The organism is Pseudoalteromonas sp. PAB 2.2 (assembly GCF_001938575.1).
Taxonomy (GTDB): domain Bacteria; phylum Pseudomonadota; class Gammaproteobacteria; order Enterobacterales; family Alteromonadaceae; genus Pseudoalteromonas; species Pseudoalteromonas lipolytica.
Window position 1 is genome coordinate 57,672 of record NZ_LYPI01000015.1, and the last position, 90,289, is coordinate 147,960.

A 90,289-nucleotide genomic window follows, 5' to 3' on the forward strand; every position below is an offset into this window, starting at 1 on the left:
TTTCAGCAACGGCTGGTTTATTTACAAACCATTCTGCATTTGCCCAAGACTCGATAACTTGTTTCGCGAATTCGTTACCAGCCTTCGCTTTTTCTTCTACGTCGTAGAAAGCATCGAACATTAATAATGTGTTTGATAAACCTTTAACGATAATTGGCGCTAACGCTTCGTCGTCTAAAAGTTCAATCATAGGTGCGATGTTGTAACCACCTAACATAGTACCTAATAGCTCTGCCGCTTTTTCTTTTGATACTAATGGTGAGCTTGTTTCACCTTTTGCTACTGCCGCTAAAAAGCCAGCTTTGATGTATGCAGCATCGTCTACGCCTGGTGGTACACGATTAACAAGAAGATCAACGATAAACTCTTCTTCACCTGCAGGTGGGTTTTTAATTAGTTCAATAAGATCAGCCGTTTGCTGAGCATCTAGTGGCGCTGGTACGATACCTAACGCGGCACGTTCTTCTACGTGTTTACGATATTCTTGTAGCACAATATTGCCCTCTTGGTGACGTGAGAGTACTCGGTAGTATTAAACTAAATACAATCATTACCCAGTACTTATAGTATTCTGACGGTTAATTATAAAGCTTTTAAGTATAGATGAAAATCCATGCTGCGGTTAGGCACTTTATATTCACTATAAATAACATGAATAGTGGTAGAAAAAAAAGCTATTCAAATGAATATTTATTAACTAAGAATCATTCCTATCTGCTTTAGCGGTCATTAACAGTGCGTTTAACCCTATTCGCTTTATTAAGCGCATTATTTAAAGGCAAGAAAATCTCGATAATAACAAGACAAAATTTTGTCTTTTAGCTGCTTTTAGCTATTGCTTTTGCATCGCTCTACCAGCTCAATCAATGCAGTCGTAAATCAGACATTTTTAACGCAGCTAGCGACAAATTTAGCACCTCACAATAGTTAAGCGTTATTGTGAACTGGGGTAGGTATTTTTGCAGATTGGCTTAACGACTTATCCTTATGAGCACACTATTTTAACCATAAAAAACCCAGCACTTGGCTGGGTTTTTAAAATTAGTCGCAAAGGTTAATTATTAACGCTCTACTTTTACACGCTCAATAACGCTTACGTGTGCTTCTACACGACGGTTTTCAGCATGTGCTTCAGCTGTATTAGCTGGGTTTTTAAGGCGCTCTTCACCTAAACCAACAGTCGTTAGACGCTCTGCATCGATACCATCTTCAATAAGTTTCTTAGCAACGGCATCAGCACGTTTCTTAGATAACCACTTGTTGTAGTCAGCTTTACCTACAGATGAAGTGTGACCTTCAAGTAGTACTTTAGTGCCTGGGTGCTCTTTTAAGAAAGCAGCAGCTTTAGCGATGTCATCTAAGTACTGTTGAGACACTTTAGATGTGTTGTTAGGGAACGTGATTAGTAAGCTCTTCGTTACTTCACGGTCTTCGTATAATGTACAACCCGTGCCGTCAACTGCATCAGTCATCGGTGTGTTAGCACATTGGTCGTCAGCATCAGGGATATTATCACCATCGCTGTCTACAGGCTCAACAGCAACAGGAACAACTGTTGGAGCTGGCTCAACTGGCTCAGCTGAAGATTCTTGAGCACCAAAAATGTAGCTTAAGCCTAATTTAGCGCCTACATCTGTATAACCACGGTCAAGACCTTGGTATAGAGACGTTTCAGCGTTAAATGCGAAATTGTCAGTGAAGTAATGTTGGTAACCAGCACCTAGGTTAGCGAACATTAGGTCTTCGTCAACTGCATCAAGGTTTTTCAAACCGAAGATACCGTAGAATGGGCCACCACCGAAGTGATATAAACCATCGATACCGTAACGCTTACCGCTTTCTGAACCGCTCATAGTCGTGCCGTCGTTCAGAGCTACGCTGTAATCAAAATCCATATCAGCATACTCAAGACGAGCGCTCCAGTAATCGCTGAAGCGATAACCTAGCTCTAAACCCCAACCTGTAGAGTCATCAACATCTAGGCCACCTGGCGCGAAATCGCGAACATTTTCCCAAGACGCATCATAGTAGTCGCCAAATGCACCGATATAAAAACCTTGTTTTTCGGCTGCGAAGCTTGATGCACTAGTTGCAGCTAATGCTAAAGCAATAGTAAGTGATTTTAATTTCATTGTTTCCTTCCCATTTTCACAATTAAAATTGTAGCTAAGTCATCCCAGCTCAATCAGTTTAAACAGAGTAGTCGACTAATAGTTAATCAAAACTTAACACACTCGGTACAGAACAAATATCTTGCCGAGTAATTTCAGTCAATTACCCATAATAATAGGTTATCTAAATAACTTTGCATAACAATGCCTTTAGATCGCTTTGTTAAAATCAGACAAAAGCTGCTTTTTCCGCCTAATTTACTGACCTCAAAACCGATTAAAGTCCATTCCCAATTACACTATTATATTGGTTATTTTTAAATCAACAAGTTGAAAGCAACTTTATTTGTAAATATTCGTTAAAAAGCAAAACTTTAGTGCTATTTTATTGATATAAATCATATCACTGGCAGCTACCTTGCTCAATCGGCGAACACTTAGATTTTAAAAAATGAGCATTTACAGCTGCAATATATTGTTCAACATCGCCCTTAAGTACCACAAAAAGTCTGGTAATGACTATCCCCATCATGAGGGGGCTGGTACCAAGCTGCTAATCGCTCTTCATAGCTATACGGGTTTTCTAAGACTTTCAACAACTCACCTATCGATGAACTCGTGCCCGTTTGCTCATATTCAGTCAAGATCATTTCAATATTATGATTACGTGGAATGACTGCAGGATTAACAGCGCGCATCACCCCGTAACTTTCACCCGAAGTTCTTAACTGCCATTTACAAAGCCATTCTTTTAAACTACCCGGGAGCGAAAAATCTGTGCGTAATGACTCTGTCAGCGCATTAAATGTGTTCGTGTAATCAAGTTTATGTTGTTTCATCAAAGTGAGTAACTCTGAAACTAATGCTTGATCGCCTGCTTGCTCGCCATCTAAACCTAACTTTAGTCGCCACATGGTATCAAATGCCGTGTTAAACTTAGCAGCGAAGCCATTTATAACCGCTGATAATTCGCTGAGCGCACGTTCCTCATCTTTAAAAAGCGGTAATAAGCTTTCTGCAAGACGCGCGCAATTCCAATTTGCAATAGTTGGTTGATTACCAAAAGCATAACGTCCTTGGTGGTCAATAGAGCTAAAAACTGTTTCTAAATCAAACTGATTCATCATTGCACACGGGCCATAATCAATGGTTTCACCACTAATTAATGTGTTATCTGTGTTCATTACACCATGAATAAACCCAATTCGCATCCAGCTCACAACAAGCTCAATCTGCTTATCGATTACCGCCGCTAAAAAGTCTGTAATACGCTGCTCACCTTCACTTTTGATATCAGGAAAATGACAACTAATTGCGTATTCAACTAACTTCTCAAGTCCTTCAATATCACCTTGAGTTGCTAAATATTGAAATGAACCAACACGGATATGGCTATTCGCCACACGCGTTACAACGGCACCGGGTCGTGGGGGTTGTCGGTAAACAGTTTCTCCAGTCGTTACAACAGCAAGGCAACGGGTAGTTGCAATACCTAAGGCCGCCAAGGCTTCACTCATGATATATTCACGTATGGCAGGACCTAGTGCACAACGACCATCTCCCCCACGCGAAAAAACCGTTGCACCTGCACCTTTTAATTGCAAATCCCATAATGCGCCATGTTTATCTTCAATGGCACCAAGCAAGTGCGCACGACCATCCCCCAAACGCGGCGAAAAATGACCGAATTGATGACCCGAATAGCCAAGCGCCACAGGCTTTACAGCGTTATCTACCTCTGAGCCACTTAAACGTTTTGCTAAAAACTCAGGGTCAGTGCTAATGTCAAACTCGCGAGCTAAATTAGCATTAAATAACAATAAGTTCGGGTCAGAAACCGCTGTTGGGGTGTCTTCAATTGCTAACAGATCACTAATGTCTGTATATCGGGTGTGCAGTTTCATATTATTCCTTAGGGTGTTGCAATGCCTACTCGGTTATCACCCACTCCATAAGCAACTAATTGACTCAGTGCTTGCAGGCTATAACCACTTTGCTGCTGTAGTTCATTGAAAAAGTTCTGCGCCGCTTGCTGTGATTTTTTGGTCTGCAATCCCCCATCAATGAGCTGATGAGCACGTAGATAACTTTCCACATCTCGCGAGAGCAAAAAGGTATCTTTTCCCATCGCGCGCAACGCATAAGGGCCGGTGTTCCCGCCCAAGCGTGCGCCATGCTTCTTCAAGTAAGCCCATAAACCAATAATGTTGTCGCTGGGCCACTGTGCAATAAATTGGCTAAAGCTTGCATTTTTTTCAGCGACTTCATGGATCATGTAAGCATTTTCAGGGATTGTTTGCACTTTTTTGAAATTGCGAATAATTCGCTCATCCATCGCTTTTTGTTCGAGCATATCAGGTGGCATCATCAATAGTTTTTCGACGCTAAAGTCCCAAAATACTTCACGAAACCCCGCCCATTTATTATTGATTACAGACCAATAGAATCCACTTTGAAATACCTTACGAGTGAACTCCTCCAACCATAAATCATCCGCTATGTTAGCAATATCAGCATCATCGAGCGGGTTTGATAACAGTGCATGCAGCATTTCTTCACTGCCTTTTCTTTTAACGGCTCGTTGATAAATGTCGGTAAACTTTTCCATCATTCTTCCAATTCGTCTGCTTCGTTCTAAGTGTACGTAAAAACGAAGTTATACGTAACCCGATTGCTTAATTGGTCAATAAAAAACAAATCCACCGCCTTGACACCTAGAAGGCTAAAATGCTTTAATCAGCGCCAATACCCTATTTCATTATGTTGGCTTTAACGTTAAAGCGAGCATAAAGGGCTGGAAGAGGTGCGTTATTCAGGTAGCGTATGGGAAGAGCACAGACTCTGTTGATCATACGTGAGGGGAAATTAACGCCGAGAAGTAACACCGTTTGTGGGGTGCTTATTTCGGGCGACTGGGCTGAATCCCAGCGACTGTCACCAACAATAGCAATGCTATTGATAAGTTTGGTGGAGAGCTTCTGGTCTTAGTATAATAAGGCCGTCGCGTCTTTATTATTTTAAGCCCATTCGCTCTTCGAATTATACCTTGTTCGAATGACGACATGCGGCTCCATTCAATTGTTTCCGCACTGACTCTTCGAATACCTTATAAGTTCGTGAGAGATGATCAACAATTTTGATTTAAACGACTATCCATTATGGACAGCGCTAATCACGCCATTTTCTGAATCTGGCGAGGTAGACTACATCGCCCTTGAACAGCTTGTGGCTGAACAACAAGCTGCCAACAATGGTATTTTATTGCTGGGCAGTACCGGTGAAGGGCTTGCTCTTTCACTCAAAGAACAACAAGCCATTGTTGAGCACGTATGCCAGCTAACCCCTAGCGTACCGCTTATGGTTGCCGTTGGTGGTATGAACCTTAAGCAGCAAGTTGCGTGGGTCGAGTACTGCAATCAACTGCCTATTCATGGCTACTTGTTAGGTTCGCCACTGTATGCAAAGCCTGGCGTTATTGGCCAAACTCATTGGTTTGAAAGCTTACTAAATGCGAGTAAACACCCATGTATGCTATACAACGTACCTGGACGCAGTGCTGTTGAGATTTCACCTACCGTCATTAAAAACCTCGCCGATCATAAAAACCTGTGGGCACTTAAAGAAGCCAGTGGTGACATCGGCAAATTTGAAGGCTTTAGAACGGCCTCACCTAAGCTCGCCATTTTTAGTGGTGACGATGCACTGATGCCATATTTTGCGCAAGCGGGTGCTAAAGGCTTAGTGTCAGTGGCGGCGAATGCATGGCCAAGTCAAACTCATGAGTTTGTTAAACGAAGTTTAAGCGGTCAACATCCCAATTTATTCACCGATTGGTCTAGCGCAATTCAAAGCTTATTTGCTGTCGCAAACCCAATTCCCGTAAAAGTACTGATGCACCTGCAAGGTAGAATAAACACCCCGCAATTACGTCCACCGCTGACTCATTTAGAGCTTGAGCATACAGACAGCATCACCCACGCAAACAACACAATTTTATCTTGGAACTAAAAACAGGTTTTATCATGAGCTGGTTAGCATTATTAAATAACTTAGAATCGGGCACAGTACGTGCCGCAACACAAGACGAGAATGGCAACTGGCATGCCAATATTGAAGTAAAACAAGGCATTTTAGAGGCCTTTAAAAATGGCACAAACACGGAGTTTCCTGGTGGATTTGTTGATAAGCACAATTTAGCCCCTCAAGGCTTTGCCGCAGATGCAGGTGTACGTATGGTCCCTGGCGGTAGCAGTGTTCGCCGAGGTGCGCACGTTGCTAAAGGCACGATCATTATGCCACCCGCGTATGTAAACATCGGAGCATTTATTGATGAAGGGACTATGGTCGATAGCCACGCTTTAGTAGGGTCATGTGCACAAGTGGGTAAAAATGTTCACCTGAGCGCAGCGGTTCAGTTAGGTGGCGTACTTGAACCAATTGGTGCCAGTCCTGTGGTTATTGAAGATGATGCATTTATCGGCGCAGGTTGTGTGATTGTAGAGGGCGTTGTCGTTAAAAAAGGCGCAGTGCTTGCACCGGGAGTCCGCTTGTCTGCGACCATTCCAGTCTATGATTGCGTGAACGAGCGTCAATTAGAAAAAGGCGAACCAATCCCTGAGTACGCTATTGTGATCCCAGGTTCTCGCCCTGCTTCCAATGCATGGGCTCGCGAGCAAGGCCTCAGCATGTCATGTGCGCTCATCGTAAAATACCGTGACGAACAAAGTGACGCGTCATTGTTATTAGAAGAGGTTTTACGTTAATGAGCTTTTTGAGCACGCCCATCAAGCAAGCAGTTGAACAAGTTTCAGCGCACCTTGATACACCATTTTTTATCTATGACCTTGATAAATTAACGACACATTTAAAACAACTCACAGCCCAAACCGATGTGAAACTGTGGTATGCCGTTAAGGCTAATCCCCTGTCTCGCATTATTCAGTGTTTAGACAGTGCGGGGTTTAATTTTGATGTGGCGAGTAAAGGTGAACTTGAGCAAGTACTTGCTCAAGGCATCAATAGCGAGCGCGTGCTCAACACAGGGCCAGCAAAGAGCCCTGCACAAATTAGTCATTTTATTGCGCGAGGTGTGCGTATTTTCGTCGCCGAGAGCATTAACCAAGTCCGTTGGCTAAACGAGCAAGCCACAAAAGCTAACTGCCAACTGCAAGTATTATTGCGTGTACAACTTCGCTGGCCAGACAGCGAAAAGAACCCGCTTGGTGGCGATAGCCTCACTCCTTTTGGCCTTGGTTGTGAAGAGTGGCACGCGCTTAATGTCAATGACTACCCAGCACTTAAGGTTGATGGTTTGCATATTTTTCAGTGGGGCAACATGCTCAGCACTGACAAACTGGCAGCGCTTTGGCGCGCTATGATCCAGCCATTACAGCAACTAGCACGTGCATTACGCATTGAACTTAACATACTCGATTTAGGGGGCGGCTTAGGCATCCCTTATACTCAAGATGCCAGCCGATTAGACTGGTCAGCACTTATCGAGACCCTTGCCAGCATTAAAGCTCAAGCCGGTGTAGCAGAACTTTGGATGGAGTTAGGCCGTTATGCCGTAGGTGAATGTGGTCATTACGCAACACCTGTGGTTGAGCGAAAAGAAAACTATGGCCAACAGCAAGTGATTTTATCAGGCGGGATTAATCACCTGCTTCGTCCTGCGGTAACAAACCAAGACTTCCCAGTTACAGTATTGCGTGAATCACAGGCTTCACTGACAACAATGACACTCTATGGTCCACTTTGTACCGCGCTTGATTGTTTAGGTGAACATACATTAGCGAATGACGTAGATGAACATGACTGGCTCATATTCAGTCAATGTGGTGCTTATGGTTTCACAGAGAGTATGCCGTACTTTTTATGCCATGAACTTGCTGCCGAATACGTTATTGAGCAAGGCAACATTGAATGTATCCGCAGCGCTGAAGATGCCAGCTATTATTTAAGGTAATCACCATGAGTAAAGATTTAATTAGCCAAGAAAACATTGTCGTCGGCGAAATTGCGAATGGCTTACCATTGACCATCCCAGTCTATCGCTTAAAAGGCGATGGAAGTGGCCCAAGCGTTTACATTCAGGCCAACATGCATGGTGCAGAAGTACAAGGTAATGCCGTTATTTACCAGCTACTTGAACAATTAAAAACGCTTAAACTGCGCGGTGATATCACACTTGTCCCTTATGCAAATCCGATTGGCTGCAACCAAAAGTCGGGGGAATTTACATTAGGTCGTTTTGATCCCATCACAGGGACCAACTGGAACCGTATGTATCGCTTTAACAACGCGTTACCTGCCCAGATTGCAGAGCAGCATGCATCAAGCAATGAAGACACGATCAGAAGTGCTCTTAAAGACGCGTTAGTCGCAGATATCAATGCACAACTAAACGGCCCAGATTACAGCTTAACAACGGGTAAACGTATCGCGCTCAACTTACAAAAGTTGGCACATCAAGCCGACATCGTATTAGACCTTCACACAGGCCCAATCTCAAGCCAGCACCTATATTGTCCAGAGTATGCCAAAAACAGCGCACAATACTTCAATATTGAACATGTATTGCTCATACCTAATGACTTTGGGGGTGCGATGGATGAAGCAAGCTTTTGCCCGTGGTGGTCTTTATCTGAAGAGCTTACTAAATACGGACGCGAACTTTCAGTACAGGTCGAGGCTTTTACTGTTGAGCTCGGCAGCCAAGAAAAAATTGATTTGAGTGCCGCCCTTGAAGATGCACACAGTATTTTAAGCTACTTGACTCATAAAGGTGTATTTGTTGATGCAGCGTATCAGCCTAAAGCGATGACTCGTTACGGTTGTATGCTCGATGACTACATTGCTTACTACGCCCCGATGGGCGGTATGGTCGAGTACTTAGCACCGTTAGGCGGTCACATCAAAGCAGGTGAGCCGATAGCCCATATTTTACGTATGGAGCGCTATTTATGTGAACAACCACTGCAAACACTCAGTTTTGATAAAGACGCGATTGCAATATTGCATTTCGCATCAGCAAGCGTAAACCAAGGTACTGAGCTTTATAAGTTCTTTACCAATGTCTTTGAGCTGTGATTAAACCCAGAGCTCATTCCTTCTCATTGCGTGAGAGTCAACGGCCAACAGGATTCTATCCAAAGGCCGTTATATTAGAGCCCCAAGCTTAGCTTGGGGCTCTCTATTCACAATAGCGTTTAACAAGTCCTCACCTCTGTCAATTCCACCTTACCTAAGCCGTGTTTAAACTCGCCGATTAAGCGGTAGAGATAACATTTGTCCACAATTCAGTACAAGTTCACGGCGAGTTATGTAAAAATCACTATACTGATCACACTTCTACATCTATTTAAAGGAATCGCAATGGGATGGCGTATTTGGCTAGTTGCCGCGAGTTTATTTTCCGTACCTGTTTTAGCCCAAACCGAAGAGCAAAATACGAATGAGCAAGATGATGCGCTCGAATTAGTTAAGCAATGTATATTAAATGAAGCGATTGGCGGAGATGGTCAGCAAACTCTCGAACAGCTGCGCAAGAAATGCTCCGATCTAGACGAAAGCAAAAAGCTGACAGCTCTGGATAAGCGTAAAGCGCGTGAAGAAGTGAGTAAAAAGAACCGCAATGTAATCACCCCCCATAAACGTAATTACATTTTACCACTTTCTTATGTGTCTGATCCGAATATTCGCCCGTTTGATGGTTTAAAAGAGTTGGCTGATGACGCCGATGGCGAGCCACTTGATAACCTAGAAGTTAAATATCAATTATCAATAAAAGTGCCTATTTTTGAGGGCTTTTCTGATAAAGACCAAGGCGTATTTTTTGCTTTTACCATGCAATCATTTTGGCAGTTTTATAACAAAGATATTTCATCACCCTTTCGCGAGACCAACTACGAGCCTGAAATATTCTGGATAAACTACCTTGATCCTGAGCATGTACTTTGGGGTGATGAAATGGCGATAGCCATTGGTGCATCGCATCAGTCTAATGGCCGCAGCCAGCCAAACTCACGTTCATGGAATCGCATATACGCTGACTTTTTATGGGAAAAAAACGGCTTTGTATTTAGCTTTAAACCTTGGTACCGCATTCCTGAAGACAAAAAAGATAACGAGTTAAAAGCTCGCGGCGATGATAACCCCGATATCTACAAATACATGGGCTACTTTGAATTCTCTGGGGCGTATCGCTACAACGAACATGAATTTAGCTTTATGTCGCGTAATAACTTAAATTCTGATAATCGCGGTGCAATCCAACTTGATTGGTCTTTCCCGCTGTGGGGACGGTTACGTGGTTACGCACAATATTTCAACGGTTATGGTGAGAGCCTAATTGACTACAATGCCGATATAGAGCGTTTTGGTGTGGGTATTCTTTTAACAGACTTACTGTAAGCAACGCATTATGAGCCTTTAACAGCGAGCAACTTAGCGCCCGCTGTTAAAGGCTAAAACTATGCTATTTTTTTACGATAAAGTGCCCTTCAAACTCAGCAACTAACACATCGCCATCGTACACATTCACTGGGACATGGTAACTTGCTTTACCATTTGATTCTAAATCAGCTAACTTCCCTTTGCAGCCTTGCAACTCAACACGGCCTCGGGGATCGTTATTGAGAGGTTTTAGGTATTTAATGTTCGCATCAGCTAACACAATATTTCCCTCAAGACCGGCTTCTTTTAATGCAAGATAGGTTGCTCCCCACCCTGTTAATGTCGCTAAACTGTATATGGAACCGGCAAACATCGTGTTATGTAAGTTTAAATTGGCATCTAAATCAGCACGGGTCGTAAACTGCCAGTCAGTATAACTTTCAACTTTAATCCCCATTGCATCACTGATTGGAATTGATTCACGCCACGTATTTTGTAGCACTTGTGTCCAATTAGGGTGACGGAACCAGCCTGGCTCAGACGGCTTTTGTTTCACCATTTTCCAATGCTGTACATCATTGTAAGCCAAATGTGCTTTTTCTTTTACTTCATAACCGTGGCGTTTATAGAAGTCGAGCGCCCGTTCACGCGCAAATAAGACTAATTCATCGGCATCTTGTGTCCATGCTATTTTTTCGAGTTCATGCAACAAACGACTACCAATATGCTGATTACGATTACCCTCAGCCACAGCCATATAACGCACTTGTGCTTGTTGATGATTATTGAAGTGCAGACGCGCTACCCCCAATACCTCGCCATCATTATTTTTGATAAAGCGGTGCTCTGCGTCTTGCTCTAAGTCATCTTGCTCAGATCCACGCGGCTCGCCCCAAGGTGCTCTTAAAACTTGCCAACGCAATGAATAATACGCTTGCCAATCTTCGCTACTTTGTGGGGTGGTCACTTTAAACATAAATACTCCTGTGATAGTTAAGCCACTGTCTGTTGTTATTTTAACGTGGCCTGACGAATGCAAATTACGATACGCGATCTTCACTCAAGTTGGAATAATACTTTGGTGACCCAACCTAAATTATTATTTAAGGCTGTAAAAACTACTGCACAATTGGCACTTTAAGTGTGCTGGTCTATGCTGAAATAATTGTATTATTTTTGTAATTCAACCGCTAAAGGCCCGAAATATGGAACATTTTTTAGAACCCAGTGGCGCAGTGAAACACAGTTTTATTGAGGAATGCCACCGACTCGGGCAGCTTATCTACTGGCATAAACAAGGTAATGACTGTATTCAAGTAAGGCAACTAAATCAGCTACGTTGGTTATTAATTAATGAAACCTTGCAATCTGTTATTGAAAAACGCCGGCCAGCTCGATTATTTTTCCCACATTTACAATACCTTGCAAAACGTTGGCAAGAACTCGAAGCACCTAAAAAAGTGCTGGAACTTGGCTTAGGGGGTGGTGCAATTCGTAATTATCTACAACACACTTACCCTCAAAGCCAACTCACTTCGGTAGACAAAAACCCTGATATTATTCATTGCTATAAACGCTATTTTGGCGGAAACCATGCCAATAACCTGCGCTGTTTTGATGCCCAACAGGTGTTAGAACAAGGCAATGAATACAATTGGATTATCTTAGATTTATTTAGTGAGGTAGAAGCGCCACTGTTTTTATACAAACACGCATTTTACGCAAAACTTCGGGCTGCAATGGCCAAAAATGGCCGCTTGTTTATTAATTTTTTATCGAATCATCCATCACAATTAAAACAACTTGAGCATTTACTGATCACCGAATTTGGTAAACGCCCAAGTATTGAAAAAATACCCAACTACGTTAATCATATCGTTATGATCAGAAAGTAATCACACAGATAAGTTAAAAGTAACGGGCCCATCATTACACAAGCTTACCTGCATATCAGCAGCAAACTGCCCTGTGGCAACTCGTAAATCGGCCGCTTTGGCTTTTTCTACAAAATATTCGTACAACGCATTGGCTTGCGCTGGGGTAGCTGCACTTGAAAAGCTTGGCCGCATCCCCTTTTTGGTATCAGCAGCCAACGTAAACTGCGACACAACTAATAGCTCACCTTGGATGTCTTGCAAGCTTAAATTCATTTTTCCTTGCTGATCAGTAAAAATACGGTAATTACTCACCTTGTGCAAAAGCTTTTCTGCCGATTGCTCTGTGTCATGTTTTTCAACCCCTAATAACAACAGAATACCTTTTGATATTTCACCAACAACTTCCCCATCTACCTCAACTTTAGCCTGGGTTACTCTTTGAATTAAGCCTTGCATTGATCCCTCGATAACTTGATATACATTAAATCTGCGGCACGTCGCATGGCCGCCAAATATACCTGATTATCACTGCTGTGCCCAACCCCATCTAAAATAAGTAATTGCGCATTAAGCTGCTCTGCTAACTGTTGTACCGCACTGTACCTGCACACTAAATCAGCACGGCCATGAATAAACCAAATAGGTAAATGAGCAAGTTCTTTGCAGTTTTCTGCTATAAATTTTTCTTCGATAAAGCAATGATGTCGAAAATAATGCACCATGAGCGTAGCTTGGTTTAGGCCAACATGAGGTTCATGTAAACTCCAGTTTATTAATGGTTCACCATGACAAAGTACCTGCTCCCATTGACACCAACGCTTAGCATACTTACTGGCCTTGATTTGATCATCACAGGTTAACTGCGCATGGTAAAAATCAAGTAATTCATGCCAGTTAGAATACTGATGAGCAAACACTTTAAAACATTCGGGATAAAAGTGAGCACCAGCTCCACGCGTCGTGTAAAGCCACTCAAAGTCACTGTCACAGGCTAAAAAGCTGGCACGCAAGATGAGTCCTGCCACGTGTTCACGGTGATGAATCGCGTACACTAAGGCAAGCGTCGCCCCCCACGATTCGCCACACACAAGCCATTTGTTAATACCTAATTGGGAACGCAAAAACTCCAGATCGGCGACTAAGTCCAAGGTGGTATTTGCCTTAGTTGCGTGCGGCGTTGAGTGACCACAGCCGCGTTGGCTAAACATGATCACCCGATAACGTGCGGGATCGAAAAATCGACAATTTTCAGGCCGAAGGCCCGCGCCCGGCCCCCCATGACATAACACAACCACCATGCCTTGAGGATCACCGTATTCTTGAACATGTATTTGATGTCCATCACCCACGCTTAAGTGATAGTCACGACTTGCATTGTACTGTGGATATAACTGCACCTCGCTCTCCTTAGGTGCAGTGTATTTAAATGTCTATATCAGGAGTGTCTTCTATTTTCTCAGGGCTGATACAGACCGTAAATTCTGCACCGAGTAATACGACAATCCACGACAAATAAACCCATACAAATAAAATAGGAATTGTCGCTAGGGCCCCATAAATCACTTCATAAGATGGGAAATGGCTGATATACAGCGCAAAGCCTTTTTTTGTCAGCTCAAATAACATAGCTGCAAACAGCGCCCCTGGAATTGCCGCTCTAAATGGAACTCGTGTGTTAGGAACTAAAGTATAGAGCATAATAAAGCCCACCATGGAAATAATGTAAGGTAAAAGCTTTAACAAAAATCCACTGAAGCCAGGTATCCCCTGATCGGCAAACGACACCAAAGAAACAATATAAGACGTCACACCAATACTTGCTCCTAACAAGACTGGCCCCAAACTTAATACCATCCAATACACTGCAAATGAGATCATCATCGGGCGTTTTTTCTTAATTCGCCAAATGCGATTCAGGGTGGCATCAACATTGCGGATCAATAAAAGCGACACCGCAGCCAAAAAGCCAACCCCCACGGCGGTCATTTTATTCGCATTCCCCGCAAACGCACTGATATGCTCTTTAATGACATCAGAGGAAGTGGGCACAAGATTAGTGAACAAAAAGTTTTCAATGGTAATGAGAGTACTTTCAAAGCCAGGAAATGCAGAGAATATCGCGACCCCCACAGCCACTAACGGTACAATGGATAATAAGGTGACATAAGCAAGGTAACCCGCATTAACCGTGATCTGATCATCAATACAGCGGGTCAAATACTGCATCCACCAACCCGGTTGCTGCTTTAAGAAAATACTTATTTGCAACTTATAACGACTGAGTTTCTCATCCATAGAACCAACTTTCTGCTAAAATGTTTTGATAATCATAGCAATCCACCACATAATTTGAAACGACAGGCATCTAAAAAGGGAACTCAATGAAAAAACTGACACTTTTAAGCGCACCACTCTTTGCAGTTACTATGGCATTATCAGGCTGTCAGTCAGCTTATTACTCAGCCATGGAATCAGTCGGAGTGCATAAACGCGATATTTTAGTAGACCGCGTTGAAGAAACGAAAGAATCACAGCAAGAGTCGCAAGAAGAGTTTCAATCTGCACTAGACAGGTTAACGACCTTAATTAACTTTGATGGCGGTGAACTCGAAGAAGCTTATACTCAACTTAATAATGATTATGAATCGAGCCTTGCGGCAGCGAACGATGTCACCAGTAATATCAACAAAGTTGAAGATGTAGCCGAAGCACTTTTTGAAGAGTGGGCCGACGAACTAGAACAGTACAAAAGCGCTTCTCTCAAGCGTGAAAGCAGCAAAAAGCTTAATTCAACGAAGCGCCAGTTTGACCAATTGCTTCGTTCAATGCGCAGCGCCGAAAGTAAAATGGAACCCGTCCTGTCGTCATTGCATGACAATGTTTTATATCTGAAACATAACTTGAATGCTCAAGCTGTGACAGCAATAAAAGGTGAATTCACTAATTTAAAACGCGATATCAAAATCTTAATGGACGATATGAACAAGTCGATTGAAGATTCAAATAAATTCATTGAACAAATGAATAAAGCGGGCTAAAAATTTGAGTAAACACAGTGAGCAGTTAGATGCTCTCGGCACCGACATTTTTTTAATAAATTAAATCACTAAGCCTACAATATCGTAGGCTTTTTTATTGTTACGTCTTGTTACCTTTCGATGATTTACCCGGTATGTTAATTTGCTACACTGTGCGCAAAGTTTAAAAGTTAGTCACCTTATGCAGAACCACCTTAAAGTTATAATTGCTGCGGCGCTACTCAGTGCCTGCAGTAGTCCAAACACAGTTAATGTTATAGCAGGGCAAGAGTCTGTTATACCTTTGCACAATGAAGGTGAGCGAGCTGGTCGCTATCACAACCTGTATCCCGGTGATAAACACTACCCAACAACCTGTACTGATGATTGCTATCCCGAGACCGAGTTACTTCAATGTAATGACACTCCTTTACACTGTTTATATCAAGGTCAGCAGAATCCAGCGTCGATTAACACCGGTTTTACTGTACGTTGGCTTGGGCATGCCAGCTTTATGATTGAGACACCTAACGGCGAGCACCTGCTATTTGACCCCGTCAAAGAGCAGTTTGATTCACCGGTCGATTTAGCCTTTAAGCTTGCTGGCGGCATGTATCGCAACCCCGGATTTTGGCCCACAAAAAATGAGCTAAATCAGATTGATGCTGTCATGTATTCACACATCCACTACGACCACTTCAATAAAGCCGACATCGAAGAAATTGGCAATCAGCCCCGCTATTTAGTGCCCCTAGGCGTCGCTGATAACTTTCCAACAGGTGGTTTTAATATTAGTGAGATGGCGTGGTATGCCAGCACCCCAATTAATGATTTAACAATACATGCTGTGCCAGCGCACCATTTTAGCAGTCGTGTGTTAGTGCCATTTGTCTACGAAGATAACAACAAAGATTTATGGAATGGTTGGTTACTTGAGCAAAATGGGAACACACTATTTTTTGCAGGGGATACCGGCTACTCACAGCATTTTAGCGATATTAAGCAAAAGTATGGTGAAATAGATGTGTGCTTAATGCCAATCGCATCTTACTATCACGAAGAAAATGGTAAATGGTATCGCTATGTGCATACCACACCCGAAGATGCCTTGAATGCAGCACGTGAATTAAGTTGTAAAGTAATGATCCCATGGGGTTATGGTAATGCAAGTTGGCAAATGGGCGACCATTCAAGTCACTCAGCATTACTGCGTTTACTACACATGTCTCATAACATGAATGAGCCTGTCCCCCTGTATATTTTAAATGAAGGTGAGCAGGTTCGTTTATAACATTCCAAAATGGGGGTGAGTTATTACCTCACCCTCATTTTATTTATTACAGTGAGTGTGTCTCTTGCGCTTCAAGCACTTTGGTTGCAGGTTTGCTTTGCAAAGACCCCTTTAACGACTTGCCAACTAACGGCAAATGCGCCAACAATAAACACCACATCACCAACCGTTCTTACCCATCTTAGTATCACCAAGGTGTCACTTTGTAGTAGCGCTTCAGAGCGTGCATACCACAACCCTTTAGAAGCACTTGCAAAGAACTGAATGATTCCAATAGGTAATAAACTGGTAAATAGCATTAACGCTAAACCGATATTCATCCACCAAAAAGCAGTTTTCATTAAAGTGTCATCAAATTGAAGATGAGGACGAATATAACGCAGTACTAACAAGGTAAAGCCAAGAGCTAAAAAGCCATACACACCAAATAATGCGGCATGAGCATGGGTAGCCGTCGTATTAAGACCTTGTACATAATAAAGTGAAATAGGCGGATTAATTGAGAACCCTAATACGCCGGCCCCTAACATATTCCAAAATGCGACAGCGACAAAAAACATTAATGGCCACTTTATTTTTAGCATCCATGGAGTACGGTTTTTTAATTTATAATGCTCCCACGCTTCATGACCAAGCACAATTAACGGCACGACTTCCAGCGCACTAAAGGTTGCTCCCACTGCCATTACAGGGGTCGTTGTACCAGAGAAATATAAGTGATGGAATGTGCCTGGCACACCGCCTAATAAAAACAGCGATGCAGACGCCAATGACGCAATTGTTGCCGAACGTTTAGAGACTAAACCCATATTATAGAAAATAAAAGCCAGCGCAGCGGTTGCAAAAACCTCAAAGAAACCTTCTACCCATAGGTGCACAATCCACCAACGCCAGTATTCCATTACCGAAATATGCGTTCGTTCACCATAGAAAAACCCAGCAGCGTAAAACAGCCCGATTGCCACCACTGAAGCTGTAAATAATGCCAGTAGGTTTTTATCTCCTTCTTGTTTAAATACCGGAACAATTGCACGTAACATTAGCAGCAGCCAAAATGCGACGCCTGTAAATTTACCAATCTGCCAAAGTCGGCCTAAATCAACAAACTCGTACCCTTGATGTCCCAACCAAAAGCTTAACTCGGGAGGCATAATTTGCGCGATGGCTAAAAAGTTGCCGATAAATGACCCAACCACGACGATAATTAGCGCCCAGAAAAGAATATCAACACCTATTTTTTGAAACTTAGGATCTTTACCGCCGTTAATAATCGGCGCTAAAAATAAACCTGCAGCTAAAAATCCTGTCGCAATCCAAAATAATGCCGATTGAATATGCCATGTTCTTACTAGGCTATAAGGAAACCATTCTGAGGTATTGATGCCATAAAATCCCTGCCCTTCAACAGTATAGTGCGCAGTAAATCCACCCAATAAAACCTGGAACGTAAAGAGAGCAACAATTAAAAATAAATACTTACCTAATGCTTTTTGAGAAGGCGTTAAATTAAAGCTCGCTATTGGATCGTCTTTTGGAGCCTCAGGGGGAGCCTCGTCTTTATGTAAAAATGACCATGCCCAAATCAATCCACCGACACCTGCAATCAGTATCACAACACTAACAATTGACCAGACAATGTTTTCAGCGGTCGGTTTATTATCAATCAGTGGCTCATGCGGCCAGTTATTAGTGTAGGTTGCATCCCCATCAGGGCGCTCTGTCGATGCGGACCATGCCGTCCAAAAAAAGAACTCTGTTAGACGCTGACGACGCTCAGGATCAGGAAGTGTCACCTCTTTCATTGCATAGTTTTTACGTGTTTGCTTTAATGCCTCTGCCCCTCCAAACAAATCGTTGTAGTACTGCGCTGTTTGCTTAATTGCCGCTATCCGACGCGTCGATAAAGTAACCGTGTCAGATTGTTTATCATACGTATTAGTGCGGTACTCTCTCTTTACTTCCCACAGCAATGGTTGCTTTTGCTGCTCAGTTAACTCATCAAAAAGCACACCATATTGCGCTTGTGCAGCAATATCTAACCAATTAATAATCTCACGGTGAAGCCAATCAGCAGTCCAGTCAGGCGCTTGATAAGCACCATGCCCCCAAATTGAGCCTAGTTGCATTCCTCCTACTGATTGCCATGCAGTTTGACCATCTAAAATCGCCTCTTTACCTGTGTACAGCTCCCCCGATGTGGTGACATATTTTGCAGCTATAGGAGGGGCAACTCGGTATACCTCTTTACCAAAGTAACCCAAAATAGCAAATGTAACAGCAAGAACAGCAAACAAGGTCCACCATAACTTTTTGTATTCTCTCATTTCTATCGTCCCTCAACCCGTGCGAACAAAATAGCGTTCTCAATATGAATATGCATATTCAAATCGCTAATAAATGCCTGCAACCCTAAATACAAAGCCGTCCATGTATTACATGCTCCCGCATGCAAAGTGACATCATTTGTTAATTGGTAGATTTTCTCTATTTCTGCGATATGGGCTTCATGATCCGCCATCATTACGCTAATTGGTCCACTGACCATGGCAGGGATTGTATCGGCTTGCAGCATTGGAAAGAGGATAAGCTCTTCTTTTTGCATATGATCTTCTAACTCTACATACATATTCTTCAAATGATTCGCTAAACCATTAGGACAATTAGGCTTATCAAAATGCACCTCTTCAACACGCTCACTTAAACGTATCAACTCTTCAAGCTGTACTCGGTGAACACGGTGATAGCGAGTCAGAATATGCTCAACCAATTCCTTATTACTCAGGTTGTGGTAATCAATAGCGGTTTGCCTGCTTAGCAAAACCTCTATGTCTGAAATGATTTCTTCGCGATCAATATTTCGTTTTTCGATAACGTCTGACAACACCAGATGCCCCTGACAACAAAAGTTTATTCGGTGCGCAAAAAAGAGTGCTGTTGCACCGGGAATTTCTGTCGCAATTTTACTGATAGGCCAATTTAAGTAATTCATATAACACCCCTATTTAAACATGCATTTGAAATGAATCTTTAAGAAGTTTACACACGTTTATTAAAGATGTAAAATAGATACATATTTAAAATTTTAGAGTCTCACTATGAATGTCACTCGTTTTACAGATTATTCACTGCGTGTTTTGATTTTTACTGCCTTACATAATGGTGAGCTTGTGACCATTAAAGAGATCGCTGAAAAATACGAAATCTCAAAAAATCACCTCATGAAAGTAGTGCAAGAGCTAAGTAATAGAGGCTATTTAATTGCGACGAGAGGAAAGAATGGCGGTATCCGCTTAAGCAAAGATCCCACCGAGATTAACATTGGTGAGTTAGTGCGCTTACAAGAGCAAGGGTCTACGTTGGTGGAATGCTTTGGTAATGACAATCAATGTGTTATCACCCCCGCCTGTCAACTTAAACAAATATTTGCACAAGCAATGGAGGCTTTTTTCCTTCATTTAGATAACTATACACTCGCAGATCTGATCACCCCAAAACACGCAAATCAGCTCTCCCAACTGCTAAAAATAGAAAACTAAACTCACATTTTGGCGCACTCAAAGGTGTAAGTATTCCTGGAGTGTCATGGCAGTGACACTCCATTTGGATTATTGATTTACTAATGTATCCCTCAGTGCCATCATGAGTTTATGTGCACTGCCTCCTGACATTGCTAACGGATCGAATTCGCTGGTGCCTGAGTATTTTAAATTAAGCGGTGTGGTTATTTTTGAATACGGAATATAACCCATTGACCAGTTTTCGAACTCCCTTTCGTAAATTTCGCAGTAATTCAGCATAATAATATTTCGATGCCGATTATCATTTAAGATCTTATGGTAGGTTGCATTTACCGCCTGTCGAGATCCCTCTAGGCACTGTAAAAAGTGCGAACTATTAAAACACAGCAACCCTGTTACATTCGACGCATGATTATTTTTCTGTGCTTTTTCAATGATATCCTCAATATCACTCGGCCCAAATCCTTCACAAACTTCACTCGTATAAATAAGCCTGACTAAATACATCCTGATCTCCTTCAAGGTAGATTTAAAAAGATAGTACAGATAGAGGCTTTAGCAAAAAAGTGGCAACTTGCGGTTAGAGGTTAGAGGTTAGAGGTTAGAGGTTAGAGGTTAGAGGTTAGAGGTTAGAGGTTAGAGGTTAGAGGTTAGAGGTTAGAGGTTAGAGGTTAGAAGTTAGAAGTTAGAGGTTAGTAGACAAGTAATTAATTTATCAATAGAAATAAAATACGCCACCCCTTAGTAACAACAAGAACGAACATTTGTGAGTGTTACGGCTGACAGCAAAAAACAAGTCTCCTTAAACAAAAAAGCCGCCGTATTTTGAAATACGACGGCGTGTTATTTTGCGTGAGCTAAAAGCGTAAATTAGCCTTTAGAAGCACGGCTCGCACGTTTACGATCACTTTCAGTTAAGTGACGCTTACGAATACGAATATTTTCAGGTGTTACTTCTACTAACTCGTCATCATCGATAAACTCAAGCGCTTGCTCAAGTGTGTAGTTCAATGGTGGTGTTAATGTTTGCGCTTCATCAGTACCTGATGCACGAACGTTCGTTAGCTGCTTACCTTTAAGTGCATTTACAGTTAGGTCGTTATCACGGCTATGAATACCGATAACCATACCTTCGTAAACTTCTACACCGTGACCGATGAATAGCTTACCGCGCTCTTGAAGGTTGAATAATGCGTTAGTTAACGCTTTACCTGTTGCGTTAGCGATCATTACACCATTTTTACGTAGACCGATGTTACCGCCTTTGTGAGGGCCGTAATGATCAAACGTGTGGTACATAAGACCTGAACCTGATGTAAGCGTCATGAAATCAGTTTGGAAACCGATTAAACCACGGCTCGGCATCATAAAGTCCATACGCATACGGCCTTTACCATCTGGCGCCATGTCAGTTAGTTCACCTTTACGCAGACCAATTTGTTCCATGATAGAACCTTGGTGCTCTTCTTGACAGTCAATCGTTACTGTTTCGTACGGTTCTTCTAATACACCATCTACAGTGCGTAAGATTACTTCTGGACGAGAAACAGCAAGCTCGTAGCCTTCACGACGCATGTTTTCGATTAAGATACCTAAGTGAAGTTCACCACGGCCTGATACACGGAAGCTATCTGGGTTGTCAGTTTCTTCAACACGTAATGCTACGTTGTGAACAAGCTCAGCTTGTAAACGCTCAAGGATATTACGTGATGTTACGAACTTACCTTCTTTACCCGCAAATGGCGACGTGTTTACAGAGAACGTCATTGTTACTGTCGGCTCATCAACTGATAGCGGAGGTAACGCTTCAACGTTAGAAGGCGCACACACTGTATCAGAGATTTTTAATTCGCCGATACCTGTCACAGTTACGATATTACCCGCATAACCACGGTCTGTATCAATTCGCTCAAGACCTAAGTAGCTTTGAACCGCACCAATTTTACCATTACGTTTTGTGCCATCAGCACTGATAATAGTTACTTGTTGGTTAGGCGCTACAGAACCACGCTTGATTCGGCCGATACCGATTACACCTACGTATGAGTTGTAATCAAGTTGAGAAATCTGCATTTGGAAGTCACCTTCAGGATCTGCATCCGGTGGTGATACTTCGTCAACGATCATCTTGAACATAGGTTCCATGTTGTCAGATGGTTCGTCTAAATCTAATGTTGCCCAGCCGTTGATAGCTGATGCGTAGATAACTTTAAAGTCTAACTGTTCGTCAGTTGCACCAAGGTTATCGAATAAATCAAAGATTTGATCCATAACCCAATCAGGGCGTGCACCCGGCTTATCAATTTTATTGATAACAACGATTGGCTTCAAACCTTGCGCGAACGCTTTTTGCGTTACGAAGCGCGTTTGTGGCATTGGACCTTCTTGAGCATCAACAAGTAACAATACTGAGTCAGCCATCGAAAGTACGCGTTCAACTTCACCACCGAAGTCGGCGTGTCCTGGGGTGTCTACGATATTGATGTGGTAATCATTCCAAGAGATGGCTGTGTTTTTAGCCAAAATGGTAATACCACGTTCTTTCTCAATGTCGTTTGAGTCCATCACGCGCTCTTCATTACCGCCGCGTGTTTCTAATGTGCCTGATTGCTCAAGCAGTTTATCAACCAAAGTTGTTTTACCGTGGTCAACGTGGGCGATAATCGCTATATTTCTTAACTTTTCGATGCTCATATTTTTTCTCAGAGAAATTGAATCTCATTGATCCTGCAAGATCTACGCACTCACCTGCATTTTCAACAGATGTCTAAGCATAGGATTTAAAAGGGCGCATATTATCCCTTAATAATGGCATGGATGAAAGTTTATCCAATACAATTTTATAAACTTTCTTCAGGCTTTTTATAAGTATCTGTTTTATAAATGACAATTTTATTAATTTTATCTTTAATCGAACATCAAAACTGGTAAAAAATCACCTTTTTAGCAATATTTTGGCACTAAAGCACATTTCGTTTATGCTATCTAGGGTGGCTAATCGTTGTGCAAATACAACCGGTAAGCATAACGCACCACAATGAACATTTTACGCACCAAAACAGTGCAAAAATAATTAACAAAATGCGCTTTATTTTATTTTTATAAGCCTAAACAAGGCGTTAAAAATTTGGCATGAAACCAGCTTACATAGAACAAAAGCAATAATGCAGCAAAAATAAAACCCAACAATTGGAGGACACATGTCACAATCGGTTTTAGATTTTATCAAAGAAAATGACGTTAAGTTCATTGATTTACGCTTTACTGATACCAAAGGTAAAGAACAGCATGTTTCTATTCCTCATCATCAAGTTGATGAAGACTTCTTTGAAGACGGCAAAATGTTTGACGGTTCTTCAATTGCTGGTTGGAAAGGTATCAACGAATCAGACATGGTATTAATGCCTGTTCCTGAGTCTGCAAAAATGGACCCATTTTCTGAAGAAGCAACTTTAATCGTACGTTGTGACGTTGTTGAGCCTTCAACACTTCAAGGTTACGAGCGTGACCCTCGCTCTGTTGCTAAACGTGCAGAAGAGTACATGCGTTCAACTGGTATCGCAGACACAGTATTATTTGGCCCAGAGCCAGAGTTCTTCCTATTTGATGACGTTAAATACAAATCAGACATGTCTGGTTCTATGTATAAAATCGACGACATCGAAGCGGCTTGGAACTCAGATAAAGATTACGAAGGTGGCAATAAAGGTCATCGTCCAGGTGTTAAAGGTGGTTACTTCCCATGTTCACCAATCGACTCATCTCACGACTGGCGTTCAGCAACGTGTTTAGTTCTTGAAGAGCTAGGCCAAGTTGTTGAAGCACACCACCACGAAGTAGCAACTGCGGGTCAAAACGAAATCGCAACACGCTTCAATACAATGGTATTAAAAGCTGACGAAATCCAAGAGATGAAATATGTTATCCATAACATGGCTCACCTTTATGGTAAAACAGCGACATTCATGCCTAAGCCGCTTGTAGGTGATAACGGTTCTGGTATGCACTGTCACCAATCTTTAGGTAAAGATGGCGTGAACATCTTCGCTGGTGACAAATACGCAGGTCTTTCTGAAGAAGCGCTTTACTACATCGGTGGTATCATCAAGCACGCTAAAGCAATCAACGCATTCGCTAACGCGTCAACTAACTCGTACAAACGTCTTGTACCAGGTTTCGAAGCGCCAGTAATGCTTGCATACTCTGCACGTAACCGCTCTGCTTCAATCCGTATCCCTGTAGTACCATCTGCAAAAGGACGTCGTATCGAAGTACGCTTCCCTGATCCAACAGCAAACCCATACTTAGCATTCTCTGCAATGCTTATGGCTGGCCTTGACGGTATTCAAAACAAGATCCACCCTGGCGATGCAATGGATAAAGACTTATACGATCTACCTGCTGAAGAAGCAGCTGAGATCCCACAAGTTGCCTCTTCACTAAGCGAAGCACTTGCTGCTTTAGATGCTGACCGTGAGTTCTTAAAAGCAGGAGGTGTATTCACTGACGACCTAATTGATGCATACATCTCACTTAAGAACAAAGAAGTTGAAAAACTTAACATGACAACTCACCCAGTTGAGTTCGAAATGTACTACAGCGTTTAATACGTCGTAGACAGTAAATAATTAATGTGTGTTCTCAAGCCCGCTTTGGCGGGCTTTTTTAATGGTAATTAGGCGTGTTCTCCTCTACAGTTTTAATTACATAAAAAAATGCAGGGTCGCAGGGTGAAAAGAACAACTTTATTGGTATTTTTGTTACTATCAGTAAGCTTTTTTAGTTATGGAACAACAAAAAAAGTGTATTCGTGGAAAGATAAAAATGGTGTTCTGGTATTTTCTGATACGCCACGCCCCGGTGCTACCGAAGTAAAGCTTAATACCCCTAACTTGACCATGCCTGCTACCGACACCAGTATTCTTGATAACACAGCCAGTGCAACACCCGTAAACTTTAAAATCGCTATTTCCTCACCTGAAGACCAAGCAACAGTCAGAGAAAACTCCGGTTCTGTTTATGTTACAACCCGTGTCATTCCTCGCTTTGCAACGGGTTTTAAAGTACAACTTTTTGTAAATGGTGCCCCCCATGGCGAACCAAGTAACAGTTCTACTTTTGCACTACGAGGCGTAAATCGAGGCGAGCACACATTACAAGCCAAACTATTTAATGCGAACAATAAACTCGTTTCGGTCAGTCCAGTTAGCACATTCTACATGCACAGAGCGTCTGTTTTTGGTGGGAATTAATTTTTTCAAACGCGCCTCGCAATGCAAAAGGATTATGCTAAGCTGCACTTAATCGTAACGCACTAAAATGGTGCAACCATGCTCAGTGATACACAATTTAACTCAGAATTGCTCGACAGCATTTGGAAAAATTTAAGTACAGCGGTTATTTTACTTAACCGTGATTTTAAACTTGTTTATGCCAATGATAGTGCCAGTGAGCTACTTGGTTTAGGGCCAAAGCGCATTCTCAACCAACCGTTTGATAACCTGTTTAACTACCACTCTATCGATCTTAAACGCATTGCTCAGTATTCACTCTTTGATGGTGTTGATTGCCACCAGCATAGAGCTGACGTGGTGTTCATCGATTCTCGCCATGCCAAGCTCACAATTAGTACACGCCGAATTACCAATAAAGATGACAATTATATCTTGTTTGAATGCCGCCAGATGGACGATGAAATTCGCCACGATCAGGCCTCAAATCAAATGCATCAGTATCAAGCTGCACGTAATTTAATTCGTGGTTTAGCCCACGAAATAAAAAATCCTTTGGGGGGTATACGCGGAGCGGCGCAATTATTGCAGTATGAGGTTGATCAGCAAGAACGAGATCAATGTGCAGAACTCATTATTGAACAAGCAGACCGCTTACGTGAATTAGTCGACCGTTTACTTGGCCCGAATCAACTGCCACATAAGTCGTATGGCAATATTCACCAAGCGCTTGAGTCTGTCGTTAAATTAAGCATGCTTGATAACAATGCAAATATCACGTTAGTGAAAGACTATGACCCGAGCATACCCAGCGTATATATCGATCAGAGTAAAATTCAACAAGTGGTATTAAACATTATTCGTAATGCACAACAGGCGCTCGTTGATGGGGGAGAAATTAGAATAAAAACCCGTATCAACCATCAACATAGACGCCCTGGTAAAGCACCGAAAAAAACCTTGCTGATCCAAATTTCGGATAACGGTCCAGGCATAGACAAGAGTTTAAAAGAAACCTTGTTTTACCCGATGATTACCAATAAAGAAAATGGGTCGGGTCTTGGCTTATCCATCGCGCAAACGTTGGTTGACCAACATGATGGACACATAGAGTGTGACAGTTGGCCAGGCCATACAGAATTTAATATCTATTTGCCATTTACGGATTAATGGTTTTTTTGGAGTAGTCATGAAAACAGTGTGGTTAGTTGATGATGATGCCTCAATACGCTTTGTATTAGAAAAAGCGCTGGCACGAGCAGGATTTGAAACTCAAAGCTATGCCAATGCGCAAGAAGTGCTGAATGCTTTAAAGTTTAGCCAGCCTACCGTGCTGGTGTCTGATGTGCGTATGCCAGGTATGGATGGTATGGCGTTACTAGAAACAATCGCTGAGCAAAACCCTGGGTTACCTGTCATTATCATGACTGCCCACTCGGATTTAGATTCGGCGGTTAATGCGTTTCAAAAAGGGGCGTTTGAATACCTCGCAAAACCGTTTGATTTAGAAGAAGCCGTTTCTTTAGTTGAAAGTGCTTGCCGTGCAAACTCCACAAAGAAAACCAGACGCAAACAAGCGCCGCAAACCAATGCCCATATCATTGGTGAAGCCCCTGCTATGCAGGAAGTGTTTCGTGCAATAGGTAAATTATCTGCATCAAGCATGAGTGTTTTAATCAATGGCGAATCAGGCACTGGTAAAGAGCTTGTCGCCAGTGCATTGCATAACCATAGCCCACGAAAAGAAAACCAGTTTATTGCTCTTAATATGGCTGCCATCCCTAAAGAACTGGTTGAATCAGAATTATTCGGCCATGAAAAAGGCGCGTTTACAGGGGCCGACAGTATTCGTAAAGGCCGCTTTGAACAAGCGAATGGCGGCACGCTATTTTTAGATGAAATTGGTGACATGCCACTGGATGTACAAACCCGTTTATTACGTGTTTTAGCCGATGGTGAGTTTTACCGTGTTGGCGGGCATCAAAGTATTAAAGTAGATGTTCGTATTATTGCCGCCACCCATCAGAACTTAGAAGACTTGGTAAAACAAGGTAAGTTCCGTGATGACCTATTCCACCGCTTAAATGTGGTGCGTCTTCGCTTACCGGCTCTTCGTGAACGTACAGAGGATATTGAACGTTTAGCACAACATTTTCTCCATAAAAGCGCCAAAGAGCTGCAAGTCGAAAGCAAAATTTTAAGCCCAAAAGCGACCGAGCAATTGCGATTATTTAACTGGCCGGGTAACGTGCGTCAGCTCGAGAATACCTGTCGTTGGTTAACCGTAATGGCACCTGGAGAGCTTATCAGTGAGCAAGATTTACCACCGGAAATTATCGCGGCAGAACCTGTAGAGCAAGAAGGTGATTGGCTTGAAGCTTTCCAACAATGGTTAAACCTCGAGCTTAAACAAGGGAAAGAAAATATTTGGCCCGCGATTCAAGCTCAACTGGAAACTCGTTTAATTAAAACCGCACTGGCAAATTGTGCAGGCCACAAACAAGAGGCTGCGGTTAAAATTGGTTGGGGGCGCAATACATTGACCCGCAAGTTAAAAGAGCGCAATATTAGCTAATTTTGCGTTATAAACGATGTAAGTAATGAAGTTAATCGAACATATTCCGCTTATTAAGCAGATGGAAATTATTAACCGATTGGCGTTCTTTCGGGAGTTTACCCTGAGTGAACGACAGGTGTTATTAGAATCTTTCAGCCATTTGTATTTAGTACAACAAGGTCGAGCTGTATTTAAACAGTTTGATAATGACAAGCGACTCTATATTGTTTTGAGTGGTTCATTAATCATCTTTAAGCAAAGCCATTTGCTTGAGCTCGGCACCATTGAACCAGGTGAGTTTATTGGTGAAGGCGCATTTATCAATAATCGCGAGCGCAGTACTAGCGCCCGCGCTAAAGTGGATACTATTTTACTGGCAATCACACCGGAAGCCCTCACCCGATTGCCAAACGTGATCCGCGAAAAAATTAAAGACCGCATCATCGAAGGCATGAGTGAGCGTATTATTAAACTGAGTAACTTCCTCGAATCACGCGGCTAATACATAGCGCTCCATTAACCATGCAGACGTTGCTTTGCCTACATTTAAAAGAAATGTGTCTGTAAGTAATGTATGTAATTGCTCACGTGATTGAATAACCTGTTGCGTATGAACTGCTGATGTTTCGTGCCAATAATGCAGTAGATTATTTCGAATAAGCCAGCGTTCACCCTTTTCAATACGTGATACAACAAGGTTGTTAACAAATGCAGCGTCTGGATGGTGATGACTATAGAAATGAGCGATTTCGCAATCACTCTCATAGAATTGAGCCAGTTCAACGCGGTATAAATGCTGAGTATTTGGTAAAACTTGCCTCACATCAATTAGCCTGTCACGTCGGCTAATTTCATATAAGTTCACACCTTCACTGACTCGTGACGACTGATCAATTGGCAATGCGATTACCGGTGTACTTACCCCAAAGCCAACATCGAGCAAATAGTGTTTACCCTCGAGTGTCAATTTTGTTAATCGGTGCGAGCGAGGGTTTTCTTCACGGCCGTTAAGCATCACCCGCGCTATGAGTATTTCAACGTCAAAACCGAGTGCGACCAACGCAAGAAAGAAGATCTTGTTATGTTCAAAGCAATAACCTCCTTCTTGTAAATTAATTAAACGTGAAAACACTTTATCGTCATCAAGGCTCAGTGATTTAGCCTGTAATGCATTGACACTGCTGAAACTATAGCGAGCTAAATGCGCCGCTTGTAAACGCTCAATCAATGCAAGATTTCTGTCTTCATTAATGTAATCAATAGCCAAAGAATTTAGATAATGTTTAATGTAGTTTTGCATGGCATGTCCTTATAAGTAATGATGACAGCCATGCTAAAACCTCAAGTTTAGTTGAGGTAAAGATTTTTTAGTCCATATAGACTATTTGCAACGAGCAATTTAACCAACTAGGCTGATTAACCCTAATAGTATATCGATAGGTATCTGTTGGCTTTTCACCAAAAGGTGTACTTACATAGGGTGTTGAATGGCTGTAGGTCTGTGAATAGTTTTTATAATAAATAACCAGATAACCGTACAGATAATCCCACTTAAGTGATACTGGGGTCCCGCCAGGAAGCACAAACTCGGCGTGCTTCTCGGTAAATGTCACCATCAGTCCATTAAACTTATCCTCATCGCAGTGTGTTGTGAAAACACGATTAGGCAGAGAAATTTCATCCTCCTCACTCGGTGCTTTTAAGTAAAAGCCAATATTGCCATGATTGTAAAAGTGATTTGCGGCGGTGGTGTATTTGATCTCAGGCTGATAACCCAGTCGCTGCATGATGCCAGCTAAGATCTCAGTCTGTTCAGTCAAAATTTTATCTTCGGATAACATCAAAGTCGCGTCGCCAAACTCTCGCGGCACACTCAGTTGCGTGTATTTATAAGGTAAACGCTGAGCACTTAAGGCTAAATCGAGCTGAGCTTGCTGCTGTGCGTCTAAGTTTTCTGTATAAACATAAACAGTTGGCTGTTGGCAACCAACTAACAATAGCAGCACACACCAAATATACATCCTGTTCATACTATTCCCTCCAATAGATTACAAATGTAGTCTATTAGAGGAAAGCTGATTAATCAACTAATTTAAATGGTGACTTAGCCATTTATCAACACTGCGTCGAGTGTAAAGAATATCTTTAAATAAGCGGTGAACCTGATACTCAAGTAACTCTTCTTTACTCTCCTCTCCATAGGCAAGCTGGCTGTGGTTATCATTAAAACGCGAAATTAATGCAAAGCCTTGTTCTGATTTATCAGGCTGCGCTTTCATTGTTTGGGTTAATAATGCACGCACATCATCTGCTGCAAGTAACGATGTATCGTCTAACCCCATTAGTTCTTTTTTCAGTACTGACCTAACGCCCATGACTACTTCTCCTGAACGAATAATAAATAAAACGACGTTGCATTTAGCAAGTAGCGCACCATATCGAGACGCGCGCAGTGTACTTATGAAATACTGCAGTTTTCTTACGACTCTGCAAAATACGTCATTATTTTTTGTGCTCATTTTTTAAGTATGTGAAGCGCTTAAAAATTTAACCTTGGTTCAATCCAGTGCTAGGCTTTATAATGGCTGCGATTAAATTATGAGAGACCAACATGAACGAAGATTTCATCGAAATTGAGCTTGAAGAAGAGCCAATAGAGTTATGTAACTTACTTAAAGTGCTCGATTTAGTTGAGACAGGTGGCCAAGCAAAGACCTTAATCGGTGAAGGTTATGTTGGAGTTAACTATGAAATTTGTACAATAAAACGGAAAAAATTATACAGTGGCGACGTACTTTCGTTTGATGGTGAGCAATTTCAATTAACCTTAAGTGAGGATGCAATACCGAACCCTCGCCCAGAAAAACAACCTGAGCAACAACGACAGAACGCCCCGCAAGAGAGCAGCGCATCAACAGCCAAAAAACGTAAGCGCACTAAAAAGCCTAAAGTAGACGAAAAAACAGGTCGTCGCCCTATTTCTTTTGGTTAGCCTTGCTTAATTAATATTTATCCCCTTTAATTGTGCTTGATAATAACAATATAAAGGTGATTTATGACTTCTCCCGCTTGGCTCAAACCACTTGCATGGGCCGCATTAGTTTGGAATCTACTCGGGGTAATTGCACTTATTATGCAGCTACTCATTACCCCAGAGATGATTGACCAATTACCACTCGATCAACAAGCCGCATACCGTGATATCCCGCTGTGGTCAACGCTTGCCTTTGCGATAGCGGTGTTTTCAGCCAGCTTAGCAAGCATTTTATTACTTGCTAAAAAAGCCCTCGCGAGAGAGTTGTTTCTTATTTCGTTTGTCGCTGTATTAGTCCAGCAGTATTACAACTTTATCGTAATCGATAGCCTCGCCCTCTTTGGTTTTAGTGCTTTGGCAATGCCATTTTGCGTGATTGTAATTGGCTTATTATTGTTGCTTGTTAGCCATCACGCAAAACAGCAGCATTGGCTAACTTAACGTCAGTCTATGTTATGAGCTGCTGTCTAATTACTGCTCTTTTATTGCTCTCTCCCCTTGAAATAAGTTGCATCGGCATCAACTATAATTAGATAGCATATTTTTTCATCAGCACGGTGAATTTTAATAGCTGGTATTAAGTTTGCAGATATCTCGTAAAGGAAACATAAAAAGCGAGCATTGCTTGCGTAAACCACAGGGGCAAATAATGAATAACAGTTTTGATACCCAAAAACAGCTTACGATCAATGGTGAGCAATATCATATCCACTCTTTACAAGGTCTTGGTGACAAAGCCAAACGCCTGCCTTTTTCATTAAAAATATTGTTAGAAAATCTATTACGCAACGAAGATGGCGTAAACATTAAAAAGCAAGATATAGACGCACTTCTAAACTGGGATCCACAAGCAAAACCCTCCGCCGAAGTTGCCTTTACGCCTGCGCGCGTGGTGATGCAAGACTTTACAGGTGTCCCTGCGATTGTTGATTTAGCCGCAATGCGCGACGCCATGGAAAAACTTGGCGGAGACCCCGCTAAAATTAATCCACTGTCACCTGCGGAACTCGTAATAGACCACTCTGTACAAGTTGATGGTTATGGCGAAGATGGCTCGTTCGACTTAAACGCCAAGCTCGAATATGAACGAAATAAAGAACGTTACGAATTTTTACGTTGGGGACAAACAGCCTTTGATAACCTTAAAGTGGTGCCACCCGCAACCGGTATCGTACACCAAGTTAATTTAGAGTATTTGGCACGTGTGGTGTTTAACGATCAAAAAAATGGTCAATCCCTCGCTTATCCAGATACCCTAGTCGGCACAGATTCGCATACCACAATGATTAACGGCTTAGGCGTACTTGGTTGGGGTGTCGGTGGCATAGAAGCCGAAGCGGCCATGCTTGGTCAGCCCATTAGCTTGCTAATTCCACAAGTGGTTGGTTTTAAGCTCAATGGTCGCTTGCCCGAAGGCACAACCGCCACAGATTTAGTGCTCACAGTAACCGAAATACTGCGTAAACATGGTGTCGTGGGTAAATTTGTTGAGTTTTATGGGGATGGCCTTGCTGACTTACCACTTGCAGACCGCGCTACCATCGCAAACATGGCACCTGAGTATGGTGCAACATGTGGTATTTTCCCGATTGATGATGAAACGATTAATTACCTGCGTTTAACAAATCGCGATGAAAAACAACTGAAGCTAATCGAAGACTACGCCAAACACCAAGGACTGTGGCGAAACCCAGGCGACGAAGCACATTACACCGACACATTAGAGCTGTCTTTAGATGATGTAGTGCCTAGCCTTGCTGGTCCCAAACGTCCGCAAGACCGTATTGCCCTTGATAAAGCAGGCGAGGTGATTGGGGAACACTTAAAAGCTTTCCAAAATGAGCGCATGCAACAGCGTGATAAAAGTGATACTCAAGAAGCACGTATCGAAGATGAAGGTCCGACAACAAATCCGGATGATCCTGTTAACGAAGCGCAATATATGGGCGCAGCCAAAGTTAACTTCAAAGGTGAAGAGTTTGAGTTAAAAGACGGTGCGTGTGTCATTGCTGCAATAACAAGCTGTACAAACACGTCAAATCCGAGCGTTATTCTGGCGGCGGGTTTAGTTGCTAAAAAAGCCAAACAGCTAGGGTTGAAAGTAAAACCGTGGGTTAAAACATCACTCGCGCCAGGCTCTCAAGTGGTCACTGATTACTTGAAAAAAGCGAATTTAATGGATGATTTAGACGCGCTTGGGTTTAACCTTGTGGGCTATGGCTGTACCACGTGCATTGGTAATTCAGGCCCGCTCGCTGATGAAATAAGTGAAGCAATTCAGAAGCACAAACTTGTTGTAAGCTCTATTTTATCGGGCAATCGAAACTTTGAAGGCCGTATCCACCAAGATGTAAAAATGAACTTTTTAGCATCACCTCCGCTTGTTGTGGCCTACGCTATCGCGGGACGCACCGACATTGATGTATACAATGAACCCTTGGCACAAGACCCCAATGGTAACGACATTTATCTAAAGAACATTTGGCCAAGTGTGAGTGAGGTGAGTGAGTTAGTGCGTGATACCGTCACCAAAGAGATGTTTGCATCGAGCTACGGTAATGTTTATCAAGGTGATGATCGCTGGCAAAAAATCCAAATCCCTGAAGGTAAGCTTTATGACTGGGATGACGCATCAACCTACATTAAAAAAGCGCCATTCTTTGATGGCATGGAAATAGAACCGCCCGGTATCCCCACGATCAGTGGAGCACGTTGTTTAGCAAAACTTGGAGACTCAGTCACCACCGACCATATATCACCTGCGGGGGCGATTAAAGCCGATGCTCCTGCTGGCTTGTACTTACAAGAAAATGGTGTAGAAAAAGCACAATTTAACTCGTATGGCTCTCGTCGAGGTAATCATGAAGTCATGATGCGCGGCACCTTCGCCAATGTACGATTAAGAAACTTACTTGCTGCTGGCACTGAAGGGGGTGTCACACGCATACAACCAACAGATGAACTTGCCAGCATTTTTGATGCGGCCATGCAGTATCAACAAGACGGTACCCCATTGATTATTTTGGCTGGTGCTGAGTATGGGACCGGTTCATCACGTGACTGGGCAGCAAAAGGCTCTTTATTACTGGGTGTAAAAGCAGTCATAGCGCAAAGCTATGAGCGTATTCACCGCTCTAACCTGATTGGTATGGGCGTATTACCGCTTCAATTTAAAGAGGGTGAAAGTTATGAATCGCTTGGTTTGACTGGTCAAGAATCCTTTGATTTTGAAGGCTTATACGACAAAACCAATGAAGTCAGCGTTATTGCAACTAACAGCGAAGGTAAGCAAGTTAGCTTTAGTGTTGATGTGCGAATTGATACACCCAAAGAGTGGGATTACTACAAACACGGCGGCATTTTACAGTATGTACTTCGTAATATGCTGGCTGAGCAGTAATCACTTTTAAGTTAACTAAGGGGCTGAGATTTCAGCCCCTTTTTTTGTTTAAAACACCAATAAATTGCAGTTTAGACCAGCACACTTAGTTACAAAAAATGAAAAGCACATAAAAATCAGCATGTTAAAATTGGATCATAATTTGCGAATGCTAACCAGATAAAAATCACAATAATTTTGGAATCCATATGACTATTGCATCATTCAAACGCGCGATGTGCGCAACTGCCATCTCATCGAGCTTATTAATAACAGGCTGTGTTATTCATGTATCTGCGGATCAGTTTGCTGAACAAAAACAACAAGACTTACGCGTTTCGGCTGCAAATGTAAGCCAGTTAAAAATCGATGCCGAAGCCGGCTCACTGATCATCAAAGGCGACAGCAATGCCACAGCTATCACAGTGAATGCCAATATCTATGCGGCTAAAGGCGATGAAACCTATACGCTAACACTTGAAAAACACGGCGACACAGCATAGCTTATCAGTAAGCTCAATAATGGTAGCGTGTCGTTTTACAGTGGCTCATCACCTCATATCGATTTAATCGTATCTGTGCCAGCACAGCTTAAACTTGATATTGATGATGATTCAGGTGATATCGTCATACGTGCTATGCAAAGCGATATCAGTATTGATGATGACTCAGGATCCATTGTGATTGAAGGAGGTCGCAATATTCGTCTTGATGATGACTCTGGCGACATTCACATTAGTAATGTAAGCGGCAATATCAACATAGAAGACGATTCTGGCTCAATTATAATAGACCAAGGCCAAGGCCGTATTGATATTGAAGATGACTCTGGAGATATTCGCATCGAGAATAGCCAAGGCCCAGCACGTATCATTGATGAATCAGGTAGTATTAGCGTTAAAACATTAGGTGGTGCGCTCACTATCGAAGACGGCTCTGGTGATATAGATGTAAGACACATAAAAGGGCTCGTTACCATCACCGATGGCTCTGGCAGTATTTATGTCAATGATACCCTTGGACTCACTATTATTGAGGCTGGTTCTGGCGACTTAAGTATTGACAATATTAACGGCCCAGTAAAGCTTAATAAGTAACCAATCATTACTTGATTTAAAACAAACCGTCTAAGTCAGATAGCACCTACACTTTAATTACGCCTTTAAATGTTGGTGCTTAAAATGACAGAAAAAAATATTATAAGAACCCTTAAGGTATTTATTATATTAGGTATTTGCTTAATTATTTTAGGCCACTCGCTGTTAGCAAGTAACTATTTAGATGAAAGCCTAGGTGTACACGGCATTATGATCAGTGCGGCTTGTATCGCGGTAGGCGTGTTATTTTCATTACCGACAAAGATTTATTTAACCATTCTTTTAATGAAGCTTGAAAGCGAATTAACCACAAAAAACACGCACGTTTAGTGTTCTAATTGCTTATTACGTTGCTCAATTTGCAGCTTTATTTGCTCAGCATCTTGTATGAGTTGTTGTATTTTTTTAGGGTCGTATAAATTCGAATCTGCAGCTGATTTAACCTGTGTCTCAGTTAACTTGCTTTCGGGGTCTGCTTGAAAACTCTCTGCGGGTAACACCGTGATTTCTCGCGAGTCTAACGTCACCAACGTACTCGCATATTGTGGGTGAGGTGTATCTGCAAAATGCCACTGTCCCTGCTCATCTTGCCATTTATAAACCACAACAGCTGCATGACCATTATCAGGCTCGCTAAATTGCTTTAAAAGCTGCTCGGCTTTAACACCCCACGACTCAACATTTTGTGACGCGCTTTGAGTGACATCATGACTTACTTGTTGTGAATAACGTTGCAACATGCTGAGCGATAAGTAAGGCTGACCATCGGGCTTTTTTATATAAAATAGCAGCACAATACTGGTCAGTAATAGCATTACTGCAAGATAGCAAAATCGCTTCATGATCCAATTTATCCGTTATTGGTAGTTATTCATTATCTTAGCAAACTCTCCTGATGATTTGAGATTTTTCAGAAAGTCATTAAATTGTTTGCTGGTCTCTTTACCACGTTCATCAAACGCAAACTGTAACTGTAATGGCGCTTTGCCTACAGAGTAATCACTCACAGTGAACTTTTTAAAATCATTATTGCGAGCAACATACCACGTTAAGGCATCCCGAGAAATCACTGCGACGCGTTGGTTATGCTCCCAATCCATTAAGGCAAGTAGCATTTCAAATTCTGAGTAAAAATTCTCTCTGTGCATATCACCCGATTGAAATAAGTGTTCAAACTGGGGATAGGTGTAGCCATAACGCGCCATAAGCACATACCCGGCAAGCTGTTCAATCATAGGAATATGGCAGCCACTTGGCATGACCAATACATCTTCTACCACCGCGAGCGCATCACTCCAATAGTATTGATTCTGTCCAACATACCACTCTACAGACTCGATTCGACCATCAAGTAACCCTTCATCAAGCATTTTTTGTGAACGTTTCTCTGGCACATAAAAGTAATCAATACTCACTCCATATTGTTTTGCAAAACGGTTCAGTAAATCGCTCACAATCCCCTCTTCTTTACCGGCCATAAAATGATAAGGAGGATAATCGCTATCAGGCAATCCTATACGAAGCGTATCGGCTAAACACAATGGACTAAACAACAAGAATAATATAACTAAACGGCTCATGATTTTCTCTCACTCGATTGAGCCATGGACTATACATTTTTGGTATAAAAAAAGCGCAACCGATGTCGCGCTTTATGAATTTTCTGATAGGAAATTAGGACTAAATACCGTCACCATCAATGTGTAAACCACACTCACGGTTTAACCCAAAGAAACGAGTCTCTTCTTCAGTCATACCGGGTTCGAGTTTACGTGTTGTATGCACATCACCCATTGACACATAGCCTTGCTCCCAAAGCGGATGGTACGGCAAATCATGTTTCGTTAGGTACTGATAGATATCGTGATTATTCCACTCTATCAGTGGATATACTTTCACTGTACCACGGCTAATTTCAACTATTTGTTTATCAGCACGCGACGATGATTGGTCTCGACGAAGGCCACTGAACCATGTACCCGCATTAAGCTCATTCAATGCGCGGGTCATTGGCTCAACTTTATTAAGCTGATTGTACTGCTTAATACCCGCCTCTCCTTGCTCCCAAAGCTTACCAAACTTCGCTTCCTGCCACGCAGGGCTGAGCTCAGACTTGTACACTTTAAGATTCAGCGATAACCGTTCTGTCATGTGTTCAATAAACTGATATGTCTCTGGGAACAAATAACCAGTATCAGTCAGTACCACAGGAATATCTGGCTGCTGCGATGTCACAAGGTGTAGCATCACAGCGGCTTGTATACCAAAGCTAGACGATAAAAAGTGTGTACTTGGTAAGTTTTCAAGTGCCCACGCAACACGCTCCTCAGCGCTTTTTTCAGCAAGAAGACCGTTAATATCAGCCAGCATGGCTGTTTGGTCTTCTTTGCTCATCGTTAAGATGTTTTTAAATTCACTCATGGTTAATTCCAAACCTTAAAGCGGTATCGCTTTTAAAATTATGCGTGAAAATCGGTTACTGAAACTTTGACTTCAGCAACAATGCCTTTGCGAATAACAAAATCACCAAAACATTCACCGTCATTACGCTCACTCGCCCATTGGCCTATGAGCTTATCGAATGCATCTAGGTAGACATCTTCGCCAACATTTTCTAAATACAATTTAGGAATACGCGTGCCTTCACGGTTACCACCTAAGTACACGTTGTATTTACCCGGGCCTTTACCAACAAGCCCTGCTTCTGCCAACATCGCGCGGCCACAGCCATTCGGGCAACCCACAACACGCATAATAATGTTGTCATCACCCATACCGTGTTTCGCTAAGAGCGCTTCTGTTTTCTCAATTAAGCTTGGTAAGTAACGCTCAGCTTCTGCCATCGCTAACGGACACGTTGGTAATGCCACACACGCCATTGAGTTTTTACGTTGCTCAGTATGGCTGTCATCAATTAAACCATGATTACGAGCAATCTCTTCGATAACGGCTTTTTGATCAGCGGGTACGCCAGCAATGATCAGGTTTTGGTTTGCCGTCATACGGAAATCACCTTGGTGAATTTCAGCAATTTTACGGCATCCCGTTTTGAGTGGTTTATCTGGGTAATCTAAAATACGGCCACTTTGAATAAACAGCGTTAAATGGTGCTTACCATCAATGCCTTCTACCCAGCCAATACGGTCACCACGATGCGTAAACTCGTACGGACGACTATCTTCGAATTTAACACCAGCACGCTTTTCAACTTCCGCTTTAAATACATCCGAACCTACACGGTCTAATGTGTATTTGGTTTTTGCATTTTTACGGTTTGAACGGTTACCCCAATCACGTTGAACAGACACCACGTGCTCAGCAATTTTCAATGTGTGTTCAAGTGGAATAAAACCAAAGTCATCTGCTTTACGTGGATACGTAGCTGTATCACCGTGAGTCATCGCAAGACCACCCCCCACTAACACGTTAAAGCCAACTAATTTGCCGTTTTCTGCAATTGCCACAAAGTTTAAATCATTGGCGTGTACATCCACTTCGTTATTCGGTGGAATCGTTACCGTCGTTTTAAACTTACGTGGTAAGTACGTTGAGCCTAAAATGGGCTCTTCGGTGGTTTCGCTCTTTTCGCCATCTAACCAAATCTCAGCATAAGCCTTGGTTTTTGGTAATAAATGCTCAGAAATCTTCGCGGCCCACTCGTACGCTTCTTGATGAAGCTCTGACTCAACTGGGTTCGTCGTACACAGTACATTTCGGTTCACATCGCCCGCGGTCGCAATTGAGTCAATCCCCACGCTATCAAGCATTTGGTGCATGCCTTTAATATTGGGCTTAAGCACGCCATGGAACTGGAACGTTTGACGCGTGGTTAAACGAATACTGCCGTAGCTGGTTTTCTCGTCGGCGAATTTATCAATCGCTAACCATTGTTCAGGCTTGATGATACCGCCTGGCATACGCGCACGTAACATAACATTATGTAACGGCTCTAGCTTTTGTTTAGCACGTTCAGCGCGAATATCGCGGTCATCCTGCTGATACATACCGTGGAAACGGATCAACTGGAAGTTATCAGCGGTAAAACCACCGGTGATCTCGTCTTTTAAATCTTGTGCAATGGTGCCACGTAAAAAGTTACTTTCTCTTTTCAAACGCTCGTTATCAGAAAGCTTTACGTTTTTGTCTTGTTCGCTCATGGTATTTCCTAAATTTGTTACGGTGACGGCTGTTAGCTTTTAAACGTGTTTAATACACGTCTTTCTGATAGCGATTGGCGCTACGTAAATCTTTTAAGTATTGCTCAGCTTGCTCATCATCTTTGCCGCTGTTTTCTTTGATGATGTCAACCAGTGCGTGGTGCACATCTTTCGCCATACGATTAGCATCACCACAAATATAGATGTGTGCTCCGGCTTCTAACCACGCAAACACCTCTTTGCTGTTTTTACGTAGTTTGTCTTGAACATAAACTTTTTCCGCTTGGTCACGGCTAAATGCCACATCCACTTTAGTGAGTAAGCCTGACTTTAAGTAGCCTTGAATTTCTACTTGATACAAGAAGTCTTGCGTAAAGTGTGGGTTACCAAAGAATAGCCAGTTTTTACCACTTGCTTCACGGGCGTCTCGTTCTTGTAAAAACGCACGGAATGGCGCAATACCGGTACCCGGTCCCACCATAATAATGGGCGTTTCGTCGCTTACTGGTAAGCGGAAGTTGTCGTTATGCTCACTGAATACTTTTACCTTACAGCCTTCTTCAGCTCGACGCGCTAAATAACCAGAACAGCCCCCTAAGTGCTCGCTGCCAAATGCGTCAAACTCAACCAGACCAACCGTTAAGTGCACTTCTTCTTCAACTTCGGCTTGGCTCGATGCAATCGAATATAAACGCGCTTGTAGTTTGCGTAAGCAATCTACTAACGTTTGTGCGTCAAGCTTTGCTGGGTTTTGACGAATAATATCGAAGATTTGGCGAGGCTCAATGTACTCACGCATAGCCGCTTTATCTTCAACAAGCTTTAATAATTCAGGGTTACCCGTTGCTGTTGCGTATTTTTCAACAAAGCCTGGGTAAGACTGCGTTAATTCTAACTTTTCAATCAGTGCATCACGTACGCTTAGCGTTTCGTCGCCTAGTTTAACCGTGCTCGATGCATCGATTTGTGTAAGCGCAAGTACTTCATCAACAAGCGCTTCGTCATTTAAGAAGTACACACCCAACGAATCACCCGGTGTATAGGTAATATCAGAACCTTCTAGAGAAATCTCAACATGACGTACATCTTTCGTTGAATCACGGCCTGTGATCTTTTGTACCACACTAAGCTCAGCGGCAAACGGGTTTTGTTTGGTGTATTGACTTGCTGCTGGTGCTGCTGCACCAAATGGCATTGCCACCACTTGACCACCGCTTGTTTGTTGCTGTGCTTTTAGGTCGGGTTCAAATGCATCAAGCGCACCGTCTATCCATTTTGCAGCTTCGTCATCGTAATCAACGTCTAAGTCTGCGCGTTGGAAAATAGTTTCTGCACCTAGTTTATTGAAGCGCTCTTCAAAATCTTTTGCTGTTTGGCAGAAGAATTCGTAGCTTGAATCACCTAAACCAATTACTGCTACCTTTACACCATCTAATTTAGGTGCTTTTTTGGTGGTTAAGAATTCATGTAAGCTTTCTGCATCTTCAGGTGGCTCACCTTCACCGTATGTTGATACCACAACAGTGATAAATTTTTCTTTTTTCAGGGCTGTAGGCTTGTAGTCTGCCATATTGACTAGTTTTACTGCTAATCCACGTGATTCAGCTTGCTCTTTTAATTTGCTTGCAACACCTTTGGCGTTGCCTGTTTGTGAGCCGTATAAAATAGTGAGTGGTGCAGCATCGCCTGCAGCAGGAGCCGCAGCAACGCCCCCTGTTAATGCACCCGCATTAGCACTTGCAGCTAAGTAACCACTTACCCACGCTTGCTGAATTGGATTAAGTTCAGCCACTAAGCCTTGCAGCTTTTGTACTTGCTCTTGCGATAGCGGGCTCGCCGCTGCATTTAGTTGACTCAACAACATGAATTTATTCCTCGTAACCCTGAAAGTTAACTGCGAAACCCCTTGCTACTGGCATTTCACTAATAATTTTTTCGACTTTAAAAGAGCTCAAACGATGCTTTTTAAAAGTTTATCTGAGCGTGAAGAATAACGAGGTCTCGCACGATTAAAAAAGAATAGAATCTGCTTTGATATTCCATTTAGTTATTAATTTTCATATTTACTATAAAAAACAGATTAAATGCTTACTTAGTCGAATAAATATTTTACCAATTAACATTATTGCAACATACCGTGTTTAGCCTATACTCGCTGTGTTCATTTTAAGAACAGACAATATAACAATGAAAAGGAAACAATAATGTCACACGGGACATGTAATAAAATAATGCTAGCCAGCAGTTTGCTGTGTTTAGCAAGTTCAGCAATGGCGAATATCAACAATGCTGATTTCGAAACTTGGTCAGCAGGTGCCCCCTCAGGTTGGAGCACAATTGACAGTGGTATAAATCTCAGCAGCAACAGTAATGTGGTTTACTCGGGTAACTACTCAGCTCGCGTTACAGTGAATACAGGTACGCAAAGTAATACTGATTTATTACAAATGGTTGATGTCGTTGCGGGTGAAAGCTATGAGTTTTCGGCGTGGGTTTATCATACCGAAGGGGGGGTGAAGGCACGCCTTGTCGTTGATGGCTACCAAGGTTATTCAAACTCAGCATTAACAAATCAATGGCAACAGATCAGCTATCAATATACCGCATCAGTAACAACCTCTATCGATGTAGGATTACGTTTTTACGACGTAACGGGCTTTGATGGCAGCGAAGTTGTTTATGTCGATAACTTTGCGCCAAACATTGGCACACCGCCTCCACCTGCGGGGGGCTGTACAGATAACCAAGTCGCTCTTACCCTCACCACCGACAACTATGGTGCAGAGACCAGTTGGCAAATTACCAATGCTCAAGGCAGCACAGTAGCATCAGGCGGCAGCTACGCTGCTAATACGAACTATAACGAGCAAGCCTGTTTAGTTGATGGTGACTACACATTCACTATTTTTGATAGTTACGGTGATGGCATGTGCTGTTCATTCGGTAATGGCAGCTACAGTCTTTCTTTAGGTCAAACTGTGCTTGCCAGTGGCGCAAGCTTCCAAAGCTCAGAGGCTACACCGTTTAGTTTAGGTGATAACACTGGCGGCGGGAATAGCGGCGGTACCACACCAACAGAACCGACAGGATATTATGTAACGACTCAAGGCCTTACAGGCTATGCTTTAAAAACGGAACTGTACAACATAATTAAGGATCATAACTCACAAGGTTATTCGGCTATTTGGGGATTTTACGACCTCGCATCGCGTGATAAATACTTTGAGAATGATAACTCAATTTTAGACCGTTATTCAGAGAATCCAGCAGGCCAAGACAGCTATAACTATGTTGCTGTTAGCGACCAGTGCGGTACCTACAACAGTGAAGCTGATTGCTATAACCGCGAGCATTCGTTCCCAAAAAGCTGGTTTGGTGGCACTGTTGAGCCCATGAATTCAGATGTACATCATATCTTTGCCACTGATGGCTATGTAAATTCAAAACGCAGTAACTACCCTTTCGGCGAAGTCGCCAGTGCAAGCTACACCTCTAGTAATGGAAGCAAATTAGGCAGTGCCGCTAGCTCATTAAATTACTCAGGTACGGTATTCGAACCGATTGATGAGTTTAAAGGTGATTTTGCACGGGCTTATTTTTACATGGCAACACGCTATGAAAATGTGATTGCTAACTGGCAAAACAACACAACGTATAGCAATGCTGTGCTTAATGGCTCATCAAGTCAGGTGTTCGAGAACTGGGTCATTGCGATGCTATTAAAATGGCATAACGACGACCCTGTTAGTCAGCTTGAACTTGATAGAAACCAAGCCGCATTTGAATTCCAAGGAAATCGTAACCCATTTGTTGATCACCCTGAATTTGCAGAAATGATTTGGTAACTTCGTTAAGGCAAGACACTTAACGTCAGTTAAGTGTCTTTTTTAATCAAGTAAAACCACTTTATTTGCCGCAATTAACCCGTCTACATAGCGCTTTTCTAAATGCCACGGATGACGCTTCCATCCTCGAAAAGCGAATCCAGCAATATGTATTTTATCAAACTGCGATAAATAAAAAGCGATAGCTAGAGTGCCAGAGCTTGGGCAATAAGGTCGATGTATTACAGGTCCTAAAGTAAGCAAGTGAGCGAGTAATGATTGTCGAAACTGAGCGCTTAAACGTTCACATTTACAGTGCAGACCATACATCTTAAATAACTGATTAGCGTAGTCTATCTTGCCTTTTCGATGAATTAATTTAAAAAAGCAGTGCAACAACGGATGAGGGTTAGGATCAGTGATCATAACCTGTGAAAGCCCTTCGAGTGGTATTGTAAGCGGTCTCTCTAGTAAGCCATGCGCCTGATAGCCTCGCCCAACTAGCCATAGATCGGTACAACGCTTACCTAAATGGGCTGGCATGTCTGCACAACGATTAAACCTAACCACGCGTGGGCAGCGATTAACGCTCGCTGCGATATGCGCACCCACAGGGCCATTACCTAAAATAATAATGTTTGGTTGTTGCATGACCCAAGGCACTCCATGTTATTCCTTAAAACAGTGTTATTTCACGCCAGCAACATGACCAGTTAATGACAGCTCACGCTAAATGTAATGTATATGCTAAACGTGTGTGTTCAATAAACAGTACATCATGTCGTTGCCGCTCAACACGGATACGGTAACCAAGATGATGTAACACCTGTTTTAATAAAGCTTGATGCTGCTGCGGTGTTGAATAATGAGAAATATCGAGTGCAACTAACAATGCCTCAGCGTAATGAGATGCTGATAAAAGAGACCGAAAAATACGGTTCTGTACGTCGATGATTTGTGTGACTGAGGTGTTGTAGCAATTAATTTGTAGACTTAACAGGTAGTTTTCGAGTGCATTCATAGCAACGTCCTTCTAAAAAACGCCACTTTAAAAGCTCAACTTTAGTTGAGGTAAAGAACTTTATTTATTTTTTGCTCCACTTATTCATAATCTCCTTGAACAACGCCGCTTCTTTATCTTCACAGGGTCTGGGTGAACCACTCGGTACGCCTGATTTACCGAACACTGAATTAAAGTCAATGCCATAACACTGTCCATTCAGCATCTCGATGCGTCGACTACCATCACCATTTTCCCATAATACCGTGGCTTCGCTTGAAATTGAGTACTCTTTAGGGCTCGTTATTCGTACTCCACTCGCATTGTTTGTTGCTGAGTGTAAATTTCCTGTCGCGTGCGCGGTCGACTGGTTGTACTCAACATCCATGTTAGGTAATGGCGCATAAGGATTAAGCTTTTTAAATGGCCTTGGTGATACCTCTGATGCAACGATTTCAGGCTCTTTTGTTGGCGTAGCGACTGTTGACGCATTGGTCATTGTCCTTCCTCTGGAATTTGTTTGAGCAGCCAGACTTAAAGTACTTTCATTCATAGCTGCGTAACTCGGCTGTTCAGCAACTTCTGAAGCAGTGTCCTCTGATTTTGGTTCTGTCGCAGAACCTAATTGGCTACTCTTAGCTTTTTCTTCGGGCGTTTTTTCTACATCTATATTTAAACGAGGTAAGGTCGTGAGATCAACGGTAACATAGGCTTGCATCACACCTTTAGGTTCAAGCCAAGGCGCAACAATGACACGCTGAGCATGTTTAGCAAATATAAGCAGTATGAGAACATGAAGTGTAATCGAAAACACCCATGCTTTATAACGTCCCTTTAACACCAACACTCCTTGTTTTTTATTCTAAGAGTATTTAATAACCCAATAAGTTCATTGTTAACTCGTAAGGGGTTAGCTCCCGTTTAACTGGTCGCAATTCGCTTAATTAAGTGGTCTATGTTGAGGTGCAAAACGTGTCGGTGGCAAGGCACTAATTTGGCTATTGAATTGTGCTAAATGAACAAAGTATAACGCTATGAACGTCAGGTTTAGTGTTTTAAATGAGTAATACCATTCCTTGATAACAAGGCAAAAATTTAGTTATTTAGTTGTTCTCGACAATTGATCCTGCATTTCCCCCTACCTCCATGCAGTCGTAAATCAGACATTTATAACGTAAGTAGCAACAGGTTTAATCACTCAAAATGAGTAAGTATTATTGCGGGTTGGTATCAGTGTTATTTCAGGTGGGTATACCCCCTACTCGCTGAGCTAACGACTCACGTCACAAAGCAGTGAAGGTTGTTTTAAATACAAAAAACCCCAGCAAAGCCGGGGTTTTTTAGTAAGTAAACTTAATTAAAAATTAAGCTTGCTTTGGACGCTCAACAACGTCTACTAAAGTCCAAGACTTAGTCTTAGAAATAGGAGCACACTCACGGATAGTAACTACGTCACCAGCTTGAGCTGTATTGTTTTCGTCATGTACGTGTAACTTAGTCGTACGTTTGATGAATTTCCCATAGATTGGGTGCTTCACGTAACGTGCGATAGCAACAGTGAAAGATTTATCCATCTTGTCGCTGATTACACGGCCTTGAAGAGTACGGATTTTATCGCTCATTATTGACCTGCCTTCTGGTTAATAATTGTTTTTACACGCGCGATATCGCGACGTACTGTTCTTAGCGTGTGTGTTTGAGCTAACTGACCAGTGCTTGCTTGCATGCGCAGGTTGAACTGCTCACGAAGAAGTCCTAGAAGTTCAGCATTTAGCTCTTCTACGCTTTTGTCTTTTAGTTCGCTAGCTTTCATTACATCACCGTCCGAGTTACGAAAGTTGTTGTGAATGGTAATTTACGTGCTGCAAGGTTGAACGCTTCACGAGCAAGCTCTTCAGAAACACCTTCCATTTCGTAAAGTACTTTACCAGGTTGAATTTCAGCAACCCAATACTCAACAGAACCTTTACCTTTACCCATACGAACTTCTAATGGCTTGTTCGTAATTGGCTTATCTGGGAATACACGAATCCAGATTTTACCTTGACGCTTTACGTGACGTGTCATAGCACGACGAGCTGCTTCGATTTGACGAGCAGTCATACGGCCACGACCAGTAGCTTTCAAACCGAAAGTACCGAAGCTTACTTTGTTACCGTTTTGCGCTAAACCACGGTTGCGGCCTTTGTGCATTTTACGGAATTTTGTACGTTTTGGCTGTAACATTACTCGCTACCTCTACTTAGCACTTTTTTTGGCTTTCTTTGGCGCGCGTTTAGCTGGCTTCTCTTGCTCTTGTACTAGTGGTAAACCACCAATAACTTCGCCTTTGAAGATCCAAACTTTAACACCAATGATACCATAAGTGGTTAAGGCTTCAGAAGTTGCGTAGTCGATATCAGCACGAAGAGTATGTAGAGGTACACGACCTTCACGATACCATTCTGAACGTGCGATCTCAGCACCGCCAAGACGACCGCTAACTTCAACTTTGATACCTTTTGCACCAATACGCATTGCGTTTTGTACCGAACGCTTCATAGCGCGACGGAACATAACACGACGCTCTAGTTGTGACGCAATACCGTCAGCTACTAGTTGTGCATCAAGTTCAGGCTTACGAACTTCAGAAATATTGATCTGAGCCGGAACACCTGCAATCTTAGTTACTGCTTGACGTAGTTTTTCAACGTCTTCGCCTTTTTTACCGATAACAACACCAGGACGAGCTGTGTGAATTGTTACACGGATAGATTTTGCTGGACGCTCAATAACGATTTTAGACACAGAAGCCGCTTTTAATTCCTTAGTAAGGAATGTACGTACTTTGTGATCGCCAAAAAGCTGATCAGAGAAATCTTTTGAATTCGCGTACCAGGTAGAAACCCAAGGTTTAGAGATACCTAGGCGAATACCAGTAGGATGAACTTTTTGTCCCATTACTTATACTCCTAGCTATCTGAAACCACAACAGTGATGTGGCTTGTACGCTTAAGGATGCGGTCTGCGCGTCCTTTAGCACGTGGCATAATACGCTTCATTGTTGGACCATCGTCCACAAAGATCGTAGTTACACGAAGCTCATCAATGTCAGCACCTTCGTTATGCTCTGCGTTAGCAATAGCAGACTCAAGTACTTTCTTAACTAATACAGCCGCTTTTTTAGGGCTGTACGCCAGGATTTCTAGAGCGCGATCAACCGGAAGTCCGCGGATCTGATCTGCAACTAGACGTGCTTTTTGCGCCGAACCAGAGGCGAATTTATGTTTAGCTAATGCTTGCATTTATCATTCTCCTCTTAACGTTTCTTCGCTTTCTTATCCGCAGCGTGACCGCGGTAAGTGCGAGTTGGTGCAAATTCACCTAGTTTGTGACCGATCATTTCGTCTGTGATAAACACAGGAACGTGCTGACGACCATTATGGACAGCGATGGTCAATCCGATCATGTTAGGTATGATCATTGAACGACGGCTCCAAGTTTTAATTGGCTTCTTGTCACCGCTTTCCAACGCTTTCTCTACCTTCTTCAGCAAGTGTAGGTCAATAAAAGGACCTTTCTTGAGAGAACGTGGCATGGCTATTCCTCAACTATTATTTAGTACGACGACGTACGATAAATTTATCAGTACGCTTGTTCTTACGTGTCTTAGCACCTTTAGTCGGTTTACCCCATGGAGACACAGGATGACGACCACCAGATGTACGACCTTCACCACCACCGTGCGGGTGATCTACCGGGTTCATGGCAACACCACGAACTGTCGGACGGATACCACGCCAGCGATTTGCACCAGCTTTACCTAGTGAACGAAGCATATGCTCAGCATTGCCTACTTCACCAAGTGTTGCGCGACAGTCAGCTGGAACTTTACGAACTTCGCCAGAACGAAGACGTAGAGTAACGTATTGACCTTCACGTGCAAGGATTTGAACGTATGCACCAGCAGAACGTGCGATTTGAGCACCTTTACCTGGTTTTAATTCTACGTTGTGAACAGTCGAACCTACAGGCATGTTACGCATTGGTAATGTGTTACCAGCTTTGATTGGTGCATCAACACCAGACTGGATTGAATCACCAGCTTTTAAGCCTTTAGGTGCAATAATGTAACGACGCTCACCGTCTGCATATAATACAAGAGCGATGTTTGCGCTACGGTTTGGATCATACTCTAGACGCTCAACAACAGCTGGAATGCCATCTTTAGTGCGTTTAAAGTCGATTACACGGTAATGATGCTTATGACCACCACCGATGTGACGAACCGTGATACGACCTTTGTTATTACGACCACCAGACTTAGAGTTTTTCTCTAGTAGTGGTGCGTAAGGTTTACCCTTATGAAGATCAGGGTTAACCACTTTAACCAGGTGACGACGACCCGCAGAAGTTGGTTTACACTTTTGAAGTGCCATAATTCTAACTCCCCTTATTACTCGGCGCCGCCGACAAAGTCTAGCTCGCTACCTTCTTTAAGAGTAACGTAAGCTTTCTTCCAGTCTGAACGACGACCGAAACGCATGCCAGTACGTTTTGTTTTACCCTTAACGTTTAGTGTGCGAACACCAGTTACTTCTACTTCAAAAAGCTTCTCAACTGCAGCTTGAACTTCAGCTTTAGTTGCATCTTTAGCTACTTTGAAAACAATCGTGTTGTTTTCTTCAGCAGCGATAGTGCTTTTTTCAGAGATATGTGGAGCAAGGATCACTTTTAAAAGACGTTCTTCACGGATCATGCTAGCGCCTCCTCAAGTTGCTTAACAGCAGCAGCTGTAATAAGTACCTTATCGAAAGCGATTAGGCTTACAGGATCGATACCAGCTACATCACGCGTGTCAACCTTGTACAGGTTACGTGCCGATAAGAATAGATTCTCATCTACTTCTTCAGTCACGATAAGAACATCTTTAAGCTCAAGTTCTTTAAGCTTAGCAACTAGTTCTTTAGTTTTTGGTGCTTCAAGACCAAACTGCTCAACAACGATTAAACGCTCTTGACGAACTAATTCAGATAAGATGCTTTTGATCGCACCGCGGTACATTTTACGGTTTACTTTTTGGCTATGATCTTGTGGTTTAGCTGCGAAGCTAACGCCACCTGAACGCCAAATTGGGCTACGGATTGTACCAGCACGTGCACGGCCAGTACCTTTTTGAGCCCATGGTTTTTTACCACCACCGCTTACTTCAGAACGTGTCTTCTGAGCACGAGTACCTTGACGAGCACCTGCTGCGTAAGCAACAACTACTTGGTGTACTAATGCTTCGTTAAACTCACGTCCAAAAGTAGCTTCAGAAACTTCAAGAGCGCCAGAAGCGTCTTTAATTGCTAATTCCATCACTAAATCTCCAGGACTTATGCTTTAACAGCTGGTTTAACGATAACGTCACCGCCGATAGCGCCAGGTACTGCACCTTTAACTAAAAGCAAGTTACGCTCAGCGTCAACGCGAACTAGTTCTAAGTTTTGAGTCGTTACACGCTCAGCACCCATGTGACCGGCCATTTTCTTACCTTTAAACACCTTACCAGGTGATTGGTTTTGACCGATTGAACCAGGAGCACGGTGAGATAGAGAGTTACCGTGAGTCGCGTCTTGCATGCTGAAATTCCAGCGCTTAACACCACCTTGGAAACCTTTACCTTTAGAAGTACCGGTTACGTCAACTTTGTTGATTTCGTTGAATAATTCAACAGTAAGCTCAGCGCCTACTTCAAAATCGCCTTCACCACCATTTAGGCGGAATTCCCACAGACCGCGACCCGCTTCAACACCTGCTTTAGCGAAGTGACCCGCTGCAGCTTTGTTTACACGGCTTGCTTTTTTAGTGCCTGCGGTTACTTGAAGCGCGTTATAACCGTCTGTTGCTTCAGATTTGATCTGAGCAATACGGTTAGGAGTCGCTTCGATAACTGTCACAGGGATAGATACACCATCTTCAGTGAAGATACGTGTCATACCCACTTTACGACCGACTAGACCTAATGCCATTTTCCTAAAACCTCTCTAATCTTCCGATTAACCCAGGCTGATTTGAACATCAACACCAGCAGCAAGATCTAAACGCATAAGCGCGTCAACAGTCTTGTCAGTTGGTTCTACGATGTCGATCAGACGTTTATGGGTGCGGATTTCGTACTGATCACGCGCGTCTTTGTTAACGTGCGGTGAAGTTAGTACAGTAAAACGTTCAAAGCGTGTAGGTAGTGGGATTGGACCACGTACTTGTGCGCCAGTGCGTTTCGCAGTTTCCACGATTTCCGCCGTTGATTGGTCAATCAAACGGTGGTCAAAAGCTTTTAGGCGAATACGAATGCGTTGATTTGACATTCTTAAACCTCAATATAAAGAGCATTTAAAAAGAGCATAAAAAAACGACCGAAACAATCTTACTAACTAAGATGTCGGCTGTTCTCTTATATCTACGTTGAACTCCAAATCGGAGTTCCTGTTTTATTAGCTTGAAATCCAAGCTTAATGTTCCTTCCAAGTTCCCGAGGGAATTTTGAAAGCCTGCGTATTATAGTGAGATTGGTGATAAATGCAACAACTTTTTAGGATTAAAACGAATAAAGTCTGCTTTGTATAATATTTCAGTTAAATTCAGTTAAGCTATGTCTTTGCTTTACTATAGTTAATTTGAATAAACCCAAAAGCCACACTATGGCAATGGTCAGTCCAGTTAATAATTGCTATTCTATGGCGCTTTTTTTGTTTCTATTATTACTCTTAATTACTTTGGTGAGTTAATGCGTATCATTAATCGTTGTTTAAATATCATTTCTGCCGGTATGAACCGCTTATTTGTTAAAAGTAAGGTCTTGCCAGAAAACCCGATTGAGCAATATAACCTAAACCCCGCCAACCCGACCTTTTATATTGTTAGACTCAATGCGCGCTCTGATTTAGCGGCACTCGCACGCGTGTGTAAAAAATACGGCTTACCAAGTCCAACAGAAGAGCAGCTTTTGGGTAATAAAGAGCTTGATCGTTTTATTGGTATTCAAAACCCGCCGCCTCTGTTTGGTAATAAAAGTAAACCCAGTAATGCACTTCACCAAGGCAAACACATTATTGACCACCTAATGCACTCAGGTGAGAAAAACGTACAGGTTATCCCGGTTACTATTTTATGGGGTCGTAACCCAGGAAAAGAAAAGCCAGGTTTAGGTACATTGGTATCACACTCACTTACGCCAAGCTGGTTTCGTAAGTTCTTTGTCATTTTGTTTTCAGGTCGTGACAACTTTATTCGCTTTAGCCAACCGCTCGACTTATCGCTCTTGGTAAACGAAAAAGCCGATGTTGATGAACTGCCACATAAATTGCTACGTGTTGCTCGCGTGCACTTCCGTCGTCAGAAACTGGCAGCTACCGGGCCAAAAATGCCCTCACGTGAGCAGTTGTTTAATTCGCTGCTTGCCTCGCCAACCATCAAAAAAGCCATTCAAGTAGAGGCAAAAGAAAAAAACATTAGCCAAAATGAAGCGCGTCAAAATGCGCTTAAATTATTAGACGAGATCGCTGCTAACTACAGTGACGCGACTATTCGTGTTGCCGATCGTATTTTGACGTGGCTGTGGAATAAGTTGTATAACGGCATCGATATTAAATTTTCTGAGCAAGTCCATGAGCTAACCGACAAAGGCCACGAGATTATCTATATGCCTTGTCACCGCTCGCATATGGATTACTTATTACTGACCTATTCGATTTACCATTTAGGCTTAGTACCGCCGCACATTGCAGCGGGCATCAACTTAAATTTCTTCCCTGCAGGTGGCGTATTCCGCCGCAGTGGTGCATTTTTCATTCGTCGCTCATTCGCGGGCAATAAATTGTACTCCTCTGTATTTAAAGAGTACCTAAGCCAGTTATTCATTAAAGGCTACTCAGTAAAGTTTTATACCGAAGGTGGCCGCAGTCGTACAGGTCGTTTGTTACCACCTAAAACGGGCATGTTAGCAATGACATTGCAAGCGATGCTGCGCGGTATCGATCGCCCTATTTCGATTGTGCCCGTTTACATTGGTTATGAGCACGTAATGGAGATTAATACGTATTTAAAAGAGCTGGCAGGTAACGACAAAAAAGGCGAATCCGTATTAGGGATTTTTAAGGCTATTAAAAACCTTAAAAACTATGGCCGTGGCTACTTAAACTTTGGCGACCCCATTTCGATAAACCAATACCTTAATGAGCAGCAACCTGATTGGCGTGAATCGATCCACCCAACAGATGTACAAAAACCACAATGGTTGGGCCCACAAGTCGCTAATCTTGCAGACAAAGTGATGGTTAATATCAATAGCGCTGCGGCGCTTAATGCGGTGAATTTGTTAGCGATGATCTTACTGGTTAACGATAAACATGCGCTGAGTAAACCCAAACTGATTGCCCAACTTGAGTTCTACTTGCACCTGCAACGTAGTGCAAGCTATAGCGACAAAGTGACCACCCCCAATGAAAGCGCAGAGCAGCTGTTAGAGCATGCATTAAAACTGAATAAATTTGATGTGATCAGCGACGAATTTGGCGAAATCATTGCAATTAACGATAAAGAAAAAACGCTGTTTAACTATTATCGTAATAATGTGTTGCACTTGTTCGCTGTTCCCAGCTTACTGGCACTGCATTTATTTAAAACACACAAAACGACTCTGGCTGATTGCCAAGCCGTGATTACACGCTTTTACCCGCTATTTGCCAAAGAGTGGTTCTTACATGAGTTAGATGAAAACTACATTACTCGCGTTCTTGCCAGCTTTGTTGATCAAGACTTAATTGAAATCGATGGCAATAATATTAAAGTAACAAACAGCAACGACTGCTTAGCAAAACTCGAAATGCTAGGGCGAGCCTTGAGCTTAACCTTGCAGCGTTATGCAATCGTGGTTGGCTTTATTCAAACCAGCAAGGGGATTGAGCGAGAAGAGCTTGAGCACGAAAGCCAAGTATTAGCAGAGCGTTTAGGCACGCTGCATGGCATTAAAACCCCTGAGTTTTTTGATAAAAAAGTACTTATCGGGTTTATTTCAAGCTTACGTGAGCAAAAGTTAATTACCGAAACAGAGCACGGTTTTACCGGTAGTAATGCACTTTGTGAAGTATATATGTATCTAAAAGCATTGCTGCCAGCACGTGTCTGGCAGTCAATTGATGACATAGTGCAAAGCCAAGCTACGCACTCAAAGGATTAGCGCTGGCGCATCACTCCTTCTTGGATCGTTGAGGCAACTAAGTTGCCTTGACGGTCAAAGAACTGGCCTCTCACCAAACCCCGTCCCGAGCTCGCACTTGGGCTATCAATCGAATATAAAATCCAATCATCAAGCCTAAACGGACGATGAAACCACATCGCATGGTCAATTGTCGCCACTTGCATATTAGGTTGCATAAACGACACGCCGTGCGGTTGTAAAGCCGTGGGTAAAAATTCAAAGTCCGATGCATACGCCAATAAATAATTATGAATGCGTTGGTCATCTGGCATCTCGCCATTGGCTTTAAACCAAATGTGCTTAACAGGTTCCATTACCTGAGGTTTAAATGGATTATGAAACGTGACTGGGCGCATTTCAATCGGCACCTCACGAATAAATTTATTGCGGATCACCTCGGGTATATGCTCAGCATTCGCTTGGTAAAATTCAAGCGATGACTTAAGTTCTTCAGGCTGTGGCACATCTGGCATATGGGCTTGATGCGACAGCCCCTCTTCTTCCCCTTGAAATGACGCTGTCATATAAAAAATAGGTTTGCCATATTGAATCGCTTTCACGCGACGCGTACTAAAACTTTTACCATCACGAATATTTTCGACGTCATAAATGATTGGTTTTTCGGCATCACCAGGGCGTAAAAAATAGGAATGCAAAGAATGGACAATGCGCCCTTCTGGTAACGTTTCTTTGGCAGCCGACAAAGCTTGCCCCATAACTTGACCACCGAATACAGCACGAAACCCTAAATCTTGGCTTTGCCCTCGATACAAGCCTTGCTCAATTTCTTCTAACGATAGCAACGACAGTAAATCATCTAATACTTGGCTCATTTATTTATCCTCAATCCCGACAAGCGTTTAATGATACTATAGACTAATTGGAAGTAAATCTTTGTAAGGGCACCTAATTATGGCTTATTGGCTTTTTAAAACCGAACCTGATGCGTTTTCAATCAATGATTTAAAAAACGCGCCAAAGCAAACCTCAATGTGGGATGGTGTACGTAATTATCAAGCCCGTAACTTTATGCGTGATGGCATAAAAGCAGGGGATTTAGTGATGATTTATCACTCAAGCTGTAAACATGTAGGCGTTGCGGGCATTGGCGAAATAACACGTGAAGCCTATGCTGATCCAACGCAATTTGATTTAAGCAGTGACTACTATGATGCGAAGGCCACAGCAGAAAACCCACGTTGGTTTGTCGTTGATGTTACTTATAAAGTGCACCTTAACAAACTAGTGAGCTTACAAGCGATAAAAGCAAATGACGCCATCACTGACATAGCCCTAAAAAAAGGTGGGCGTTTATCAGTCATGCCCGTCACGGAGCATGATTGGCAACAAATAATCGCCATGAGTGAAAGCTAACATATTAAAGTCGCAGCCATTTTTATTAAATGGCTATTTTTGCTATAATGTGTCCCCTTTATTTTAGAGGTACCGTGGGGGATGTATGAAATTATTGTATTGGCTAGATGAATGGACCCAGCTCCCCCATGCAGAACAGCAAAAACAAGTGCCGTTCACGGGCGGCGACTTACTCGGTGATGTGTATGTGAAGTATCATATCATCGACGCCAGCAAACCTCTGCTATTTACCTTTTCTCCTGCGGGGACAAATTATCAAGAACATGACCTTACTGATGATTTCTCACCATGGGCCTACAAGCTCGCAAAAAAGCAAGATGTTAATATCATTGCCTTTCAACATTTAGGTATCAGTAACTGGTTTAGACACCGTAATTTATTATTTTTTATTGAGCAGTTAGCCCCTCTTATTGGCAGCTTTAAAGAACGCTTAGGCTATGGTTTAAGCCGAGGAGGCTTTGCAGTAGGTGCATTTGCTAATTTGTTGAAGCTCGATAAGGTGCTGCTATTTCACCCTGTCAGTACAAAAAATAAAGAAAAAGCGCCATGGGATGACCGTTCAAGTACTGATATCGCACAAAAATTTGATTGGGCAGGTGATTACCACGACGTAGATTTAGGGCAAGCTAAAGGTTACATTATTTATGACCCGACCAATCGAATTGACCGCGCTCACGCTAAACGCTACCCACAATTAACCCATTTACGGGTGTTTGGCATGGGTCACAGTGTTCATGCAACCTATTTAAATAAGTTTGGTTTTTATAAGGATGTGGCGGTGGATTTTATTCGCCATCAACAGGTTGATATTGCCCAGTTTCGCCAACAAACAAAAACCTTGCGCTTTAAAGAAGATTACTACCGACGCTTAAATAAAGCGAATAAAGGCTCTGCACACCGTTTAGCTTTGCTCAGTACCGCACATAATATTTTGATTGATGAAAAGGCTGAGCATCTCCAAGAGCAAAAGGAGGCTGTTGATGTACAGCCTCTGATTGATATAGCCATTAAGCACCAAGAGGCGCACCCTAAAGACGCGATAAAGTTACTCGAAGTCGCTCAGCAACTGTCGCCAGATGATCCATTGATTGAACATAAATTAAAGCAACTCAAGTAATCTAGCTTTTACCTTTACGGTGCTTTTTGACGTGCCCATGCTTGGGCACAATGGTCAGATACATAATCAAACCAAGCCATGAGAAAAAGATGATACCGATCAACCAGGCGTTCTTTTCGTGACCTTGCGTGCGCTTACTATTGAGTACAATGACCACAGGTAAAATGTAGGCACTGAGAACAATAATTAAAAACGCGACTTCATTCATTATTTCACCAAGGCCGGCCAATCAACTTCGTTGCTTAACACACGCTCAACAGCAATATAATGTAAAATATCGCCTTCACTAACGACATAGTCAAGCGGCGGATTTAAATCCATATCTTGCGCACTAAGATTATGGGCAACGCCCAATAAAATAGCGTCATGACTTTGCTTAAAATGATGAAATAAATTACCAAATGTCATTGCTTGCACTCCCTTAGGAATTGGCAAACTGAACTGTGTATCACCATGTAAGGTTGATAATAGCTCTTCCTGAACACGGCTTGAGCCAGGGTCTTGCATAGAGCGTACAAGTATTTCAGCCGATTTTGCACTGCTGCACTCGACATTATGGCAATGCTCTAGCAACATTTCGATTTTTGTTTCATCATCAAAATGCGCGCTGATATGGCAGTGTTCATTCACTAATTTGCTGATACGTAACGCTGTAGTAAACGTTTGGTCGTCATCTTGACCATCTATAATAATTTTATCTGCGCGTTCAATCGCCACTCGTTTTAGCTCGTCAATGTCGGTAAAGCTGCTTAAACGGGCAAAATCGACGTGCGGGTTGGCTAAAAATGGATGCTCCATTTGCTCTGTCACAGCGAGCAGAATACGACGATCTAAACGTTTTTGATCTGCTAAAATATAGTCAATCATCTTTTTAGTCCGCGTGTCATGCCAGCCAAAAATAATGATGTGATTGTTAATATGTGCGAAGCTTTTATCACCCGTCATAGCGCGCCTAATTAAGTAAGTTACTGTTTGCCCTGTTTTTCCTAACAGAACGCCAAATAATGCTAAACCAAATGGTATTTGTAATATTGCAACAATCCAACGTCCCAATTCTGTACTGGCGCTAAAGTCGCCATAGCCTACCGTTGACGTTGTCACAACATAATAATAAAAATAGGTGCTAAGTGGTGTTAAGGCCTGCTCGCCAACAAGCACAAGTAACCACCAAATAAGTAGCATGTGCAATAGGGTTGTTATTACCACAGCTTGCCAACTCACTTGGTCAATATGGCTGCGAATAATCACCACTAAACGATTAAATAGATGATGCATAATCCTTGCAAATAGTCGTAGAGGAATTTATCCGATACGGTACTTTAATGCTTAGCCTTTGGCAACTGATGGAAAATTACTAATGCGTAACAATGAAAATTAATAGTAGACTATACTTTCTCTGTATTTAGTATTTAGGGTGATATATGTCTGGTGTTTTAGCCTCAGTCGACAAACGCACGCAACTGGTCGGTGAAAACCGTTTAGAGCTATTGCTTTTTTACCTGCATAGCCGCCATCTATTTGCCCTCAATGTTTTTAAAGTCAAAGAAGTGGTAAAAATACCACATATAAGCAAAGTCCCCCACGCCCACCCTAAGGTTGCTGGCGTGGTCGATATTCGTGGCGAATCCATCCCCGTGATTGATTTACGCAAGGCGATTTGTATGCCTGATGCACAGCATATCGAAGATACCAACCTTGTAATTACTGAATACAACCGAACGGTGCAAGGCTTTTTGATTGGGAAGGTCGATCAAATCATCAACATGACATGGTCTGACATCATGCCACCGCCAACGGCGATTGGTAAAAATCACTACTTAACCGCACTCACTAAAATCAAACGCGATGGCCAAGAACACTTAGTGGAGATCATTGATGTTGAAAAAGTACTCGCTGAAATCATCGAATACGAAGTCAATATTTCTGACGACATTTTAGATAAAAGCATCGTTAATGAGTTTGCTGGTCGTAAAATACTGCATGCTGATGACTCTCCCACAGCCCGCAAACAAGTGAGTGACACGCTCTCTCAACTTGGTATTGAAATTATCCCTGCACGTAACGGACTTGAAGCACTTAACATGCTGAAGAGGTGGGCAGATGAAGGCAAAGATGTTGAAAAAGAACTGCTGATGGTGATCACCGATGCAGAAATGCCCGCGATGGACGGTTACCGCCTTACACACGAAATTCGTAACGATAATCGTCTTAAAAACTTACACATTGTATTGAACACTTCACTCAGTGGTAGCTTTAATCAGGCGATGGTCGAAAAAGTCGGCTGTAATGCCTTTTTATCAAAGTTTCAGCCCATTTTACTGGTTGAAGAAGTGCAGGCACGACTAAAAGCGGTACTCGAACAGCAACCGTAACACTGCTTTTTCTAATACACCGAATACAGTCTCCTCGGTATCAATTTGCCAATTAGCTTCATTCATGATTAATTGGCACTATCGATTCAACGACAACAATAAAAACTATGCTAAATCGCGTTGCTAAACCATTTACCAAGCTGGTTGAACGTTATCTACCAGATCCATTTATTTTCGTCATTTTATTAACCTTGCTGAGCTTTATTGTGGCCAGTATTTTTACCCCCTCGTCCCCGGTGCAAGTATTAGCTGCGTGGGGAGGTGGTTTTTGGAACTTATTGCAATTTGCCATGCAAATGCTGCTGGTCTTGCTAACAGGTTATATGCTGGCAAGTACCCCTGTTATGCGACACCTGTTAACCACGCTTGCGACGCTCGCGAATACCCCCGCTAAAGCAATCATACTAGTGACGTTAGTTTCTTTATTGGCAAGTTGGATAAACTGGGGATTTGGCTTGGTTATAGGGGCTTTATTTGCCAAAGCGATTGCCAAACAAACCCGGGTAGATTACCGACTACTGGTTGCCAGCGCTTATTCAGGCTTTATTGTCTGGCATGGTGGTTTAGCGGGTTCAGTACCGCTAACTATCGCCACCGATGGGCACTTTTCGGAACAAAGTATTGGGGTAATTGGCACTGAAAACACCGTCTTCGCAGGCTTTAATATTGCGATTGTGCTGGGTTTATTTATTATTATGCCATTGGTTAATCGCTACATGTTGCCAAACGAGAAAGACAGTGTGTATGTTGACCCAGCAAAACTTAACGATGAGCCCACGGCATCAGTAAAACCCACTCGCCCAGCCGAAGTGATTGAGCATAGTCGTATATTAGGTATCGGTATTGGCCTTGTTGGTCTTGGCTATCTATTTTATTACTTTGTGCTCAGTGGCGGTGGCTTAAACTTAAATAGTGTCATCGCTATTTTCCTGTTCAGCGCTATTTTACTGCATCAAACACCTCATAATTTACTGCAAAGCTTACAACAGGCGATCCCGAGTGGCGCAGGCATCGTGATTCAATTTCCATTTTATGCAGGGATTATGGCCATCATGGTCAAAACAGGACTTGCCCAACAAATATCTGAAGGGTTTATTGCCATTGCAACCACCGAATCACTGCCCTTTTGGAGCTTTTTAAGTGCGGGGTTTGTAAATATTTTTGTGCCATCTGGTGGAGGTCAATGGGCCGTTCAGGCACCAATCGTGATCCCGGCAGCACACGCACTCGGTGCCGACATACCTCGTGTAGCGATGGCCGTTGCGTGGGGTGATGCGTGGACTAACCTGATACAACCCTTTTGGGCACTCCCTGTGCTTGCCATTGCAGGCCTAAAAGCCAAAGACATCATGGGCTTTTGCTTGGTGCAACTGATCATCACGGGTGTGTTTATTTCGTTAATGTTGAGTTTTTATCCTTAAAAAGCAAAGCAGGAAGTGTAAAAACACTTCCTGCTTAGTCATTAGATTCACAAAAATATTCGCTCTGCTTTTGTAAACTTAACTCGATAAAATTTTCATTGGTAGGCTTAAAATTGCGCTTTCAGAGTCGGCAAAGTGCATCATAACAGCCACATGTCCGGCAACAACAAGTGCATACATTACCGCTGAAAAGCCTTGGCCATAGGTGTCCAGAGGGATTAAATGCGAGTAATGACGGCCGCGCCATTCGAAGACAATTTCCAGCGCCCCGACAAATAAGAAAAACACCAACAGCATTAAGCCAAAGGTGTAACTTAACCATAAGCCAAATAACACCCCTAATAAACACACGCTTAAACCAATCCAAGATCGCATTGAAAAGCTAATACTTTTTAAAACATGGCCGCCATCTAGCGGTAAAATTGGTAATAGGTTAAATAAATTAAGCAAAGCACTCAGTACAGCAACACCGGCAAATATTTCCATTTCAGTGGCGTAATAAAGCACCACGCCGAGCACTGAGGTAATTAAACCAAATGCAGGCCCCATGAGTGAGATCACCACATCTTGCCAGCGCGTTGTTATTTTATCGTCGGATACAGCCAGTCCTCCAACAAAAGGGATAAGATAAATACCCTTGGTTTTAATACCAAAGTATTTCATGGCTCTAACATGACCATATTCATGCACCACTAAACAGGCAATCAGCATTAACGCAAACTCGATTGAGAATAGCCATGCATAGCCAGCAACTGACGCACCAGCGAGTGCCGCTTTGACGACCTTTGCACTTTTAAAGAGTTTAAATCCTAACGCGAGCAAACCGATGATGCCACGTTTTGGCTCAGCCTCTTGCATAGCGGGTAATGCAAGTTGACTCACCCACTGTTGATTTACATAAACACCCAAGCTTTTATCGTGCACGGTGCTGGTATCTAACCCGATACGCTGCCCTTGAAAATCAAACTCATACATTTGTTGTTCTGGGTTCTCGAACGCAATCGCTTGTTGTTGATGAAATAATTGCACTAACTGCGCGCCCTTTAAATGCAATGTAAAGGTTTCATTTGCTAAGCTCAGCTGAAGTCTGATCATAATCTATTTAACGGCTAATAAGGAGTGTCGCTATTATACTGAGGCAGCGCTAAATTACGAATTAACTCTTGCGGCCCTTGTTGTGATTATTTACATCAATACACAAGTAAAAAACATGACGAAATAGCATTTTTCTACTACTTTTAACTAAAGCATTTCTTGTTCATGGAGTGAATATGGTGAAGTCAGCACGGCATATACTCGTAGTCGATGATTCTAAAGCGATTCTTATCGTTATGCAGGCCATTTTAAATGAGCTTGAAGTTCCTCATGTCACAACCTGCTTAAGTGCTTGCGAAGCCTTAGAGAAAATAAAAAAAGCCCCGCATTATTTTGATGCCGTCTTCACTGATTTAAATATGCCTGATATGGATGGCATGGAGCTTATGCGTCATTTAGGCGCAATGAAATACCATGGTGCGATCGCAATCATTTCTGAAATGGACCCTAAAGTCATCGATTTAGCGGCTGACCTTGCACGTAAACACAACGCGCATCTTATTGGCAATATTTCAAAACCCGTGCAACTGAATCAAGTTTACTTACTACTCCAAAAACTTGAGCATTTTTCGATTCATGTCGAACGAACAAAATCCCCGATTTCGGAGTCACTTTTACTGCATGCTATTAGCCACAATGAAGTCGTGCCATTTTATCAACCAAAAATTAATCGCCATGACAATCGGGTTGAAAGTATTGAAGTGCTGGCACGAATTAACACCAGTAAAGAAGATGATATCGTTTTACCCGAACGCTTTATCTGTATTGCCGAAGATTTAGATCTTATTAACCTTATTACTTTTCAATTATTTGAAAAGGCGACGAGCGACTTTTCTGAAATTAAAGAGCACTTTGAACCAAATTTAAAACTGGCTTTTAATTTATCGCCTTCACAGCTTGAAGACTTAAGCTGCCCAGATAAACTAGCCCTCATTTTGCACTTAAACAATTTATCGCCAAGCGAAGTGATTTTAGAAATTACAGAGCAGTATGCACTTCGTAGTGCCGCACAACTCGAAACCCTAAACCGCCTTAGAATGCGTGGCTTTGGTATTTCGCTCGATGACTTTGGGACCGGCTTCACCAACGTGCAACAACTTAAAACCCTGCCTTTTACAGAGATAAAAATAGACAGGACACTAATCAGTAATATTGAAACTGATCAGTTTTCACAAGTTATCGTCAGTAGCTTAGTAAATATTGCGATTCAAGAAGACTTAGCCATTGTGGCTGAGGGGATAGAGCGCGTAGAAGAGCTTGACTACCTAGACCGTTATAAAGAATTTATCTTAATGCAGGGTTTTTTACTTTGCCGCCCGAAAGCCAAAGAAGACTTTTTAAATTGGTCATTTTCATGGCGGCAAATGGTTAAAACCGCAGCGGGGTATCGCCGCTAAGGCTCACGTTTATCGTCGCTAACAATCGTATTACTGCTCTCTAAACGCTGCCGCCAGCGCTGCTTTGCCTCTTTTTGCATATTGGCAGATTGGTCATGTTCGTCAACGATTTCAAGCCCCATTAAGGCCTCAATTAAATCTTCCAATGTCACAATGCCTTGAATATCTCCATATTCATCAACCACTAAGCAAATATGAACACGTTGCGATAATAAGGTTTCAAGCAAAGTAGGCACATGCAAGGTTTCTGGCACCGTATAAATAGGCTTGACCAGCTTGCTAATTTTGTAGTCTTCACCCAAGCGATGGTAAGCAAGCATAATATCGTTTTTATGTACAAAACCAATAATGTCATCGCCATTTTTATCGTATACCAACACCCTAGAAAATGACGATGAACCATATTCCGATAAATACTGATTCACTGTAATATCTTTGTGTACTTTAAAAAGCACAGTGCGCGGCGTCATTAATGTATCAAGTTTGGCATGGCGAAAATGCAATAAACTACGAATAATCTCAGACTCATCTTGTCTAAGTGCCCCAGATTCAGTGCCTATATCTGCCATTGCTTCAATTTCTTGGCGTATATAATATGCTTCATCGTAATTGCGCCCTAAAAAGCGCGTTAAGATATCCGCAAACCAAACAAAGGGTTTTAAGATAAAGACTAAACCCACCAGGCTTACGCTTACGATGGGGGTTAAAGCACGCCAGTAATTAGCACCTAATGTTTTTGGAATAATTTCGGATAACACGAGTACCAGTAGTGTCATTATTGCTGAAGCAATGCCGACAGCCGCATCCGAAAAAACCACCGCGGCTTGCGCACCAACACCCGCAGCACCTGCAGTATGAGCAATCGTATTTAAAGTTAAAATAGCCGCCAATGGTTGATCTATATTGTCTTTCAACTTAGCAACACGCTCAGCTAAAAGAGGTTGCTGTTTTCGTATTAAAGCAACATAGCTTGGCGTAATGCTTAGCAACACAGCCTCCATTACTGAGCATAAAAAAGAAACGGTAATTGCCACCAGCATGTATACAAGTAATAGTGTCACTGTGCGCCCTCAGCTTTAATGAAGTGCCTCACCTTAACAAGTGTTTACACGAAGCTCAATCCATTCTGCATTCTAACGCAGCACACTTTTTGACATTTTTACTGCGTGTTATATTGGTCTAAACCACCATTTAATAGGCTAAATCATGATGTTTACAACAACTTGGCTGAGCAAGCGCGCTCGCTTAAAAACAGCACTCAGCGCTGTGGCACTGTGCACTTTAACAAGCACAGCAATGGCTGCTGCCATTGATAAGTCTGCAATACAATTTATTGGCCCACTTAGCGATGACATGCAACTTAAGCCCTATCAAACCGAGCACCGCGATGCCATCATCGCCAATCTACTGCCACACTTACAAAAAAATACCTCCCGTGTACGTGTCTTTGGTGATGAACAAGATTGGCAAGCATTTGATAAAGTAAGTGCCCTTACTTTAGGGGGCCTGCAAGCCCTAAAATTCACAGCGTCAGCCGAACGTTTTAGTCAAGGTAAGTTATCGTTAAAGGGGATCGAAAACGCCCAGTTATTTATTAACGGCGAAAAACAGACTGAAAAAGATAAAACTTATGAATTGGCATTGAGTCAAGGCGACCATCAAATAGTGATCATCACAGAGCAAGTGCCTAATTGGCATGATGTTGCCATTGATTTTGAAGCTAAATCAGAGGAAAGCGCTCTGACCTTTTCAGCAAAAGAGCAGCATGGTTTATCGGCAAAGCAATTATTTGATGCACCAACGATAAGCTACATTTCTATGTCACCAAATGGCGCTCATTTTTTGACGAGTACACGCCATTACGACGATAAATCAGCAAACCAAGCTCTGTATGTCACTGAGTTAAAAAACGCTAAAAATAAGACTATTTATCGTTTTGAATCAGCGCAGCCTAGCAATATAACTTGGAGCCCAGACGGTTCAAGCTTGGTGTATTTAATCGAGGGCGAGCTTAAGCGCTTAAATTTAGAAACACTGCAACTCACTGTCATAGCTAAGCATCTTGCAGGCGCAAATGGGTTTCAATTTTACAATAATGACAGCTTAATTTTTAGTTGGTCAAAATCACCCAGCGACGATGGAAAACTCACCAAGCACTATCAAGGGCTTCAAGACCGCTGGTCTTATGCGCGTACCACGTCACAAGTGTACTTACTCGATATAAGCACAGGATTAAGTAAAATTTTAAGTCAAGGCCCGCTGAGCCATTCACTTGAAGACTTCGATGCTCAACAAGGTGTTGTGTTAATGAGTCGCTCAGCCCAAGCTATGAACCGTTCGCCAGAACCTGCAACTGAACTTGTTGAGCTAAATATTGCCTCTGCAACGAGTAATGTACTTGGCCAATTTAAAACCTTTAATCAAGCAAAATACACCGACGACGGTATTTATGTTACAGCTGGCCCTGACTTCAGAGATGGCCTTGGCCGTAATTTACCCGAAGGCATGCTTGCCAATAATTACGATGGGCAACTCTACTTACTTAGCCGCGATGGCAAAAAAGCGACGGCACTAAGCAAAGAGTTTGACCCGGCGATAGGCCAACTTACGGTGCTTGCAAATGGCGATGCACTGTTAAAAGTGACTGAGCAAGATACTGTGCAATTATATCAATACGATTTAAGCAAAAAACGTTTTAACAACGTGAATACGGGCTTTGATGTTGTTGAGCAATTTAGTTTCTCAGACGAGCGTAACCCTACTCTGCTTGTTACAGGCACCACAGCATCAACACCACAACAACTTAAGCAACTCACTGTAGGTAAAAGTCGTACTAAGGTGCTGTGGGACTCCACACCAATTAGCTACCAACACACTGATATTGCAGCGCTTGAAGAGTTTAATTTCATTAACCCTGAAGGTGTAGAAATTAAAGGTCGCGTGTACTTGCCGCATAATATAGATAAGAGTAAACAATACCCTGCTTTGGTTTACTACTATGGCGGTACATCACCGGTGACGCGTGGCTTTACTGGGCGTTACCCTTTTAACCTTTGGGCGGAACATGGTTATGTGGTTTACGTTATTCAACCAACAGGTGCAACGGGATTTGGCCAAGAGTTTTCGGCTAAACACGTTAATGCATGGGGTGAATACACCGCAAACGATATTATTAATGGCACACGAGCATTTCTTAACCAGTATCCGTTTGTTGATAGTAAACGCGTTGGTAACTTAGGCGCCTCATACGGTGGCTTTATGACCATGCTGCTGGCGACAAAAACAGATATGTTTAGTGCCTCTATTGCACATGCGGGAATTTCAAATATCACGTCTTATTGGGGCCAAGGTTGGTGGGGATATTTATACTCAGCTGAAGCATCTAAAAATAGCTACCCGTGGAATAACCCGCAACTTTATAGCCAACACAGTCCCGTGTTTCATGCTGACAAAGTAACAACGCCGCTATTACTACTTCATGGTGACTCAGATACCAATGTACCGGTTGGTGAAAGCCACAATATGTACACGGCATTAAAGTTATTAGGTAAAGATGTTGATCTGATTGAATATAAAGGTGCAGATCACCAAATATTTGCCCGTGACAAACGCTTTGATTGGTGGAATACGATGCTGGCTTATTTCGATAAAAACTTAAAAGATCAGCCTCAATGGTGGCAGTATCTTTACCCTGAAAAATAACAAAAAAACATCACTGAGTACCTGCAAAGGTACTCAGCTTTTTACAAATATATAAAAGCTAAGCCATTAAATTGTAAGAAACAGTTACAAACCGCTCCATTGCACTTCTCAGCCTTTACCATACAGTGCTAACATAACAGCAAATCAAGTATGAAATTAAAGCGAATGACTATTCAAGTTTTATTGGTTGAAGACGACGAGCTTCTCGTTAAACGCATTCTCAATCATTTTAAAGAGACTGAATTTAATATTGAGGTAGATTCAACGGGAGCCGATGCTTTAAGCATCGTGCAATCACGTGCCTCTCTACAAGATGCAATTTCTCTGGCAGTGATCGACATAGTCTTACCCAAGCGCGATGGTTTGTTACTTGCCAAAGAGCTCAATGCACTGACCAATATTGGTGTAATTGTTTTATCTAGTCGTGACTCACAAGCCGATCGTATTGCAGGCCTTGCTCAAGGCGCTGATGATTATATTTGTAAACCGGTTGACCTGCTTGAACTTGAGCTAAGAATGCGCGCCCTTTACAAACGTTTAAAAGGCTCACAACACGACGATGAAAGTGAAGAGTTTATAGAATATGCTGACTTTAAGCTGCACCCTGACAATCGCACTTTGATCACCCCAAGTGGCGAAGAGTCTCGCCTCACTGAAGCTGAACATAAAGTGCTTATTTGCTTGATTGCCAACGCAGGAAAAGCAACCTCTCGAGAGAAAATATCTGAAGAGATTGGGCAACCCGACTGGAGCCCAAGTGACCGTACCGTCGATGTGTTAATTGGCCGTTTACGTAAAAAGCTCAGTGACGAAAAAGACCAAAAGCGCATCGTAACAGTTCGTGGTAAAGGTTATATGCTTTCTATTTAGGTATACACAGCGCCTAAATGACTCATTGTTTATAAACATACCACCTAACACGGTGACGCTTGCTAAAACACGTAAAATATTGAATAAAGCATCGATTTAAAATTGTGTTAATTGGCTTATTAGGCGCTCAAAGGCACGATAATTTAATGCCTCTTTTAATTCGCTTAAGGTGATCGTTGGTTGCTCTTTTAAGTCACTAATTGTTCGGGCAACTTTAATAACACGATGATAAGAACGTGGTGACAGCGCCAGTTTTTCACTGGCTCTCGCTAGAAACTGCAACTCTGCAGCTGCAAGCTCACAATATCGACTCATTTCTTTATTGTTCAATCGTGCATTCACTTTACCTTGCCGTGCATGCTGAAGCGCATGCGCTCGCTCCACACGTTTACGTACTTGCTGACTGCTCTCTTCTGGTTCGGTACTTTGCAATTGAGCGCTGGTAAGTCGTGGTAATTCAATTTGTAAATCTATTCGGTCAATAAACGGACCCGATACACGAGATAAATAGCGCAATACTTGATCTGGTGTCGCACGCTTGTCGGTATGGCTTCCCGTTGGGCTGGGATTAAGTGCAGCTATAAGCTGAAATTGAGAAGGAAATTCCATTTGCCTCGCAGCCCTTGATATTGTTACGACCCCGGTTTCCATTGGCTCACGAAGCGAGTCTAGCACTTTACGCTCAAACTCAGGGAGCTCATCCAAAAATAACACGCCGTTGTGTGCCAGTGAAATTTCACCGGGCTTCGGGTTCGATGACCCTCCAACCAGCGCGACTGCCGAACAAGTATGATGTGGATTTCGAAAGGGACGCTCTCGCCACTTAGATAAATCAACAGACTGACCAATAATAGAATAAAGCGCCGCGGTGCTAATTGCTTCATCATCCGACATGGTCGGCATAATGCTTGGCATTCGCTGTGCTAGCATCGATTTACCCGTGCCTGGCGGGCCTAAAAAAAGCAAGTTATGGCCACCCGCAGCCGCGATTTCTAACACACGCTTGGCACCAGGTTGGCCTTTAACATCACTTAAATCATAGATTGAATCGCGTTCTATTTGTTGCTCTGGGTACTCAATATTAAGCGGTAAGGGCTGCTGATTCAGTAAGTCGTTCCATACATCTTGAATAGAATAAATCGCTTTACGTGACACACCAGAAACAAGACTGGCTAAGGTGTCGTTTTCCGCTGGTAAAAAACAGCACCGACCCTTTTCTTTCGCTCCTAATACGGAGGGTAAAATAGCATTCACTCCCCTTACTTCACCATTTAAGGCCAGCTCACCATAAAACTCATAGCGATGAATATCAGGGCACACTATTTGCCCTGATGCCACTAAAATCCCAACGGCAATGGCTAAGTCAAAGCGCCCTCCGTCTTTGGGTAGGTCAGCGGGCGCAAGGTTAACAGTGATGCGCTGATCGGGAAAACCAAATTGTGAGTTTTCAAGCGCACTGCGCACTCTATCTTTAGCCTCTTTTACAGAGGCTTCAGGTAAACCAACAATATGAAAAGCAGGTAAGCCATTCCCTAAATGCACTTCGACAATGACTTCTGGAGCTTGCACTCCTACTTGAGCACGAGAGAAAATCCGAGCTAATGACACGTTCCGTTGTCCCTGTAATGTATCCTTGTTATTACAGTTTAGTCGGGATATTTAAAAACATGTAATGTGAGATTCCACTTCATTGCTGCAAGTCGTAATGTGAGGGTCATTAACATGGCCAGTACCATGGCCATTTCTGTCACTAACCCAAGTGAAATTCCCACTGTATAAACGATGCCACCTGCGATACAAGTGATCGCATAAAGCTCACCTTTTAATAACATAGGTATGTTGCCAGCAAGTACATCGCGGATCATGCCTCCGAAGCAACCTGTAATCACCCCCATAATAATAGCCGTGGTATCTGGCATGCCTGCAAGCAGGGCTTTTTGCGCCCCCATTACAGCAAAAAAAGCCAAACCAAACGCATCCGCTATTTGTAAAGCATATAACGGAATAGAGCGCTGTTTATTGATTAGCCGTGTCGAAATAAAAACTGATACTAGAATAGCCCAAAAGTAACTTTGATCATGTAACCAAAAAACTGGAATATCTAAAATGAGGTCTCGTAAGGTCCCACCCCCAATGGCTGTAACGGTCGCTAACACAACAACTCCAAAGCCATCCATTTTTTTATCGTACGCTAACAACGTCCCAGAAACAGCAAACACCGCAACGCCGATTAAATCAAACCAATGGTAAAGTTCCGTCATGTTTGTAACTAAAAAGTAATGTTACTTACGTTGTAACATAAACTTTTCAATCTTTTAAGCGAAGAATCAATTACTCGCCGCTTTCTACCAACTCAATAAATTGGAGACTTTGCATCATAACCCCATCAGCAAGTGTGGTATCAGAAAAGTACGATTCCTTTTCGGTCGCTTTACTGGGTGTCGCTAATAACACGTTATAGTCCTCTTCTAGCTCAAGCCATAAACTCCGCTCTTTGGCAGTCAACTGCGAATGTTGCTTGCGAACGCGATCAGCTTCATAAAAGGCTTCTTGTGCTTTTAAAAATGCATCTTGTGCACTTTCATCCATTTCTTCGCTTGAAAACAAACTAGTACCAATATCGCTGATATCTTCTTGTACTGCATCCATTGTTTTACAGGCTGTTAGGCTGAGTAGAAGAACTGAGAAATAAAATAGTTTCATTGATTAAATCCTCAAAAAAAGCCCAGTAACATTGCTGTTACTGGGCTGTGCACGGTTACTGCTTAATTAAACTGCCTGATACAAAAGAATGCAGAGCAGGGTCATCGTTATCATCATAGGTTTCTGGCACTTCGAAGCCTAAAGTCTCAACACTAAAACCGCCATCTATCATCATTATGGGGGTCATGAGTACACCATAACCGTAGTTTTGAGTAACGGTCGGGTCGCTGTACATCATTAACGAACCTAGGTGTAGCTCCCATGTCGCTTCTCTCACTTCACCCTCTAATTCAAATGTTGCGGTACCATCATTTGAAATAACAACATTCGATGTTTGCATACCACTGCCATCATCTGCCATGTAGGTAAATACATGTGAGCCCACTAACTCTGTTTCAGTAAAGGTCGCTTGTTCTATTACTCGCGTGACTCGCTCCATGATGCCGAAATCGTCGCCATCTTTAAAGTGTATAAAGTTACCTTGCGCTTTCACAATAAAGTTAGGGTCGGCTTGCTCAATAGGACTACCATAGGTTTTTTCATAGAAGTCTACTGACACCTTTTGAGTTTCTGTATCGTAGCTGTAATAACCACCTGAAATACCTAACTCATTAAACTCAGTATCATGTGCTAACTCTAAGAATGTGCCATCTTCTTTAAATACGGCAATAAAGAAATCACTGTCAAATGAGCCATCATAGTATCCCCCTATCAGCGGATTAGTTGCACTGTAAATGCGTGTGAGCGTTATAGTACCTTCACCTTCAATATCTAGGGTTAACGTATCACCAGATACGGTGGCTGTGATTGCTCCAGCATCATCAATACCAAAACTACCATTTGTATCTTCGCTAATTTGAACAGAGAATTCACCTGTTGACTCGTTCCACGTAAAATCACCTATTTCATAACCCGCAAAGGCAGTCTCATCATCAGGGTGTGACATAGCTTGGATTTGTAACCACTTACCGTCACGTAAAATCACCGCCACTTCAGGTTCATCAGCGAGTTGCCATGCACCATCAAGAGGATGAATAGTCGCGGGACGTTCTATAACAACTTGTTCTTGAGCCATAGACTCATCAAAATACCATGCCTGCTTAGCATCTTCTGTACAGCTACTTCCTTGACTGTAAACACACACAGTTAAGAAGTCGCGATCAAATTCAACGACCTCAAATACCCATTCATTAGACATCAACTTACCATTTTGCAGTGCATAGCTATTTTGCATAAACGCGCCTTGATAAGTTGTTGCTATTGAGTACTCAAAAGCATCTGAACTTTTGTCAGTGATAGTTGCCAACTCAATGGTTTCTACACCAAGCTCTTTTGGAGTATAGAAGTTTGAGAAGTAACGATAGCTTGTATCATCTTCAGCATACATATGCTCCCACCAATACGGCGCAAATCGACTTACACCATAATCGCTTGAAACAGAAAACTCTCGAATGTGAGAAGCATAATATCCAGGCATTTCGGTGCCATCCATTTCAAATGCACGGTATTTACGATAGGTAAAGAAGTGCTCGCCATCTTTTGCTAGCAGCTGTTGTGTAAACTCTGTATAAACTGGGCAGCTATTGTCGGGTTTATCACAGGTTGCCGATATGCCTCCGGTGTCGGTGTAGTAGTTATTTCGAACAAACACACCTTCGCTGTTAATCTGCCAAGAGCGATAATGTTGATTAAGGCTAAAATTCATTAAGCCATCATCATATACATCGTAATGGAGATCAGGTTGCGCTGAATTTACACCTTGATAAATAGTCCATTTACCCAACACATCACTGTTTGTAAGCTGCAGCGTGTTATCTTTTACAAATAACCCTGTACTTGTAATACTTGAATCATCCGTTTTAGACATTAAAGAAGCTGCGAATTGGTAACCGACATTCATTGATTTTATAAACCAGAACGAGTAGTCAAACGTAAGTGACTCATCGGTGCTAGAAATCATCAACTGGTTATCAGACACTGACCAAGTAATCTCAACCGGTGCGTTGCTATTATTGATAAGTGTTCCCGTACCACCTTCAACTAAATTAAAATTAACGGCACTGCTGTAGCCGTAAAAATCAGATGTATTATCGACATACCATGAACCGACTAAATCGGCTGCGGCAACATTTAAGGTTTGTGTTTTATCGATTAACGTACGATTCGCGGTCAACTCTTCTGTCGATATTATCTCAGTCGTTGATTCGTTTTTCGTTTCAAACGCTGAATAAAGCTCAACAGTTCTATTAGCGTCATTTTCAAGTAAAATGCGCATATCCAAATCAGTTAAGTACTCGCACATTTCTTCTTGAGTCACTGTACCTACATCAAAATAACACGATACTTTGACTGGCTCAGGAACAGTAATACTGACGACATCATTGTCCTGTGTCCAAGAGAATGAAGCATTAAAATTAATAAAAACATAACTGCCCGTTCCATCAGGGTTAAAATTAATCTGACCCGCGCCAAAACGCGTGTAATACTTGGGCGCCATAACAACATAGTCACCCACAACACTGCCAAATGAGTTATCAACCAACTCTTCATCGTCTTTAATGGTTTCTTTTACTGTTTCTATTAAGGCTGGATCTTGACTGTTCACGGTGTTGATAAAGTCATCAATACCCTCGCTGTCACTGACTAAATCAAGGGTAGACTCTACCCCTTCAGGTAAGCTGTAATCAGGATTATCAACAATAATTTTAATTAGTGCTGATAGCAGCAGTTTTTCGTCAGCATCTATCGCAAGCAAGGCTTTGTCTAATGCATCCTCAGAATCAACCGTGTCGTTATCACGACTAATAAGAGCAAATTCAGCAGTACTTACATTGGTAATATTGACACCAAAGTTTTCTTCTTTGCTCAGTGTTCCATCTTCGCCTGCTTGCGAGATTAAAGTAGCAATCGACTTAAGTTGAGAAACAAACTCTACACCTGGGTTGATGGCGTTATCGCCTAGCGCAACAAGTTTCACCAGTTTATTAGCAAAAGAGTCGTCTACTTCAACATCAACACGGTAGCGGCCTTGCTCATCAGCAGTAATCTCAAATAACTCATCACCAATTTGTACCGCCACATTTGAATTTATAATGGGCTCATCCGTTACAATACCTGTAATTGTGACACTGAGCACTTTACGCTTTAATTGAATAGTGACTTGTGCATTAGCTGTTGCACCATCGTCATCGGTGACGGTCACAGATAACACCACATCCGCATCATCTTCAATTGCAGGTGCCGTTATCGTTAGGCTGCTACTGTCACTACCCGACAAAGCTAAATCAGGACCAGAAATCTGCGACCATGCATAAGTACTAATAGTGCCGTCACTATCAGTGGCGGTTGCTAGAAGCGTTAACTCGCTACCTTCGGTGAGTGTTTCATCGCTGCTTATTGATACTGTAGGGCTTTTATTTTCTGCAACTGGCGGCTTTTTATCCTCGTCGCTATCGCTTCCACTGCCACCACAAGCGGTTAAACCGACAAGACTTGTCGCGAGCAGTAGCTGTTTAAAGTGATTTATTAATCGTGAATTAGGAGGGCTCATCATGTCATTCCTTACATTGATTGCTACGTAGCCACCCAAAAAGAGGCAACTGCACAAACAGTTGCCATATCTCAAGGGAAGCGAAATCTAACAATTATGAACAAAGGCGGGATCTCCGTGACTTCCTTAACCATATACTGAGTTCAGCTATGTTTGCCCGTCAAATATGAACACGTGAGATCCCATCAAAACGGTTCATCTTTCGTTAAGTTTTATAGGTTAGATGAGATGCAAAAATTATGTATGCTTGATGCCGACAAAAATGTACTCAAATACGACATAACAATAAAAATCAATAAGTTAAACGTAGTGACACTGATATTCTTTTGCCGTCATACCATATTTTACTTTAAAAAATTTCGAGAAATGTGAGCGAGATGAAAAACCAATATCGTCAATCACCAAACTAATTTGACGACCTTGGCGTAACAACTCGGCAGCTTTTATGAGTCGATAATCCCGCAAATATTCACTCGGTGTCATGTTGAGAAACACTTTTAACTTACGCTGCAACTGACGTTCACTCAGTGCGAGATGCTTAGCACAATGCGTCATTGAGAATCCTTGTTGCTGATAATTTTCAGATACATAGTGCTCAAGCTTTTCAAGTAACTGTTTATCACGCGGATCAACGGGAGTATCTGCCTTTGGTGGGCTTTGATCTGGCACCTGAATCACATGCTGTTGAGCATATTGATTAACCCAATCAATCCAATTTTCGACTTTTAATAATAATTCTTCCCTGTCAAAAGGCTTGGTGATTACATCCAGAGCATGTTGTTTTAAACCGCTTACCCGCGTTTCATAGTCTCCTTTAGCAGTGAGTATTATCACGGGAATATGGCACGTAACAGGGGAGCTATGTAACGCATCTAATACGGCAAAGCCATCCACTTTTGGCATCATTAGGTCTGTCACTATCAAATCTGGCACTTGGCTATGCGCTATTTGCAAACCAACGTGGCCATCTTCTGCCAGTAATACCTGATAACGCGGGTGTAATTCAGTTTTTAAATAATGACGCAACTCATCATTATCCTCGATAACTAGTACGGTAGGTTGCTCACAATTTTTCTTGGCTTTAAGGTTCTCACTGTCGATACTCACCGAGGTTGCCTGCTCGAGAGCCTCAGCTAATGGGAAACGAAGCGTAAATGTTGTGCCTACCGCTAAGCGACTAACAAGCTGAATGTCGCCTTGATACTTATCAACGAGACGTTTCACAATGGCTAACCCAACACCACTGCCTTCTACATTGGCTTGGCTGCTTACACGGTAAAAGATATCAAATACTTTCTCTTTCTCCGCATCAGCAATCCCTTTACCTGTATCGGTCACCTCAATAAAGGCATTGTTATCATGCGTTGTTATTTTTAAGCTTACACTCCCTTGTTTTGTATACTTGAAGGCATTGCTGAGTAAATTGCTTAATATAGTAATTAGCCCCTCTCGGGTGCTTGATATAAAAATTGCTTCTTCTATTTCAACATAAAACTCTACTGATTGCTCACCGAGTACAGAAAACTGTCCTGCAACCTCACGCGCAATCGCAGACAAGGATACAACCTTAATAATCTCTTCATTGCGCTCATCATAACGGGTCAATGTTAAGAGTTTATCGACCAGATTTTCTAAACGTCGACTGTTTCGTAATACCAAGGTTAACTGCTCACGTTTATCTGTGTTTTTTTCATTAAAAATAAGACGCTGCAATGGTGCGATTAACAAACTAAGTGGCGTACGTAACTCATGAGATGCATGCGTAAAAAAGCGCACTTTATTTTCAAGCGAATCACTAAGCGCATCAGCTTGCTGTTCTATCAGCGCTTTTTGCTCTGCAATTTCATCAGTGCGCTCATTGACAAGTTGCTCTAGTTGATACTTTTGTTTACGGATCCGATAGGTCCAAAGCACCGTTAATAACCACACCAAACATAAGACAAGTACTGCACAAACAACATAAAAAGCAGGGCTTTGCCACCATGGAGCCAGTACTTTGATATTCAATAACAATGGGGCGAGTGCGTTCGCTCCACTTTCGCTACTTGCTTTAACGATAAGCTGATAACTGCCAGGCGGTAAGTTGGTGTAATCTATTGATAAGTAAGGACCAGTTACATTTCTCCATTGCTGTTCAAAACCTTCTAAACGGTAAGAATACTTATTAGTTTTAGGTTCTGAATAATGCAAATAACTGACCTGTAAGTGCATGCGTGTAATATCGGCTGGCACTGTGACGATGCGACTCTTCTCGATTTGGTAAAGGCTACCGAGCTTACTCCCAGCAGAAATAATAAGGTCTTGATCGTCAAACTGTAAACGCGTTAATGCTAACTGCCCACCTTGTTTATTCTTAACGAGTGTTTCAGGGTTAATAACACTTACACCTTGGGTGCCGCCAAACATTAACCGGCCATCTCGCATTTTTAGATAGGCGCCGGCATTAAATTCATTGCCTTGCAAACCGTGACGAGCTTTATAACTGGTGATTGCAAAATTCTCTGGATTTATTTTAGCTAATCCATTGTTTGTACTTACCCAAACCATGCCATCATTGCCTTTTAATAAAGCATAAATCACTTGATTAGGCATACCATCTGCCACATTAATAACCTTTACTTGCTGGCTATTGGTGTCAATGATATTTATTCCATTAGACGTCGCTAACCACATACGTGAACCTTCCTGTAAAAAGGCTCTCACCGTATTATCAGATAAAGCAGATGCGGGGTTACCTTTGCGATAATTAATTAAAGAATCAGTCGCAAAGTTATAGTAATACGCCCCATCCCCATCGGTTGCTATCCACATGTCTGTTGCGGAGCTTTGATATAAGCTTGTCACCCTTGCTGTAGGTATGACTAATTGAGAATGTGCCTGTTTTTCTGAAAAACTGATAAACCGACCTAATTGCCTATCAAAACAAAATAATCCACCACCATTCGTCCCTACCCAGACATTATTTTTCTCATCCACCAGCAAGGCGTAAATACTGTTTTCAGTTAATCCATGGCTCCCTTCATCAGCTCGAAAATGTGTCACACTGCCATCTTGGTGGAGCACATCAATACCCTGCTGCCAACTACCAACCCAAATGTCTCCATTTAAATCTTCGGTTATCGCTTTAATTGCGTTACTGGTAATTGAATTGGGTAAGTTGCTCGCCACGAGGTGTTTAATACGGTTTAATTGTTGATCAAGGATATCTATCCCGCCCCCCCAACTGCCATACCAAATACGTTGCTGCGAATCTTCAAATAGCGCCCAAGCATCTTTACTTGAAAGCGGTGTCGGTTTTTTTAATTTACTGAATTGAAGTGAAGCAGGATCTAGCTTGCTGATACCATTGGCAGTACCAAACCACATAATATCGCTACTATCACGGTAAATACTGTAAACTCGGTCGTGCGCTAAGCTATATCTGTCAAATGGGTCATGGGTTAAAGCAGTAAACGTGTTGGTTTTGCGATCAAAAATATTGATGCCGCCCCCTCGCGTTGCAAGCCATACTCGACCTTGCTGATCAAACTCGATATCACGAATTTCGTTACTGGTTAACCCGTACTCTGAGTCGCTCGATTTAAGCCATTGCTGCATCGATTTTGCTGATAAATCAATCTTAAATAACCCACCGCCTTGACTGGCCAACCATATTGTTTCGTCATTTGCCTGCTTTATCGCAAAGATACTCGAATGAATGCTAGGCGGCTTTGTAAATCCATTCAACAACGTACTGACACGTTGTTGCTTAGCAAGATCATAATGAATTAATCCTGCACCATGAGTACCTAGCCACAATACATCGTGTATTTTTGTTATCGCATAAATAGGCTTTTTTATATCCCGCACTAGTGGGGTCACTTTTTCATTGCGTTTATTGTAAGCGAATAAACTGCCATCATACGTGCCGATATACAGCACGTGAGAATCAACAAACAAACTGGTAATACGGTAGTCTGTTAAAATGGGCGAAGAAAATTGGTAATCGTATAACGGGAGTTGATTTACGCCCCCATTGCGGGTGCCTATAAAAAGGTGCGATTCGTTATCGAGTGCAAGCGGATAAATGTAGTTATTCGTTAAACTATTGTTTTCTCCTGTTGACGAAAAAACAATAAATTCATTCCCATCAAAGCGGTTTAACCCTGCTTGCGTAGAGAACCATACAAACCCCTGCTGATCTTGTTGAATATCAAATACAACGCTTTGTGATAAGCCATTATCAATACTGAAATTTTGAAACGCAGGCCACGCAAAAGGTAAAAAAAATAGACTAAAAAGATAAATAAGAAACCGAGTCATCCCTAAAAGCTACACATTTATTATTAGTTATTAATAAAGAATAGTTCAGTTCAGTTAACATTCATAATAGTTCCCCATTTTAACTACATGAAAGAAAAGCTTTTATTATAGTCGGTTCTAAAGCTCATCACGTTTAAGCCCAATAATACCGCTATTGTTTCAGGCAAAAATACGTTGATGTGTATCTAATAATTTTAGTTAATTTAATTTCAGTGGGTTGCGGGAGCAGTAAATAATGAAGGCAAACCGACGACCTTCGGATTATAAACCTGAATTTCAGGCATAAAAAAACACGCGGCTGCGTGTCTGATCATGTTTGCTAATTTAATTTCAGTGGGTTGCGGGAGCAGTAAATAATGAAGGCAAACCGACGACCTTCGGATTATAAACCTGAATTTCAGGCATAAAAAAACACGCGGTGGCGTGTCTGATCATGTTTGCTAATTTAATTTCAGTTGGTTGCGGGAGCCGGATTTGAACCGACGACCTTCGGGTTATGAGCCCGACGAGCTACCAGGCTGCTCCATCCCGCGCCTGAAATTATTAAGTTTATTTTTCTTCTCACTTAATTTAAGAAGTCAGCCAATTCAAAGAATTGGTTGCGGGAGCCGGATTTGAACCGACGACCTTCGGGTTATGAGCCCGACGAGCTACCAGGCTGCTCCATCCCGCGCCTGAAATTATTAAGTTTATTTTTCTTCTCACTTAATTTAAGAAGTCAGCCAATTTAAAAAATTGGTTGCGGGAGCCGGATTTGAACCGACGACCTTCGGGTTATGAGCCCGACGAGCTACCAGGCTGCTCCATCCCGCGCCTGTAATCTCTTAGTAACATAAGCATGTTAACGATGCCCTGTACCAGAGAGAGCGCTATAATATAGCAAAAAAATTAGAAATCAAGGGTTATAATAATAAAAGCGGTTCAAGCGAACAAAAAGCACACAAAACTACTCTAAATAGCACGTTGATGAGGACTGATCATTTTTTGCCACTCCCAATCTGGGTGTCCCATTACAATAAAATCAGGATTCTCAGTACTTTCTCGTTGATTGTAAGTCAGTGGGTTAAATTCAGCGTCAGTAATGCATCCGCCAGCTTCTTCGACAATTACTTGAGATGCACCAGTATCCCATTCACCTGTTGGGCCAATACGTAAAAAGCAATCTGCTTTTCCCTCAGCAATAATGCAAGCCTTTAATGAACATGACCCTAATGCTACGGTGGCAAACTGAGTATTTAAATATTGACTGACCGCCTCAATTTTTTGCCTGCGACTCACCGCTAATGTTAAGTTATCTGGCGTTGCTACCGAAATTTGCTTATCTTGGCCATTTTCACGTTTAAACGCACCATTTTGATAACTTGCGAAATACGTCACTTGTTTAGCTGGCCAGTGTATAACGCCTAAGACGGGATGATTGTTTTCAATCAACGCAATATTTACCGCAAAGTCGCCACTTTCTAAAATAAACTCTCCCGTACCATCCATAGGATCTAGCAACCAATATCGCTGCCAATGTTTCCTATCTTCAAGTGCTGGAATAGGCGTCTCTTCAGACATAATCGGAATATCGGGAGCCAACTTTCTTAGGCCTGCCATCAATACTTCGTTCGATGCCAAGTCAGCTTTCGTTACGGGTGTATTATCTGACTTTTCTTCAGCACCAATATCATCTTGCTGATAAATAGCCATAATAGCCTCACCTGCCTGCTCAGCTAAACGAATGCACGGTTCTAAAAAATTATTCATTGCCCGCTCCTGACTCTAGGTACTTTGTTAATAATAGCAAAGCTGCAACACTTCGTGCTTCAGTAAAGTCATCTTGTTGTAATAAAGATTGCCAATCTTGTATTGGCCATTTAACAACAACGAGCGGTTCAGGCTCATCACCAGGTAACGTTTCTGGATAAAGTTGCTCTGCATAGAGAATATGCATAGTGGCATTAAAGTAACTGGGTGCCATCGTTACTTTTTTTAGTGCAGAAAAATGCTTCGCACCAAAACCGACCTCTTCTTTAAGCTCTCGGTTTGCGGCTTGCTCTGGTGTTTCTCCAGGATCAATTAAGCCCTTAGGAAAACCGAGTTGATAGTCGTTCGTGCCTGCACAATATTCCCTTACTAATAGCAATTCATTATCAGCTGTAACGGGCACAATCATCACAGCTCCCCGGCCTCCACCACGAATTCTTTCATACTGCCTTTGTTCATCATTTGAAAACTTCAAAGCCAGAGATTCAACAGTAAATAGTCGGCTTTTGGCGACGACTTCGTTAGACAATATTTGCGGAGGTGTTGGGTGCTTTTTCTGTGTCATTGGCATTAATTTGCTATCATGTCAGTTACACTCATGATAAATCTTTTAAAGTGAATTGCCTATGTTAAATTGGTCAAAAATCGATACAGTACTGCTTGATATGGATGGCACTCTGCTCGATTTGCATTTTGATAATTACTTTTGGCTTACCGTTATTCCCGAACAATATGCATTAAAGCATGGACTCAGTTTAGAGCAGGCGAAAACAGACATTTTTCAACGCTATCAAAAAGTAAGCGGCCAAATAAGTTGGTATTGTTTAGATTACTGGCAACAGCAACTCGATTTACCCATTATGGCGTTAAAGCGTGATATTCAGCATTTAATAAAAATTCGCGAAGACGTCCCCCCTTTTCTAACCGAACTTAGAAAAACAGGCAAAGAATTAATCTTACTTACGAATGCCCACCCAGATTGTGTCATGTTAAAGTTTGAGTTAACGGCAATAGACAATTATTTAGATGGCGTTATTTCAACCCATCAATATGGTGTGAGTAAAGAACATCAACCTTTATGGCAGCAAGTGCAACAAGAATGGCAGTTTGATAAAGCGCGCACTTTATTTGTTGATGACAGTCCCGCAGTGCTCGATGCGGCCAAAGAGTTTGGCATAGGCCATATACTTGCGGTTGCCAACCCTGATAGCCGACAACCGCATAAACAGTTCGATGGCTATTTATCTACCACCGACTTTCGTGACTTCATGCCCCTAAAATGAGCATAAATAGGTTTATTTAGGGTAACGCTGCTCTAAGCCTTGATAGACAAGCTTTGCAAAATCAGCATGCTCCGTACCGAGGCTTTTAACGACTTCAACTAAATGCTCGTTATCTTCTTGACCGTTCCACACCTTTATATAACTGCCATCTTTGTAACCATGATCTTGGCGGAAGAAATTAAGTGTATTTTTGCCAACATAGCCACGATATAAATCGTCGATATCCATGCCAATTTGCGCCATACATCCAGCGAATGCGGCAGCATTAAAACGCTTTTCAGCAACGGCGGTTGCAGCCAATAACTCAAGCGTTTGTTTAAAATCGTCAGCTTGCTCAGGCGCACTTAGTTCAGCTTCAAGTTGAGCGGCAAGTTGCTCGTAACTTGTTTCCCCGTCGATACGCAGTGATAAACCAAAATGGAAAATGTCGACCAGCTCCAAAATAACTTGCTCAGTATCTGGGGTTTGTTTTTTCCACCATTTCCAACCATAGTGGTCGAGCATTTCAGCACACTCAACCCAAATAGCACGATACCATTCAAAACCTTGGCTAAACCATTGCTCATGCACTTTTGTATTCATGGCATTTTGCATCTCAAGCATGACAACGATTTTTTGTAAATTAGCAGACATTTTTAATCCCAACTTGCATTTTTATTTAGCTATATACTACAGATAAATTCAGCATTGATGAAATTAAAAAACAGCTAAGCAGGTCTTCATAAGCAGTTGAAAAAAATAATTGAGGAATACCATGCTGAGAACCCTTCTTGTTAGTGCATTACTTGTGCTATCTAGCCAAACACTTGCAGCCACAGCTCATAATATTGCTGACTCGGCAGAGCACGTCAGTCCACTATTGCCTGGATTAACAATTCCAGATGTTGATTTAAAAGACCAAAACGGCACAACCGTTTCTTTAAAAAAACGTTTTAAAGAAAAAACTACCGTATTAATCGTTTACCGAGGTGGATGGTGTCCCTATTGTTCCAAGCAATTAGCCAACGTACAAAAAATTGAGGATCAATTAGCAGACTTGGGGGCACAAATTATTGCAATATCTCCGGATATTCCAGAAAAGCTAGCCGAGACTAAAATAACCTCTGCGAACTATCAACTACTCTCTGATGATAGTTTGGCATTGAGCCAAACGTTGGGATTGGCATTTTATCTCGATGACAAGACCGCAAAAATTTATCGCAACAAGTTAGGGGTTAACTTTGTATCACTCGATGGCAAAGCACAGGTTGCGTTACCCGTTCCTGCTGTTTTTGTAGTAGATAAGCAAGGGCTTATCCACTTTCAGTATGCGAACCCTAATTATAAAGTTCGTTTAACAGAAGACGTATTGTTAGCCGCAGTTAAATCAGTGAGCGAACAATAAACACACTATCGAGTGATTAATTAAGTAGGGCTTTAAGCCCTGCTTAACGACCTTGCGCAAACGCGTGCCAAGACTCAATTAAATCAACAAAATCCTCAAAACCGCAGCCACTGCTTAAGCCATTTTCTTCAAGCATTAAATCATCATCCTGATACGCCATGAGATCTTCATTATCTTGATGAAGAGCATGGGCTTCAAACAACGCTTCGTCCTTACTCAAAATCAAATCTATTTCTTGGCCTTGCAGTGTTAAGGGCTCATGGCTATTTTTAACGGCGGAAATTAGCGCCTGGACCATCGCTATTTTTTCTTTGCCTATTTCTTCATTCAACCAACGACCGATAACCGCATGTTCAGTCGAAATTTTAATACGTAAACCGCTCATTGGATCGCGGATAAATTGATATTCCATCGTAAATACTCACAACTCTTGATGCAGTAATTATATCGGTTGCGGCATGCAGTAGCGAGTTCAGAAGGCCAAAAACAACACTAGCGCCCAATGGCGCTAGTGTTAATGCTGTTTAGATATATAAAAAATTGCTAGAGTCGCGACTTGAAACGCGCGGCATCAATGATTGCCCATAGGTATACAATCGGAAGTAATATGAAACCAACGGCGACATAAATTAATACCCCACTTATGATCCACGCTAAGAAAAATGCGATCGCCGCCATCAAACGACCTTGCACCAGTTGCCCTAAACCGGGAAAAAAGATATTACATATTGCTGCGATTACATTACCGCCAGAACCTTGCTCTGCCATACTAACCTCTGTAGTTTTTGATGATTATACTTTTTATAAACACACTTCATGCCAACTTATTATATTTTATAAATCAACACGTTAAATTTTCACACTGTTTTTATTTTAGTTCTTTTTGCCACAAATAGGTCAAATTCACAATTTTTATTATGCAATTTTAATAACTTGCCAAAATAGCTGTTTATAAAAACAGTATTTTATTTAGCCTTGCATAAACACCTGTTATACTCCTCTCATTATAGATTGAAAAGGCGTAACGATGGACGTTTCTGAATTACTCGATGGCTTAAATGACAAACAACGGGATGCAGTCGCAGCCCCATTGCAAAATATGCTAGTACTTGCTGGTGCAGGTTCTGGTAAAACTCGAGTACTTGTTCATCGTATCGCATGGCTAATGCAAGTTGAGCAAGCCTCTGCCTACAGTATTTTTGCGGTCACCTTTACCAATAAAGCTGCAAAAGAGATGCGCTCTCGCGTAGAAGAAACCTTAAAAGCGCCTGTTGGTGGCATGTGGATTGGCACTTTCCACGGGTTGTCTCACCGTATTTTGCGTGCACATCATCGTGAAGCAAAATTACCTGAAAGCTTTCAAATCTTAGATTCAGACGATCAGCAGCGAATGATCAAACGCTTACTTAAAGCAATGAATATCGATGATAAAAAGTGGCCAGCGAAACAGTTTAGCTGGTACATCAGTGCTAAAAAAGACGAAGGTCTGCGCCCTAAAGATATTCAGGCTTACGATATCAATGAGCAAATGATGCTGAAAGTTTATGCAGCATATCAAGAAGCATGTGATCGTGCTGGTTTGGTCGACTTTGCAGAAATTTTATTACGCTGCTACGAAGTACTTAACAATCACCCTACGCTACTGCGTCATTATCAGCAGCGTTTTGCTCATATGTTGGTAGACGAGTTCCAAGATACCAATACGATTCAATATGCTTGGTTAAAGCTGCTAGCAGGAAACACCAACAGCATTATGATAGTAGGTGATGATGACCAAAGTATCTATGGTTGGCGCGGTGCACGTATTGAGAATATTAAACGCTTTTTAACCGACTTCGAAGCCGAAACCATTCGTCTTGAACAGAACTACCGCTCAACAGCCACAATATTAAAAGCCTCCAATGCGCTAATTAAAAATAATGCTGAACGCATGGGTAAAAGCCTCTGGACCGATGGTAACGAGGGTGAACCAATTTCGGTGTATGCCGCTTTTAACGAATTAGATGAAGCCCGTTTCGTAAGCAGTAAACTGCGTAGCTGGCTAAATGCTGGTAATGCCTTGCAAGATGCCGCGATTCTATACCGTAACAATGCGCAATCTCGTGTACTCGAGGAAGCCATGTTACAAGAAGGGCTTAAATACCGCATTTATGGCGGCATGCGCTTCTTCGAGCGTCAAGAGATTAAAGACGCCCTTTCGTACCTGCGCTTAGTGGGTAATCGCCAAGATGATGCCGCCTTTGAGCGCGTTATTAACACCCCTGCTCGTGGTATTGGAGATAAAACCCTCAGCCACATTCGTGACTGTGCGCGGAACGAGTCTCTTCCTCTGTGGTATGCTGCAAAAGCCATTATTGAACAGCAGCATCTATCTGGGCGTGCAGCCAGTGCAGTAACAAAATTTTTAGAGCTGGTTGAGCACATTGAAGACAAAATCAGTGATCTTACCTTAGAAGAGCAAGCTAAATACGCGATTCAAACTTCAGGGTTGATGGCCATGTACCAAGCTGAAAAAGGTGAAAAAGGCCGCGCTCGCGTAGAAAACTTAGAAGAGCTCATTAGTGCCTGTGGCCAATATGAGCTACCTGAAGACGAAGAATTCAGCTCACCACTGCAAGGCTTTCTTGCGTACACTTCTCTCGAATCAGGCGAAGGTCAAGCCGATGAGCACGAAGATGCCGTGCAAATGATGACACTTCATTCAGCAAAAGGCCTTGAGTTCCCGCTTGTTTTTATGGTGGGTGTTGAAGAAGGCATGTTTCCTTCACAGCAAAGTAATGAGGAGTCTGGTCGCTTAGAAGAAGAGCGCCGTTTGTGTTATGTAGGCATGACCCGAGCGATGGAAAAGCTGTACATTAGTCATGCTGAAACTCGCCGTTTATATGGCCAAGAAAAATACCACAGCCCCTCTCGATTCTTGCGCGAAATGCCAGAAGACTGTGTTGAGGAAATTCGTATCAAAACACAAGTTTCAAGGCCCCCAGCCGCAGGCCGTTTTAGCTCATCAGTCACACATGCCGCATTTGAAGACAGTGGCTTTAATTTAGGGCAACGCGTTTTACATGCAAAATTTGGTGTAGGAACGGTACTAAATTATGAAGGCAGTGGTGCACAGTCACGTATTCAAGTGAACTTTGATGATTTAGGCAGTAAGTGGCTTGTTACTCAGTATGCAAGACTTCAAGCCCTATAACGACTACCTAAGCATGCTCATCACTGAGCTGACGATTGCCAAGCATCGTCAGCTTATTGTGGTGCAAGGCGATGCAACCTGGTGTTATGCATTTGCCAATCAACTGTCACTGCCAAACACGTATGTGTTTAGCAGTTGCCATCAATTAAAAAATAGCGTCTTCCCAAAGCATGTTCATCAAATTCTTGGACAAGAGTTTCAACACGCGATTTTTGATGGTTTTAGTGGACTGTATGCAGATAAGTTAGCCGCGCTTGCCGGTACAGTTAAAGCCGGTGGTGTGTTTATTTTATTACTCCCCAATGACCCAACATGGGTCGATCCTGCGCTTGAAAACGTCACATCGTTTGGACAAACAATAACGCATAGTTTCTTTAATGAACGCCTAACTACATTATTAGAGTCGCAAACACACATTTTTAAGCAGCACATCACGCCAACGACATATCAAACAATACACCCACATCACGCATTAATTGACTTTTCTCAACAACAGGCGTGTATTGAGCAAATAATTAAAACAGCACAGGGTCGCGCACATCGTCCTCTCGTAATTAGTGCTGATAGAGGGCGAGGAAAATCAGCCGCATTAGGCCTTGCAGCTGCTGCATTAAAGGATAAAAAAATACTGCTGTGTGCGACTCAAGTTAAAGCGGTGCAAACCACATTTAAACACTTAGCTGAACAACTTAATGTCCCTTTGCAAGCCAATTGCAAGCAACTTGCAAACCTAAGTTATAGTGCTCCTGATAACCTCCTTAATGAAAAACCTCAATGCGATCTGCTATTTATAGATGAAGCTGCAGCTATCCCTGTTCCTATGCTAATGCAAATTTTACACTCGTACCCACGTATTGTGTTTGCTAGCACCATGGTCGGTTATGAAGGCAATGGCCGCGGTTATACACTGCGCTTTTTACATTATTTGCGCAGCCAGTTTAAGTCATTAAAGACAATAAACTTAGACGCACCGATCCGCTTTGCAAAGCATGATCCGCTTGAGTACGCCATACGCGATTTATTACTGCTTGATGCGCAATACAATCAAGTCGCTAGTTCGTTACCTTTGCAGTTCGAGCAGGTTAGCAAGGAGCGCCTTATTCGTGATGAACACTTATTAAGCCAAGTTATGGCACTCCTCGCGTTAGCGCACTACCAAACCAGTGTGAGTGATTTACGTCAATTGCTTGATGCACCTGAATTACACTTATTTATTTGCCGACAAGCAGAAAACCTACAAGCCGTCTGTTTAGTCGCAATTGAAGGGGGACTATCGCAAGATATTGCAGAGCAAGTAATAACAGGCGAACGCCGCCCGCAAGGGCATTTAATGGCACAAACATTAACTCAGTTAACGCATGATACGCAGTGGCTAACAGGTCACTCTGCACGCGTTGTGAGAATCGCTGTAGCACCAGAGAGCCACCAACAAGGTATAGGATCTGCCTTATTAGATTTTTGCCAACAACAACTAAGTACGTGCGATTTCTTTGGTGCAAGTTTTGGGGCAAATGCGTCATTAGTTAGGTTTTGGAAAACAAATGGTTTTCGCCTTGTAAAGCTAGGTTTTAACCGTGATAAAGCCACTGCAGAACATGCTGCACTTGTTATTAAGCCATTAAAAACACAAAGCAAAGCAGTCACAGAGCAATTAAAAGAAGAATTTAAGCAAGACCTATCCGTGCAACTATTTGGGCATTTTAACTCTTTACCATGGCAACTAGTTGATGAACTACTTTCAGGCTATTCAACAATAGGTTGCTCTTCAGAAATGCTTAATAGAGCAGACAGGTTACTCAACAACGACGTTACACTCTTTAAATTACAACCCTTACTGTGGCAGCTTATTTGGCACATGCCTATTAGTCTAAATTTACTCGACCAAGATACAAAAATGATCCTTATTAGACTAGTATTACAGCAAATTGATGTGAAAAGCGTAATTGATGAAGCACACTTCACGGGTAAAAAAGAGTTCGACATTCGGTTCAAAAAAGCAGTACACGATTGGTATGCCCAGTTTACTTTACTTAATAAGAGCAACCCTTAAGCGCCTAGCGATTTGCTTGCTTTTCGTGCCTATTATAGGCAACACTCAACATACACAGCCACCTATAAAATTAGGGATGTCTACCGCACTAACAGGCCCTGCAAAACACATCGGCGAGCAATTAGCACTGGGTAGTACAATCTATTTCAACAAAGTAAATGCACGTGATGGAATACATGGTCAAAATATTGATCTTATTCTTGCTGATGACGGTTATGAGCCTAAAAATACCGTTGTAAACACGCGACAATTTTTATTTAACGACAAAATAGACGCTATCTTCGGCTCGATGGGTACACCGACTGCAAATGCGATTAAGCCCCTTTTAGATAGACATCGAGTGCCCTTCTTGATGCCTTTTACTGGTGCTGACTTTCTCCATAACCAGTCAATGCCAAACGTCTTTAACTTACGCGCAAGCTATCAAGATGAAGCGATAGAGCAAATTAATTATTTAGTTCAGGAGCGCAAGCATAAAAAAATAGGGTTGATAATCCAAGCCGATGAGTTTGGTTTTTTAGTTGAAAGTAACTTAATAATGGCACTGCAAAAACACGATTTGGTACCGGTTGAAGTTGCACGTTTCAAACGAAATAGCGAAGAGATATCAAAGGCACTAGAACAACTTAAAGTTAGTGGAGTCACCGCAGTATGCATGGTAGGCACTTATCAACCATTAGCCGAATTTATTAATACTGGATACGAGCAAGGTTTTAAACCCGACTATACCTCAGTATCATTTGTGTCGAGTTTTGATTTATACTCTCTCATTCACCACCCAAGTACTATTATGGTAACGGAGGTTGTGCCAGACCCAAATCAGTGTGACAACTCCTTATGCAAGCAATTTAGAGCAGATATCAAGCCCTATAACACAAGCCCTAACAGAATTATTTTTGAAGGCTATTTGAATGCAGTTGCGTTAGTGAGCGCCGCACAAAAGTGCACAACACCGTTGAATAATCAATGCTTGCTGACTGAACTAAATAAGCTCTTTAGTGATACGTCTGAGTTTGCCGATTTATTTAACAATCAGACAAACAACACGGATAAAAAGATCTACCGATCCTATTTTAAAAGTAATTGAAATTAACTACTGCTAAATCGAAATAATGTTCTATGCTTTAAAGACTTAACAAGGCTTTGAGGGAAATATGGATCTGATTAATTTTCGTGTTGGGCAAAAGACCATTTCACTTAAGATTCTCGATATTCTTCTAACAGAACGTTACGAAAATAACCTGACATCTTTGCCTAATGAAAATAAAAGCTTCATTGGTGTAAAAGATTACATGGAAACACCCACGCCCATCTTTGATTTAGGCATTGTACTTAATAACCAATCAACCAATAAGACAAATGCTGAGCTCACTGACTTATTGGTTGAAAAAGAAAAAGATCACCAACAATGGTTGAGCGCACTAGAGCATAGCCTGCTCACAGGCGCAGCCTTCACAAACACAATTGATCCGGATAAATGCGATTTTGGCCGATGGTACAACAGCTTTAAAACTGACAACGAAGACCTGCAAAATATCCTCGATAAGTTCGACACCCCCCACAGAGAATTGCACGCCATGGCGCGTGAATTCTTAGACCTTCAAAAAACAATGACAAAAGAGAACGTTATTCGTTTATTTGAAGAAAAGAAGCGCCAAGTGTTTAATCAGTTAATACGCTTGTTTGAGTCTGCAAGAGAGCAGATTATTCTGGATTACAAGCCTATCATAATCTTTACCACTAAAGATGGCGTAACACCTCATATAGGCCTCCTCGTTGACAAGGTAGAAGACAATATCAATGTAAAGAAAGAGGATATTAAACCGCTTGATAAGCTTACCTCCGTAGGTTTTGATGTAGATCCTCAAACTAAAAATATGATGCGTGGTTTAATCAAAATGAAAAACAAGCATAGTTTGTTACTCGATCCTAGCGCCATATTCCGCCCTGAGCATTTAATGCGCCATGAAGCCGAAGAGACCGAAGAATATGGCTTGTTTTAATAACTAGCAATGAATCACTATCTCGTTGGAACAGCTATAGCCGTGAATATCAGTGGTTATGCATGAAGGGCATATCAGACACTTTCGGCACTCAAGTGCCTCTACGTCCTAATTATTTGAGCCAGAAGTGAAATGAGCGATTTAGAGCCCCTTGCACTTCTGTCATCATGATTAAACATCGTTATTAAGAAGTGTAGGAACGGCTTTAGCCGTGAATGTCAGTGGTTATGTATGAAGGGCATATCAGACACTTCGGCACTAAAGTGCCTCCTACGTCTCTTCACCTTGCGCTTATGCGCCTTTTATCTCTGTATGCAATCTCGGCATAGTGCTGGACGATTTAGCCCTGAACGCAAAAAACCCGCTGCATTGCTGCAACGGGTTTCTCTAATTAGGAGCCATGGTGCGCTACGCAGTAGGATGTCCTACTTTCACATGGTCAATGCCACACGATGCTTACAAAGATATAGGTCGTAGGGGTCTTGGTTGGGTATTTTATTTTTCTACAGGCAACAAAAAACCCGACTCTTTCGAATCGGGTTTCTCTAATTAGGAGCCTGGCGATGTCCTACTTTCACATGGCAAATGCCACACTATCATCGGCGCTGTTTCGTTTCACTACTGAGTTCGGCATGGGGTCAGGTGGGTCCAAAACGCTATTGTCACCAAGCATATTCTGGTCGTTAATCGCATTCGCAATTAACTAAAATCTGGAAATCTGATAATCGTAAATCTACTTTAGTATACTAACTTCTGTCTGTTACGCTGTCATAAAACGCGTTTGGCGTTGTATGGTTAAGCCTCACGGGTAATTAGTACAGGTTAGCTTAATGGCTCACACCACTTCCACATCCTGCCTATCAACGTTGTAGTCTTCAACGGCCCTTCAGAGACTTTAAAAGTCTAGTGAGAACTCATCTCGAGGCCTGCTTCGCGCTTAGATGCTTTCAGCGCTTATCAGTTCCGAACGTAGCTACCGGGCAATGCCATTGGCATGACAACCCGAACACC

84 protein-coding genes, 3 tRNA genes, 2 rRNA genes and 1 riboswitch (1 of these 90 running past the window's edge) are annotated in these 90,289 nt (G+C 42.2%); of the genes, 35 read left to right on the forward strand and 54 right to left on the reverse strand.

Annotated features, from left to right (window positions below):
* From acnB to BWD47_RS14225, 4 genes are all read right to left on the reverse strand, one after another.
* Window positions 1–493 carry the beginning of a bifunctional aconitate hydratase 2/2-methylisocitrate dehydratase gene (acnB, locus tag BWD47_RS14210; RefSeq protein WP_065978931.1) on the reverse strand. It extends 2,105 nt beyond the left edge of the window, so 493 of the gene's 2,598 nt are visible here — the first part of the coding sequence; it begins with the start codon at window positions 491–493; its stop codon lies off the left edge, out of view.
* 568 nt (window positions 494–1,061) lie between these two features.
* Window positions 1,062–2,132 carry an OmpA family protein gene (locus tag BWD47_RS14215; protein WP_075594171.1) on the reverse strand — a complete coding sequence of 357 codons (1,071 nt, stop codon included), beginning with the start codon at window positions 2,130–2,132 and terminating at the stop codon, window positions 1,062–1,064.
* Window positions 2,133–2,602: 470 nt separating this feature from the next.
* Window positions 2,603–4,015, reverse strand: a complete 1,413-nt coding sequence (locus BWD47_RS14220; RefSeq protein WP_075594172.1) for a YdiU family protein — start codon at window positions 4,013–4,015, stop codon at window positions 2,603–2,605.
* An 8-nt stretch (window positions 4,016–4,023) separates the two neighbouring features.
* Window positions 4,024–4,719, reverse strand: a complete 696-nt coding sequence (locus BWD47_RS14225) for a DNA-3-methyladenine glycosylase I (protein ID WP_074989659.1) — start codon at window positions 4,717–4,719, stop codon at window positions 4,024–4,026.
* A gap of 182 nt (window positions 4,720–4,901) precedes the next feature.
* Window positions 4,902–5,097: riboswitch (Lysine riboswitch) on the forward strand.
* A gap of 137 nt (window positions 5,098–5,234) precedes the next feature.
* Here BWD47_RS14225 and dapA point away from each other — a divergent pair.
* From dapA to BWD47_RS14250, 5 genes are all read left to right on the forward strand, one after another.
* Window positions 5,235–6,119, forward strand: a complete 885-nt coding sequence (dapA, locus tag BWD47_RS14230; protein ID WP_074989658.1) for a 4-hydroxy-tetrahydrodipicolinate synthase — start codon at window positions 5,235–5,237, stop codon at window positions 6,117–6,119.
* 14 nt (window positions 6,120–6,133) lie between these two features.
* Entirely contained in the window at window positions 6,134–6,874 is a 741-nt protein-coding gene (locus tag BWD47_RS14235; RefSeq protein WP_036974123.1) for a 2,3,4,5-tetrahydropyridine-2,6-dicarboxylate N-succinyltransferase, read from the forward strand.
* Window positions 6,874–8,079, forward strand: a complete 1,206-nt coding sequence (locus tag BWD47_RS14240; RefSeq protein WP_075594173.1) for a PLP-dependent decarboxylase — start codon at window positions 6,874–6,876, stop codon at window positions 8,077–8,079. Before BWD47_RS14235 ends, BWD47_RS14240 begins: the two co-directional genes overlap by 1 nt.
* A gap of 5 nt (window positions 8,080–8,084) precedes the next feature.
* Window positions 8,085–9,203: a succinylglutamate desuccinylase/aspartoacylase family protein gene (locus tag BWD47_RS14245; RefSeq protein ID WP_074989656.1), complete on the forward strand. Its 1,119-nt coding sequence runs from the start codon at window positions 8,085–8,087 to the stop codon at window positions 9,201–9,203.
* Window positions 9,204–9,488: 285 nt separating this feature from the next.
* Window positions 9,489–10,526 carry a phospholipase A gene (locus tag BWD47_RS14250; RefSeq protein WP_075594174.1) on the forward strand — a complete coding sequence of 346 codons (1,038 nt, stop codon included), beginning with the start codon at window positions 9,489–9,491 and terminating at the stop codon, window positions 10,524–10,526.
* Between the two features lie 64 nt (window positions 10,527–10,590).
* Here the strand turns inward: BWD47_RS14250 and BWD47_RS14255 are convergent, their stop codons facing one another.
* Window positions 10,591–11,484: a bifunctional GNAT family N-acetyltransferase/hotdog fold thioesterase gene (locus BWD47_RS14255; protein WP_036974132.1), complete on the reverse strand. Its 894-nt coding sequence runs from the start codon at window positions 11,482–11,484 to the stop codon at window positions 10,591–10,593.
* A gap of 229 nt (window positions 11,485–11,713) precedes the next feature.
* Between BWD47_RS14255 and BWD47_RS14260 the strand changes: the two genes are divergently transcribed.
* Window positions 11,714–12,403 (forward strand): spermidine synthase, encoded by a 690-nt coding sequence (locus tag BWD47_RS14260; RefSeq protein ID WP_075594175.1) that lies wholly within the window; start codon window positions 11,714–11,716, stop codon window positions 12,401–12,403.
* Here the strand turns inward: BWD47_RS14260 and dtd are convergent, their stop codons facing one another.
* Genes dtd through BWD47_RS14275 form a run of 3 tightly spaced genes read right to left on the reverse strand, consistent with a single transcriptional unit; the run spans window position 12,404 to window position 14,680 of the window.
* The gene (gene dtd, locus BWD47_RS14265) at window positions 12,404–12,841 is read right to left on the reverse strand and encodes a D-aminoacyl-tRNA deacylase (RefSeq protein WP_075594176.1); all 438 of its coding nucleotides are present in this window, start codon (window positions 12,839–12,841) and stop codon (window positions 12,404–12,406) included. It lies immediately after the preceding gene.
* Complete coding sequence (locus BWD47_RS14270) at window positions 12,829–13,782, reverse strand: alpha/beta fold hydrolase (RefSeq protein ID WP_036974139.1); 954 nt, start codon at window positions 13,780–13,782, stop codon at window positions 12,829–12,831. The genes dtd and BWD47_RS14270 overlap by 13 nt, the downstream gene beginning before the upstream one ends.
* A 25-nt stretch (window positions 13,783–13,807) precedes the next feature.
* Window positions 13,808–14,680 carry a virulence factor BrkB family protein gene (locus tag BWD47_RS14275; protein WP_036974141.1) on the reverse strand — a complete coding sequence of 291 codons (873 nt, stop codon included), beginning with the start codon at window positions 14,678–14,680 and terminating at the stop codon, window positions 13,808–13,810.
* An 86-nt stretch (window positions 14,681–14,766) separates the two neighbouring features.
* Here BWD47_RS14275 and BWD47_RS14280 point away from each other — a divergent pair, with 86 nt between their 5' ends.
* Entirely contained in the window at window positions 14,767–15,423 is a 657-nt protein-coding gene (locus tag BWD47_RS14280) for a DUF2959 domain-containing protein (protein WP_036974143.1), read from the forward strand.
* 181 nt (window positions 15,424–15,604) lie between these two features.
* Complete coding sequence (locus tag BWD47_RS14285; RefSeq protein WP_075594177.1) at window positions 15,605–16,693, forward strand: MBL fold metallo-hydrolase; 1,089 nt, start codon at window positions 15,605–15,607, stop codon at window positions 16,691–16,693.
* A 71-nt stretch (window positions 16,694–16,764) separates the two neighbouring features.
* On the opposite strand, the gene BWD47_RS14290 is transcribed toward BWD47_RS14285, so the two are convergent.
* Both BWD47_RS14290 and BWD47_RS14295 read right to left on the reverse strand, forming a co-directional pair.
* On the reverse strand, window positions 16,765–19,017 hold the full coding sequence (locus BWD47_RS14290; protein ID WP_075594178.1) for a nitric-oxide reductase large subunit: 2,253 nt from the start codon (window positions 19,015–19,017) through the stop codon (window positions 16,765–16,767).
* 2 nt (window positions 19,018–19,019) lie between these two features.
* The gene (locus BWD47_RS14295) at window positions 19,020–19,682 is read right to left on the reverse strand and encodes a DUF542 domain-containing protein (protein ID WP_036974150.1); all 663 of its coding nucleotides are present in this window, start codon (window positions 19,680–19,682) and stop codon (window positions 19,020–19,022) included.
* Between the two features lie 106 nt (window positions 19,683–19,788).
* Here BWD47_RS14295 and BWD47_RS14300 point away from each other — a divergent pair, with 106 nt between their 5' ends.
* On the forward strand, window positions 19,789–20,229 hold the full coding sequence (locus tag BWD47_RS14300) for an Rrf2 family transcriptional regulator (protein ID WP_036974153.1): 441 nt from the start codon (window positions 19,789–19,791) through the stop codon (window positions 20,227–20,229).
* A gap of 69 nt (window positions 20,230–20,298) precedes the next feature.
* Here BWD47_RS14300 and BWD47_RS14305 read toward each other — a convergent pair whose 3' ends face one another.
* Both BWD47_RS14305 and typA read right to left on the reverse strand, forming a co-directional pair.
* Window positions 20,299–20,718 carry a BLUF domain-containing protein gene (locus BWD47_RS14305; protein ID WP_065978929.1) on the reverse strand — a complete coding sequence of 140 codons (420 nt, stop codon included), beginning with the start codon at window positions 20,716–20,718 and terminating at the stop codon, window positions 20,299–20,301.
* A gap of 363 nt (window positions 20,719–21,081) precedes the next feature.
* Window positions 21,082–22,905 carry a translational GTPase TypA gene (gene typA / locus BWD47_RS14310; protein ID WP_036974157.1) on the reverse strand — a complete coding sequence of 608 codons (1,824 nt, stop codon included), beginning with the start codon at window positions 22,903–22,905 and terminating at the stop codon, window positions 21,082–21,084.
* 506 nt (window positions 22,906–23,411) lie between these two features.
* Here typA and glnA point away from each other — a divergent pair.
* The 5 genes from glnA to BWD47_RS14335 all read left to right on the forward strand — a co-directional run bounded on the left by glnA (window position 23,412) and on the right by BWD47_RS14335 (window position 28,501).
* Window positions 23,412–24,818, forward strand: coding sequence for a glutamate--ammonia ligase (gene glnA / locus BWD47_RS14315; protein WP_036974159.1), 1,407 nt, complete (start codon window positions 23,412–23,414; stop codon window positions 24,816–24,818).
* A gap of 123 nt (window positions 24,819–24,941) precedes the next feature.
* A complete protein-coding gene (locus BWD47_RS14320) occupies window positions 24,942–25,463 on the forward strand; it encodes a DUF4124 domain-containing protein (protein ID WP_371915645.1) in 522 nt (173 codons plus the stop codon).
* A 78-nt stretch (window positions 25,464–25,541) separates the two neighbouring features.
* The gene (gene glnL, locus BWD47_RS14325) at window positions 25,542–26,612 is read left to right on the forward strand and encodes a nitrogen regulation protein NR(II) (RefSeq protein WP_036974163.1); all 1,071 of its coding nucleotides are present in this window, start codon (window positions 25,542–25,544) and stop codon (window positions 26,610–26,612) included.
* 19 nt (window positions 26,613–26,631) lie between these two features.
* Window positions 26,632–28,017, forward strand: a complete 1,386-nt coding sequence (gene ntrC / locus BWD47_RS14330) for a nitrogen regulation protein NR(I) (protein WP_036974166.1) — start codon at window positions 26,632–26,634, stop codon at window positions 28,015–28,017.
* A gap of 25 nt (window positions 28,018–28,042) precedes the next feature.
* Complete coding sequence (locus tag BWD47_RS14335; RefSeq protein ID WP_036974168.1) at window positions 28,043–28,501, forward strand: cyclic nucleotide-binding domain-containing protein; 459 nt, start codon at window positions 28,043–28,045, stop codon at window positions 28,499–28,501.
* On the opposite strand, the gene BWD47_RS14340 is transcribed toward BWD47_RS14335, so the two are convergent.
* The 3 genes from BWD47_RS14340 to BWD47_RS14350 form a co-directional block, all read right to left on the reverse strand.
* Entirely contained in the window at window positions 28,490–29,299 is an 810-nt protein-coding gene (locus BWD47_RS14340) for an arylamine N-acetyltransferase (protein WP_075594180.1), read from the reverse strand. The genes BWD47_RS14335 and BWD47_RS14340 overlap by 12 nt on opposite strands.
* A 67-nt stretch (window positions 29,300–29,366) precedes the next feature.
* Window positions 29,367–30,029, reverse strand: a complete 663-nt coding sequence (locus BWD47_RS14345; RefSeq protein WP_036974172.1) for a hypothetical protein — start codon at window positions 30,027–30,029, stop codon at window positions 29,367–29,369.
* A 57-nt stretch (window positions 30,030–30,086) separates the two neighbouring features.
* Window positions 30,087–30,374 (reverse strand): hypothetical protein, encoded by a 288-nt coding sequence (locus BWD47_RS14350; RefSeq protein ID WP_065978927.1) that lies wholly within the window; start codon window positions 30,372–30,374, stop codon window positions 30,087–30,089.
* A 236-nt stretch (window positions 30,375–30,610) separates the two neighbouring features.
* Between BWD47_RS14350 and BWD47_RS14355 the strand changes: the two genes are divergently transcribed.
* From BWD47_RS14355 to BWD47_RS14375, 6 genes are all read left to right on the forward strand, one after another.
* A complete protein-coding gene (locus tag BWD47_RS14355; RefSeq protein WP_036974175.1) occupies window positions 30,611–30,991 on the forward strand; it encodes an RNA-binding S4 domain-containing protein in 381 nt (126 codons plus the stop codon).
* Between the two features lie 63 nt (window positions 30,992–31,054).
* Window positions 31,055–31,474 carry a hypothetical protein gene (locus BWD47_RS14360; protein ID WP_036974178.1) on the forward strand — a complete coding sequence of 140 codons (420 nt, stop codon included), beginning with the start codon at window positions 31,055–31,057 and terminating at the stop codon, window positions 31,472–31,474.
* A gap of 208 nt (window positions 31,475–31,682) precedes the next feature.
* Window positions 31,683–34,433, forward strand: coding sequence for an aconitate hydratase AcnA (gene acnA, locus BWD47_RS14365; RefSeq protein WP_075594181.1), 2,751 nt, complete (start codon window positions 31,683–31,685; stop codon window positions 34,431–34,433).
* A 188-nt stretch (window positions 34,434–34,621) separates the two neighbouring features.
* Window positions 34,622–34,915, forward strand: a complete 294-nt coding sequence (locus BWD47_RS20265; protein WP_083633672.1) for a hypothetical protein — start codon at window positions 34,622–34,624, stop codon at window positions 34,913–34,915.
* A 27-nt stretch (window positions 34,916–34,942) separates the two neighbouring features.
* Window positions 34,943–35,509 (forward strand): DUF4097 family beta strand repeat-containing protein, encoded by a 567-nt coding sequence (locus BWD47_RS20270; RefSeq protein ID WP_083633673.1) that lies wholly within the window; start codon window positions 34,943–34,945, stop codon window positions 35,507–35,509.
* An 84-nt stretch (window positions 35,510–35,593) separates the two neighbouring features.
* The gene (locus tag BWD47_RS14375) at window positions 35,594–35,839 is read left to right on the forward strand and encodes a hypothetical protein (RefSeq protein WP_036974184.1); all 246 of its coding nucleotides are present in this window, start codon (window positions 35,594–35,596) and stop codon (window positions 35,837–35,839) included.
* Here the strand turns inward: BWD47_RS14375 and BWD47_RS14380 are convergent.
* The 5 genes from BWD47_RS14380 to BWD47_RS14400 all read right to left on the reverse strand — a co-directional run bounded on the left by BWD47_RS14380 (window position 35,836) and on the right by BWD47_RS14400 (window position 41,530).
* Window positions 35,836–36,351, reverse strand: a complete 516-nt coding sequence (locus BWD47_RS14380) for a DUF4124 domain-containing protein (RefSeq protein WP_081759806.1) — start codon at window positions 36,349–36,351, stop codon at window positions 35,836–35,838. The genes BWD47_RS14375 and BWD47_RS14380 overlap by 4 nt on opposite strands.
* A gap of 15 nt (window positions 36,352–36,366) precedes the next feature.
* The gene (locus tag BWD47_RS14385) at window positions 36,367–37,089 is read right to left on the reverse strand and encodes an ABC transporter substrate-binding protein (RefSeq protein WP_081759807.1); all 723 of its coding nucleotides are present in this window, start codon (window positions 37,087–37,089) and stop codon (window positions 36,367–36,369) included.
* 100 nt (window positions 37,090–37,189) lie between these two features.
* Window positions 37,190–37,930, reverse strand: a complete 741-nt coding sequence (locus BWD47_RS14390; RefSeq protein ID WP_075594182.1) for a phosphoadenylyl-sulfate reductase — start codon at window positions 37,928–37,930, stop codon at window positions 37,190–37,192.
* Between the two features lie 38 nt (window positions 37,931–37,968).
* Window positions 37,969–39,666 carry an assimilatory sulfite reductase (NADPH) hemoprotein subunit gene (gene cysI / locus BWD47_RS14395; RefSeq protein WP_036974192.1) on the reverse strand — a complete coding sequence of 566 codons (1,698 nt, stop codon included), beginning with the start codon at window positions 39,664–39,666 and terminating at the stop codon, window positions 37,969–37,971.
* Between the two features lie 49 nt (window positions 39,667–39,715).
* Window positions 39,716–41,530 carry an assimilatory sulfite reductase (NADPH) flavoprotein subunit gene (locus tag BWD47_RS14400; RefSeq protein WP_036974194.1) on the reverse strand — a complete coding sequence of 605 codons (1,815 nt, stop codon included), beginning with the start codon at window positions 41,528–41,530 and terminating at the stop codon, window positions 39,716–39,718.
* Between the two features lie 340 nt (window positions 41,531–41,870).
* Between BWD47_RS14400 and BWD47_RS14405 the strand changes: the two genes are divergently transcribed.
* Window positions 41,871–43,511, forward strand: coding sequence for an endonuclease (locus BWD47_RS14405; protein ID WP_075594183.1), 1,641 nt, complete (start codon window positions 41,871–41,873; stop codon window positions 43,509–43,511).
* 42 nt (window positions 43,512–43,553) lie between these two features.
* Here BWD47_RS14405 and BWD47_RS14410 read toward each other — a convergent pair whose 3' ends face one another.
* The 14 genes from BWD47_RS14410 to rpsJ form a co-directional block, all read right to left on the reverse strand.
* Window positions 43,554–44,141, reverse strand: a complete 588-nt coding sequence (locus tag BWD47_RS14410) for a hypothetical protein (protein WP_036974200.1) — start codon at window positions 44,139–44,141, stop codon at window positions 43,554–43,556.
* Window positions 44,142–44,214: 73 nt separating this feature from the next.
* Window positions 44,215–44,511: a hypothetical protein gene (locus BWD47_RS14415; RefSeq protein WP_075594184.1), complete on the reverse strand. Its 297-nt coding sequence runs from the start codon at window positions 44,509–44,511 to the stop codon at window positions 44,215–44,217.
* 64 nt (window positions 44,512–44,575) lie between these two features.
* Window positions 44,576–45,331 carry a hypothetical protein gene (locus BWD47_RS14420; protein WP_036974204.1) on the reverse strand — a complete coding sequence of 252 codons (756 nt, stop codon included), beginning with the start codon at window positions 45,329–45,331 and terminating at the stop codon, window positions 44,576–44,578.
* A 523-nt stretch (window positions 45,332–45,854) separates the two neighbouring features.
* Entirely contained in the window at window positions 45,855–46,112 is a 258-nt protein-coding gene (rpsQ, locus tag BWD47_RS14425; protein ID WP_036974206.1) for a 30S ribosomal protein S17, read from the reverse strand.
* Window positions 46,112–46,303, reverse strand: a complete 192-nt coding sequence (gene rpmC, locus BWD47_RS14430) for a 50S ribosomal protein L29 (RefSeq protein ID WP_004588692.1) — start codon at window positions 46,301–46,303, stop codon at window positions 46,112–46,114. The genes rpsQ and rpmC overlap by 1 nt, the downstream gene beginning before the upstream one ends.
* Complete coding sequence (rplP, locus tag BWD47_RS14435; protein WP_036974208.1) at window positions 46,303–46,716, reverse strand: 50S ribosomal protein L16; 414 nt, start codon at window positions 46,714–46,716, stop codon at window positions 46,303–46,305. The genes rpmC and rplP overlap by 1 nt, the downstream gene beginning before the upstream one ends.
* Window positions 46,717–46,728: 12 nt before the next feature.
* Entirely contained in the window at window positions 46,729–47,430 is a 702-nt protein-coding gene (gene rpsC, locus BWD47_RS14440; protein WP_036974210.1) for a 30S ribosomal protein S3, read from the reverse strand.
* 11 nt (window positions 47,431–47,441) lie between these two features.
* A complete protein-coding gene (gene rplV / locus BWD47_RS14445; protein ID WP_004588690.1) occupies window positions 47,442–47,774 on the reverse strand; it encodes a 50S ribosomal protein L22 in 333 nt (110 codons plus the stop codon).
* 14 nt (window positions 47,775–47,788) lie between these two features.
* A complete protein-coding gene (gene rpsS, locus BWD47_RS14450) occupies window positions 47,789–48,067 on the reverse strand; it encodes a 30S ribosomal protein S19 (protein ID WP_010376377.1) in 279 nt (92 codons plus the stop codon).
* A gap of 16 nt (window positions 48,068–48,083) precedes the next feature.
* Entirely contained in the window at window positions 48,084–48,908 is an 825-nt protein-coding gene (rplB, locus tag BWD47_RS14455; RefSeq protein ID WP_036974212.1) for a 50S ribosomal protein L2, read from the reverse strand.
* Window positions 48,909–48,925: 17 nt separating this feature from the next.
* Entirely contained in the window at window positions 48,926–49,228 is a 303-nt protein-coding gene (gene rplW, locus BWD47_RS14460) for a 50S ribosomal protein L23 (RefSeq protein WP_036974214.1), read from the reverse strand.
* Entirely contained in the window at window positions 49,225–49,830 is a 606-nt protein-coding gene (gene rplD, locus BWD47_RS14465) for a 50S ribosomal protein L4 (protein WP_036974217.1), read from the reverse strand. Before rplD ends, rplW begins: the two co-directional genes overlap by 4 nt.
* Window positions 49,831–49,847: 17 nt before the next feature.
* Window positions 49,848–50,483: a 50S ribosomal protein L3 gene (rplC, locus tag BWD47_RS14470; RefSeq protein ID WP_036974218.1), complete on the reverse strand. Its 636-nt coding sequence runs from the start codon at window positions 50,481–50,483 to the stop codon at window positions 49,848–49,850.
* Between the two features lie 27 nt (window positions 50,484–50,510).
* Complete coding sequence (rpsJ, locus tag BWD47_RS14475; protein ID WP_002957900.1) at window positions 50,511–50,822, reverse strand: 30S ribosomal protein S10; 312 nt, start codon at window positions 50,820–50,822, stop codon at window positions 50,511–50,513.
* Between the two features lie 419 nt (window positions 50,823–51,241).
* Here rpsJ and plsB point away from each other — a divergent pair, with 419 nt between their 5' ends.
* Window positions 51,242–53,692 carry a glycerol-3-phosphate 1-O-acyltransferase PlsB gene (gene plsB, locus BWD47_RS14480; protein ID WP_075594185.1) on the forward strand — a complete coding sequence of 817 codons (2,451 nt, stop codon included), beginning with the start codon at window positions 51,242–51,244 and terminating at the stop codon, window positions 53,690–53,692.
* Here plsB and tesB read toward each other — a convergent pair.
* Window positions 53,689–54,546 carry an acyl-CoA thioesterase II gene (tesB, locus tag BWD47_RS14485; protein ID WP_036974222.1) on the reverse strand — a complete coding sequence of 286 codons (858 nt, stop codon included), beginning with the start codon at window positions 54,544–54,546 and terminating at the stop codon, window positions 53,689–53,691. The genes plsB and tesB overlap by 4 nt on opposite strands.
* A gap of 79 nt (window positions 54,547–54,625) precedes the next feature.
* Here tesB and BWD47_RS14490 point away from each other — a divergent pair, with 79 nt between their 5' ends.
* Both BWD47_RS14490 and BWD47_RS14495 read left to right on the forward strand, forming a co-directional pair.
* The gene (locus tag BWD47_RS14490) at window positions 54,626–55,087 is read left to right on the forward strand and encodes an EVE domain-containing protein (RefSeq protein ID WP_075594186.1); all 462 of its coding nucleotides are present in this window, start codon (window positions 54,626–54,628) and stop codon (window positions 55,085–55,087) included.
* Window positions 55,088–55,172: 85 nt separating this feature from the next.
* Complete coding sequence (locus BWD47_RS14495) at window positions 55,173–56,204, forward strand: cytosolic protein (RefSeq protein WP_075594187.1); 1,032 nt, start codon at window positions 55,173–55,175, stop codon at window positions 56,202–56,204.
* Window position 56,205: 1 nt separating this feature from the next.
* On the opposite strand, the gene BWD47_RS14500 is transcribed toward BWD47_RS14495, so the two are convergent.
* Window positions 56,206–56,412 carry a PLDc N-terminal domain-containing protein gene (locus BWD47_RS14500; protein ID WP_036974228.1) on the reverse strand — a complete coding sequence of 69 codons (207 nt, stop codon included), beginning with the start codon at window positions 56,410–56,412 and terminating at the stop codon, window positions 56,206–56,208.
* A complete protein-coding gene (locus BWD47_RS14505; protein WP_036974230.1) occupies window positions 56,412–57,479 on the reverse strand; it encodes a potassium channel family protein in 1,068 nt (355 codons plus the stop codon). The genes BWD47_RS14500 and BWD47_RS14505 overlap by 1 nt, the downstream gene beginning before the upstream one ends.
* 146 nt (window positions 57,480–57,625) lie before the next feature.
* Here BWD47_RS14505 and BWD47_RS14510 point away from each other — a divergent pair, with 146 nt between their 5' ends.
* Together BWD47_RS14510 and BWD47_RS14515 are read left to right on the forward strand one after the other, a co-directional pair.
* Window positions 57,626–58,576, forward strand: coding sequence for a chemotaxis protein CheV (locus BWD47_RS14510; protein WP_075594188.1), 951 nt, complete (start codon window positions 57,626–57,628; stop codon window positions 58,574–58,576).
* A gap of 107 nt (window positions 58,577–58,683) precedes the next feature.
* Complete coding sequence (locus tag BWD47_RS14515; RefSeq protein ID WP_036974234.1) at window positions 58,684–59,997, forward strand: short-chain fatty acid transporter; 1,314 nt, start codon at window positions 58,684–58,686, stop codon at window positions 59,995–59,997.
* A 78-nt stretch (window positions 59,998–60,075) separates the two neighbouring features.
* On the opposite strand, the gene BWD47_RS14520 is transcribed toward BWD47_RS14515, so the two are convergent.
* A complete protein-coding gene (locus tag BWD47_RS14520; RefSeq protein WP_065978917.1) occupies window positions 60,076–61,092 on the reverse strand; it encodes a metalloprotease in 1,017 nt (338 codons plus the stop codon).
* 176 nt (window positions 61,093–61,268) lie between these two features.
* Between BWD47_RS14520 and BWD47_RS14525 the strand changes: the two genes are divergently transcribed.
* On the forward strand, window positions 61,269–62,489 hold the full coding sequence (locus BWD47_RS14525; RefSeq protein WP_036974238.1) for an EAL domain-containing protein: 1,221 nt from the start codon (window positions 61,269–61,271) through the stop codon (window positions 62,487–62,489).
* On the opposite strand, the gene BWD47_RS14530 is transcribed toward BWD47_RS14525, so the two are convergent.
* Window positions 62,486–63,550 (reverse strand): hemolysin family protein, encoded by a 1,065-nt coding sequence (locus BWD47_RS14530; RefSeq protein ID WP_036974240.1) that lies wholly within the window; start codon window positions 63,548–63,550, stop codon window positions 62,486–62,488. The two genes, BWD47_RS14525 and BWD47_RS14530, sit on opposite strands and share 4 nt — an antisense overlap.
* Before the next feature lie 145 nt (window positions 63,551–63,695).
* Between BWD47_RS14530 and BWD47_RS14535 the strand changes: the two genes are divergently transcribed.
* The gene (locus tag BWD47_RS14535) at window positions 63,696–66,191 is read left to right on the forward strand and encodes a S9 family peptidase (protein ID WP_074989644.1); all 2,496 of its coding nucleotides are present in this window, start codon (window positions 63,696–63,698) and stop codon (window positions 66,189–66,191) included.
* A gap of 165 nt (window positions 66,192–66,356) precedes the next feature.
* On the forward strand, window positions 66,357–67,061 hold the full coding sequence (locus tag BWD47_RS14540; protein WP_036974296.1) for a response regulator transcription factor: 705 nt from the start codon (window positions 66,357–66,359) through the stop codon (window positions 67,059–67,061).
* 96 nt (window positions 67,062–67,157) lie between these two features.
* Here BWD47_RS14540 and BWD47_RS14545 read toward each other — a convergent pair whose 3' ends face one another.
* The 10 genes from BWD47_RS14545 to nudE all read right to left on the reverse strand — a co-directional run bounded on the left by BWD47_RS14545 (window position 67,158) and on the right by nudE (window position 79,930).
* On the reverse strand, window positions 67,158–68,669 hold the full coding sequence (locus BWD47_RS14545) for a YifB family Mg chelatase-like AAA ATPase (RefSeq protein WP_074989643.1): 1,512 nt from the start codon (window positions 68,667–68,669) through the stop codon (window positions 67,158–67,160).
* A gap of 38 nt (window positions 68,670–68,707) precedes the next feature.
* Window positions 68,708–69,322, reverse strand: coding sequence for a trimeric intracellular cation channel family protein (locus BWD47_RS14550; RefSeq protein ID WP_036974258.1), 615 nt, complete (start codon window positions 69,320–69,322; stop codon window positions 68,708–68,710).
* Window positions 69,323–69,392: 70 nt separating this feature from the next.
* Window positions 69,393–69,764 carry a hypothetical protein gene (locus tag BWD47_RS14555; protein WP_075594189.1) on the reverse strand — a complete coding sequence of 124 codons (372 nt, stop codon included), beginning with the start codon at window positions 69,762–69,764 and terminating at the stop codon, window positions 69,393–69,395.
* Between the two features lie 55 nt (window positions 69,765–69,819).
* Entirely contained in the window at window positions 69,820–73,317 is a 3,498-nt protein-coding gene (locus BWD47_RS14560; protein ID WP_143474497.1) for an Ig-like domain-containing protein, read from the reverse strand.
* A 297-nt stretch (window positions 73,318–73,614) separates the two neighbouring features.
* Entirely contained in the window at window positions 73,615–77,616 is a 4,002-nt protein-coding gene (locus BWD47_RS14565) for a two-component regulator propeller domain-containing protein (RefSeq protein ID WP_075594191.1), read from the reverse strand.
* 456 nt (window positions 77,617–78,072) lie between these two features.
* Window positions 78,073–78,149 (reverse strand) — tRNA-Met (locus tag BWD47_RS14570).
* A 63-nt stretch (window positions 78,150–78,212) separates the two neighbouring features.
* Window positions 78,213–78,289 (reverse strand) — tRNA-Met (locus BWD47_RS14575).
* Between the two features lie 63 nt (window positions 78,290–78,352).
* Window positions 78,353–78,429, reverse strand: a tRNA-Met gene (locus tag BWD47_RS14580).
* A gap of 138 nt (window positions 78,430–78,567) precedes the next feature.
* Complete coding sequence (cysQ, locus tag BWD47_RS14585) at window positions 78,568–79,365, reverse strand: 3'(2'),5'-bisphosphate nucleotidase CysQ (RefSeq protein WP_036974269.1); 798 nt, start codon at window positions 79,363–79,365, stop codon at window positions 78,568–78,570.
* The gene (nudE, locus tag BWD47_RS14590) at window positions 79,358–79,930 is read right to left on the reverse strand and encodes an ADP compounds hydrolase NudE (protein ID WP_036974304.1); all 573 of its coding nucleotides are present in this window, start codon (window positions 79,928–79,930) and stop codon (window positions 79,358–79,360) included. Before nudE ends, cysQ begins: the two co-directional genes overlap by 8 nt.
* 61 nt (window positions 79,931–79,991) lie before the next feature.
* On the opposite strand from nudE, the gene yrfG reads away from it, so the two are divergent.
* Complete coding sequence (gene yrfG, locus BWD47_RS14595; RefSeq protein WP_036974272.1) at window positions 79,992–80,648, forward strand: GMP/IMP nucleotidase; 657 nt, start codon at window positions 79,992–79,994, stop codon at window positions 80,646–80,648.
* 12 nt (window positions 80,649–80,660) lie between these two features.
* On the opposite strand, the gene BWD47_RS14600 is transcribed toward yrfG, so the two are convergent.
* The gene (locus tag BWD47_RS14600; protein WP_075594192.1) at window positions 80,661–81,281 is read right to left on the reverse strand and encodes a dUTP diphosphatase; all 621 of its coding nucleotides are present in this window, start codon (window positions 81,279–81,281) and stop codon (window positions 80,661–80,663) included.
* 124 nt (window positions 81,282–81,405) lie between these two features.
* Between BWD47_RS14600 and BWD47_RS14605 the strand changes: the two genes are divergently transcribed.
* A complete protein-coding gene (locus BWD47_RS14605) occupies window positions 81,406–82,032 on the forward strand; it encodes a peroxiredoxin-like family protein (RefSeq protein WP_075594198.1) in 627 nt (208 codons plus the stop codon).
* A 43-nt stretch (window positions 82,033–82,075) separates the two neighbouring features.
* Here the strand turns inward: BWD47_RS14605 and BWD47_RS14610 are convergent, their stop codons facing one another.
* A complete protein-coding gene (locus BWD47_RS14610; RefSeq protein ID WP_075594193.1) occupies window positions 82,076–82,444 on the reverse strand; it encodes a YacL family protein in 369 nt (122 codons plus the stop codon).
* Between the two features lie 131 nt (window positions 82,445–82,575).
* Complete coding sequence (locus BWD47_RS14615) at window positions 82,576–82,800, reverse strand: hypothetical protein (RefSeq protein WP_036974279.1); 225 nt, start codon at window positions 82,798–82,800, stop codon at window positions 82,576–82,578.
* A 259-nt stretch (window positions 82,801–83,059) separates the two neighbouring features.
* On the opposite strand from BWD47_RS14615, the gene uvrD reads away from it, so the two are divergent.
* The 4 genes from uvrD to BWD47_RS14635 all read left to right on the forward strand — a co-directional run bounded on the left by uvrD (window position 83,060) and on the right by BWD47_RS14635 (window position 89,278).
* Window positions 83,060–85,225 (forward strand): DNA helicase II, encoded by a 2,166-nt coding sequence (gene uvrD / locus BWD47_RS14620; RefSeq protein WP_036974281.1) that lies wholly within the window; start codon window positions 83,060–83,062, stop codon window positions 85,223–85,225.
* The gene (locus BWD47_RS14625) at window positions 85,203–87,275 is read left to right on the forward strand and encodes a GNAT family N-acetyltransferase (protein WP_075594194.1); all 2,073 of its coding nucleotides are present in this window, start codon (window positions 85,203–85,205) and stop codon (window positions 87,273–87,275) included. Before uvrD ends, BWD47_RS14625 begins: the two co-directional genes overlap by 23 nt.
* Window positions 87,238–88,362, forward strand: coding sequence for an ABC transporter substrate-binding protein (locus tag BWD47_RS14630; RefSeq protein ID WP_075594195.1), 1,125 nt, complete (start codon window positions 87,238–87,240; stop codon window positions 88,360–88,362). The genes BWD47_RS14625 and BWD47_RS14630 overlap by 38 nt, the downstream gene beginning before the upstream one ends.
* A gap of 67 nt (window positions 88,363–88,429) precedes the next feature.
* Window positions 88,430–89,278: a CZB domain-containing protein gene (locus tag BWD47_RS14635; protein ID WP_036974285.1), complete on the forward strand. Its 849-nt coding sequence runs from the start codon at window positions 88,430–88,432 to the stop codon at window positions 89,276–89,278.
* Between the two features lie 555 nt (window positions 89,279–89,833).
* Here BWD47_RS14635 and rrf read toward each other — a convergent pair.
* Window positions 89,834–89,948 (reverse strand): 5S ribosomal RNA (rrf, locus tag BWD47_RS14640).
* Window positions 89,949–90,069: 121 nt separating this feature from the next.
* Window positions 90,070–90,289 (reverse strand): 23S ribosomal RNA (locus BWD47_RS14645); the annotation flags it as partial.

Bases quoted from the DNA above. Each gene is read 5' to 3' on its own strand.
- BWD47_RS14215 (WP_075594171.1), bottom strand. From the start codon at position 2,132: ATGAAATTAAAATCACTTACTATTGCTTTAGCATTAGCTGCAACTAGT.
- BWD47_RS14220 (WP_075594172.1), bottom strand. From the start codon at position 4,015: ATGAAACTGCACACCCGATATACAGACATTAGTGATCTGTTAGCAATT.
- BWD47_RS14225 (WP_074989659.1), bottom strand. From the start codon at position 4,719: ATGGAAAAGTTTACCGACATTTATCAACGAGCCGTTAAAAGAAAAGGC.
- dapA (WP_074989658.1), top strand. From the start codon at position 5,235: ATGATCAACAATTTTGATTTAAACGACTATCCATTATGGACAGCGCTA.
- BWD47_RS14235 (WP_036974123.1), top strand. From the start codon at position 6,134: ATGAGCTGGTTAGCATTATTAAATAACTTAGAATCGGGCACAGTACGT.
- BWD47_RS14240 (WP_075594173.1), top strand. From the start codon at position 6,874: ATGAGCTTTTTGAGCACGCCCATCAAGCAAGCAGTTGAACAAGTTTCA.
- BWD47_RS14245 (WP_074989656.1), top strand. From the start codon at position 8,085: ATGAGTAAAGATTTAATTAGCCAAGAAAACATTGTCGTCGGCGAAATT.
- BWD47_RS14250 (WP_075594174.1), top strand. From the start codon at position 9,489: ATGGGATGGCGTATTTGGCTAGTTGCCGCGAGTTTATTTTCCGTACCT.
- BWD47_RS14255 (WP_036974132.1), bottom strand. From the start codon at position 11,484: ATGTTTAAAGTGACCACCCCACAAAGTAGCGAAGATTGGCAAGCGTAT.
- BWD47_RS14260 (WP_075594175.1), top strand. From the start codon at position 11,714: ATGGAACATTTTTTAGAACCCAGTGGCGCAGTGAAACACAGTTTTATT.
- dtd (WP_075594176.1), bottom strand. From the start codon at position 12,841: ATGCAAGGCTTAATTCAAAGAGTAACCCAGGCTAAAGTTGAGGTAGAT.
- BWD47_RS14275 (WP_036974141.1), bottom strand. From the start codon at position 14,680: ATGGATGAGAAACTCAGTCGTTATAAGTTGCAAATAAGTATTTTCTTA.
- BWD47_RS14280 (WP_036974143.1), top strand. From the start codon at position 14,767: ATGAAAAAACTGACACTTTTAAGCGCACCACTCTTTGCAGTTACTATG.
- BWD47_RS14285 (WP_075594177.1), top strand. From the start codon at position 15,605: ATGCAGAACCACCTTAAAGTTATAATTGCTGCGGCGCTACTCAGTGCC.
- BWD47_RS14290 (WP_075594178.1), bottom strand. From the start codon at position 19,017: ATGAGAGAATACAAAAAGTTATGGTGGACCTTGTTTGCTGTTCTTGCT.
- BWD47_RS14295 (WP_036974150.1), bottom strand. From the start codon at position 19,682: ATGAATTACTTAAATTGGCCTATCAGTAAAATTGCGACAGAAATTCCC.
- BWD47_RS14300 (WP_036974153.1), top strand. From the start codon at position 19,789: ATGAATGTCACTCGTTTTACAGATTATTCACTGCGTGTTTTGATTTTT.
- BWD47_RS14305 (WP_065978929.1), bottom strand. From the start codon at position 20,718: ATGTATTTAGTCAGGCTTATTTATACGAGTGAAGTTTGTGAAGGATTT.
- typA (WP_036974157.1), bottom strand. From the start codon at position 22,905: ATGAGCATCGAAAAGTTAAGAAATATAGCGATTATCGCCCACGTTGAC.
- glnA (WP_036974159.1), top strand. From the start codon at position 23,412: ATGTCACAATCGGTTTTAGATTTTATCAAAGAAAATGACGTTAAGTTC.
- glnL (WP_036974163.1), top strand. From the start codon at position 25,542: ATGCTCAGTGATACACAATTTAACTCAGAATTGCTCGACAGCATTTGG.
- ntrC (WP_036974166.1), top strand. From the start codon at position 26,632: ATGAAAACAGTGTGGTTAGTTGATGATGATGCCTCAATACGCTTTGTA.
- BWD47_RS14335 (WP_036974168.1), top strand. From the start codon at position 28,043: ATGAAGTTAATCGAACATATTCCGCTTATTAAGCAGATGGAAATTATT.
- BWD47_RS14340 (WP_075594180.1), bottom strand. From the start codon at position 29,299: ATGCAAAACTACATTAAACATTATCTAAATTCTTTGGCTATTGATTAC.
- BWD47_RS14345 (WP_036974172.1), bottom strand. From the start codon at position 30,029: ATGAACAGGATGTATATTTGGTGTGTGCTGCTATTGTTAGTTGGTTGC.
- BWD47_RS14350 (WP_065978927.1), bottom strand. From the start codon at position 30,374: ATGGGCGTTAGGTCAGTACTGAAAAAAGAACTAATGGGGTTAGACGAT.
- BWD47_RS14355 (WP_036974175.1), top strand. From the start codon at position 30,611: ATGAACGAAGATTTCATCGAAATTGAGCTTGAAGAAGAGCCAATAGAG.
- BWD47_RS14360 (WP_036974178.1), top strand. From the start codon at position 31,055: ATGACTTCTCCCGCTTGGCTCAAACCACTTGCATGGGCCGCATTAGTT.
- acnA (WP_075594181.1), top strand. From the start codon at position 31,683: ATGAATAACAGTTTTGATACCCAAAAACAGCTTACGATCAATGGTGAG.
- BWD47_RS20265 (WP_083633672.1), top strand. From the start codon at position 34,622: ATGACTATTGCATCATTCAAACGCGCGATGTGCGCAACTGCCATCTCA.
- BWD47_RS14375 (WP_036974184.1), top strand. From the start codon at position 35,594: ATGACAGAAAAAAATATTATAAGAACCCTTAAGGTATTTATTATATTA.
- BWD47_RS14380 (WP_081759806.1), bottom strand. From the start codon at position 36,351: ATGAAGCGATTTTGCTATCTTGCAGTAATGCTATTACTGACCAGTATT.
- BWD47_RS14385 (WP_081759807.1), bottom strand. From the start codon at position 37,089: ATGAGCCGTTTAGTTATATTATTCTTGTTGTTTAGTCCATTGTGTTTA.
- BWD47_RS14390 (WP_075594182.1), bottom strand. From the start codon at position 37,930: ATGAGTGAATTTAAAAACATCTTAACGATGAGCAAAGAAGACCAAACA.
- cysI (WP_036974192.1), bottom strand. From the start codon at position 39,666: ATGAGCGAACAAGACAAAAACGTAAAGCTTTCTGATAACGAGCGTTTG.
- BWD47_RS14400 (WP_036974194.1), bottom strand. From the start codon at position 41,530: ATGTTGTTGAGTCAACTAAATGCAGCGGCGAGCCCGCTATCGCAAGAG.
- BWD47_RS14405 (WP_075594183.1), top strand. From the start codon at position 41,871: ATGTCACACGGGACATGTAATAAAATAATGCTAGCCAGCAGTTTGCTG.
- BWD47_RS14410 (WP_036974200.1), bottom strand. From the start codon at position 44,141: ATGCAACAACCAAACATTATTATTTTAGGTAATGGCCCTGTGGGTGCG.
- BWD47_RS14415 (WP_075594184.1), bottom strand. From the start codon at position 44,511: ATGAATGCACTCGAAAACTACCTGTTAAGTCTACAAATTAATTGCTAC.
- rpsQ (WP_036974206.1), bottom strand. From the start codon at position 46,112: ATGAGCGATAAAATCCGTACTCTTCAAGGCCGTGTAATCAGCGACAAG.
- rpmC (WP_004588692.1), bottom strand. From the start codon at position 46,303: ATGAAAGCTAGCGAACTAAAAGACAAAAGCGTAGAAGAGCTAAATGCT.
- rplP (WP_036974208.1), bottom strand. From the start codon at position 46,716: ATGTTACAGCCAAAACGTACAAAATTCCGTAAAATGCACAAAGGCCGC.
- rpsC (WP_036974210.1), bottom strand. From the start codon at position 47,430: ATGGGACAAAAAGTTCATCCTACTGGTATTCGCCTAGGTATCTCTAAA.
- rplV (WP_004588690.1), bottom strand. From the start codon at position 47,774: ATGCAAGCATTAGCTAAACATAAATTCGCCTCTGGTTCGGCGCAAAAA.
- rpsS (WP_010376377.1), bottom strand. From the start codon at position 48,067: ATGCCACGTTCTCTCAAGAAAGGTCCTTTTATTGACCTACACTTGCTG.
- rplB (WP_036974212.1), bottom strand. From the start codon at position 48,908: ATGGCACTTCAAAAGTGTAAACCAACTTCTGCGGGTCGTCGTCACCTG.
- rplW (WP_036974214.1), bottom strand. From the start codon at position 49,228: ATGATCCGTGAAGAACGTCTTTTAAAAGTGATCCTTGCTCCACATATC.
- rplD (WP_036974217.1), bottom strand. From the start codon at position 49,830: ATGGAATTAGCAATTAAAGACGCTTCTGGCGCTCTTGAAGTTTCTGAA.
- rplC (WP_036974218.1), bottom strand. From the start codon at position 50,483: ATGGCATTAGGTCTAGTCGGTCGTAAAGTGGGTATGACACGTATCTTC.
- rpsJ (WP_002957900.1), bottom strand. From the start codon at position 50,822: ATGTCAAATCAACGCATTCGTATTCGCCTAAAAGCTTTTGACCACCGT.
- plsB (WP_075594185.1), top strand. From the start codon at position 51,242: ATGCGTATCATTAATCGTTGTTTAAATATCATTTCTGCCGGTATGAAC.
- tesB (WP_036974222.1), bottom strand. From the start codon at position 54,546: ATGAGCCAAGTATTAGATGATTTACTGTCGTTGCTATCGTTAGAAGAA.
- BWD47_RS14490 (WP_075594186.1), top strand. From the start codon at position 54,626: ATGGCTTATTGGCTTTTTAAAACCGAACCTGATGCGTTTTCAATCAAT.
- BWD47_RS14495 (WP_075594187.1), top strand. From the start codon at position 55,173: ATGAAATTATTGTATTGGCTAGATGAATGGACCCAGCTCCCCCATGCA.
- BWD47_RS14500 (WP_036974228.1), bottom strand. From the start codon at position 56,412: ATGAATGAAGTCGCGTTTTTAATTATTGTTCTCAGTGCCTACATTTTA.
- BWD47_RS14505 (WP_036974230.1), bottom strand. From the start codon at position 57,479: ATGCATCATCTATTTAATCGTTTAGTGGTGATTATTCGCAGCCATATT.
- BWD47_RS14510 (WP_075594188.1), top strand. From the start codon at position 57,626: ATGTCTGGTGTTTTAGCCTCAGTCGACAAACGCACGCAACTGGTCGGT.
- BWD47_RS14515 (WP_036974234.1), top strand. From the start codon at position 58,684: ATGCTAAATCGCGTTGCTAAACCATTTACCAAGCTGGTTGAACGTTAT.
- BWD47_RS14520 (WP_065978917.1), bottom strand. From the start codon at position 61,092: ATGATCAGACTTCAGCTGAGCTTAGCAAATGAAACCTTTACATTGCAT.
- BWD47_RS14525 (WP_036974238.1), top strand. From the start codon at position 61,269: ATGGTGAAGTCAGCACGGCATATACTCGTAGTCGATGATTCTAAAGCG.
- BWD47_RS14535 (WP_074989644.1), top strand. From the start codon at position 63,696: ATGATGTTTACAACAACTTGGCTGAGCAAGCGCGCTCGCTTAAAAACA.
- BWD47_RS14540 (WP_036974296.1), top strand. From the start codon at position 66,357: ATGACTATTCAAGTTTTATTGGTTGAAGACGACGAGCTTCTCGTTAAA.
- BWD47_RS14550 (WP_036974258.1), bottom strand. From the start codon at position 69,322: ATGACGGAACTTTACCATTGGTTTGATTTAATCGGCGTTGCGGTGTTT.
- BWD47_RS14555 (WP_075594189.1), bottom strand. From the start codon at position 69,764: ATGAAACTATTTTATTTCTCAGTTCTTCTACTCAGCCTAACAGCCTGT.
- BWD47_RS14560 (WP_143474497.1), bottom strand. From the start codon at position 73,317: ATGATGAGCCCTCCTAATTCACGATTAATAAATCACTTTAAACAGCTA.
- BWD47_RS14565 (WP_075594191.1), bottom strand. From the start codon at position 77,616: ATGACTCGGTTTCTTATTTATCTTTTTAGTCTATTTTTTTTACCTTTT.
- cysQ (WP_036974269.1), bottom strand. From the start codon at position 79,365: ATGAATAATTTTTTAGAACCGTGCATTCGTTTAGCTGAGCAGGCAGGT.
- nudE (WP_036974304.1), bottom strand. From the start codon at position 79,930: ATGACACAGAAAAAGCACCCAACACCTCCGCAAATATTGTCTAACGAA.
- yrfG (WP_036974272.1), top strand. From the start codon at position 79,992: ATGTTAAATTGGTCAAAAATCGATACAGTACTGCTTGATATGGATGGC.
- BWD47_RS14600 (WP_075594192.1), bottom strand. From the start codon at position 81,281: ATGTCTGCTAATTTACAAAAAATCGTTGTCATGCTTGAGATGCAAAAT.
- BWD47_RS14610 (WP_075594193.1), bottom strand. From the start codon at position 82,444: ATGGAATATCAATTTATCCGCGATCCAATGAGCGGTTTACGTATTAAA.
- BWD47_RS14615 (WP_036974279.1), bottom strand. From the start codon at position 82,800: ATGGCAGAGCAAGGTTCTGGCGGTAATGTAATCGCAGCAATATGTAAT.
- uvrD (WP_036974281.1), top strand. From the start codon at position 83,060: ATGGACGTTTCTGAATTACTCGATGGCTTAAATGACAAACAACGGGAT.
- BWD47_RS14625 (WP_075594194.1), top strand. From the start codon at position 85,203: ATGCAAGACTTCAAGCCCTATAACGACTACCTAAGCATGCTCATCACT.
- BWD47_RS14630 (WP_075594195.1), top strand. From the start codon at position 87,238: ATGCCCAGTTTACTTTACTTAATAAGAGCAACCCTTAAGCGCCTAGCG.
- BWD47_RS14635 (WP_036974285.1), top strand. From the start codon at position 88,430: ATGGATCTGATTAATTTTCGTGTTGGGCAAAAGACCATTTCACTTAAG.